Source organism: Streptomyces sp. I05A-00742, assembly GCF_013055795.1.
In the GTDB taxonomy this organism is placed as follows: domain Bacteria; phylum Actinomycetota; class Actinomycetes; order Streptomycetales; family Streptomycetaceae; genus Streptomyces.
The window spans coordinates 112432-224306 of record NZ_JABETO010000008.1 but is presented as its reverse complement, the minus strand read 5'-3'; the positions used below and the strand labels follow the sequence as shown (position 1 = coordinate 224306).

Genomic DNA, 111875 nt, shown 5'->3' with positions numbered 1-111875 from the left:
GGCTGTCCGCACGCGGCCCGGAGTCGCGCCGGGCACGCGCCGTCGGCCCGTGCCCCGCCGGACGCACGGCCCGCGTCAGCGCCCTCATCGCGCCCCACCGCCGTCGAGCCGGTCCCGCACCGTCGCGACGAGGGCCACGGCCACCTCGTCCGCCCGGCGGTCCGCGGCGTAGGACCGCAGGCCCGGAACGGCCGCTGCCGGGGCGGCCGGCCACGACCGCCACGCGCGTTCCAGCGCCGCCGGGAGAGCGTCGGTGAGCCGCCGCGCCTCAATCGCCGAGCCGGCGGTCACCCGGAGGGCGCCGACCCGGAACCGGACCGACGGCGGGAGCGCGCTCACGCGGTCGCCTCCCAGGCCACATGGGGAACCGGAAGGTTCTGTTTGCGCAGTTCCTCGGCGAGTTCGGCCTCGATCATCGCCCGGTCCACCGGACGCCCCACCTCCGCGGCGAGGAACGCGGCCCCCAGCGCGACGTTGCGGATCGAGCCGCCGGTGAGCGGCAGGGCGGCCAGCGCGTCCCAGCGCACCGCTTCGACCGGGGCCTGCGGCGGGAACGCCGAGCACCACAGACGGCGCCGCTCGTCCACCGACGGCAGGGGGAAGTCCACCACGAACCGGAAGCGGCGCATGAACGCGGGGTCGATGGCCTGCCGGAGGTTCGTGGTGATGACGGTGAACCCCGAGAAGGTCTCGATGCGCTGGAGGAGGTCGCCCACCTCGGCGTTGACGTGCCGGTCCGTCGCGTTGGCCACACCGCCGCGGGTCCCCCAGACCGCGTCCCCCTCGTTCCAGACCATCATCGAACCGGAGCGCTCGGCCGCGTCGAACACCGCCGCGACGTTCTTGGACGTCTCGCCCACCCACTTGGAGATGATGCGGCTCAGGTCGATCACCATGACCCGTACGTCGAGCGCCGACGCCAGCACCTCGGCCGCCATCGTCTTGCCCGTCCCGGACGGGCCGCAGAACAGCGCCGCCACCCCCCGCCCGCGCCAGCTGCCCCGCCCGCCCACCCGGGCCGCGAAGCCCCAGTCGTCGAAGACCCGGGCCGCGTGGCGCACATGCGACTCCACCCGCCGCAGCGCGGCCTCCGTGGCCGGCGGGAGCACGATGTCCTCCCAGCCGTAGGCGGGTTCCACCAGGTGGACGCCGGGCAGCGGGGACGGTGTGAAGGACCGGGCGGCCACGTGCCAGAGCGCGGCCGCCGCGCCCGCGGCGTCCGGGGCGGCGTCGACGGCCTCTGCGGCCTCGGCCGCCGCGGTGGCGATCCCCTTGGCGTCGAGCCGGAACTGCGCGGCCACCCGCTCCACTCCGTGCCCCAGCCGGGCCGCGCGGTCCGGGCCCAGCGCCGCGGCCCACCGCCGGCCCGCGGCGCCGGGACCGTCCCCCGGGGCCGGGACGACGTGGACGCCGCGCGCGATGCCGTCGGGGACCTGCTGTCCCGTCAGCAGGACGTGCCCCAGCACGCGGTCGGCGAAGGCCGCGACCGGCCCTTCCGACGGGCCGTCGACGGCGTCGATCACCAGGGCGGCGCTCTCCAGCATCGCCTCGCGGCTCCACCGCGCGGCCAGAAGGTCACGGGCCCCGGCGTCCTCGGGAACGTCGCTCCCCGACATGCGCCACGGGGTGAGCCCCAGCGCCGCCAGGGCCGTCGCGATCTCCTCCGGCGGAACGCCGGGCACCAGCACCAGCGGCGGCAGACCGAGCGGCCCCCGGGAGGCCAGGGAACGGCCCAGCGCCGCCGGCAGGTCGCCCTCCTCACCGGGACCGGCGGCGGGTACGGGCAGCGGAGCCATCCGGGATGACACCAGCGGATCGCGCACCGGCCGGCCGAGCAGGCGGTCCAGCACCGGCGCGGCCAGCGCCAGGCGGGCCTCGATCCGCGGCGACGCCGGCTCCGGCTCCACGATCCCGAACCGCACCAGCGGCAGGGCCGCCGCCAGCACCGAAGGACACAGCCCCGCGACCGCCCGGCACGCCAGCCACACCGGCAGCCCGCCGCCCACCACACCGCCGTGCGCGCTCGTCGCCTCCGCCGCCGCCCGCGCGACCCGCTCCGACGTGTCCGCCGCCAACAGCAGGACGACCAGCTCCAGTTCGGCGCGGGACAGGTCGAAGCCCTCGGCCATGCGCCGCAGCGGGGACGCCGGACCCGCCCCCTCCAGCCACTGCCCCAGCGGGGCGAACCCGTCGGCCGGCACCTCGCCCCGGGCGATTCCGGTCAGGACCGGCAGGGCCATCGACTCGGCGAGCACGGCGAGGTGCGCGCGGGCCTGGTCCCCCTGCGGCTCCGGGCTGGCCGCGGCCGCGGCATCGGACGGCGGCGCCGACATCAGGCACCACCCCCGACCGTCACGGTGTCGTCCGCCGGCAGTGTGACGGCCGGCGAGGGATCCGGCCGCACACCGACCCGTGCCTTCTCCACTTCCCTGGCGGGCGGATAGGTGTCGCCGACGTCGAGGAACACGGTCGTCACCAGGAAGTGCGCGCAGGGGCGCAGCGGGGACTGCAGGGCGGACCAGATCTTCGTCGACAGGTCGACGTCGACCGGCGCCTGGGACACGGTGATCTGCTCCGGCTGGTGGGCCGGGTCGTGGAGCGGCTCGGTGGTGAGCCGGTCGAGCATATGGGTGGGCGTGTCGGGCTCGTTGATCTCGTCGAGGATCGCCTTGATGAGCTTGCGCGGGACGATTCCGTGCCGGTTGAGCGCCGCGACGCCGAGACCGAGCAGCACCTCGCGTTCGAGGTCGGCGCCCGTGGCCGCGAGCAGGTAGTGCAGATCGACGGCCAGCGGCGACGGGGCGACCCGCCGGCCGCTCGCATCCACGTGCGGCTCGTACATGTTGCGCCAGGCCGGGTTGGGGCCCACATGGTGGAGGAACAGGTACAGGCCCGCCGGTTCCGGCTGTCGCGGGGCCGCCGCCGGGGTGGAGGGCGTCGACGGAGGACGTGGCGGGGGCTCGACGGAGACGGCCGGCGGGGTGAGGGGGTCGTAGGCGATCTTGACGCGTCGCTGGAGGACCTGCTGCAACACGTAGGTCGTCGCGGGGACGGCGAAGTGCGCCGTCATGACGCCCCCCTTCGCGCCGCGCCGGCCGGACCGGACTCCAGCAGGTACTGCTCCAGGGACGGGCCGGTCCTCGGCCGCGGGCCGCGCTCCCTCGGCGGAGCCGGTGCCCTGTCGGCGACGATCCGCACCTCGACCCGTCCGATCTCGACGACGACCGGGGCCGGTTCCGTCTCGGCCCCGACGGCCGGAGGCGTCCCGGAGTCCGGCTCCACTGTGAGGGGTTGGGCGCGCACCACGTCGGACACCGCCGCCGGTTCGGCGGCGGGCGCCGGGTGCGCGGGGGCCGCGGCCGCACGGACCGGCACGGCGTCACCACCCTCCACGACGGGTCCCGGGGCGGGGGCGGTGGGCGGCGCCTCGGGCGCGGGCGCCGGGCGCGTGACCGGAACGGCCGGCGGCGGGGCGGCGTCGGCCCGGGACGGTCCTTCCGCGCTCTGCCGGGAGGCGGGCGGGGGAAGTTCGGTACGGACAACGGGGAGGGGGCTCTCCCTGTCGTCCCGCGGACGCTCGCCGTCGCCGACGGGCGCGTCCGGCCGCCGCGGGCGCTCCGCCAGGCCCCCGGGCAGGTCTTGCTCAGGCCGGGGCGCGCCGCCGGGAGCCGCGTGGACCGACGGGGGACCGTCGGCGGACGTCTCGTCCCCCCACGGCCGGCCGACCGCGGGAGCCACGGACGGCAGGACCGACGCGTCGTCCGCCGGGCGCGGGAGCGGACCGGGGAGCGCGTCGTCCTCCGTCTCCTCGAACAGGGAGCGCGGTCTCGGTTCGGCGGCCACGGCGGTCGCGTCCTCGTCCCCGGCCGGGCCGCCCGTCATCCCGCCCGCGCGCCGGAGCGCCTCCGCGTACGCCGACAGCCGCGCCGTCATCGGACCGCCGCCGCACGCCGGGCCGGGGAGCGTCCCCCGGTGATGAGTTCCACGTAACGGCGGCGGCGCGGGGTCGGCAGCGCCAGGATGGCCTCCTCCGACCAGCCGTAGCCGCCGGCGATCACATCCACCTCGCGCATCAGCCCGTCGACGAGCACGTCGAGGTCCCGGGCCACGAAGTCGGCGGGATCGGCGTCCGCGGCGACGGTGTGCCCGCACTCCGCGCACGACAGGCCGACCCGCAGTGAACCGGCCGGGTCGAGGGCCTCCCACGCGTCGACGAGCCGGTCGAGGTCGTCCGGGCCCAGCAGTGGTGGTTCGTCCAGGCAGGTGCGCGAGGCGAGCGCGCGCAGCCCGTCGGACGGGGAGCGGCCCGCCACCGCCGTCAGGTCCGCCAGCAGCGGCAGCCGGAACGCCGGTTCCGCGTCGCCGACGACGAGGCGCGCGACCGCGTCGGCGGCGGCGCGGGGCAGTCCGGTCACGTCCTCCACGGGCAGCACGAACTCGTTGTCCGTGCCGCAGGCGGGGCACAGGACGTGCGCCTCGACCGGGCGGCCGACCAGGCTCCGGTGCACCAGGAGCAGGCGCTGGTTGCGGGTGCCCAGCGGGTAGCCCAGGGCGTCCGGCCCGTCGACCGCGAGCAGGAGGGCGACGACACGGTCCCCGGCGGAGCCGCGCCGCGACAGCGGCCAGAGCCGGACGACGTCCTCCGGGCTCGGCACGGAGGCGGGGGCGGGTGGGGAGTCCACGGTACGGATCACGGCTCGACGAAGCTCGGTTCCTTGGGCTCGGCCACGGACAGGTCGCGTTCCCAGCCCTCGTTCTCGAGCTTGAGCTTGGCGATGGCCACGGCGTTGGCGTTGGCGTCGAGGTCGGGGAGCGCCTGGTACTCCGACACCCAGCACCGGTGGACGACGTAGCCGAGCACGACCTGTCCGGCCTCGTTGAGCAGTTCGAGGATGATGTCCTTGCGGAAGTCGGCGAGCGACACCTCGCCGCCCGCGGAAGCCTGGAAGTTCCACGTCTTGTTCGCCCACTGCTCGAACTCCGCGTCGTGGGTGACCCCGCGTTCGAGCGTGATCGCGTCGTACTCGCTGCGGCCGGGCGACTTGTACGACGTGGAGGGGTCCCCGCCGGAACGGTGCTTGACCACCTCGGTCGTCCGCTTCAGCAGGGAGACCTTCGAGACGCCCGCCACGTAACGGCCGTCCCACTTCACCCGGAACTTGAAATTCTTGTAGGGGTCGAGCCGCTGGGCGTTGACCGAGAACTGTCCCACGATGTGCTCCTGTCTCAGACGGCCGGCTGCACGATCTGCTTGAGGCTGATCACCACGAACTCGGCCGGTTTGAGGGGCGCGAACCCGATCACGATGTTGACGATTCCCTGGTCGATGTCCCCGGGGGTGGTGGTCGACGCGTCACAGGCGACGAAGTAGGCGTCCCGCGCCGAGACGCCCTTGAAGGCGCCCTGCCGGAACAGCCCGTGCAGGAAGGCCGTGCAGTTGACCCGCAGCTGGGACCAGAGCTCCTCGCCGTTCCGCTGGTGGACCGCCCAGCGCAGGGAGTCCGACAGGGAACGGAGGATGTGGTTCGCGGTCCGCCGCACGGGGATGTACTTCCACTGGCTCGCCAGCGCGTCCGCGCCGTCCACGGTGCGCGAGCCGAACGCGACGGTCTGGTACAGCGGGAAGCGCCGGATGACGTTCAGTCCCAGGGGGTTCAGGAGGCCCTGTTCCCCGTCGGACATCTCGACGGACGGACCGTAGACGCCCGCCAGGAAGGCGTCGGTGCCGGCCGGCGCCTGCCAGACGCCCACCTGGTTGTCGGTCCTGGCGATGACACCGGCGACGGCCCCCGACGGCGGGTGCGACACGATCGTCCCCGGATGCAGCGGATCGTCGACCCTGATGTTCGGGAACCAGGCACCGGCGTGCGACGACCGGAACCCCAGCTTGGTGGACTTCCACGACGACGCCGATCTGATGTCGACGGCGAACGGCGGCGGGTCGACGATGAGGAACGCGAACTTGCGCGCGCACACCCGGGCCGCCTCGGCGTACACGGCCGACGCCCCCGTGTGGTGCAGCGACTTCGGATTGGTGACCGAGGGGCGGACGAGGTCGGGCAGGCACAGGAGGTTGAAGAACGGGTCGAGCGCGTCGAGCGCGGTGACCGCGCTCTTGAAGGCGTCCGTCGACGGCTGCCCGTCGGCGTCCCCGTCGAGGCCGGACTTGGTGTCCGAGACGAGGATCTGGTCGGTGCCGCCGAACACGACCTTGTCGTACGGGTGACCCAGCCGGTAGCGCGACGGGTTGGCGGCCAGGACCGTCAGCTTGTACTCCTCCAGCAGCGAGGCGCCCGCCGCCGCGGCCGGGGCCCCGATCGTGACGGTCGCGTCGTGGACGCGCTCGGCGCCGGGCACCTGGTCGGGGCGGCTGATGGTCAGGCGCAGGAACGCGCCGTTCTCGCAGAGCTCCCCCTCCACCGAGGCACCGGCGAGCTTGGCCCGCCGGGCGGCGTCGGCGTGGATGGCCCGGTTGAGCGCGACGACGAGCTGGTTCACCAGCTCCAGACGGCCGGGCGGCCTCTTGGCGCCCTTCTTGAAGACGGTCACCGCCAGGTCCTTGACCGAGGACGCGGCGTCCTCCTTGCCGTCGGCGCCCCTCCTGATCACCGACAGGCTGACGGCGTAGTCCTTGTCGAAGTCACCGGCCACGGCGTCCTTCTCGATGCGGTAGACGGATCCGGTGGGCTGTGGGCCGGCGGCCCCCGCGCCCAGTAGCTTCACCTCGACCAGCCGGGAACCGGTGTCCGGGTCGCCGAGCACGGTGTCGACCGTCCGGGCGTTGCCCGCCTGGGTCGTGAGATCCGCGAACCGCTCCACCGCACCGGTCACCGGGTCGACGACCGTGAGATTGAAGCGCTTCGTGTCGTGCGGCGGCGTGGTCGAGTAGGGATGCGCTCCGATTCCGAACGGATCGATCTCCAGGAAGAGCGATCCGCTCGCGGACCCCGAGCTCAGGGCGGTCACGGCGAGGGAGGGGTTGGCCGTGGTGACGCTCTGCCCGATCCGGGACTCGGCCTTCACGGCGTTGCTCACGGGGAGCCGCTGGACCTCGGCCCGGCCGCCGCCGTTGGCGAAGAAGTGCATGACGGAGTACGACAGTGAGCTCTTGTCGTACAGTCCGCCGAAGTTCCGTTCGAAGTCGGCGAAGCTCAGACACGTCGTCGTCCGCTCGTCGATGCCCCGGAGGGTCGGCCCCATGAACAGGGCGGTGGACGTGGGCGCACCGGTGACGGTCCGGACACCGGAGTCCAACTCGCGTGTGTAGACGCCGGGATAGGTGAGGTTGAGCATCTCATGGCCTCCGTGGGCCCGGGGTGTCCCGGCAGTGGCAGGGGGACGCGACGAGGCGCGTGGCCGGCGCGGACAGCGGACCGGCTGGTTCCAGGTCGGACGAGTACGTGCAGCATCATCGACGCGGGGCCGGTCGTACGGAGCGTCCGTCGCCGCTGACACGCGGTAGACGTGGCAAATGGTTGATCCACATGTGACGGCCGAACGGTCCGTACGTGATCCGTGGAGGGTGCGGTTCTCGTGATCTCCGTCGCTGTGGCCGGTCCCCGCCCCGCCTAGAGTCCGCACCATGGACCGACACGTGGCGTTCGAACGTTTGCACAACTTCCGTGACATGGGCGGCTATCGCACCCGGGACGGTGCCGCCGTGCGGTGGGGGCGGCTCTACCGTTCCGACTCGCTGGGCAAGCTGCGCGGCGAGGACTGGGACCGCTTCCTGAAGCTGGGCATAGGGACCGTCATCGACCTGCGCTACCCGTGGGAGATCGACGCCAAGGGGCGGGTCCCCGAGCACTCCTCCCTCACGTACCACAACCTCAGCATCGAGCACCGCCCCTACGACCAGGCCGCCCTCGGTCCGGACATCGACACCGGCAGATACCTCGCCGACCGCTACCTGGAGGTCGCCCACGACGGTGTCGAGGAACTGCGCCGGTCGCTCCAAGTGATCGCCGCCGCGGAGGACCGGCCCGTGGTGTTCCACTGCGCCTCCGGCAAGGACCGCACCGGCCTGCTCGCCGCGGTCGTGCTGACCCTGCTGGACGTGGCCGAGGCCGACATCGTCGAGGACTTCACGCTCACCGGGCTCGCGACGGAGCGGCTGGTCGCCGACTGGCGGGCCGGCAACCCCGGCCGGGAGCTGACCTGGCCCGACTACGGCCGGGCGCCCGCCGAGGTGATGACCCTGTTCCTGGCCGGCCTCACCGAGCGGCACGGGTCCGTGCGCGCCTACGCGGAGAAGCTGCTCGGCGCCGACGACACCCTGGTCGCCGCCCTGCGCCGGAACCTGCTCATGCCGGAGCCCGCCGTCTGACCTCCGGCTACGACCGCTTGTGCCCCCGGGCCCAGCGCATCCCCCACCCGTACAGCCGGTCGAGGTCGGACTGGAACCCGTACACGTACGTCGCCTCCCGGCGCACGGTCAGGTGCCCCTGCCGGTTCTCGATGAGCGCCACGGCGCAGGACCGGGCCTGGGGGACCCGCTCCTTCAGCTCCACGGCGAACTGGTGGCCGTCCGGGAGGTAGAACGTCAGCACGCTGTCGACCCGGCCGAAGACGGGCGTGCAGTCGTAGTTGTAGACGAAGACCAGCATCCGCCGGAACTCGTCCCGCTTGTCCAGGTTGATGTACAGGGTCTCGCCCATCGGGCCGCCGAACCTGCTGTCCTCGCTCAGGGAGATGTACGGCGGACGGTACAGATCACCGTGGAAGCCGCCCAGCGGCTGCACGACGCCCTTCGTGCCGTCCGTGAGTTCGTAGAGGCAGGCCAGGTCCAGATCGGCCGAGACCACGGCCGGGCCGTGCACCTGCACCGACGCGCCCATGGGGGCGAAGAGGCTGCGCAGCAGCCCGGTGCGCCGGTCCCCGCCGGGGCCGGTGTGCATGCTCCAGGTGAGGTTGACGCGCAGGGTGCCGCCGGTGGTGCCGTGGTTGGTCAGCCAGTCGGTGGGATGGGCCTTCGAGAGCCGTTTGTGGTGCGGGGCCGCCCACTCGAAGCCGTGCCGGGCCTCCTCGCGGCGGACCGCCCCGCCGCGCAGGTAGGCCCATAGACTGCCGTCCTCCTCGGCGGACGGCGTGGACCTCCCGGAGGACGGATCCCTGCCGTCCGGAAGGGGGCGGCGGAAGCGGTGCGGACGTGGACCCATGGCTGACGTACTCCCTCTCGGCGTGCCGGACGGCGCCCGGTGGCGGACGCACACCCTGAGCAACGGCGGAGGGCGGCCGGGGGACATGGGCGGCCCGGGGGCGGACCGCGGCGCACTCCGCCCGTCAGCCCGAACTGCGCAGCGCTGCCGCGGCCTTGGACCAGTTCCCGCGCAGATTGTCGAGGTACGTACGCGCCTGCGGCCCCGGACGGGCGCCGCGCGCGAACGCCGCCATGTTGCCCGCGCCGGTGTTGTACCCGAGGGCCAGCAGCTCCTCCTTGGTGTACGAGTCCGGCCAGGAACCCGGCAGTTGGGCGGCCAGGTCCCGCAGGTGCCAGGACTCCGCCCGGATGGCCAGACCCGGGTCGTCCGGCAGGTCGAACCAGCTCCGGCCTGCGAACGGCCGCCCCCGCTTGGTCTCGTCGAAGGCCGCCCGGTGCATATTGGCGACCCCGAAGGCGGAGTCCGGCTTGATCTTCTGCCAGGACTTCTCCCACTCCGGGTCGTGCGGCTTGTACGACTCGTTGTAGAGGATCGCCATCACCAGTTGCGGGCTGACGCCCGCCTCCCGGGCGTACCGCTTCACCTGGGGGGCGAAGCGCGCGGGGTCCTGGGCGTCGGTCTTCCCGGGCGACTTCCGGTCGTCCCCGCCCGTCGGCGACGGACGGCCGGACGCCGGCGGACGTCCGCCGTGCCCGTCCCCGCCGCCGGAATCCCCGCCGCCGCACGCCGTGGTGCCCGCGCCGACGGCCGCCAGGACGGCCAGCACGGCGAGCGACGGCCGGAGCCTGCGGTGCTTCCTCACGTTTTCTCCTCCTGTTTCGCCGCCGACCTGCCCTCCGGACGACCGTACACAGCATTCCGCCCGCCCCGCGCTCCCCGTCCCGGCGGGCGCCTCCCGGAGGAAGGCCGCCGGACCCGCCATGGCATGCTGAAACGGTGAACGGACCCAGGATCACCGTGACCTTCGACCCCGGACTGCGGCTCTTCGTCCCCGCCGAGCGGCGGGCCGAGCGCATGACCGTCGTCACCGACGGCTCGTCGTCGCTCGGGCATGTGATCGAGTCGCTGGGCATGCCGCTCACCGAGGCCGGCCGGCTGCTCGTCGACGGCCGCGAGGTGCCGGTGTCCCATGTGCCGGGCGAGGGCGAGACCGTGGAGGTGCGGGCGGTCGAACGCCCACAGCCGGTTCCCGGGGCGCCGCTGCGGTTCCTCCTCGACGTCCACCTCGGGACGCTGGCCCGGCGGCTGCGCCTGCTGGGCGTCGACGCCGCCTACGAGAGCGAGGACATCGGCGACCCCGCGCTCGCCGCCCGGTCGGCCGCCGAACGCCGCGTGCTGCTCTCCCGCGACCGGGGCCTGCTGCGCCGCCGGGAGCTCTGGGCCGGCGCCTACGTCTACAGCGACCGGCCCGACGACCAGCTGCGGGACGTCCTCGGCCGGTTCGCCCCGCGCCTCGCGCCGTGGACGCGGTGCACCGCCTGCAACGGCGAGCTGAAGGACGCCGACAAGGACTCCGTCGGCGAACTCCTGGAGCACGGCACGCGGCACACCTACGACGTCTTCGCGCAGTGCGCGGCCTGCGAGCGCGTCTACTGGCGCGGCGCCCACCACGCGCGGCTGGAGGCGATCGTGCAGGAGGCGCTGCGCGAGTTCGGCGGCGCGGAGGCCGCCGACGGCCCCGCCGGGGCCGCGGTCACGGCAGGGTGAGGATCCGCGGGCCGTCCGCCGTGACGGCCACGGTGTGCTCGATGTGGGCCGCCCGGCTGCCGTCGGCCGTGCGCAGGGTCCACCCGTCGTCCGCGGTGCGGTAGGCGTCCCTGCCGCCGGCCATCAGCATCGGCTCGATCGCCAGCACCAGCCCGTGCCGCAGCGGGAAACCCCGGCCGGGGCGGCCGCGGTTGGGCACGTGCGGGTCCTCGTGCATGGCGCGGCCGATGCCGTGCCCGCCGAAGTCGGCCGGCATGCCGCAGCGCGCCCGGGCCGCGACCGTGCCGATGGCGTGCGAGATGTCGCCCATGCGGTTGCCGGCGAGCGCGGCGGCGATCCCGGCGTCGAGGGCCTGCCGGGTCGCGGCTATCAGCGCGGTGTCGGCGGGACGGGCCGTCCCGACGGTGAAGGAGACCGCCGCGTCGCCCGTCCACCCGTCCAGCCGCGCACCGCAGTCGACGCTGACCAGGTCGCCGTCGCGCAGCCGGTAGCCGGTGGGGACGCCGTGCACCACCGCGTCGTTGACCGATGTGCAGATCACCCCGGGGAAGGGTACGGGCGCGAAGGACGGGCGGTAGCCGAGGAACGGCGAGTCCGCCCCCGCCTCCGCGAGGACCCCGCGGGCCACCTCGTCCAGCTCCCGCAGGCTGACACCGACCCCCGCCGCCTCTCGTACGGCGGCGAGCGCGTGGGCCACCACCCGGCCCGCCTCGCGCATCGCCTCCAGCTCGCCGTCGCTCTTGATCTCGACCATGTCCGGCACTCCCTTCCCCATTCTTATACCGGTATTTGTATCCCGGTATTAGTATCACGGTCATGGTGAGAACTCCTCTGACCCCCTGGGAACGGCAGCGCGGCGAGCTCTTCGGCGCCCTGATCCGGCAGGCCCGGGGCGACCGCAGCATGGTGGAGGTCGCCGCGGCGGCCGGCGTCTCCGCGGAGACCCTGCGCAAGATCGAGACGGGCCGGGCGCCGACCCCCGCCTTCTTCACGGTGGCGGCGCTGGCCGCCGCGCTGGACCTGTCCCTGGACCGACTGGCGGCCACTTGCGTACCGGAGGAGGACGTCGCCGGGCGGGCGCTGTCGGCGTAGACCCTTGAAGTGCCGTACCTCAAGGGGCCGGTGACCGCTCACGCGGCACACCGGCCCCTTGAGGTACGGGACTTGACTGGCCGTCAGGATTCCTCGGCGGCTTCCTCGCCCTCGGCCGGCGCGCCCTCGGCGGCGGCTCCCGCTTCCGCCGCCTCTTCTTCCTCTTCCTCCTCCTCGGCCGGTGGCTCGGTCTGCGCCGCCACGACCTGGAGGATCGCCGTGCTCTCGTCCACGGCCAGGGACGTGCCCCGCGGCAGCTCAACGTCCCCCGCCCGGATGGTGTGCCCCGCCTCCAGGCCCTCGATCGACACCGTGAACCCTTCGGGGATGTGCGTCGCCTCCGCCTCGACGGGCAGCGCGTTGAGCATGTGCTCCAGCAGGTTGCCGCCCGGGGCCAGTTCGCCCTCCGTGTGGACCGGCACGTCCACGGTGACCTTCTCGCCCTTCTTCACGGCCAGGAAGTCCGCGTGGACCAGGAACCCCTTCAGCGGGTCGCGCTGCACCTCCTTGGGGATCACCAGTTCTCCCTGCTTGCCCCCGAGGTCGAGGCGGAGCAGCACGTTCGGTGTCTTCAGCGCCATCATCAGGGAGTGCCCGTCGAGCGCCACGTGCTTCGGCTCGGCGCCGTGGCCGTAGATGACTCCCGGAACCTTGTTGTCCCGACGGATGCGACGGGCGGCGCCCTTGCCGAAATCGGTGCGCGTTTCGGCGGCCAGTTTGACCTCGGCCATGACTGCTCTCCTCGTGTGTCGGCGTGTCCGGACCGTCCGGTGACGTCACCCGGACCCGGCAGACCTGTACGAGGGGAGCGCGACGGGACGGATCGCCGCACCCCATGAGTACGGCCTCCCTCGCCGAGCAACGCGGCGAGTGTACCCAGCGGCGGAGGCGGATCATCCGCTTTGTGCACCGGATGGCGCAACCGCCGTTTCGTGCCCTGCGGCGGGTGAACCGGGCGCCGGTTTCAGCCGTGCCGTCGCCGGGCTTCCGCCATGCGGCGCACCGCCTCGGTGAGCAGGTCCGGGGAGGTCGCCAGGTTCAGCCGGACGTGCCCGGCGCCGCCCGCGCCGAACGGCAGGCCCGAGGTGAGCGCGACCCGCCCGTGCTCCAGGAAGACGGCCGCCGGATCGTCCCCCAGGCCCGTCGCCCGGCAGTCCAGCCAGGTCAGGTAGCCGCCCTCCGGCGCCCGGTACCGCACCTCGGGCAGCTGCCGCGCGAGGAGGTCACCGAGCAGCCGCCGGTTCGCGTCCAGCCCGCCGAGCAGGGCGTCGAGCCAGCCGCCGGCGTGCCGCAGGGCGGCCGTGTGGCTCAGGACGCCGAGGTGACTCGGGCCGTGGCTCACCTCGGGCGGCAGTCGGGCCAGGCCGGCGGCGGCCGCCGGGCCCGCGACGACCACCGCCGCCTTGAGACCGGCCAGGTTCCAGCCCTTGGACGCCGACATGACGGAGAACGCGTCCTCGGCCCCGGGCACCGAGAGGTACGGCACGAACTCCGCCCCCGGCAGGACCAGCGGCGCGTGGACCTCGTCGGCCACGACCCGCACCCCGTACCGCCCGGCCACCGCCGCGATCGCCGTGAGTTCCTGCCGGGTGTGCACCGTCCCCGTCGGGTTGTGCGGGCTGCACAGCAGCAGGGCCGCGCGCCGCCCGCCCTCCGTGGCCCGCCGGAAGGCGGCCTCCAGGACGGCGGGGTCCGGACGCCCCGCGCCGTCCAGGGGCGCCTCGACGACCCGCCGCCCCGACCGTGCGACGAACGCGTGGAACGGCGGGTACACCGGCGGCGTCACCACCACCGCGTCACCCGGGCCGGTCACCAGCCCCAGCGCCTCGACGACGCCCCGCATCACGTCCGCCACCACCGCCGTACGGTCCACGACGACCCCGTCCCAGCCCCAGCGCTCCCGGGCGAACCCGTCCAGCGCCTCGGCGTAACCGTCGCCGGTCGCGTACCCGGTGTCCCCCAGGGCGACCGCCTCGGTCAGCGCCCGTGCCACGGGCTCGGCGAGGGGTACGTCCATCTCCGCCACCCAGAGCGGCAGGACGTCCGGCGGGTACGTCCGCCACTTCGCGCTCGTACGGCGGCGCAGGCCGTCGAGGGACGGCCGGCGCATCGGATCGGTCTGCTCATGCGACATGCCGACCATTCTGCGCGGCAACCGCCGTACGCCCCAGGGGCGTGTCCCGCCGTCAGGCCGTGCGCTCCTCGGCGCGGTCGGCGCCCCACAGCGTGTGGAACGACCCCTCGCGGTCGGTGCGCCGGTAGGTGTGGGCGCCGAAGAAGTCGCGCTGCCCCTGGGTCAGGGCGGCGGGGAGGCGTTCGGCGCGCAGCGCGTCGTAGTAGGCGAGCGCGGCCGAGAACCCCGGGGTGGGCACGCCCCGGCGCACGGCGGTGGCGACCACCTCGCGCCAGGCCTCCTGGGCGCGGCCCACCTCGCCCGCGAACTCCTTGTCCGCCAGCAGCGTCGGCAGGGCCGGGTCGGCGGCGAACGCGCCGCGGATCCGGTCGAGGAACGCGGCCCGGATGATGCAGCCGCCGCGCCAGATGGCGGCCACGGCGCCGAGGTCGATGCCCCAGTCGTACTCCGCGCTCGCGGCGCTGATCATGTTCCAGCCCTGGGCGTACGACACCACCTTCGACGCGTAGAGCGCCTCCTCCACCCGGGCCGCGAACGCCTCGGCCTCGTCGGGGGAGAGCGGCGACCCCGCCGGCCCGGGCAGCGTACGGGCCGCGTCGCGCAGCCCCCGGTGGCCCGACAGCGACCGCGCGAACACCGCCTCGGCGATCCCGGACACGGGCACCCCGAGGTCGAGCGCGCTCTGCACCGTCCACCGCCCGGTGCCCTTCTGCTCCGCCTCGTCCGCCACCACGTCCACGAACGGCCGCCCGGTCGCGGCGTCGGTGTGGGCGAGCACCTCTGCCGTGATCTCGATGAGGTACGAGTCGAGCCGTCCGGTGTTCCAGGTGCGGAAGACCTCGGCGATCCGCGCGGGCCCGTACCCCGCGACCGTGCGCAGCAGGTCGTACGCCTCCGCGATGAGCTGCATGTCGGCGTACTCGATGCCGTTGTGCACCATCTTGACGAAGTGGCCGGCGGCGTCCGGCCCGATGTGGGTGCAACAGGGGCTGCCGTCGGGGGCCTTGGCGGCGATGGATTCGAGGAGGGGGCCCAGCGCTTTGTAGGATTCGGTGGATCCGCCGGGCATGATGGCGGGCCCGTTGAGGGCGCCCTCCTCGCCTCCGCTGATCCCGGTCCCGACGAAGTGGATCCCCTTGTCGCGCAGGGCCTTCTCACGGCGCCGGGTGTCGGCGAAGTGCGCGTTGCCCCCGTCGATGATCACGTCGCCTTCGTCGAGGAGGGGCGCGAACTCCTCGATGACGGCGTCGGTGGGGTCGCCGGCCTTGACCATGACGATGAGCCGCCGGGGCTTCTGGAGGGCGGCGACGAACTCCTCGGCGGTCTCGGCGGGGACGAAGTCTCCTTCGTGGCCGTGCTCGTCGATGAGCGCCGTCGTCTTGGCTGTTGTGCGGTTGTGGACGGCGACGGTGTGCCCGTGTCGGGCGAAGTTCCGGGCGAGATTGCTGCCCATGACGGCGAGGCCGGTGACGCCGATCTGTGCGGTGGGCTGGGTGGCGGGGGAGCTGGGCATCGCGGTGGTCCACTCCTGTTACGTGCGTCGAAGGCTTGTGCGGGACATCAACGTCGGAGGGCTCGAAGATCTTCCCTCCGGGCACCCGGGCGCCGCCCGGCCATCGTCGCACGGGCCGTTCGCGGGGGGCGGGAGGTGACCGTGGGCCTTCCGTCTCGCTCGCCCGCGAGGGCTTCGCACCTGTGGCCCGATTGTGTGACATGCATCAGTCGTCGGGGTGGGGGTGGGCTCCATACGGAGGAGCTCGGGTGCGGGGGAGTCACTCGAAGGCGCTGCCTGGCCGTCGTGTGATCACAGCGCTTCGACGCGGTCCGTGACGGCTTCCGACGGGTCCGATGCTGACCTTGCTGATGGGTGGTCAGCTGCACGACGGCTGGGTCTCTGGCGATGCCCATTGCGCGGGTGACGGTGATTTCGATGACGACTCGGTTTGGATTTACGTGCGGGGGCTTGTAGCGCTGGGTGCAGCGTCGTTTTGCGTCGGATATGTATTCGGGGTCGACCTTGATGACCGCGGTGCCTCCGAGGGTGCACCAGCGGCGGCCTTCGGCCCGGCTGACCGCGACCAGGACATCGGGGCCGGCGGCGCGTATTTTTCGGACTTTCTTGCGCCTGCCGCAGGCACGAGTGCGGGCGGATCCACCCTTTCGCGTTCACGCAGGAGAGATCAGCGTGCTGTGGTGGAAGCCGAGTCGTGGGTCGTGCCACCACGGAAGGCCGTCGACGTACTGCCGCAGCTGCGGCATGCGCACCCGCTGCCGGACGGTGTTGGCCGGATAGTCGTAGACGGTGATGGTGTTGAGCCCTCGGTTGGCGGTGAACAGCAGGCTCTGGTCGGCGGAGAGTTGGCAGGCGTAGACCGAATCGAGCAGCGTTCCGCGCGAGACCCGCAGGGCGCCGAGGAAGTGTCTGCTGCTCGCGGCCGGTGAGCCGCGGGTGAAGGCGTCGGTCACCTGGTGCAGTGCCTGCCGGCCGGCGAGGAGCTGCTCGGGCAGGCCGGGGCGCTCGTCGATGATCCGGTGCGTGGCGAAGTCGTCCAGGTCGATCATGACGATGGTGCCGCTGCCACCGTTGCAGTAGATCAGTTCACGGTCGGACACGCAGACGTCCGAGTTGATGTGTGCCGGGGTCTCGCGAGCGGCGGTCCAGTGGCGCAGGACCTGCCCGTGTTCCGCGCCGATCTCGAAGACGTACTCCTTGAGGTAGGCCATGGCCCACTCGTGCCAGTCGTGTCCTTCCTGGGGGAGGACACGGAAGGAGAGGGCGTAGAAGCGGTCCTCGCGGGGATGGACGGCCACATGCCAGCAGGTGGCCGGTAAGCCGACGCGGCGGGCCGTGCCCGTGCGCAGGTCGAAGATGCCGACCTCGCGGGCCTCGCCGCGGTCGGGGTGGTCCATGCCGCCGTAGACGAGGTAGCGGCCGGAGGCCGTGGTCTTCATGGCGTGGGGCAGCTTCAGGCCGTGCGGGCCCAGGCGCTCGGGACGGTCGAGCCTGTCGATGTCGAACCGCCACAGGTGCTCGCCGATCGCACCGATGACCTCCCGGTTTCCCAGCCAGGCGATGTGCGTGGTGCCTTTGACGGACGAGTCGGTGGGCTCGATCTGCAGAGTGGACAGGCGGTCGGTCTCGGCGAGGGTCGTGATGTCGTAGTAGAGCAGGTGCTGGCCGGTGTTGCCGAGGAAGCCGAGCGTGCGGTCCGGGCTGACGCTGACGGCGTGACCGCCGGCGATGCCGTCGTAGTACTCGATCTTGTACGCGTACCGGCCGGTGGCGGGGTCGTAGCGGAAGACGCAGACGCCCGCCCGGCCTTCCAGGCCGTTGAGACCGCTGCCGTCGAGAGCGATGTGGAAGGCGTACGGGTACGCGTCCGGCCGGGTGGCGGGCGGGGTCAACGGGGCTGCCTCCCGGGCCTGACATGACGGAAGCCGGAACTGTCGGTGTACTCGGGCCGAGCCGGCCTCCACGGGGCCGACCCCGCCGACAGGTTCAAGGTCTCGGCCACCCTGGCGGCGGCGTCCCGGAGCGAGGACGAGGAGTCGGCACCGGCCGTCTCCGCGACGGGCCCCGTGCCGCCCTGCCCGTGTGCCGCGATGGTGCTCAGGGTGGTGCCGAAGGACCTGCGGTAGGCGTCCTCCACCAGAGCGCGCCGGACCGCGGGCCGCAGCGCGGGGGTGATCGCCCGCCACAACGGGGGGAGGGCGAACTGCTGATAGGCGCAGATGGTTACCCTGGTGCCGCCGCCCGCGGTCCGGGTGAAGGACACCGAGCCGTCGTCCTGAAGCGCGGAGGCGTTCGCGCTGTGGACCTGCCTCCAGCGGAGCAGCTGCTCGTCCGGGCCGTAGTCGATGGTCTCCAGCTTGCAGACGTCGAGTACGTCGGCGCCGCACAGCGCGAGGTAGGCGGGCTGGGCCCGGTTGATGCTCCGCTCGATCTGCCGAATCGGCCGTCCGGCCTCGTCGCGTGCCCGGACGTCCGTACAGCCGGCGAGGTGGCCGCTGGTCAGAGTGATCACCTGACTGATGTCGAGGCGCGTGGTGAACTCCTCGAAGGGGGTGGGTACTTGCCTCTCGCAGCGGAACAGTACGGCTTCGTCCAGGTAGCGCCACCGCATCCCGTCGGCGTTGGACGGGACGGACGCGATCAGCCGGTCCAACGGTTCGAGGTGACGGGCCACGTCCTCGAACTCCGCGGGCCCGAACGCCAGTGCGTCGACGCCGAGCGGTGTCGGCGCGGTGCGGGCCGGGGCGTCCGTCGGGCGGCTCCGAAGGGCGGACGCCAGCTCTGTCGCCAGCTCCGCCGACCGGTCGACGACCGTCAGGAAGCCTCGCAGCGCCGCTCCGGCCGGGGGGATGTCGGGCATGGTTCCGCCTTACCCGGCGCCACCGCCTCCCATACCAGCCGGGCCCGTTGGGGCCTCGGCGACGGTGAAGGGTACGGCCGGTCAGCGGGCGAGTACATGGCCGTCGTGGGGGCGGTGGTCGCAGGAGCGGCGCAAGTCGGCGCTGACGTACGTCCGTTGGAGCCAGCGATCCGCCCCGTCGTAGCGAGGGTGGAAGGCGGTGCGGCCATGGACGGTGACGCGGTTGTCGATGACGACCAGGTCGCCGGGTGACAGGAGCAGCGTGCGGGCGGTCGCCTCGCAGGCGCGGCCGAATTCGGCCAGCGCCTCGGCGGCCCGAGGGGTGAGCGGGGTGGTGACGAGCTGAGCCATGCGAATGTCGGGATCCTCGGCTGCTCCCGACAGCACCGGCCGGGGCTCGGCATCGGGCTCGGCCGCGGCGGCGCCGGGGGCGAAAGAGGGTGGTGGTGTGGTGACGAACTCCGGCGCGAACAGGGCCTGGCGGCCGGCCGGGGTGAGGAGCGGCAGTGCTCGGCGGACGCCGGCGACGCGCATGCCGGCGATCCGGTCGTGGTCGGCGCGCAGGCACAGGAAGACCACATAGTCGGGTGGGTGGGGGTGGAAGCCGTTCTCGGTGTGGAAGGACAGCGGCACCGATCCGGCGTTGCCGTGGAAGGTCTCCTGCCCGGGCACGGGCACGACGTCCTGCACGAGGGCGCCGGACTTCTCCGCCCGGTAGGCGAGGGGCTCCCCGAGCCCGCAGGCCACCATGGTGAGCACCGCCGCCGGGACGGTGGCCTGCCGCTGGACCGAGCCGGGTACGGTCGGTGTCGCGGGCAGGGACGCCTGATCGACGGGCAGGCCGCCGATCACCAGGGTGCCGTGCGGGCCGGAATGCCGTCGGAACCGGCGCACCTCACGGCGTAGCGGCAGCGGGAGTTCCTCCCAGGCGTCCCGGGCCCGTGCCACCCACTCGGGGCTGTCGACCTGGTCGTGCCCGCTGGTACACAGGGTGCGGGCCAGCCGCTCGCACGCGTCGGCCTCGGCCGGATCCAGCGTCCGGTCCGCGGTGGCGACGACGGCGCTGGGGGTGGTGTCGGGCGTCGTCTTGGGCATCAGGGTCTCCTGGCGGCGGTGGGACGGCGGATGACGCGCGGGTTCACGTGCGCCGCAGGCCGGCTACGGCGTCGGCGATGTAGTGGTCCCCGAACCGGATCAGCGGGGCGTACCGGGCCGCGCGACGGTGGCGCATGAGCCGTAGTTCGGCCACGGCGTTGTCGGGGCCCTCGGGTTTCTGGGCGAGGGAACGGAGCAAGTGCACCATCGAGTACGCGAGGGTGACGTGCCGTTCGGCGTCCACCACGTCGGCTTCCAGGAGAGCGCCCCGTGCCTCGGCCAACTCCGGGGCGCGGTCCGCCACCTGCTCGTAGGAGCCGGGAACGACGGACAGCAGGTCCTTCATCGCCGCCCGGAACAGCTTGTACCCGCGATGCTGGCGCCCGCTCAACGGGACATCCACCGACGGAGGCGCCATGGTGGGGCGGATCGCCGCCATGTAGTAGTCGGCCGGGATCGTACTGGCGTGGGTCATCGCCGCCGGGAAGCCGCGCACGTAGACCGTCGCGTCCGCCAGCCGGGCGAGCGCGGCGGCGTCGTCCCCGCGCCGCAGATGGCCGGTGGCGTCGGCCACGGCGACCGCGGCGCAGACGTTGAACAGGACGTGGACCTGGTGACCGATGAGCCACCGAGCGCTCCACACACTCTCCGACGACGATCCCGCACCAGCCTCGGGGGCGGCTGCAGGTGGGACAGAGTCGGGGTCGGAGCCCGGCGTCGCGCCGGTGAGATCGAGCACCGACTGACGCATCCCGGCCACTTCCGCAGCCAGGTCGGAGCCCGACAGCGGAGCGTCGCACAGGTCTTCCAGACCGCGGTGGACGACCAGGACGCCGTGCAGGGCGGCCTGCTGATCCGACAGCTCCTCCTCGCGGACCCGGAAGTACGACTGACTGGTCGACTCCGGCGGCAGTTCCTCACCGACTACGGCCGGGGCAAGATCCGTCAGCGAAGCCGCCAACTCACCTGCGTCCGTAGCGGCCTGCCGCAGCGCGAGGGCGCGCTCGACAGGCCCGGCATGCGTCGGCACCGCGGCCAGCACGCGGGCGGTCCGCTTCGCCTCGGCATCGACCCGCCGGCCCAACACCGGCGCGGGCCGCCCGCCTCGGGGCTCTCGGAAGACAGCGACAGCAGGGTGACCGGCACTCGGTGATAAGCCCATGGTCAGAATATTTCGCCAAGGACGCTCCGCACGAAACCTGATCTGCGAGACGGTTCCTGTGCGGTGCGCCGGAGTTGGCCGGGGGAGGGCAGCGGCGGCGAGACCTGTGGGGCCGTGTACCGTCCCGGAACGCCCGGCATGTGAAGTCGATCGTCCGCCACCACTCCGGCGAGTACGTGTGGGCCGGCGTGCCGAAGAGCAGCGGCAGCCACTTCGGCGGCCCCGGCGTCCGCTTCCACCCGCCCGCCGACAGCCGTACCTGCGGCAAGGGCGCCGTCACGTACACGGCGCGCATCGCCGTTCCCGCCTGCCGGTGACGGCCGGCCGCCGCCGAACGGCGGCTGCCCGGTGTCCTCATCAAAGGGCTGTAGGGGTTTCTCTTCTCGGGCGGCAAGCGGACCTTGCCGTGTGTGATCGGTTATGGCGCGCCGCTCGTACTCTCCTCGAACGCCCAAGCCAGTGCGCCCGCTGTGGAAAACCGTAAGGAGTAGCGAAAATGGACGACCATTTCTCGGTCCCGGCAATCGACTACCGTTCCCGTCACGCCAGTCCCGACAGGGATGCGGTCGAGACGCACACCCGCAACTGGGCCCGGCGTTTCCAGCTGGTCCGAACCGATGACGCGATCCGTCATCTCGCTGAGTGCCGAGTCGGGGAGTTCGCCTGCTGGTGCTACCCCACCGCGCGACGATCCGTCGTCGAGTTCGCGGCGGATCGGCTCACGTGGCTGTTCCTGGCCGACGACCAGCTCGAGGAGGGCAACTACGGCACCGAGGCACAGTGGACGAGCGTGGTCAGCGCCGTACGTGCGGTCGTGGAACACGGCGATACCACGGGCCCGATGGGCCGGACGCCGCTGATCCGTGCGCTGGCCGATCTTTTCCGCCGCCTCGACACCCTTTCCCCACCTGGGTGGAAGAGGCGCTTCACTGCCCACCTCCTGGACGCGATGAACGAGGCACTGCGCGAGATTCGCTGGCGGGAGAACGGGGTGCCACCCAGGCTCTCCGAGTATGTACCACTGCGGCGGGTGGCCAGCGCCGTGATCGCCTGCTTCGATCTCATCGAGATCGGCCACAAGGTCGAACTGCCCGCTGACGTATACCAATCGGACTTTTACCAGGAGATCGTCCATGCCGCAGTCGACATCATCGGCTGGACCAACGACCTGCACTCCATTGACAAGGAAATGGCCTGTGGCATGACCTCCTTGACCCCACCATGCGCCGCGGCACATAGGGCACTTACTGCGGCTGGTCCCTTACCGCCATGGCAGGTAGGGCCTGGCTGCAAGGGACACGGCACAAGGTGGCTGCACTTCTGGAAAAACAATCTGCTGGTCAAGCCCGACACGTTCATCGGGACCACCGCGCTCGCGCGGGCCCGAGCGGAAGGGGCGGCTTCGCCAAGAGGCACAAGGCGTTCTGGGCGGCGGACAGGAAGAAGGCCGGTGATAGGGGGAGCACCCGGATGCTGATCGACATGCTGCTGCAGTGCCGGCGGCTGCCCGCCAACGCGGTCATCGCGGGCATGGACACCGTGCTGCGGGTCGGCGCGGTCAGCACCGACCTAGTGTCCATCGACGCCCGCAAGGCAATCGAGAACGCCCTGGAGGACGCCGGCTCCAGCGTCGACGACTGTGGTGTCGTTCTCCTCCGCTCTCCGCCCACTCTCCGCATTCGATCATTCCCCGCGTCCGGTGGTGACCGGGTCGACCGGATTTCCTTGATCCACCGCCCTGACGGGTAAAGGGAGTTCCGGACCACATCCCGATGGGCGTGAACCGCCCTGCCTCCTTCTTTTGCTTTCCCGGTGATCGCCCAGGTCCCGCAGTGCGACGCATGCCGGCATCCCCGTCACACCGGGCCGCGAGCCCGGTTCCGCGCGGCCGTGGTGCACCGGAGCACACACGAAGTGGCCGGTTCTCGCCGCTGCCGCGCACCCGACCGCGATGGTGAACGCGCTGCTCGCGGCGGACCCGTGCGACGGCCTAATGATCCTTTTCCGGTTGCCGGAATTACGTGTGCAGGAAATACGCCAAAGTCAAAGTCGGACCATGGACCGGGGTGACGCCACGGGGTACGGTGGTGCGCGCCGGGTTGGCGGGATTCCTGAACTGCGGGGGGTTTGGGTGGCATCCGAGTTACGGGTGAGTATTGTCGGTGCCGGTTCCCGGGGTTGCGGCATTCTGGAGCGCATTGTCACTCTGGTTCGCAATTCCGGTGTGCCGCCGATATCCCTACGGGTGGACGTCATCGACCCCGCGCCCCCGGGCCAGGGGCTGCACGCCACCGACCAGCCGGACTACCTCCTTCTCAACACCCTCTGCGGCGAGATATCCATGTTCCCGGGGCCCGAATCCGTCGGGGAGCACACCGGCGAGGACGGTCCCGGCCTCCTCGCCTGGGTCACGGAACGCGGGCTGCGGGTGGGTGAGGACGGCGGGACGATCGGCTCTACCGGGCGCGCCGTCGCGCCGGACGACTTCCTGCCCCGGCGGGTCCTCGGCGAGTACCTCCGGTGGTTCTTCGAGCGGATCCGCCGGCGCGTCCCGGAGGGGATGACCCTGCGGGTCCACCGCGCGGCCGCCGTGGACCTGGAGTCCGACCCGGCGTCCGGCGTCCGGATCACCCTCGCCGACGGGACCGTGCTCGGCGCGGACTACGCCTTCCTCACCCTCGGCCACGTGGGCACCCGACGCGCGCCCGCCGCCCGGGAGATCACCGACCCGTATCCGCTGCCGGAGCGGGTCGCGGTCGTGGAGCCGGGTCAGACGGTGGCCGTCGGCGGATTCGGGCTCTCCGCGATGGACGTGGTCGCGGCGCTGACCGTCGGCCGCGGCGGACGCTTCACACGGGACGCGGGCACCGTCCGCTACCTGCCCAGCGGCGACGAGCCCCGGGTGCTGCTGTACTCGCGGTCCGGAATGCCCTTCCGGGTCCGGCCCGAACGCACCAGGCTCGACAACCCGTTCCAGCCTCTCGCCCTCACCCGGGATGCCGTGGCGTCGCTGCGGGCGGCCGGCCCGCTGGACTTCGACGCGCGGCTCATGCCGCTCCTGCTGAGCGAGATGCGCATCGCCCACCACCGGTGCCGCGCTCTCGTGGACGACGGACCCGCCGCCGAGGAGCGGACGGCGAAGGAGCTCGCCGGAGCCGCCCGCGAAGGCACCCTCGCGGCCGCGCTCGACCGGCTGGACGCGGCGCACGGCCGCTTCGATCCTCTGGCCCTGTGGGACCCGTCGCCCGGTATGGACCTACGGGACGGCGCGTCCTACCAGCGGTGGCTGACCGCGGTGGTGCGCGACGACCTCGCCGAGGCGGCGAAAGGCGTGACCGGCAGCCCTGTCAAGGCGGCCCTGGAAGCCGTTCGCGAGGTCCGCGACATCCTCCGCGACGCCGTCAACTTCCGTGGCCTGAACGGCCCATCGCTCGACGCTTTCATGGGGAGCACGGTGCCGCTGATGAACCGGGCGGTGGTCGGCCCCCAGAAGGAACGGTACGCCGAACTCCTCGCGCTGGCCGACGCCGGCATCGTCCGCTTTCCCTTCGGGGCGGCCCCGCGCGTCACCGCGGAGGACGAGGGCGGCGTCCGCCGCTGGAGCATCACCTCCACCCGGCTGGCGGTGCCGCACCGCGAACGCGCGGACTGGCTGTGCGCCGGCAACGCCCCCTGGCCCGGCGTGTCCTCCTCTGCGAGCCCGCTGGTGCAATCACTGCTCCGGCGCGGCCTGCTCGCCCCCCACCTCCCCGGCAGCAGCAACGTGGACGCCGCCGACGTGGACGCGTCCCTCCACCCCGTCGGATCCGACGGGACGAGCGACCGGCGGCTCTGGCTGATCGGCCCCCTCTGTGAAGGCGCCACGTTCTACAACCACTTGATCCCGACCCCGGGCTACTCCCGCGCCTTCGTCGACGCCCACCGCTGCGTGACGGAGATGTTCGAGCACCACGCCCGGGAATGCCGAGCGGAGCCCGCCGCGCGGCCCGCGCCGAAGGAGACGTCCCGCCTGTGAAACCCGTGAAGTCTGCCAAGCCCTTGGAAAACGGAGAAGCGGTCAGTGCGCCCGACGAGCTGGCCAAGGGCCAGTGGAACGACGCCTACCGACTCGACGGTCACGCCAACCTCTGGGGCGACCCACCCGTCCCGTACGTGGTGAACGCCGCCAAGCTCTTCGCCGACCACTCCGCCTTCGTCGTCCTCGACCTGCCCTGCGGGGACGGCCGGAACCTCCCGCCGCTGGCCCAGGCCGCCACGGTCGTGCTCGGCGGCGACACCTCGCACAACGCGATGGGCATCGCCCGCACGGTGGTGGCCAAGGCCAAGGCCGACAACGTCGTTTTCCACGAGACCGACGTCTTCGCCACCGGGCTGCCCGACGACTGCCTCGACGGGATCTTCTGCTGGGACCTTCTCGGGCACCTCACCGAGCCGGAGAAGGCGCTCCGGGAGCTGTACCGGGTCTGCCGCCCCGGCGGCCACATCGTCGCCAATATGTGGACGATGGGGGACTGCCAGGTCACCGACCCCGGCATGGTGGAGACCGGCCCCAAGGAGTACCTGGACCACGCGGGCTTCTACTGCAAGTTCTACGACCGCCCCGACCTGGACGCCTACCTCGCCGCCTGCGGGCTGGCCGACGAGGTGCACGCCGTGGAACTCCTCCGCTGGATGGAGCCCCCGCACGCCGGATACCGGCCCTACTTCCACGAGCACGAGAGCCTCGCCTTCACCCTGCGCAAGAAGGGCCGGTAGTCCGTTGGCCACGCCCCTCAGCGGACGGATCTCCTCCGGCCCCCACGCGCTGCTCCACGAGGAGGTGCTCGCCCCGCAGTTCGCCTTCGAGGCGGAGCACCTCCTGCCGTGGTACGCGGCGATCGAGAAGGTCCTCGCCGTCGAGTACCGGCGGATGGGGCTCGTCACCGCCGACCAGGCCCGGCGGATCGGCGAGGCGCTGCACGGCATCACCGCCGCCGCGCTCACCGCCGACCCCGAACACAACATGTCGGACATCGCGTTCGCGATCGAGCGCCATGTGGAGTCCCGACTGGACTCCCCGGTCCCCGCCTGGCACGTCGATCGCAGCCGCAACGACCTCCAGGCCTGCGCCCAGCTCATGTACGCGCGCCACCAACTGGAGCTGACGGGACGGGCCCTGCTCGACTTCGGCCGGGCCGCGCACCGCACCGCGTCCCGGCACGCCGCCACTCCGATGCCCGGCTACACCCACGGCCAGGCGGCGCAGATCATCACCGCCGGCTACTACCTCGCGGCGCTCTCCGACGAGGTGACCGACGCCGTCGACCGCCTGCTGGCCACCTACGACGACATCGACCGGTGCCCCCTGGGCGCCGGGGCGATGGCCGGCCAGGAGCTGGAGTGGGACCGCGACGCCGCCGCCGGGCTGCTCGGCTTCGCCCGGTCGCGCGCGCACGCGCTCACGGCGGTGGCCTCGCGCGGCTGGGCCCTGAAGATCACCGGCGAGCTGTCGCTGTTCGGGACGGTGCTCAGCCGCTTCACCACCGACCTGATCGCCTGGGGCGGCAGCGAGTACGGGTTCATCGACCTGCCCGACGCCTATGCGGGCATCTCGGCGGCGATGCCCCAGAAGAAGAACTTTCCGCTCCTGGAACGGATCCGCGGCCGGACCGCCCACCTGACGGCGTTCCACCTCGACGCCCTGACCGGACAGCGCAACACCGCGTACGCGAACTCCGTCGAGGTCTCCAAGGAGGCGGGCACCCACGTGCTGTCCGCGTTCCTGGCCGCGCGCTCCACCCTGGCGCTGGCCACCGCAGTCCTGGAGAACGTGGAGTTCCGCACCGACCGGATGGCCGCCGCCTGCGCCCGCGAGTTCTTCGGCGGGTTCACCCTGGCCAACCGGCTGACCCTCGACGAGGGTCTTCCCTGGCGCACGGCCCAAGTGGTCGCCGGCGCGTACGTCCTGGCCGCCCTGGAAGAGGGCGCGGCCCCCCAGGACGTCCGGCCGGATCTGCTGCGCCGCGCCGCCGAGCGGCACGGCCACCCGCTCACGGCGCCCGAGAAGGCGCTCGCCGAGGCCTTCGACCTCCAGGGCGGCGTCGAGCGGAAGCTCTCCGCCGGCTCCACCCGGCCGTCGGAGGTCCGCGCGCTGCTCGCCGCGCAGGCGGACCGCATGGACGAGGCCGCGGCGGCCTGGGACCTGCGCGGGAAGCGGGTGCGCGACGCCCTGGCGGAGACGGATCACCTGCTGGGCATCGGTTGAGCAGTGGGCAGACGCACGGGAGGGGTTGTGGCCGGGGACACCGGATTCGGAGCCGCCAACGGAACCTTCGGGGAACTCCTCCAGGGCATGCTGCCGGACGCCCGGCGCTTCCTGGTGACCTTTCCCCTCGACACCTGGTCGACCGCCAGCTTCCGGCTCACCGACGGCGACACCGTGACGGTGTCCCCGGCCGGAAAGTCGAAGTCGCGGCTACTGGCCACCCGCATGCTCCGCGCCCACGGCCATCCCGGCGGCGGCACGCTGGAACTGGACGGCGGTCTGCCCGAGGGCAAGGGCCTCGCCAGCTCCTCGGCGGACCTGGTCGCCACCGCCCGCGCCGTGGCCGACGCCCTGGACGTCCCGCTGGACGAGGAGGCGACAGAAACGTTCCTGCGCGGTATCGAACCGTCCGACGGCGTCATGTACGCCGGCATCGTCAGCTACTACCACCGCGAGGTGCGGCTCAAGGAACGGCTGGGCACCCTGCCGCCGCTGACCATCGTGGCCCACGACACCGGCGGCATGGTGGACACTGTCCGGTACAACCACGCCGCCCGCGCGCCCTCCCACCGCACCCGCCGCGAGTACGCCACCCTGCTCGGCACACTCTCCGACGCCGTCCGCTGCGGCGACCTCGCCGCGGTGGGACGCGTGGCCACCCGCAGCGCCGAACTCCACCTGGGTCCTGACCCGGACCTACGCTTCGTCCGTATGCGGGCCATCTGCCGGGAGGCCGGCGGACTCGGCCTGGTCATCGCGCACAGCGGCACCTACCTGGGGATCCTGCTCGGCGCGCACCGCGACGACGACCCGGAACGGGTCGAGCGGGTCCGCGCCCGGTGCGCCGAACTGCCCGGCACCGTCTCCGTCTTCCGCTCACTGGGCGCGGACGCCTGCGCCGCCCCCCCGTCCGTCATTCACCATGCAGGCCCCGTCGGAGGCGACTATGCTCTTTGAGAGTGTCACGGCAGCGATAGGACACACTCCGCTGGTCCGCGTCCCCCTCGGGGCGGCGGGCGGCGTGGAGGTCCATCTCAAGCTGGAGTTCCAGAACTTGTACGGGATGAAGGACCGCGTGGCCCGCAACATCATCATGGAAGCGCGCAGACGTGGCACCCTCGCCGAAGGTGCCCCCATCATCGAGAGCTCCTCCGGCACCATGGCGCTCGGAGTCGCCCTGGTCGGCACCTCGTTGGGGCACCACGTCCACATCGTCACCGACCCCCGCATCGACCGCATCACCCTGGCCAAACTCCGAGCGCTCGGCTGCGACGTGCACATCGTGGCGGCCATGACGTCGGGGGGCTGGCAGAGCGCCCGCCTGGAACTCCTGCACCGGCTGCGGGCCGAACTCCCCGGAGCCTTCTGGCCCGACCAGTACGAGAACCCCGACAACCCCGCCGCGTACCGGACGCTCGCCGCCGAACTGACGGCGGACCTCGGCGCCTTCGACATCCTCGTCGGCTCGGTGGGCAGCGGGGGCTCCCTCTGCGGCACGGCCCGCGCCCTCAAGGAGACCCTGCCCGGCCTCACCGTCATCGGCGTGGACAGCGTCGGCAGCGTCCTCTTCGGTCAGCCCGACCGTCCGGGACGCCGGCAGAGCGGACTGGGCAACAGCCTCCTGCCGGGCAACCTCGACCGCCGGCTGATTGACGAGGTGCACTGGCTGAACGACCGCGAGGCCCTTACCGCGACCCATGAACTCGCCCGTGAGCTGCAGATGTTCGCGGGCAACACCTCCGGATCCGTGTACCGGATCGTCAAGCACGTCGCCGCCGCGGCCCGCCCGGGCACCCGCATCGTGGGCATCCTCCCCGACCGCGGTGACCGCTATGTCGACACCATCTACGACGACGACTACTGGGCCGCCCAGGAACTCGACGCACTGCCCCGCTCGACCGCGCCCGTCACCATCGCGCCGCGCGCCGGAGAGGTCGCCGAGAGCTGGTCGCGCGCCGCCGACATCGAGCGGTCGGAGCGAGGGCAGCGACTGCTCTTCGTCGAGTCCAACACCACCGGTACGGGCATGCTCGCCCTCGGCCTCACCCGGGAATTCGGCCTGCGCCCCGTCCTCCTCACCCACGACCCCGACCGCTACCGGGGGTTGGCGGAGACCGGCGCCGAGGTCGTCACCTGCGACACCAACGCGGAGGCGGAGCTGCGGCGGGCGATCCTGGGCGCGTTCCGCCGCGAGCAGATCGCCGGCATCACCACCACCAGCGACTTCTACCTCTCCACCACCGCCCGGCTCGCCGCCTGGCTGGGGCTGCCCGGCAGCCCGATCGAGGCCGTGGCCCGCTGTCGCGACAAATCCCGCACCCGCGAGCGGCTGGCCGGTGCGGGCGTCCGCCAGCCCCGGTTCGCCGTCGTGACGGCCGGCCAGGACGACGCGGAGACGGACGCCCGCACCGCCGGCGCCGTGGCCCGCACCGGCCTGCCCTGCGTCGTCAAGCCCGTCGACGACAGCGGCTCCCACCACGTGCTGCTCTGCACCACCCCCGGTGAGGCCGCCGCCCAGGTCCGGCTGATCCTGGCCGAGGAGACCAACGTCCGCGGCCAGCGCACCGCCGGCGCCGCGCTCATCGAGGAGCACCTCGCCGGGCCCGAGTTCAGCGTCGAGACGGTCAACCACCGCGGCCGGACGCACGTCCTGGGTATCGTGGAGAAACACCTCACCGCGGCGCCGTACTTCGTCGAGCACCGCCATGTGTTCCCCGCCCCGCTCTCCGCCGCCACGGCGGACCGGATCACCGACACGGTCCGGCGCTCGCTGGACGCCGTCGGCCTGACCGACGGCGCCGCGCACACCGAAGTCCGGCTCACCCCCGACGGCCCCGCCGTGATCGAGATCAACGGACGCCCGGCCGGCGGTATGATCCCCGAACTCGTCCGGCTGACGACCGGACTCCGGATGCAGGAGCAGCAGTTGCGGATCGCGCTCGGTCGCGCACCGCACCCCGTCCCGCCCCCGGACGGCTTCGCGGCCATCCAGTTCCTCCTCACCGGCCGGCCCGGGACCCTCTCCCGGGTGGACGGTGTGGAGGCGGCGCGCGCCGTCGAGGGCGTCCGCCAGGTGACGGTGACGGCCGTCCCGGGGCAGCGGGTGCAGCCCCCGCGCGACGCCTACCATCGGCTGGGGTATGTGATCGCCCGCGGCGGGTCCGCCGAGGAGGCCACCGCGGCCTGCGCCAAGGCGCACGCGGAACTGAACGTCGTGATCGAGGAAACCTCGTGACGGGGACGCCTCATGGCCGAGGACGCCCCGTCGCCGAGGACGAGAGCTCGGAGCGGGACAGGAACACGTGATGAACCGGCTGAAGGCCAAAGTCAGTGCCACGACGCAAGGGGGGGACGCCGACTGGCCCCGGCAGAAGGCCGCGCTGCTGCGCGACTCGGCCGGGGTCGGACTGGCCGTCGGGGCCCTGGGCCTCTCCTTCGGCGCCCTCGCCGTGCTGGCGGGCTTCACCGTCGCCCAGAGCTGCGTGCTGTCCCTGCTGATGTTCTCCGGGGCGTCGCAGTTCGCCGTCATCGGCGTCCTGGGCGCCGGAGGCAGCCCCCTCACCGGCGCCGCCACGGCCGGGCTCCTCGGCGTGCGCAACAGCCTGTACGGACTGACGCTCTCCCGGGTGCTCCGGGTCCGCGGGGCGCGCCGGGCACTCGCCGCCCATCTGGTGCTCGACGAGAGCTCGGGCATGGCCATGGGACGGCCGACCGAGCGCGCGTCCCGGCTGGCCTTCTGGGCCACCGGCACGGCAGTCTTCGTCTGCTGGAACCTGGCCACGCTCGCCGGGGCCGTCGGGGCGGAGGCGCTGCCCGACCCGACCGCGCTGGGGCTGGACGTGGCCTCACCCGCGGCCTTCATCGCCCTCCTGATGCCCCGGCTGCGGGGACCGCGGCTGTGGGCGGTGGCCGGGGCGGCCGCTGTGACGGCGCTCGCGACGACCCTCGTCCTGCCCGCCGGCGTGCCGGTGCTGGTCGCGGGCCTCGTCGCGTGTTCGGCCGGTCTGGTGACGCGCCGGCGGCGGAGCGGCGGGGGCGCTCCAAAGGACGTGGGGGAGCGCGAGGCGCGGGGGCGGGGCGCGGAACGTGAGGCGGCCCGAAAGCAGGACGCGGAGAGATGCGGGGACAGCTGATGTGGACGGCGATCATCCTGGGTACGGCCAGCGTGTACCTGCTCAAACTCGCCGGACTCTGCGTGCCGGCGTCCCTGCTGGAGAAGCGGCAGGTCCAAGCGGTGTCCGCGCTGCTCCCCGTCGCCCTGCTCGCCGCGCTGGTCGCGGTCCAGACCTTCACCACCGATCAGCGGCTGGTCCTGGACGCCCGCGCCCTCGGGTTCGGTGTGGCCCTGGTGGCCGCCCTGCTGCGGGCGCCCTTCCTGCTGGTGGTGGCCCTGGGCGCGGCGAGCGCGGCCCTGGCCCGGCTGTGGTGGTGAGGGGGCGGCCCGCGCCGGAGGTGAGGGGCCGGTCTCCGCGGCGTAACCAAGCCGGGGTCCTCCTCGGTATGCAGCGCACACGGACTTCACCGCACGCACCAGGGAGAGGAGAAGGGGGAGCGGGCCTGTCCGGGCTCCGCGCCCCCAACCGCTGATGGGAATGGGTCATCACGGCCGTACACACCGCCTGGACTGGGAAGACGCCACGCTCCGGGAATGGGACTGCACGGTTCTCTGGTCGGATCCCGCCGACCCGGAGGCCGGCATCGTCCTGGACCGTTCCGCGTTCTACCCCGGGGGCGGGGGCCAGCCACCGGACCACGGCGTCCTCATCTGGCTGGGTGTCCAGACGCGCATCATCGGGACGCGCAAGGGCGACGAGCTCTACCTGCTGCCCGCTCCAGGGGATCCGGTCCCGCCCGCGGGAACCAAGGTCAGCGGCGCGATCGACGACATGCGCAGGTCCACGCTGATGCGCACCCACTCCGGGCTGCACGTGCTGTGCGGGACGGTCTTCCGGGACTTCGGGGCCCTGGTGACGGGCGGGAACATGGAGCCGGGGGAGGCGCGCATGGACTTCAACCTCCCCGAGGTGCCGCCCGGTTTCAAGCAGAGCCTGGAGGACGCGGTCAACGCCGAGATCGAGGCCGACCGGCAGATCGTCGTGCGGATCCTGCCCAAGGAGGAGGCCCAGGCGATCCCGGACCTCGTCCGCACCCAGTTCAAGGCCCCGCCGGACCTGCCGGAGGTCCGGGTGGTCGATGTGGTCGGCCTGGATGTGCAGGCCGACGGCGGCACCCATGTGGCGTCCACCCGGCAGGTCGGGCGGGTGACCGTCACCAAGGTGGAGAGCAAGGGCCGGCAGAACCGGAGGGTGCGGATCCGGCTTGATCCTGTCGTATCGCACGGGTGAAAGGGAAAGCCTCGCGAGACCCGAGTGGCACGCGGTGCGCAGGGGTAGAGCGCGGGGGACCGGTGTGTGCGAGGAAAGGGCGACGACGTATGGACATATCGGCCTCCAAGGGCTCCGTGCGGGCGAGCCTCGCGCTGAGCACGGCCCTGGTGTGGGCCGTGCTCGGCGCCACGGCGAGCGCGGCGCCGCCCGACGACGCGAGCGGAGTCACGAGAACGGCTGCCGCGGCGCGTGAACGGGCCTGCCCCGTCGTGTACTTCGACCTGGGCGAGACCCTCGTGCACACCGCCGAGGACGGTAGCACCGGCTATCGACCCGGCGCGGCCTCCTATCTGCGCGCCCTGCGCGAGCGCCACGTCAGAGTCGGCCTGATCACCAATGTGCCGCCCTCCTGGGGCACGACCGACGCCGAGCGCGCCGCCAGGCTGCGGCAGGAGGTCGACGCCACATGGCGGGGGCCCGCGCCCTTCGCCTGGAAGGACTTCGGCGACCGCGTCCTCACCCCGCGTACCGAGGCGGAACGCAAGCCGGCCCCCGCCCTCTGGCAGCGGGCGAAGGCCGGCTCGGGCCGCTGCCGGGTCGTCTATCAGGCGGAGACGGCCGAGGAGGTCAGAGCGGCCTCCTCGCTCGGCTTCGTGCCGTACCAGGTCGGTCGGCCGTACCGGCCCCCGTTTCTCCCGGTCCGGCTGCTCGAACTTCTCGGCCGGCGCTCTCCCGCCTGACCACCCCGCTGCGCAGCAGCAGTTGGAAGACCCCGAGCAGCACCGCCGTGGCCAGCGCGCTGTGCCACAGCAAGGCGTCCAGGCGCCCGGCGGCGAGGTACGCGCCCACGGCGATCGCGGCCAGTGCGCACACCGCGCGGTCCACGATGCTCTCGACCGAGAGCAGCGTGGCGCGCGGGGCGTGCGCGGGCACCGCGTCGTTCACCAACTTGCGCTGGATGGGGTACGCGAAGCCGGTCGCGGCGGCGAACAGGCAGAGCAGCGCGACGACGGCCCATGGCCCGCCGAGCGTCATGGCCGCCAGGCTGCCCGCCAGCGCGAGGCTGAGGACCGAGACCCAGGCGACCGGTGGCAGGCGGCGGCTCAGCCACTGCGGGCGGGCCGATGCCACCGCCTCCGCCACCGTCATCGCCGCCATCACACTGCCGTGCGAGGCTTCCGAGATGCCATGGTCCAACAGGATCGGCTGGAAGAGGTTGACCTGGCAGATCCGGGAGAGCGTGAAGACCGCCACGCCCTGCACCATCACCAGGGCCAGCCAGCGCGAGGAGGCGACACAGCGCAGCGCGGCGCCCGCGTCCCGCAGGAACGCACCGCCCCCGCCCCCTCCGTCCGTCTTCCCCGCACCGCCGCCCGTCCCCGCGAGGCGGGGCAGCGCGACGGCGCAGGCGAGGGAGCCCGCCGCGCTGGCGGCGCTGAGCACGTACGGGGCCGGATGCGCCACGGCCATCAGGGGCCCTACCAGCGGCCAGCACACGACCTTCGCCATGAGTCCCAGCGCCCGGGCGGTGCCCTCCGCCCTCAGGTAGTGCTCGTCGCACTTCTCGGCGCGCAGGCCGTCGTAGAGGTAGGCGCTGGCCGCTCCCGAGGTGAGGGAACGGCCGGCGGCGATGGCCAGGAAGTGGACGAGGAAGCCGGTGTAGGAGGCGCTGACCACCGGAGCCAGATTCGCCGCGGTCATGACCACCGCGCCGGCCCGCAGGCAGTTGCGGGTGCCGATCCGGTCGGCGATCAGGCCCGTCGGGATCTCGAACAGGCAGAAGGCCACGTAGTAGATGCTCTGGATGCCGAAGATCTGCCCGTCCGAGAGCCCGGCCGCCTTCTGGTAGGCGTAGAACACCGGCATCCACCACAGCAGGTTGAACAGCAGCTGGAAGCCGTAGTTGAGCCGGATGATCCGGCGGGCGGTGGCGGTCGGGCCGGCGCCCGCCGCCCGCCGGCCGGAGCGCGCCCTCACAGCGCGTAGGGGCGGATCTGGACCAGCCGGAAGTCGCCCCGGTCGGTCATCAGCCACTCGATGTCCAGCGGCCGGTCCACGTCGGACGCGCTGAAATGGGACTGCAGGAGCCGCCCGGTCAGGCACAGGTCGGCGAGCCGGGCGCGGGTGGCGGCGGAGAGCCCGTCGCCCGAGGAGCCCAGGGCGACGGTACGGCCGCCGCCCTCCACGGTGTTGTACAGGTACTGCTGCGGCAGGACCGAACCCTCGACCACCTTCTCCGGGGAGCCGGGGGTGCAGTTGAGGTAGACGTTGCGGAAGTCCTCGCGGCGGGTCGGGTCGCAGGTCACCAGAACGCCGCCGAGGGAGGCGGGGACGTACTCCTGGACGATGACGCCCATGTAGGTGTCGTCCAGGGAGATGCCGGCCTGGTGGCGGAGGCGCACGCTGCGGGGCGAGAGCAGCGAGGCCCACACCTGGCGTACGGCGTCCAGGAGTCCGTCGGCTCCGTGGGCGGTGGTGACGGAGTCGTAGACGCCCGCCGCGGAGAACCCCGGAAGGTCCTCGGCGTTCGACGAGGAACGCACCACCAGACGGCCGCGCGAGCCGGCGGAGGCCGGAAAGGCCTGGTTGATCTGCCGGGTGACCGACTCGGGGACGGGCGTATGCCGGATCAGGTGCTGGAGTTGCAGGCAGAGCGAGTCCAGGACGTCGGCCGCGTCGAGTTCGAGTGCCATCTTGAGCTTGCCGATGCCCTGCTGCAGGGCGGGGGAGGAGGCCAGGAAGTGCTGCTGGAGTGCGAAGGGCAGTGCGACGCCTTCGGGGGCGCCGACCGTCGCGGCCACGAAGTCCGCCGCACCGGCGCGTAGTTCGGCGAGGGAGGGCGCGCTCAGGCCGAGGCGGGCCGCGAGATGCCCGTACAGGTCCTCGCGCGGCGGGCGGGACCGCCCGTAGAAGGCGGTCAGGTCGGCCGTACGACTGTCGAGGACGTGGTGCAGCTCTCCGAGGTTGGCCGCCTTGGTGCCGTAGCGGTCGCGGTCGGCGGCGCGCAGCCGGTGCAGGGCCAGCACGGGGACGTCTTCGAGCAGCGGCGGTTCGAGGCGGATGCGCTGCTGGTGCCAGGCCGGAGCCCGTAGGCCGGGTTCGTGGTCGAGCCGTTCGAGGGAGATCCCGTCCTCGCGGACCCGGTAGCGGACCCACGCGCCGTCCAGGCCGTCCTTCTCGACGAGCTGTTCCAGGTCGCGCACGATCGCGTTGGGTATGCCCCAGCCGGAGGCGAGGACGTTGGTGTGCGAGAGCGGGGTGATCGGCGCCGTGTTGAGGAACCCGGCGACCCGGGGGACGTCGTCCGGCAGGCAGGGCATGGCCACGATGTCCGCCCAGCCGAGCCCGGCCGCCGCCGCGTACGCCGTGTACTCCTCGTGTGTACGGAAGTACCGCAGCCGCCCGGTGGCCTCGCCGGGATTGAGCGGCGTGCGGGTCCGGGAACCGAAGAGCTCGTGGCTGAGGATGCGCGGCACGCGCAGTTCGCTGATCGCCGCCAGCTCCTCCTCCTGCCCGTGGTTGGCGGGCTTGAGGAGCAACGGCAGCCTGCCGTCGACCCGTGCTCGGACGAACTCGTAGAAGAACGCCAGGAGTTCGCCGTGCATGGTGTCGGCCTCGGTCGTCTCCAGGACGAGGAACGTGCGTTCGCGGCCGTCCGCGTCCTCATCGGTGTGCAGGGACAGCACACCGAGCAGGAAGCGACGCCCGGGGTCCATGTAGACGGAGGCGTTGAAGGCGTCGAGGTCCGCGTCGAGTGCGGTCAGGTCCATGCCCAGAACGCGGGTGGCGATGTAGTTGACGTGGAAAGGGTGTGCGGCGGTGTCGAGCAGGTGCCAGGTGTTCTCGGCACGGTCGACGACGACCTTGAGGTACGGGTGCCCCGCCAGGACCCCGGAGAGGGTGCGGAAGAGCGGCAGGGAGAGGTTCTCGCCGACGACCGTGCGGTCCGTGGCCGGTTCGGCGGCATCGGTGAGCAACTGGGCGGTCATGCCGAAACCTCCTGGGGCTGAGCGGCGGGCAGCACCCGGGGCAGGGCGTCCACCAGGGTCTCGAAGTCGCGGAGCACGGTCCGCGCGTCGGCGGCGGAGAGCAGGCACAGGGCCGCCATGGTGTTGGCGCCGGCGGCCGGGTCGTACACCGGCACAGTGCTGCCGTCGGGGAGCGAGCTCTCCGCGACCACCGACAGGCGGCTGTCCCGGCTGAGGGGGATGTCCGCGGAGACGGCGGGGAAGTCCCAGACCTTGTGGTCCGGCCAGGCCCGGCCGCGGCCGTCGACCGCGAGGACGACGAGGGAGCCCGCCGCGCCGCGCGCGTCCGCCGGGGTGAGGGCCTGCTCGGGCCACGCGACCGGGTGTCCGAGGAGGTGGTCGACGAGCATACCGACGAGGTCGAGCCCGAAGACCTCCTCGATCTGCGGCACGGTCATCGCGCCGCCGAACCGGGCGGCCGTCTCGATGAGCCACATGCTGCCGTCGGCGCCGAGCTTGATCTCGGTGTGGGTCCCGCAGTCACGCAGGCCGAGGGCATCGACCGCGCGGCGGGCCAGGTCCACGATCCGGTCCTGGGCGTCCCGGGCCAGCAGGGCGGGGGTGATGCTCGCGCGTTCGGTGAACGGCTCGACCGTGGGCATCCGCCCGCTGAGGCACACCGGGTGGAAGGTGCCGTTCGCCACGACGCCCTCGACACTGACGTAGTCGCCCCACCCGGGCTCGTCGAACCAGTCCGACGCGGTGCCGCTGACGATCTGCTCGACCACGTAGTCGGCGTCGGCCTCGGCCACATGCAGCTCCGCGTAGCCCAGTTGGGCCGATTCGGCCATCACGGCACAGGAGCGGGCCCAGGCGGCCGGCACCTCGTGCGGGGAGCGGATGATCTGATGCGCGGTGGACCCGGCGCTCCAGGCCGCCTTGAGCAGCAGCGGGCCGGGCAGGGAGCGAGCCGCCGCGCGCAGGTCGGCCTCGGTGCCCACGGGACGGAACTCAGGCTGCGGCAGCTGGAGTTGCCGCCAGGCGCGGCGCATCAGCCGTTTGTCGCGGGCGAGCGCGGCGGCACTGCCCGCCCCCGCGAGACCGAGCGCCTCGCACGCCTCGGCGACGGCCACGACCGCGTACTCGGAAAAGGTGAGCACCGCGTCCGCGCCCACGGCCTCGGCCCGCGCGACGATCAGGGACACCAGGTCGGAACGGCGCGCGTCGTCAGGCGTCACGACCGAGGCGCACAGTCTGCGGGCGGAACCTGCCACGGCGGGAGGAAGAGCGCTGAGCGCCAGCAGGTGCACTTCCGCCTTCGCGGCCGTCCGGGACAGGACGTGACCGAGCGGCGGACCACCCTTGGCATGCACTAGCAGCACCTTGCTCACTGAAGTTCGTCTCCAATCGTCCGGTTTCAACGGATCGCCGTATGCCGGGGGAACGCGTGGTGGGTCCGAGGGCTCTGCGGCCCTCGTGGCGGGGTGTGTTCACCCGCTCACTCAAGGGGACCAGGCCACAGGTGCCCGCGATGCCTCCGGGGAAGCCCGCGACTCAGGCATTTGCCTGAGTCCCGGAGCGCCTCCGCCTCAGCCGTCACTCCCGGCGCGGCAGCACTCGGCCGAGAACCGGGTATGTGCGGAGCAGGAGCGGGATATCCAACGCCATGTGACTGGGCGTCAGCCAGTCTTATACGGACGGAGACCGCTGTGGACGATTCCAGGCTCAAGGCACTGCTCGAGCACCTTCCCGTGTTCTGGTGGGAGGCCGACGAGGCGTGGCAGGTGCTGGAACAGGGAGGCGGCGCCTTCGGCGACACGGGCACGGCGCGGCGCTTCCTGGGCCGGCTGCGCCGGGAACTCCCCGACCCGGGACAACTCCCCGACCCGGATCACGCGCCGCTGGAGGACCGCCGGCAAATCCGGTTCGACGGCCGCACCTTCGACGTCAGCCGGCTCCCGGGCGAGAGCCGGGCCCACAGCCGTACGCGCGGCCTCGCGGTGGAGGTCGGCACCCGCACCGAGGCCCCGAGCGGACACGCGGCCTTCGCGGACCTGGTGGACCTCGCTCCGGCCGCCGCCTTCATACGCGACGGGGACGGGCGCTACCTGTGGGCCAACCACGCGTACGGGCACCTCTACGGCACGGTCCCGGAACAGGTCGTCGGCAAGTACATAGAGGACCTCGACGAGCCCGCCGAGGCCGACCGGTTCCGCACCCTCGACCAGGAGATCCTCAGCCGGGGTACGCCGGTACGCCACACCCTCGGTTACCGGCGCCAGGACGGCAGCGCGGGCCGGGCGGTGGGCCACCGCTTTCCCGTACGGGAGAACGCGCAGACCTGCGTCGCCGGAATCTATGTGGACGTCACGGACCACCTGCGCGCCATGGTCCAGTGGCAGGAGGCCGAGGAGAACCTGCAGGCCCTGCGCGACCACAGCGGCCTGCCCTGCGCGCTGCTCTCGGCGAACGGGCGCGTGGTCGAGGCGAGCGCGGCGGCGGCCGAACTGTTCCGGCTCAGCCCGCACGACCTGGTCGGCCGCCGCGCGCACACCCTGCTCGCCCCGGAACCCGATCTCGACGGGCTGCACCGGCGCTGGAACGGCCTGATAGCGCGCCGCACCAGAAGGGTCGAGACATCCGCGGTGCTCGTGGACGCCCAGGGGCTGCGGCGCCGCGCGCGGCTCCACCTGACGACGATCGGCCACTCCGCCACTCGGGCCCGGCACGTCTGGGCCGTCGTCACCCACCAGAGCCTCGCCCACGAGGCGCACGCGCCGCTCACCGCCGCGCAGGTCCGCATCCTCTCCCTCCTGGCGGAGGGCAGCAGCAACGGCGACATCGCCACTTCGCTGCAGTTGTCCCGGCAGACGGTCGACTACCACATCAGCCGCCTGCGGCAGCTTCTGGGCGCGGCGACCCGCCCGGCCCTCGTCGCCCGCGCCTACGTCCTCGGCATCCTGGCCCCGTGCGCCTGGCCCCCGCGCTCCGCCACGGCGGCCCATCCACTCAGCGTCGTCTGACGGGCAGGGCGGCGGCGATCCCGCCCTGCGCCGGTAGCCCTCGCAGGCCGGCCAGGTGGCGACCGTGGTCCGCCACCTGTCCGGCTTCTCGTCCGGTCCACGGGACACTCCGCATCTGCGCGAGGCGTCAACATCGCCGGGTCGGGAGATCTTCCCGTCGGCAAGCCGGGCGTCGTCCCGTCATGCTCGCGAGATGCGTCGGAAGGAGGCCGGGTGCAATCTGGAAGATCCTTGATATGTCACCTCGGCGGGGGACGGCTCGGGTCCGGATGGGTTCCTCCGGGTTGCGGGCCCCGCGTGCTGATGCCGGGCGGGGCGCCACTTGTGACCAGCGAAACCCACCCGCATCACTCCGATAGCATGTTCGGGCTTGCGGTGATCACCGTCATCGCCCGCCGTCCACCGGAAAAACTACGCCATTCGGCATGAAGAGTGACAAAGAGTAACTTAGTTGCCTAACTGAAACATCGGCCAAACAATTGATATCTATAGCATCGCGGATGCTTTCGCGAATAAACGGCAGAACCAGGCTCGCCGCGTGGCGTAAATCGCAGGCGGTGCTGTGGACCGCGGCGTGCGTGGTGACCGTCGGATTCCTTATCGGGCTGGAATTCACGGCACGTCACTACGGTCTCGCAGGGCCGATCACCACTCAGGCACGAGAAATGATATTTGCCCCCAAATCGGGGGTGCTGCTGTATACCGGCCTGGCGCTGACGATGGTGGTGCTCACCTGGCGGCAGCGGTTTGTCGCGCTCGGTGTCGCGGTCGGCATTGACGTCGTCTTCTTCCTGGTGCGCTGGGCGGCCGACGCCAAGATGATGTTCGGCAACGGTGCGTTGTGGGTGATTCTGGGCTGCGGGGTCATCGCCTTCACGCGCCGTACCGGCCGGGAGCGCGCCCTGCTGCTGAAGGGCGTCGGGCTGGGGCTGGTGCTGGTGGCCGGCCGCAAGGCCGGTGACGCCTGGCTGCTCATCACGCCGAAGGCCCGCCCGATGGTGCTCGACCAGTATCTGGCGACCGCCGATCACGCGCTGGGCGACCCGTCGTGGCTGATGGGCCGGATCGTCGAGGCCTCCGGTCCGGTCGGCAACATGGTTCTCGACCGGGTCTACGGCGGGCTCGCGGTGGCCGCGGTCGTCGTCACGCTGTACCAGCTGCGCAACGTGGCGTCCGAGCGCCGTTTCCCGGCCCACCATCTGGTGCGCACGTTCCTGGTGATCGGTCTCCTGGGGCCGGGCATCTACATGCTCTTCCCGGTGGTCGGACCGATCTTCGCCTACGGCCCGGGCGCCTCGGGCACCGGTGGCCTGGAGTGGGCGGTGGCCGACCTGTGGCCGGACGTGCTGCCGACCAATGCCCCGCACTGGATGGTGTACGACGACATCACCCCGCGCAACTGCATGCCCAGTCTGCACACGGCGTGGGCCACCGCGATATTCATTCACACCCGTAAGGGTTCGCGGATTCTGCGCTTCGCGGGCACGTTCTGGCTGATCGCCACGCTCGCCGCGACGCTGGGATTCGGCTATCACTACGGTACGGATCTCGTGGCCGGCGTGGTGTTCGCTCTCACGATCGAGGCGGGTCTGCGCTCGCTCGCACGAGGCTGGGACCGGTCGGGAACCCTGCTGGTTGTTTACGGAACAGCGGTATTCGCCGCGTTCCTGGCGATGTACCGCTATCTTCCGGTGGAGATGGGCAGGCATCCGTGGGTGTTCGGACCGCTTCTCATTCTGGCGATGATCTCGGTGATCTACAGCTATGTACGGACCACCAGGTCGTGGGAACCGGAGGCCGTACCGGTGCGGCAGCCGGAACCGCAGCCCGAACTGGTCTGAGCGGTACCGCAGGAGGCCCGGACCCGCGCTCGTCGCGCGGTCCGGGCCTCCTGCGCGTATCAGGCGCCCCCCCCGTCGGCCGGCGGCGTGCGGATCGATCATGGTGTGGGCGGGGACGAGGCCCGGGCCGTAGGCGCCGCCGTGCTCCTTGACCACCTCGGTGGTGGCCGGTGGTCTCCGTGCGGGGCCCGGTCGCGCTGGGGTTCCAGCAGCACCTGCGGCCAGGTGACCGGGACGGCGCCGGCGGCCGTCATCCGCCGCCGGGCGTGCTCGTGGGCGGCCGGGGTGACGCCCGCCGACGCGTCGGCGACGACGTACACCTCGTAGCCATGGGGGTCCCCCTTTCGGGTGGTGACGGAGGTGTGTCCTCCGGCGCGCACGACGCTACGGGCCGTGAGGGGGCGGGACTTGACCGTGCGCGACCGGAGCTGTTCCGGCACCGCACGTCCGTCCCGCGGGGGCTCTCCGAGCATGAAGCAGGGGTCGAAGACCGTCGTTCGGAGACGTCTCCGGCGCGAAACCGCGGGCGACGCCCCACTGCACTGACGGTGCTGCTCGGACGTGGCGACGGCCTCGGCCGGCAGGTCGGCCCGGCGGAGACCGGTGCTGCTGGGCAGGGGAGTGGCCCGGTAGCCGCCGAAGCGGGCCACCGGGCTCCGGGCGGGCGAGACCGGGGACAGGGCCTCGTCCCCATCCCCTCGTACTCGGCGGCGGCGTGGACGACGCGCCCGCCGACGACCGTCTGCGCCGGCCGTTCTCCCTCGAACAGTAGGAGCGCTTCCGGCAACGGGTGTTCCGGCTGCCGACGTGGGTGCTGGACGTGCCCGAGGCGCGGTCGCGGGCGGTGACCGGCCGCGACCGCGCGCCGGGGGAGGGAGTGGCCGGGCTGCTCGTCCCCTTCCTGGACCGCCTCGCGGACCGCGCGGCGGACGTTTCCCCCGCCGTGGGCGACCTGCTGGCCGGCAACGTCGCGGACCTCCTGGTCACGCTGCCGGACGAGCGAGCGGAGGAGCGGGACGGGCCCCCGGCCGCGGCCCGCGACCACCTGCTGCCCGCCGGGCGCCGCTCCATCGAGGACCAGGACGGTGTACGGGCGGTCCCCGCGCGAGTGGCGCACGGCGGAGGGCCTCCCGCCGGCCGTACCCCCGGCCCGGTCCGGGGTGACCGGGGGATCTTGCGGGCAGCAGGGTGAGGGGCCCGGTCCGCGCCCGCTGGTGGTTACGGCTCGATCGTGACCGGCTTCTCGGCGCGCAGGTCGCTGACGAAGCCGCCCTTGATCACGCGCAGCCAGTAGGAGTGCGCCCGGACGGCCTGCGGGATGCCGGGGTCGCGCTCCAGTCTGCGGTCCGCCGAGGTGGCGCCGCTCGGGACGTCCCGCTGGAAGGTGTAGGGGTGCCAGATGCCGATCTCGCTGCTGTAGAAGGGCTTGGTCTCCATCAGCGCGACCAGGTCGGGACTGCCCTGCGCGGGAGCCCACTTGACGCGGACGGTGGCCGCGTCGAGGCGGTCGACGGATGTCACCGCCGGTGCCTTCGGGATCACCGAGGAGGCCGCGGGCCTGGCGTCGTCGCTCCGGATCGTCCGCGGCACGGAGGAGTCGTAGCCGTCCGGGTTGTCCAGCCTGCCCGTGACGCGGAGCGCGGTGGGTGCCTGGCTCTGTCCGCCCGCGCAGGCGTCGACCTGGGTGACCACGCGCCATCCGTTGGAGAACCGTACGAAGTCCTCCTTCTGGACCGGCAGCTGGCGGACGGCGCCGCCGAAGACCCCGCTCACGGTGTAGACGTAGCGGGAGTCGTCGGTGCGGACCACCTGGTAGCTGCACCGGTCCACGGCGGCGGCGCGCGCCTCGACCGCCGCACGGTGCGACGAGGCGTCGGCGGTCGGCCCGGCGGCGGTGGACGAGGAGGCGGCCAAGGCGGTGCCCGCGCCCGAGGCGAGGACCCCGAGGCTCAGCGCGCAGGTGGCGACCGCGGTCGCGATACGAGAGGGCATGCATCCTCCGGTGACATCCGGCGGCTCACGGGGAGCCGGCGAGTGGTCGGTTACAGGGCCGGACTTGATCGCGAACACCGGCCAGACGGGACAGTACAGGCAATCAACATTCAAAAAGAAGTCAAAAACCGGCAAAGTAGTGACTTGGCGTCAGATCGTCGGTGGCCGGTCCGACGCGGTGTGTCTGTCGCGCCACGGGGTGGGCGACACTCCGTATGCGGTGCGGAAGATCCGGCCGAAGTGGGCGGAGTTGGCGAACCCCCGGCGCTTGGCGACCGCCGCCACGGCCGGGAGCGGCCGGCCGGAGCGGGCGCGGGCGAGCTCCCTGCGGCACTCCTCCAGGCGGCGCCGCTGTGTCCGGCGGCCAACCGTGGTGCCTTCGACGTGAATGTCCTGTGCGGGAGGCGGATCGATATGTGGTGGTGCGCCGAGCAGGCTTACGTTTCCCCGGAAATGTAAGCCTGTTCGTTTTTCTGTTCGGAGGAACTCTGGATTTCCTCCGCACCTCTCGGTGTTCGAGCAACAGGGAGCCCGCGTCCCTCAGCTGTCGTCGGGAGCAACTCCCTTAACTGGTGCACTCCTTGACCTTTCAGTCGACCGCATCCTAGCCTTGGCGGGGCACGGCGCAGGAAAGTCCGGTCAGCATATTATCTGTGGAGCCGCGATTCGCCGGGGACCGAGCATCGGATGTCAAGGTCCTGGCATTCAGCCATTCACGGCTGCCCCGGGCCGGTATTTCGTGCCGGAAGCCACGACAGCTCCGTCTTCAGCGCGTCGAAGGGGCATTTCGCATGGATTCTGGGTCCATCGCATTAGTAGGGGTCGGGTGCACACTTCCCGGCCATGTGCACGGGCTGGACGACGTCCACACCGTCCTGAGAAAAGGGCGGGACTGCGTCGAGGAGATCCCGCCCAGCCGGTGGGACGTGGAAGCGTTCTACGATCCCGACCCTCTGGCCCCCGGCAAGACCTATATCCGCCACGGCGGCTTCGTCGACGACGTCGACCGCTTCGACGCGGCGTTCTTCGGGATCTCGGACGCCGAGGCGGTCCGTATGGACCCGCAGCACCGCCTCCTCCTGCAGACCGTGTGGCACGCCCTGGAGCACGCCGGGCAGAACCCGGAGGAGCTCAGGGGCAGCAACACCGGCGTTTTCGTCGCCCTGATGAACAGCAACACCTACGGCTTCCTCAAGCACGACACCGAGGGTCTCAACGGTGTCACCGCCTACGACGCGATGAGCGACGCCAACAGCATCTGTGCCGGCCGCATCGCGCACTTCCTGGACCTGAGGGGGCCGTGCTTCGCGGTCGACACCGCCTGCTCCGGGTCGCTGGTCGCCCTGCACCTGGCCCGGCAGTCCATCCTCACGGGCGAGTGCGACTCGGCGATCGTCGCCGGTGTCAACCTGATCCTCGACCCCCATGTCCACGTCGCCTTCTGCAAGCTGGGGCTGTTCTCCCCCAGCGGGCAGTGCCGCGCCTTCGACGCCAAGGCGGACGGCTACGTCCGCAGCGAGGGCTGCGTGGCCGCGCTGGTACGCCGCCAGTCGCTCGCCGAGGAACGCGGCGACCCCATCCTGGCGACCGTGGTCGGCACGGCGATCAACCACGACGGACACACCCCCGCGCTGACCGCCCCCAACGGCCGGACCCAGGAAGAGGTGATCCGCGCCGTCCTCTCCCGCACCGGCGTCGACCCCTCCCAGGTCGACTACGTCGAGGCCCACGGCACCGGAACGCCGGTCGGCGACCCCATCGAGATGGGCGCCATCGCCAACGCCTACGGCCGGTTCCACACGGCGGAACGGCCGCTGCGCGTCGGCTCGGTGAAGACCAACTTCGGGCACACCGAATCCGCCGCCGGCCTCCTCGGCGTCGCCAAGGCCGCCCTCTCCCTGCACCACGAGACCATCTACCCCAGCGTCCACCTGGACCGGCTGAACCCCAAGATCGACCTCAACGGCGCCGCGGTGGAGGTCCCCACCGAACCCGTGCCCTGGCCGCGCGGCGACACACCGCGCCTGGCCGCCGTCAACTCCTTCGGCTACAGCGGCACCAACGCCCACGCGATCCTGCGGGAGGCACCACTGCCGCGGCCCGCCACCGGCAGGGCCGAGCCGCGTCCGGCCGAACTGCTGGTGCTGTCCGCCAAGTCCCCCGAGGCGCTGGACGATCTGGCCGACCACTGGGCCGAGCACCTCTCCCAGGCCGACCGGGAGACCCTGCCGCAGGCCCTCTTCACCGCCGCCGCCGGGCGCGCCGCGCTCCGCCACCGCCTCGCGGTGACCGGACGGGGCGCCATCGAGATGGCCAACGACCTCCGCCTGTGGCGGACCCGCCGGACGCCCCCGTCGGTCACGAGCGGCCACCCGGCCAAACACGTGAGGACGGCCTTCGTCTTCACCGGCCAGGGCGCGCAGTACCCCGGCATGGCCCGCGAACTGTACGGCAGCGAGCCGGAGTTCGCCGCCGCGATCGACCGGTGCGCCGAGGTCCTCGACGGCGAACTGCCCGTGCCCCTGCGGCGGATCCTCTTCGAGGACCAGTCACCGGAGGCGCTCGACGACACGAGCCTGGCCCAGCCGGCGCTGTTCGCCGTCGAGTACGCGCTCGCGTCCCTGCTGCGCTCCTGGGGCGCCGTCCCGGACGCGATGGTCGGGCACAGCATCGGCGAGATCGTCGCCGCGTGCGCCGCCGGCATGCTCCCCCTGGAGGACGCGGCCCGCTTCAGCGCGCTGCGCGGCCGGCTCATGGGCGAACTGCCGCGCGACGGCGTGATGCTGGCCATCGCCGCGGACCCGGAGACCGTCCTCGGCTGGCTCGCCGGGCGGGAGGCCGACGTCTCCGTCGCCGCGGTCAACGGCCCGCGCGCCGTGGTCGTCTCGGGCCGGGCCGCGGCCGTGGACGAGGTGGCGCGCCTCGCCGGGGAGCGGGGCTGCCGGACGACGCGGCTGCGCACGTCCCACGCCTTCCACTCGCCGCTGATGGACCCGGTCCTGCCCGAGCTGGGCAAGGCGGCCGCCGCGCTCCGCCCGGCCGCCCCGGCGGTCCCGGTGTTCTCCAACGTCACCGGCGAGGCCCTGACCGGCGAGGAGGGTCCCGAATACTGGAGCCGGCACGCCCGCCTGCCCGTCCGGTTCCACGACGGCCTGCGCGCGGTGGCCGGGCTGGGCTGCACCGCGGTCGTCGAGATCGGCCCGCACCCCGCCCTGCGGACGTACATTCCGGAGGCGTTCGGCACGGCCGGTGTGACGGTGATCCCCACCCTGCGGCGCGACCGGCGGGACGTACGGAACCTCCTCGCCGCCGCGGGCGCCCTGTTCACGGCGGGTGCCGCCGTCGACCTGCCCGCGCTCCACCGGGGCCCGCGCCACGGCCGTACCCCGGCCGCCCCGCGGTACCCGTTCCGCAAGGACCGGTACTGGGTGACGCCCGCCCCGGACGAGAGGCGCGGGGAGACGGCACCGGCGGCCCCGCGCCGGAAGGCACCGGCCGAGGCGGCGCCGCCCGAGCCGCGGCCGGCCGTCCGGACCGTCCACCGGCACGAGCTGCGGCCGGGCACGCCGTGGGCGGACCACCGCATCCTCGGGTCCACGGTCTTCCCGGCCACCGGCTATCTGGAGCTGGCCGTGGACGCGTACGCCTCGACCGGGGGCGACGGCTCCGCGCCGGTCGAACTGACCGACGTGGACTTCGTCCGGCCGCTGGTCCTGCCGCCCGCCGAGCCCAGCAGCGTCCGGGTGGACCTGGAGGAGGACGGGGGCCCCGCGCGTTTCCGGTTCACCGTGGCCGGGGGCGACGGCGACGGCCCGCCCCGGTACTGCCAAGGGAAGATCGGCCCGGCCACCGCGCGGAACGGCTCCGGAACGCGCCCCGAGGAACTGCGGGCCTCGATGCCCACCGCGCTCGCGCCCGGAAAGCTCTACGGGCTGCTGCGGGAGGACGGCATGGAGTACGGCGCGAGCTTCTCCACCGTCCGCGAACTGTGGCTCGACGAGGCCGGCGGCCAGGCGCTCGGCCGGATCACCGCCGCTCCCGACGGCGCGCGACAGGCCGGCCATCCGCACCGGCTCGCGACCATGCTCGACGGCTGTCTGCACCTGACCGCCGCCGCGGCGCGCGAGGGCGCGGCAAGGGGCGCCTGCGTCCCGGTCGGCGTGGGCCGGGTGGTGCTGCGCGGCCCGCTGCCCGACCAGGTGTGGGGCCACGTCCGCCTGCGGCCCAACGCCGAAGGGACGGCCTTCACCGCGCGGTTGCACGTCCTCGACGACACCGGCCGGATCCTCGCGGACCTCGACGACATCGAGTTCCGGCGCGTCGCCTCGCTGACCGACCCCTCGGCGGTCCCCGCCGCACCGGCCTCCGACCGCTCCCGCGAGGGCGCCGGCTCCCGGCAGGAACTGCGGGAGCTCATCGAGCCGCTCGCGGCCGGGGAGCGGCCACGGGCGGTCATCGACTGGCTCACGGACGAGATCGTGGACACCCTCGGGCGGATGACGACCGAGCTGGAGATCGACATCCACGACCTCGATCCCTCCCTGGCCCTGCTGGAGATCGGCCTGGACTCCCTGAGCATCACCGAACTCCAGCGCCGCATCCAGGAGAAGCTCGACTTCCGCTTCAAGGCGATGGAGGCCCTGGAGTACCAGAGCATCGAGGAACTGGCGGAGTACCTCCTCCACCAGGTGATCCTGGCGGACCCGGCCGACTCCTGAGCCGGCCCCACCCCGTACCCGGCGGATCCCACCCAGAGGGGAAGTGCCAGCGAACGTGTTAAGTACCGACTTCGTCAACAACTACCTCGACCACCACCTCGGCGAACGCCAGGTCAACAAGATCCAGCACGGCTTCCCGTCGCCGCGGTTCTGGAACGAACTGTCCGTGCCCCTCGACGAGATCGGCGAGGACCGCCGCCGCCTGCGCGAGACGCACGGCAAGTCCCCGGTGTTCCTCTACGTCGGCGTCCCGTACTGCATCCAGACCGACCCGGGCAAGTGCGGGTACTGCCTGTTCCCCGTCGAGGAGTTCCAGGGCAACGCCGCCCTGGAGAACTACTACGGCTACGTGGAACGCGAAGCCGAGATGTACCGGGAGCAGATGGAGGGGAGCGTCCTCGTCGGGGCCTACTTCGGCGGGGGCACCTCCAACCTCTACAGGGCCCCCGTCTACCACCGTCTGATGGACATGACGCGGAGCCTCTTCCCGGAGATCGCCGAGCAGGCCGACCTCACCCTGGAGGGCATTCCCCAGCTCTTCTCCCGGGAGAAGATGGAGGCGATCCGCGACTCCGGGTTCAACCGGATCAGCATGGGCGTCCAGCAGGTCAACGAACGGCTCAACAGCTTCAGCGGGCGCAAGCAGACCACCAAGCACGTCATCCAGAGCCTGGAGTGGGCCCGGGAACTCGGTCTGGCCGCCAACGTCGACCTCATCTTCGGCTGGCCCCAGCAGACCGTCGACACCATGCTGGAGGACCTGGAGACCCTGGTCTCCTGGGACGTGTACGACATCACCCACTACGAGCTGAACGTCGGCGGCCCGACCGACTTCGCGCTCAACCGCTTCCACGAACTGCCCAGCACCCTGGCCAACCTGGAGATGTACCGGGCGGGCCGCGACTTCCTGCTCGACCGCGGCTACGAGCAGCTGTCCACGTACAACTTCCGGCGCCCCGGCGACCCCGTGACCCGGGACTTCCGCGAGGGCTACGCCACCCGCTTCGACCACCTCGACACCCTCGGGCTCGGCTACGCGGCCATCACCTTCTTCGGCAACCCCTCGCTGCCGTCGGGCCGTTCCTGGTCGTTCATCAACCACCGCAGCCTGCCGCAGTACAAGGCGGCCGTCGACAACGGCCGGTTCCCGGTCGAGCGGGGTTTCCGGCACACCCCCGACGACTTCCTGCTCACGGTGCTCTTCCGCAGCCTCATCAGCACGGAGATCGACCGGATCAATTACCGTGCCGCCTTCGGCCTCGACGTGTACGAGAAGTTCGCCACCATCTGGGACGCGCTGGCCGAGCGCGGCTACGCGAAGATCACCCCGGAGCGGATCACGCTGGTCGGCGACGGCCCGTTCTACACCCCGATGATCTCCACCCTGGTCGCCGAGGAACGCTACCGCGAGCTCCGCGAGGAGGCCGCGCGGCGCAAGAAGGAGAACCGGCCGGCCGCCCCGGCGTCCGGGAGCGGCCGATGACGGACGGCCTTCCCCTGGCGGGCCGGGGCGTCGTCGTCACCGGCGGCTCGCGGGGCATCGGAGAGGCCGTGGTGCGGCTGGCGCTGGCGCAGGGCGCCGACGTCGTGTTCGGCTACCACCACGGCGAGGAACGGGCCCGCGTCCTCGCCAAGGAGCTGAACGCCGCCCACCCCGGCCGGCGCTGCGTCCCGCTGTACGCCGACGTGGCCGACGCGGAGGAGGCCGGGCGCTTCGCCACCGAGGCCCTGGCGAACCTGGACCGGCTGGACGTCCTGGTCAACAACGCCGGTGTCACCCGCGACACCCTGTTCGCGCGGATGACCGCGCAGCAGTGGCAGGAGGTCATCGGCACCAACCTCGGCAGCATGTACACCGTCACCAGGCCCCTGGTGATGCCGATGGCGAAGCAGGGCCGCGGCGCCATCATCAACATCACCTCCTACTCCGGGCTGCACGGGATCCCCGGGCAGACGGCCTACTCCGCCTCCAAGGCGGGCATCGCCGGCTTCACCAAGGCGCTGGCCAAGGAGATCGGCGGCAGGGGCGTCACCGTCAACGCCGTCGCCCCCGGGCTCATCGAGACCGATATGACCGACGCCGTGCCGGAGGACAAGGCCGAGTACCTCAGATCCCTGATCCCCAGCCACTCCTTCGGCTCCCCGGAGGACGTGGCGCACCTGGTCTGCTACCTCGCCTCCGACCGGGCCCGCTACATCACAGGACAGGTGATCGAGATCGCCGGAGGTCTGGTGCTGTGAACCGGTGGGGAGCTCCCGCGCTCCGGGCGCGGGAGCTCTCAACCAGCCGATCCGGAGCCGTCGTTCACGCGGATCAGGCCCTCCTGGGCGAGGGTCGCCACCAGGGTGCCGTCCCGGGTGAAGACCCGGCCGAGGACCAGCCCGCGTCCCCCGGCGGCGGCCGGGGTCTCGTGCGCGCACAGCAGCCACTCGTCCGCGCGGAAGGGGCGGTGGATCCACACCGTGTGGTCGAGGCTGCTGCCGGTGGCCCGGAGCCAGGAGATCCCGTTCCGTACCAGGACGGTCTCCAGCATGGTGACGTCGGTGAGGTACGTCAGAAGGCAGGCGTGGAGCAGGTGCGCGCGGTCCGCCGTCGCCCCGGCGGGCAGCGCGTCCTTGGCGCGCACCCAGATCCGCGTCCGGGGGGAGGCCAGCGACGGGTCCTTCTCCGCGTCGAAGCTCAACGGCCCGACGAAGCGCAGCTCGTAGGGCTTCCCGAGGGACTGGAAGGGCTCGCCGAACGACGTGGTCAGCCGCTCCTCATAGGTCGGCAGCTCCTCCGGCATCGGGACCTGAGGCATCGCGTCCTGGTGGTCGAGCCCCGGCGCGCCGCGGTGGAAGGAGGCCGTGAGGGCGAACACCTCCCGGCCACGCTGGGTCGCGTACACCCGGCGGGTGGCGAAGGCGGCACTGCCGCGCACCCGCTCGACCCGGTGGTCGAAGGGGGTGTTCGGCACGGCGGGCCGTACGAAGGAGCAGTGCACGGAGTGCGCGCGCAGCCCGTCGGGGACCGTACGGCCGGCGGCGGCCAGCGCCTGGGCGGCCACATGCCCTCCGTAGACCGGGGAGGACGGCTCCGGAGGAGGCGGCCCGAGGAAGTGCTCTCCGTCCTCCGCGCCGGGGACGGCGTCGAGATCCAGCAGGCCGGGCAGGCCCGGCAGTGCGCGTTCCTGGTCCATCGGCCCCACTCCGCCCCGGCGTCGACACGTGGGAGCCAGTATCGTCACCACGGCCCCACGCTTCAATCGAACTGGACGGAAGCACACCTGAGTTGCACCGGGGAGGCCCCTCATGTCCGACCGCTTCGGCGCGCTGCTGTACCGGCGGCGCACCGCTGTGCTGTGGGTGAGCTCCATCGTCCTCGTCCTGGGCGGGATCGGCTCCCTGGGCGTCGGGAACCGGCTGATCCACGGGGGGTTCACCGACCCGCACGCGCAGTCCACCCACGCCGAACGCCTGGTGGCCGAGCACTTCCCCGCCGCCGGCGACGATCTGGTACTGCTGCTGCGCGGCAGCGGCCCGGCCGACTCCCCGGCGACGACCGCCGCCGGGACGGCGCTGACCCGACGGGCCGCGGACGCGCGGGGCGTACGGGCCGCGACCTCGTACTGGACGGCGGGGCGGCCGCCCGCGCTGCGCTCCCGCGACGGCTCCACCGGCCTCGTCTCGCTCTCCCTGCGCGGCGACGAGGACGAGCGGGCGAAGACCGCCCGGCGGCTGGTGCCGGACCTCCAGCGGCACGCGGACGGGCTGACCGTGCTGGCGGCAGGCCCCGCCCAGGTCCAGGCGGAGGTCGGCGAACGCACCGCGCACGACCTGCTGCTCGCCGAGGCGATCGCCATGCCGGTCACCCTCGTCCTGCTCCTGCTGATCTTCGGCAGCGCGGTGGCCGCCGCCCTGCCGCTGGTGATCGCACTGCTGTCGGTCGTGGTGGGCCGGGCCGTGCTCAACGCCCTGGCGGGCGTCGTGCCCATCTCGGCGTACTCGATGAACTCCACCACCGCGCTCGGCCTCGGACTCGCCATCGACTACAGCCTGTTCATCCTCGCCCGCTTCCGCGAGGAGCTGCGCACCGGCGCCACGGTACGGGAGGCACTGGGCCCGACGGTGCGCAGGGCCGGGCGGACGGTCGCGTTCTCCGCGCTCACGGTGGCCCTGTCCCTCGTCGCCCTGCTGGTCTTCCCCCAGTTCTTCCTGCGGTCCTTCGCCTACGGCGGCATCGCCGTGGTCCTCTCCGCGGCGGCCGGTGCGGTCTTCGTCCTGCCCGCGCTGCTCGCCGTCCTGGGCCGCCGGGTCGACCGCTACGACGTCTTCGCCCGGCTGCGGCGCCCCGCGCGGCCCGCGGCCTCCCCGGAGAGCGGACGCTGGTACCGGTTCGCCACGGCGGTGATGCGCCGCCCGGCCCTCTACGGCGGCGGCGTGATCGTCCTGCTGCTGCTCCTCGCCTCCCCGTTCACCCGCGTCTCCTCCGGCCTCTTCGACGACCGCACGCTGCCCGCCGACTCCCCGGCGCACCGCGCGACGCAGCTGCTGCGCGACCGGTTCGACGCCAGTGCCCTGGGCACCGTCCCGGTGGTGGTCCGGGGCGCGGGGCGAGATCTGGACTCCTACGCCCGTACGCTCTCCTCGGTGCGCGACGTCCGCCAGGTGACCGCCGCCACCGGCTCCTACGCCGTCGGCAGCCGGGTCCAGGAGCCCGGCCCGGCCGCCGCCGCTCTGACCGACGGCGACACCGCGCTGCTCTCCGTGGTCTCCGGGGTGGAGCAGGACTCGTCCGCAGGCACCGACCTCGTCCGCCGGCTGCGCAAGGCGGACCCGCCGGACGGGGCCACGGTATGGGTGGGCGGCCGCGCCGCCGAGGTCGAGGACAGCACGTCGGCCATCGCCCGCGCCACGCCGGCGGCCATCGGCATCGTCGTCGGCTCCTCCCTGGTACTGCTCTTCCTGTTCACCGGAAGCGTGCTGATGCCGGTCAAAGCCCTCGCGCTCAACACCCTCAGCCTCAGCGCCACCTTCGGGGCGATGGTGTTCGTCTTCCAGGAAGGACACCTGTCGTTCCTGGTGGGCAGCCCCCTGCACAGCGGCACCCTCGACGCCACCATCCCGATCCTGACCTTCTGCGTGGCCTTCGGGCTCTCCATGGACTACGAGGTGTTCCTCCTCTCCCGGATCCGCGAGCGCTACCTGCGCACCGGTGACAACGTGGAGTCGGTCGCCTTCGGCCTCCAGCACACCGGGCGGATCATCACGGCCGCGGCGGTCCTCGTCGCCGTGGTGCTGTTCGTCTTCGCGATCTCCGGCGTGACGCTGCTCAAACTGCTCGGCGTCGGCCTGGCCCTGGCCGTGGTGCTGGACGCGACCCTGGTCCGTGCCGTCCTGGTGCCCTCCTTCATGCGGCTCGCCGGCCGCGCCAACTGGTGGGCCCCCGGGCCGCTGCGCCGCCTCCACGACCGCGTCGGGCTGCGCGAGGGCGCCGCGGAGGACGACCCGGCGCCGGACGGGCACGCGTCGGCACGGCCGCGCGACGCGGCCTCCGACAGGCCGCTCCCACCGCGTTGACCGGCTGTATACGGCATGGACGTGCCCATCCTGTTTTCGCGGCCGAGCCGGTCGGCCTCTCGGCACCGATGCGCCGCCGTCGTCCTCCCGTCAGCGTTCCCCCTCCTCGTGGTCCTTCCGCAGCACCCGCGCCAGATCCCGGCCCGCCGCCGCGGCGCCGGCCGGGTCGAGGGGGGCCTCGGCGCGGCGGAAGGTGCGGTGCCGGCCGTCCGGGGAGGTGAGGACGGCGCAGAGGTCGAGGACCGGGCGGTGGAACGGGCCGGTGGGGTGGGCGTGGGCGCCGATGGGGGCGCTGCACCCGGCCTCCAGTTCGGCCAGGACCGCCCGTTCGGCCTCCACCGCCGCCCGGGTGGCCGGGTGGTCGAGCTCGGCGAGGAGCAGGACGAGCGCGGTGTCGTCGGCGCGGCACTCCACCGCGAGGGCGCCCTGCGCGGGGGCCGGCACCAGGCGGTCGGGGGCGAACAGCTCGGCCGCCTCGGAGAGCCGGCCGAGGCGGGACAGGCCCGCGGCGGCGAGCACCACCGCGTCCAGCGCGCCGTCACGGACCCGGCCCAGCCGGGTGTCCACATTGCCGCGCAGGGGCACCGTCACGATCCCCGGGTGCAGGCCCGCGAGCTGACCCGCCCGGCGTGGTGATCCCGTCCCGACGCGGGCCCCGGCGGGCAGCCGGTCCAGCGGGCGTCCGTCGGCGGTGACCAGGGCGTCGCGCGGGTCCTCGCGGGCCGGGACGGCGGCGACCACGATGCCGTCGGGCACGGCGGTGGGCAGGTCCTTGTAGGAGTGGACGGCGAAGTCGATCTCCCCGGTGAGCAGGGCGGCCCGTACCGCCTGGACGAAGACGCCGGTGCTGCCCATGGACGCGATGGCGGCGCCGTTGGTGTCGCCCTCGGTGGTGATGCCCACCGTCTCCACCCGGGCGCCGGTGACGCGGGCGAGGTCGCGGGCGAAGGCGGACGACTGGGCCAGGGCGAGGGCGCTGCGCCGGGTGCCCATGCGCAGGGCCGTGCGGGCGACGGTGTCGCCGGCCGACGCCGCCGACCGGCGGTACGTGGTCGGGGTCCGGGGCGTCATGGGGTCTCCGTTCCGGTCGAGTGCTCCGGTGGCACGGGCTCCGCACCGCCGAACAGGTCGTGCAGGACGGCCACGTAGGCGTGTCCGTCCGGCTGCGCGGCCATCTCCCGGACCCGGACCGTGGGCCGGTGGACGATCTTCTCGGCGATGCGGCGGGCCGTCCGCTCCACCTCGCCGCGCACGTGGTCGCCCAGGGCCGGGGTCCGGCCGAGCAGCCGGCCGACCTCGGCCTCCGCGATGGACAGGACGTTGTTGCGCATGGCGACGATGAGCGGGGCCACCGTGGCCAGGTGCCGCCCGGCCAGGAACGCGGCCGTCTCCTCGGCGACGATGCGCTGCGCCTCCTCCACCGGGACCCCCGCCGAGGCCTCCTTGAGGCGGGCTTCGAGACCGGCCAGGTCGACCAGCCGGACGCCGGGCAACCGGGCCACGGCCGGGTCCACGTTGCGCGGCAGGGACAGGTCCACGAAGACGGTCGTGCGTTCCGTCCCGGCGGCGCGGGCGGCGGCGACCGGGCCGGTGGTGATCACGGGTTCCCCCGCGCCCGTCGCCGCGACGACGAGGTCGGCGCGGGCGAGCAGCCCGGGCAAGTCTTCCAGCCCGGCGGCCCGTGCCCCGTGCCGCTCGGCGAGCCGACGGGCCGCGTCCCGGCCGCGGTTGACGACGACGACGTCCCCGGCGCCGGCACGGCGCAGCGCGGACACCGCGAGGGAGCCGAGCGCCCCCGCGCCGACGACCACGGCCGACCGGCCGGGGAGCGGGCCGAGCAGGTCCGTCGCCGCGTCGAGCGCGACGCCGACCAGGTCGGCGGCGGCCCGGCCGACGCCGGTGGTGCTCTCCACCCGTTTCCCGGTGCGCAGGGCGTGCTGGAAGAGGCCGTGCAGGACCGGTCCCGTGGTGCCGCGGTCGGCCGCGAGGCCGTAGGCGGCGCGTACCTGTCCGCGGATCTGGAACTCGCCGAGCGCCATGGAGTCCAGGCCGCACACGACCCGGAAGAGGTGTCCGACGGCGTCGGGGCCCCGGTGGGTGTAGAGCAGGGTGCGGACGTCGTCGGCGGGGACGCCGGCGATGTCGCCCAGCGCGCGGACGACCTCGTCGACGGCGCGGTCGGGCTGGTCGGACTCCAGATAGGCCTCGACCCGGTTGCAGGTGGCCAGTACGACGGCCTCGGCCAGGGCGGGGGAGCGGGCCAGCCGCTCCAGCAGGGCCGCCGCCTCGGGAGCCGTCAAGGCGAAACGTTCCAGCACCGGGTGGGCGGCGGTGTGATGGCTCAGCCCGGTGACGACGGCGGTCATCGGGCGGCTCCGACCGTACGGGCGGCCAGCCAGTCCCGCGGCCGCAGGAACTCGGTGAGCCGCTCCTCCTCGCTGCCCGGTTCCGGCGTGACCTCGAAGCTCCAGGACGCCAGCGGCGGGAGCGACATCAGGATGGCCTCGGTGTTGCCCCGGCTCTGCAGCCCGAACTGGGTGCCGCGGTCGTGGATGAGGTTGAACTCCACGTACCGTCCGCGGCGCAGCAGTTGCCAGCGCCGCTCGCGCTCGCCGTACGGGGTGCGCATGCGCCGCCGGACGACCGGCAGGTAGCCGGGGACCAGGGCGTCCAGCCCCCGGGCGACGAGCCGGAAGGCGCGGTCCCAGCCGTCGGGGCCCTCGGGGTGCAGGCGGTCGAAGAAGATGCCGCCCACGCCGCGGGTCTCCTGCCGGTGGGGCAGGGAGAAGTACTCGTCGCAGTTCTGCTTCGCCCGGGGGTAGAACTCCGGGTCGTAGCTGTCGCAGCAGTCCTTGAGGGTCCGGTGCAGATGGCGGGCGTCCTCCTCGAACCCGTACGAGGGCGTCATGTCGGCGCCGCCGCCGAACCACCAGACGTCGTGCCCCTCGCCGACCTCGAAGTAGCGGAAGTTGGCGTGGAAGGACGGGACCCAGGGGTTGCGCGGGTGGAGCACGGTGGACAGGCCGGTGGCGAAGAACCCGGCGTCGGGGTCGATGTCCTGCCGGTCGGTGATCGCGGCGGGCACCCGGTCGCCGTACACGGCGGAGACGTTGACCCCGGCGCGTTCGAACACTGTGCCGCCCTCGAGTATGCGGGCCCAGCCGCCCCCGCCGCCGGGCCGTTCCCAGTCGTGGGAGGTGAAGCGGGACCGGCCGCCGCACTCGCCGTCGCACTCCTCGAAGGCCCGGATGAGGGCGGCCTGGGTGTCGAGCATCAGGGGCAGCACCTGGTCGCGGTGGGTCGTCATACGGGCACCTTCTTCTCGGCTTCGCTGTGCCGGTCGAATGCGTGCACGGCCTCGACGAGGCGCTGGACGTGGCCGACGGGCGTGTCCGGGCGTATGCCGTGGCCGAGGTTGAAGATGTGCGGTCCGCCCAGCCCCTCCCGCAGCACGGCGCGGGCCCGGTCGGCCACGGCCTCGGGGCGGCTGACGAGGACGGCCGGGTCGAGGTTGCCCTGGAGCGTCCGGCCGGGCAGCGCCCGGCGGGCCACGGACAGCGGGGTCCGCCAGTCGACGCCGACGACCTCGGCCGGAAGCTCGGCGATCCGGTCGAACAAGTGGTGGGCGCCCACCGCGAAGTAGACGCGCGGCACCGCGAGGTCGGCGAGGGCGGCCAGCACGCGTCGGGCGTGGGGCAGGCCGAACTCGGCGTAGACGGCGGGGTCGTGGGCGCCGGCCCAGGTGTCGAAGAGCTGAACGGCCTGTACACCGGCGGCGATCTGCATCCGCAGGTAGTCGATGGTGACCTCGGTGAGCCGGTCGAGCAGCAGGCGGGCGGCCTCGGGTTCGGCGTGCAGCCATACGCGGAAGCCGGCGTGGCCGTCGGCCGCGGCACCCGAGTCGACCAGGTAGGTGGCCAGGGTCAGCGGTGCCCCCGCGAAGCCGATGAGCGGCACCGCGCACTGCTCGCGCACGGCGCGTACGGCGGCGGCGACGAACGGCGCCGTGCCCTCGGGCCCCGGCACCCGCAGGCTCCGGACGTCGGCGAGGGTCCGCACCGGCCGGGTGATGACCGGACCCGGGGCGAACTCGATCTCCACGCCCATGTCGGCGAGCGGCGTCATGATGTCGCTGAAGAGGATGGCCGCGTCCAGCGGAAACCGCTGTACGGGCAGCAGGGTGATCTGCGCCGCGACCTCGGGATTACGGCACATTTCCCAGAAGCCGTACCGCTCTTTGACCGCGTTGTATTCGGACAGGTATCGGCCGGCCTGACGCATGATCCAAATGGGCGCCCGCTGGGTGTCCTTACCCGAAGCGGCGTCGAGGAAAATACTCATCCCGGATGCTCAGCCCCCGTTATTCAGGTTCCCCGAATTAGACCGTAGACAGTCTGTAAGGGGCCTTGTTTATGTGTCAAGGGCGCGTCTAGGATCGCTCGGGATTGGGGGTGGACCTGTATATGGAACATGAGAATCCGAGTCCCACCGGGGTCGTCCTGATGAACCTGGGTGGTCCCCGCACGCTGCCCGAAGTCGGTCCGTTTCTGCGCGCCCTGTTCAACGACAGGGAGATCATTCAGCTGCCCGCGCAGTCCGCTCTCGGACCGCTGATCGCCCGGCTGCGCACTCCGCGGCTGCAGAAGACCTACGCCGCGATCGGCGGCGGCTCCCCGCTGTACGACTGGACGGTCCGGCAGGGCGAGGGGCTGGTCAAACGGCTCGACGTACTCAGCCCCGAGACCGCTCCGCACCGTCCCTACCTGGCCTTTCGCTATACCGAGCCCTCCAGTGGGCAGGCGCTGCGGCAGATGGCGGCGGACGGGGTGCGGCGGGCCGTGGCGTTCCCGCAGTACCCGCAGTACTCCTGCTCGACCACCGGCTCCAGCCTGCACGACCTGTGGGCCACCGCCCGGCGCCTGCGGCTCGACGGCGCCTTCCGGTGGAGCGTCGTCGACCGCTGGTCGACGCATCCGGCATATGTGCAGGCCATGGCGGCCAAGGTGCGCGAGGGGCTCGCGGATTTCCCGGAATCCGAGCGCGACAACGTGGTGGTGCTGTTCAGTGCGCACTCGCTTCCGCAACGGGTGATCAATAAAGGGGATCCCTATCTTCAGGAAGTGGCGGGAACGGTCCGTGACGTCATGCGGGAGCTGGGGGACAACCACGAGTACGCCCTGTGTTTTCAGGCGGACGTGGGGCCCGTGGCATGGCAGGGGCCGAACACGGAATCCGTGATTCGGGCACTCGGAAAACAAGGTCGGCGGAATATCCTGATAGTGGGAATCATTTTCACCACTGACCATCTGGATACGCTGTCGGAGATTGACATCGAGTTTGCCGAGGCCGCCGAGGAGGCCGGTGTCACCACGTTCCGGCGGGCGCCCGCGCCCAATGACGACCCGCTCTTCCTGGACGCCATGGCCCAGGTGGTCGCCGATCACCTGAGCGCCGGGACGGCGTGCGGACCGCATTTCGCGCTCCGCTGCGCCGGGTGCGTCGACCCGGCGTGCCGGGAGATTCTCAACCCGGCCCACGCCTATCCGCAGCGCCCGCCGGACGCCCCGCGATGAGCGGCGGACGCCCGCACGTCGCCGTCGTCGGCGGCGGCATCTCCGGGCTGACGGTCGCCTTCGAACTGCTCGCCGGGCGGCCGGACATGGATGTGACGGTGTTCGAGGCGGAGCCGGCCGCCGGTGGCAAGATCGCCTGCCACCGTGCGGACGGTTACACCGTCGACCTGGGCCCCAACGGGTTCCTGGACAACGGCACCGACACCCGCACCCTGGCCGACGCCCTGGGCCTCGGCCCCCGGCTGCGGCCGGCCGCGGAGGCCGCCCGGGAGCGGTTCGTGCTGCGCGGCGGGCGGCTGCTGCCCCTGCCGCTCGGCGCCGCCGCGTTCGTCACCACCCCGCTGCTCGGACCGGCCGCCAAGGCCCGCGTCCTGGCCGAGCCGCTGATCGGCCCGGCGACCGGTGAGGAGACGGTGTACGGCTTCCTCGCCCGGCGGTTCGGACACCGGGCCGCCGGGGTCATGGCGGCGCCGCTGGTGCACGGCGTCACCGCCGGCGACCCGCGGGCGACCAGCCTGGACGCGGCCTTCCCGCGGTTCAGGACGCTCGAACGCGACCGGCGCAGCCTGCTGCTCGCGGCCCTGCGGGGCCGCCTGCGCCGGGCCGCCGGGCGCGCCGGGCCACCGCCCCGGCTGACCGGTTTCGCCGACGGCGGGATGCGGGTGCTGGTGGACGCCCTGGTGGACCGGCTGGGAGAGCGGTTACGGACGGGCCGGGGCGTGACCGGGCTGCGGCGCGACCCCGGACCGGACGGCGGATGGCTCGTGTCCACGGCGACGGACGGGCCGGTCCGGGCCGACCACGTCGTGGTCGCGATACCCGCCCCGGCCGCCGCGCGGCTGCTGGCGCCGCTCCTGCCGAGCGCCGCCGGGACGCTGGCCGCGGTGCGGTACGCGCCGGTGCGGGTGGTGTCCGTCGGCTACCGGCGCCGCGACCTGGCGGCCGTGCCCCGCGGCTTCGGGTATCTGACCCTGCCGTCGGAGCCCACGCGGATCGCCGGTGTGGTGCACAGCTCGGCGGTCTTCCCCGACAGCGCGCCACCGGACGGCGTCCTGCTGCGGGCCTTCGCGGGCGGCGCCGAGGACCCCGGGTTCACCGAGCTGAGCAGCGACGAGGCCGTCGCCGCGGTGCACCGCGACGCCACCGTCCTGTTCGGCCCGGCGAACGGACCGGCGTTCCGGCACGACCACGTCTGGAAGGAGGCCATCCCGCAGTACACGACCGGCCACGGCGAGCGGGTGCGCGGCGTGCTGGCCGCGGCCGCCGCCCTGCCCGGACTGCACCTGTCCGGCAGCGCCTACCACGGCGTCGCGGTCAACGACTGCGTCCGCGACGCCCGTCGCGCCGCGGCCGAGGTGCGCGCCGCCCTCCGTACGGCAGCCGGCCCGCCCGTATCCGCAGTACGCCGAGAGAGCCGAGAGAAAGGCAGGGACGCATCATGACCGACACGACCCAGGCCCCCGCGGTGCCGGGGGCCCCGGCCGCGGGGAACGGCGCCGACAAGCGGGAGCAGACCCGGCGGATGCTCCGCGACCGGCTGCGGCGCTACCTGGAACTGGAGGCCGAGCGCGGTCCGGAGGAGGCGACGGAGGTCCTGCTGGAGGGCTACCCGGAGCGCCAGGCGGCCCGGATGGGGCCGCTGATCACGGGGTGTTCGCTCGCCGAGGGGTTCGGCAAGGCCCTGCCCCGCTTCGCGGCCATGGGCTTCCTGGAGGAGGCGATCGACGTCTCGACGGCCGACGAGGACGTGGTCATGGAGGTGTGCCGCACCTGTATGTGCCTGACGGCCGCCGAGGAACTGGGCCTGAGCGAGCCGCGCCCGATCCTGTGCGAGCTCGACTTCGAGGCGACCCGGCGGGCCTTCCCGCACCTGTCCGCCGAGAGCCTGCGCCGGCAGACCGACGGACACCACGCGTGCGTCTTCCGCTACGCCCGCCCCCGGACGGACGGGAACGCCGGCCCCGCTCAGGCGGACGGCTCCGGAGGCGCCTGACACAGCCCCGACTCGACCAGCAGCAGCAGGTCGGCGGCGAGGGTCTCCACCGGCACGTCGCCCCTGAGCACCTGGCCCCGCGCGGCGGACAACAGGTGCATGAGGAGTTCGGCGTGCCGGCCGGGGCTGATCCGCTCGTCGAAGACGCCCTCGCTCCGGCCGCTCTCCAGTACCTCCGACAGCAGGGCGCGCAGCCGGTCGGTGTGCGCGGCCATCCGCTCCCGGATGGCGGGGCTGATGCCGAGCGCCTGCAACTGCAGGGCCCCGGACCGCCGTTCGGGCCGGGCGAAATACTCCAGGTGTGCCACCAGGAACATGTCCAGCCGGGCCCGGGGGCCGGTCACTCCGTCCAGGCGCTCGCGCAACTGGCCGTAGAACCGGTCGACCTCGTCGCTCACCACCGACAGGAGGACGTGCTCGACGTCCTTGAAGTAGTTGTAGGCCGTGGCCCTGGACACACCGGCCCGTTCCGCGATCTTCGACATGGTCGTACCGGCCAGCCCCTTCTCGGCCGCGATCTCCACCGCGGCCTCTCCGATGGCGGCGCGCAGCCGTTCCTTGTGCAGGGCCACCATCCGGTTCCATTCGGAACCGGATCGGTCGGAAGCCGCTCCGCGTCGGTCGGTGTCCATCACAACTCCTTGGACAAGGTGTCTAAGCCTTGGCGCGTGGTCTAGTATCTGGCGGGACTGTTGAGGTTCCAGAGTAGATCCCGAATGCGGTGATGCAGTGCGTAGCGAAGCGAAGCCCGGGGAAACGCCGAACCGGAACACCGCACGCCCCGCGCCACCCTCCGGGACCCGGCCGCGCCTGCTGCTCTGGCTCGTGGTGGCCGGCTGGCTCGTGCTCGCGGGGCTGCTGAGCCCGTTCCAGAGCAAGTTGCCGAACGTCACGAGCAACAACGCCGCCGCCTTCCTGCCCGACTCGGCGCCCTCCGCCGAGGTGTCCCGCCTCCTCGCGGACCGCTTCCCCGACGGCGACACCCGGCCGGCCCTGGTGGTCCACCGGCGCCCCGGCGGGCTGACCGCCGACGACCGCCGGGCGGTGCTCGACGACGCCGCGCGGCTGCGCGCCGTCCCCGGCACCCGGACACCCACCGCCCCCTTCACCCCCGACGGCCGCCCGGTGCGCGGGCTGGTCTCGGCGGACAACTCGGTGGCCGTGACGGTCGTCCCGGTCACCGCGACCGGCGGGAAGAAGGTCCGCGACACCGTCGACGCGCTGCGCGACGCCGTCCACCCGCCCTCGGGCGTGACGACGAACATCACCGGCCCGGCCGGGATCAGCGCGGACGCCGTCGCCATCTTCAGCGACGTGGACTTCCGGCTGCTGGCGGCGACCGCCGTCCTCGTCCTGGTGCTGCTCCTGATCGTCTACCGCTCCCCGCTGCTGGCGGTCGTCCCGCTCGTCGTGGTGGGCTTCGCCTACGTCCTGGCCGCGGGGATCGTCTACGCGCTGGCCGCGCACGCCGGGCTGCTGATCAACAGTCAGGCCACGTCGCTGATGCTGATCCTGATGTTCGGCGCGGGCACCGACTACTGCCTGCTGATGACCGCCCGCTACCAGGAGGAACTCGCGGCGGACCCGGACCCCTGGCCCGCCCTGCGCCGCGCCGTGCGCCGGGTGTGGCCCACCGTCTTCTTCAGCGGGCTCACGGTCATGGCCTCGCTGTCCGCGCTCTTCGCCACCCGGCTCGGCTCCACCCGGGTGCTGGGCCCCGCCGGCATCATCGGCACCGCCTCCGTCCTCCTCTCCACCTTCACCCTGATGCCCGCGCTGCTGGCGCTCGTCGGACACCGGCCCCTGCTGCGCCGCGCCCGGGCCGCGGAGGCCCGGCAGACGGCCGGGCCGGTGCGCCGCGCCTGGGAGCGCACGGTCGGCGCGGTGTTCCGGCGCCCGTGGTGGGCGGTGGCCGCGACGCTGCTGTTCTTCGCCGCGGGCGCGACCGGGGTGAGCCGGTCCGTGGACGACATGAGCCTGCTGCACGCCTTCCGCGAGCCCACGTCGTCCGCCTCGGGATACCGGGACCTGGCCGACGCCTTCCCCGCCGGCACCGCGGCCCCCCTGACGGTCGTCGTGGAACGCGCCGACGGCCCCCTGCGCACCACCGACCTCACCACCACCGCGGACCGGGCCCGCACGGTGCCGGACATCGCCTCGGCCACGCCACAGCCCGTCCGGTCCGCCGACGGACGGGCCGGCCGGCTCCAGGTGATCCTCGACACCGATCCGTACGACGCGAAGGGGCTGGACCGCGTCGCCGACGTCCGGCACGCCCTGTCCTCCGGACTGCCGTCCGGCGTACGGGCGGTGGTGGGCGGTGACCCGGCGGTCCAGCTGGACACCAAGCACGCGGCCGACCACGACCTGCGCGTCCTGGTACCGCTGGTCCTGGTGATCATCCTGGTGATCCTGGTGGTGCTGCTGCGGGCGTTGGTGGCGCCGCTGTATCTGATCGCGACGGTGGTCGTGTCGTTCTTCGGTGCCTTCGGGATCTCCCTGTTCGTCTTCCGCGATCTGCTGGACCAGCACGGGGTCAACCCCGTGGAGCCCACGTTCGCGTTCCTCTTCCTGGTGGCCCTGGGCGTCGACTACAACATCTTCCTCATGGCGCGGGTCCGTGAGGACGCCCGCACCCGCGACACCCGGACCGCCGTGCGCACCGCCCTGCTCAGCACCGGTTCGGTCATCACCAGCGCGGGCCTGGTGCTGGCGGGCACCTTCTCGATCCTGATGATCCTCCCGCTGGTGATGCTCTTCCAGCTCGGCTTCACCGTGGCGCTGGGCGTGCTCCTCGACACCGTCCTGGTGCGGGTGGTCCTGGTGCCGGCGCTCACGTATCTGCTCGGCGAGAAGGCATGGTGGCCCGCACGGCGGACGGGGTCGGCCGCCGTCGCGGCGGCGCGTCCCGACCCGGCTGCCCCACGAGGGAGTTGACCCCGGTCATGACCGAACCCGCAGGCACCGCACCCCCCGCGGACACCGCGGAACGGCGCCCCGCCGTTCCGCGCGCCGCCTGGACCCGGCTCATCGTGTGCACGGCGATCGCCGCCCTGCTGCAGGCCGACGGAACGATCGTCACCGTGGCGCTGCCGTCGGTCGGTTCGGCGTTCGACGTCTCCGCGCACACCGCGTCCTGGCTGCTGACCACCTACTTCGCGGTGTACGCGGTCGGGCTCGTGCCCGGCGGCCGGCTGGTGGACCGGTTCGGCCCCGGCGCGGTCGCGCTGGCCGGGCTGACGCTGTTCTGCGCGGGCACCCTGCTGGGCGCGGTGGCGGGCTCGTTCGGGCTGCTGATCGGCTCCCGGGTGCTCCAGGGGGCGGGGGCGGGACTCGCAAGCCCGGCGGCGCTGGCCGGGGCGGTGTCGGGCTTCCCCGCCGAGCGGCGGGGCACCGCGCTGGGTATCTGGGGCGCGGCCTCGGGCCTCTCCAACCTGGTCGGCCCGCTGCTGGGCGGGGTGCTCACCGAGGTGTGGGGCTGGCGCGCCAACTGGTGGGCCCTGCTGCCGCTGGGCCTGGTGACGGCCGCGTGCGTGCTGCGCTGGGTCCGGCCCGGGGCGACGACCGGCCCACGGCCCCCGGTACGGGAGCCCGGCGGACGTCCGCCGATGGCGGCGGTCCACGAGGCGTCCGCCGTCGCCGCCCTCACCTTCGCGGTGATGATCGGCACGTTCTTCCTCGTCGAGCAGTACCTCCAGCACGCCGCGGGCTACGGCGTGCTGCGGGCGGCGCTCGCCCCGATGGTGCTGGCGCTGTGCATCGGCGCGGCCGGGCCGGTGGCGGGACGGCTCACCGACCGGTTCGGCGAACGGGTGCCCGCGGCCGCCGGGTTCCTCGCCTGCGCGGTGGCCTTCGCCGCGTACGCCCTGCCCGGGACGGCACTGCACGGGCCGTGGCTGCTGCCGGGCGGACTGCTGCTCGGCACGGGCCTCGGGCTGCTGTTCCCCGCCACCTCCCGGGCGGCGCTCAACTCCGTACCGCAGGGGCTGCACGGCCGCGCGTCGGCCCAACTGTCCTTCGGCAGGCTGGCGGGCGCGGCCTGCGGGGCGGCGCTGGCCGGGCTGGCGTTCCGCGGCGGGGTGACGTCGGGACACCTCCGCGTCGCGCTCACCGGCGGGGCCGCGCTGGCGGCCCTCGGGGCCCTGCTGGTCCTGCTGTGGTTCCGCCGCACGCCGGCGACGGGTGCGGCGGAGGGCTGAGGGGCCCCGGCCGTCGGTCTCAACCACCCTTATTCGCAACCTTGTTCGGCCTGACTGGTGATCAGTACCGGGATCCGTGGGTACAGAGGGAGGCAACCGCAGGAAAGGACGAGCTGCCGTGCATCCACCCAAGCCGAACCCGCGCAAGCCAAGTCCACGCAGGCCGAGACGCCTTGTGCCCACCATGCTCACCGCGCTCACGCTCCTCGCGCTCGTGCCCGCGGTGGCGGCCTGCGACAAGGACGAGCCGTCCGGGCGCGGCGAGGCCACCGGCCGTGCCGACGAGGCCCACACCGATGTGCTGTTCATCGGCGCCCATCCGGACGACGAGTTCCAGTCGCTGGCCACGTTCGGGCGGTGGAAGGAGAAGGACGGACTCACCACCGGGGTCGTCACCATCACCCGGGGCGAGGGCGGCGGCAACGCCGCCGGGCCCGAGGAGGGCGCCGCCCTCGGCATGATCCGTGAGCGGGAGGAGCGCGAGGCCGTCGGCGTCCTCGGTATCCGCAACGTCTTCTACCTCGACAAGCCGGACTTCTGGTACACGTTGTCGGCGCCCCTGACGGCCAGGAGCTGGAACCGGGCGCCGCAGCGGCCGACGGACACCCTGGAACGGCTGGTCCGGCTGATCCGGGCGACCACCCCGAAGACGGTGGTCACCATGGACCCGCGCCCCTTCCACCAGCACGGCGCCCACCAGCAGGCCGGACGCCTCGCCACCGAGGCGTTCACCCTGGCCGGCGACCCCGACGCGTTCCCCGGACAGCTCACCGGCGAGAAGTACCGGCCCTGGAAGCCCTCCCGGCTCCTCACCCAGAACTGGGGCTTCGAAGGACCCCTGGGACAGCGGTGCGACGGGAAGCGGGCCGACGACGAGCACACCGGGCTGCCCGTCCTCGGCGTCTGGCCGGGCGGCCGTTCCTCCGGCGGGAAGACATGGGCCCAGCTCGAACGCGACGCGGCCCGCAAATACGTCACCCAGGGCTTCGGCTCCCTGCCGGAGAAGTCCGACACCCCGGCGGACAAGCTGCCCTGCGAATGGTTCACGGTCCTGGCCGAGGACGGAAAGCCCCTGCCCGGCACGGAACGCGCCCAGTCCGGCCTGCGCCCGCAGTACGCCGAATTCCGGGACTGGGCACGCCGGGTGAGGATGCCGTGGCTGGCCAACGACGCCCAGCCCGCATACCCCGACCGGCCCTCCACCACCGTCCCCGAGGTGGCGAAGGCACCCGTCGTGAACGGCAGAGCGGACCCCGGCGAATACCCCGGGCCGGCGCTGGAACTCACGCACTGGGAGGGCACGCGCTGCGCCTCCGGGAAGGACTGCGCGGCCGACGCCCGCCTCGCCCGGAAGGGCGACGACCTGTTCGTCCTCGTACACGTCACCGACGACAAGAAGGGCGCCGCGCTCGACGGCAGGACCGACTGCAAACGCCACTGGCGCACGGACTCCGTCGAGGTCGACCTCGATCCGCGGGGCCGCTCCGACGACACCTCCACCACCTTCAAGGCCGCCGTCCTCCCCTTCACCGCGAAGGACGGGGGAGCCTGCGCGGAGCGCGACGGCGACAACCGGCAGGGACCGGCGGCCTCGACCGCGCCGGGCATGACGGTCGCGTCCACGGTGACCGAGCCGTACGAGGGCTACACTGTCGAGATGAGGATCCCGCTCGCCGGGCTCCCCGCACCCGTCGACCCCGGCCGCCTCACCGCCAACGTCCTCCTCTACGACTCCGACACCCAGGACAGGACCGGCCAGAGCCGGCTCGCATGGTCCACCTTCGGCAGCGCCCAGGCCGATCCGTACGTCTGGGGCACCCTGGAACTCCCCGGCCACGTCCCGCCGTCCGGCCGCCCGACGCGTCCGGCCGACCTTCCGTTGGAGGCGGCGAAGAGCGAGGACTCCGCGGCCTCCCGTGCACAGTCCCGCCGCACGGGCGTTCCGCTCGCCGGCGGCCCCCGACGGCCGGAGTGAGCCCTTCCGGCCGGTCCCGCCTCCCCACTGACGAGGGCCGTTCCGGTACGCGGTCTCGACCGCGGCGGACGGCCGTGCCACGCTCACCGTGTGACGGTGAGCCTCCAGGCGAGCTATCAGTCGGTCGTCCTGCGGATCGTCGGGGACGGGCCGTCCGCGTGGACCCTGCGGGACGGTGAGACCTGGTGCATGGTGAGGCCGGCGGATCACCGTCCCCGGCGCCAGGGGTGGAAGCTGCATGTGTCGGCGACCGTCGGCTCCGCACACCAGGTCCTGGCGGGAGCGGCGAGGGTCCTGGTGGCGCACGGGTGCGCGTTCAAGTTCGCGGTGTCGCCGCGGGTCACCGCCGACCTCACCTCGGTCCGGGCCCCGCGGGAACACTCCGGCAAGTTCCTCACCGCGTACCCGTCCGACGACGGCCAACTGCGCGCGCTCGCCGAAGAGCTGCACCGGGCCACGCTCGGCCTGGCCGGTCCCGCGATCCTGTCGGACCGGCGGTACCGGCCGGACAGCCTGGTCCACTACCGCTTCGGCTGCTTCGCGCCGCCGCGCGAACTCGACGACGAGGGCTTCTACCGGGGCAGGCTCCTGGCACCGGACGGCAGCCTGGTCCCCGACGAACGCAACCCGTGGTTCTCGCCGCCCGCCTGGGCCCGGCCGCCCTTCGACCCGCCCGCGCGGCCCGCCGGCGGCCGGGACCGGGGCGACCCCGTCCTCCTCGCCGGCCGGTACCTCGTCCGGGAGGCGATCCGCCACTCCAACCGCGGTGGCGTCTACCGCGCGCGGGACCGGCACACCGGCGAGGACGTCCTGCTGAAGGAGGCTCGCGCCCATGTCGGCGCCCGGCCCGGCGGGACGGACGCCCGCGACTGGCTGCGCTACGAAGCCGGCATACTGGCCCGCCTGGCGCCGCACGGCGTCACCCCCGCCCCGCGCGGAGTCTTCGAGGCCGGCGGCCATGTGTTCCTGGCCGAGGAGCTGATCCCCGGAGAGAACCTGCACCGGTGGTCGACGGAGGAGGCATCGCTCGGCGGAGGGCGGCTGCCGGTCCCCGCGGCGTGGCGGCTGGCGCGCGAACTCACCCGCCTGGTCGGTGCCGTACACGCGGCCGGATTCGTCCTGCGCGACCTCAAGCCCACCAACGTCGTCATGCGCCCGGACGGCACCCCCGTCCTCGTCGACCTGGAATGCGCGGTACGGGCGGGAGGCACGGCCCATGTGGCGGGCACCCAGGGCTTCACCGCCCCCGAGTACTTTGCCCGCACGGGAACCGTGCCCGTCCCCGGCCCCGAGGCGGACTGCTTCGGCCTGGGCGCCACCCTGCTCCACGCCACCACCGGGATCAACCCGCTGCTCGCACCGGACACCGCGCCCGCACGGCCCGACGGCGGCCGCCTCGCCGTGATGGCGGAAGCCGCCGCCGGGGACTGCCCCGCCCTGCGCGCCCTCGCCCCGCTCGTCCTCGGCCTCACGGCCGACGTCCCCGACCGCTGGCCGCTGGAGAAGGCCGTCGCGTTTCTCCGGGCCGAGCCGCCCGCACCACCGGAGTCGTCCTGCCCGGCCCTCGAAGGGGCCGCGCTCGACGGGCTGTTGGACGACGGGTTCGCCCACATCACCGCGACCGCCGACCCCGACGCGGAACACCTCTGGCCCCGCCCCCGGTCCCTGCCGGAAGGCGACCCCTGCAACCTCCAGCAGGGCGCGGCGGGCGTCCTGGCCGTCCTCGACCGGGCCGTCCGCACGGGCGAGGCTCCCTCGCTCGCGCCGCTGCTGCGCACGGCGGCCCACTGGATCGACGCACGCCTGGCCCGGCCCGGCCGCGTCCTGCCCGGCCTCTACTTCGGCCGCTCGGGCACGGTCTGGGCACTCCATGACGCGGCGCTGACCCTGGACGACCCCGAACTCGCCGAGCGCGCCCGTTCCCACGCCCTCCGTATCCCCCTGGAGTGGGCCAACCCCGACGTCTGCCACGGCCTCGCCGGTGCCGGTCTCGCCCAGCTGCACCTGTGGCACGCCACGGGCGACCCGCGGTTCGCCGAACGGGCGTCGCGGTGCGCGGACGGCGTGCTCCGCCGTACCGCGGAGGCCGACGGCGGAGTGGACTGGCCGCTCGACGGGTCGCACCGGCGTGAACTCGCCGGCTCCGCCTCCTACGGCTTCGCGCACGGAGTCGCCGGCCACGTCGCCTTCCTGCTCTCCGCCGGCCGCGACCTCGACCGCCCGGAGCTCGTCGACATCGCGACCGGCGGCGGACACGCCCTGTGCGCGGTGGCCGAGCGCCGGGACGACATCGCGGTCTGGCCCAAGGGCCCGGGCCGTACGGAGCGACAGGGCCTCGACTTCTGGTGCAACGGGGCCTCCGGCATCGGCACCGCACTCGTCAGGCTGTGGCGGGCGACCGGCGAGCCGCTCTTCCGCGAGTACGCCGGGAGGGCGGCCCGCGCGGCCCACCGGGACCGCTGGCGCGTCGGCACCGGCGCGTGCCACGGCGTGGCGGGAAACGCCCAACTCCTCCTCGACGTCGCCGACATGACCGGCGACACGGCCTGCCGCACCCGGGCCGCCGAGGCCGCCTACTGCCTGTACGCGCGGGCCGCCCGCCGGGACGGGCGGCTGGTCGTCCCGGACGACACCCTGCGGGAGTTCTGCGTGAGCTACCAGGTCGGCCTGGCCGGCGCCCTGGACCTGCTGCTGCGCCTCAAACACGGGGGTGACCGCCCCTGGATGGTGGACCGGACGGAGTCGCGGAACGCGAGCCCCGGAGGAGGGGACGGCCGTGGAGGAGATGGTCCGGCCGCTGCGGGAACCGCCGGAGACGGATGACCACCGGCCGGAGCCCGCCATGCACTGCCAGGAGTGATCTGACGACGGACACAAGCCCCGCGGGAGGGAGGTGAGAAACATGGAGGACGCCGTTCTGGAACTCCAGGAACTGCCCGAGACGGACGAGCAGGCGCTGGATCCGGTCATGTGCTGTGACACCGACAACACAAGTGGTCAGTGCACGGACCCGCCGCGCTGTCCGCCGTAGGCCCCGGCCCGGTTCCGCGCGGCCGGCCGGACCGGCGCCGCCGCGCGGAACCCGTACCGCACCGCCGCGCCACGGACGGAGGCCTTACATGACCGACGGGAACTGGACCGCCGTCCTGTCCGCCCGCGACGCCGCCACCGCCCTCGCCTCCGTCACCTCCGCCGCGCGGCCCCACCGCGTGCCCCACAGCGTCCGCCCCGACCTCGCCGACGGCGGCGCGGGCCTGGCCCTGGCGTTCCACTGGCTGGACCGCGGTCTCCCCGGACGGGGCTGGGGAACCCTCGCCGAGAGCTACCTGGCCGCGGCGGTCAGGGGGTACGAGCGGCTCGGCGCCCCGCCCGGGCTCTTCGGCGGGGTGGCGGGGCTCGCCTTCGCCGCCCGGTCCATGAACCGCGACGAACCGGCGCTGCACGACCGCGTCGTCACGGAGGCGACCGCCCGGGCGCGGCAGGCGGGCGACGGCCCGCCGTCCCCGCGCGCCGTCGACGTCGTCTCCGGCCTGACGGGAGCGGGGGCGTACCTCCTCCGCCGGAGCCACGAGCCGGCGTCGGCGACCGCGTTGCGGGACGTGCTCACCGCCCTGACCCGGGCACGGATCCATGAGGGCCCCGACCCCGGGATGGCGCACGGGATCGCCGGTCCCCTCGCCCTCCTGTCCCTGGCCCTCGGCAAGGGCATCACTGTCCCCGGGCAGCGGGAGGCCGTCGGCCGGCTGGCCGGGGCGCTGACCGCCCGCCGCGCCGACGACGCCTGGGGGCCCAACTGGCCCGGCGTCACCACCGGGCGTCCTGCCCGCGGTTCATGGTGCCGGGGGAGCCCGGGGACGGCCCGGGCGCTGTGGCTCGCGGGGGTGGCGCTCGACGACGACGCGCTGTGCGACCTCGCGGTCCGGGCGCTGAAGGCCGTCCACCGACGGCCTCCCGGGGAGCGGCGCGTCGACGGCGACCCCGGCCTCTGCCACGGTGTGGCGGGCCTGCTCCACATCACGGCGCGGTTCGCCCACGACACCGGCGACCCCGAACTCGGCTCCCTCGCACGCCGCCTCGCGACCGCGCCGTTCCCGGCCGGCGGCGGCCCCGGGTTCCTCGACGGCGCGGCAGGGGTGGTGCTCGCGGTGCTGGGCGCCGCCACGGAGGCCGAACCGGAGTGGGACCGGGCGCTGCTCCTGGCGTAGCCGTCTCAGTCGTCACGACGCCGGCGACGGCGTGACGCGGCGCCCGGGGACGTACCACGCCGCCGTCGGGCGAAATCAGCGGACGAACTTCCAGGTGATGCCGTTGACCACGCCGCGGTCGAGGTTCGCGAGTTTCCGGAAGGCCGTCTGGCTGAGGTCGAGGTGGGTCCGGTCGCAGGACGGACACTTGTCCCTGACCGGCACCCTTATGGTCTTGCCGTTGTAGCTCACCTCCACCGAAACTCCCTTGCAGAGCGGGTCGTTGTTGGGGTTGGGGGAGGTCCACCACGCGGCCGGTATCGCGACCAGGTCCTGCGAGGCCGCGTCTATCTGCGTTCCGCAGGCCCCGTAACCCTTGTCCGTGTAGTAGGTCATCTTGCCGGTCATCTTCTGGCCGATCGGGATGTCGGCGGACGCCGGTCCCGCACCGAGGGCAATGCCCGTGGCGGCGGCGACCAGAGCGCACGCGGCGAATCTCACACGCCTTGATTGACGCACGACGTCTCCTGGAGTGGGCAGGGGAAATTCGACGGACGGAGCCATGGGGAAAAGGCAGTTGCCGAATCCGCTTCCGGGCTCCGGGACCCATGGATTTCATGGCCCCCGATATCCCCGCAACCCCCGTCGGCCTCAGTTGTCCGGAACTGATTGCCTCATGCACTCAGTTGGGCCGGAACAGAGAGGGCTACCGGATGGACCGATCAGGGTGACGTGGCACGACGGTGAGTCGGCCGGAAATCCCCTATGCCTGCGCGGAATCCGGCGGCAGGTGGATGTCCAGGAGGCAGACGTCGTCACGCTGCTCGTCCGGGAGCAGGCGGGCGAGCAGCGCGTCGCGGGCGCCCGTGCCGCCGGCGGCGTAGGTGGCCCTGACGGTGTCGGTGAGCCGGTCGAGGCCGTCGTCGAGGTGTTCCCCGGGCCGCTCGACCAGCCCGTCGGTGTACAGCAGCAGATGGTCGCCGGGCTCGATCCGGCACGTGGCCTCGCGGTAGGAGGGCCGCAGGGTCGCGCCGAGGAGGATGCCCTCGGGCGGGGTGAGGTACTCCGGCTTGCCCCGCCGTACCAGCAGGGGCGGCATATGACCGGCCTGCGCCCAGGTCAGGCAGCGCTCGGTCGGGTCGTACCGGCCGAGGACCATGGTGGCCGTGCCGTGTCCGTCGGGGGTGTGCAGGAGCAGCGTGTTGAGCCGCTGCAGCGCGCCGGTCAGCGACGAGCCGGTGAAGACCATGCCCTTGGCCGTGAAGCGCAGCTGGGCCATGGTGGCCACCGCGTCGATGCCGTGCCCGGCCACGTCGCCGACGGCGAACAGGACGCAGCCGTCGGGCATCTCGACGGCGCTGTACCAGTCGCCGCCCACGCTGAGGTCGTCGTGCGAGGGCAGGTAGGCGACGTCGACGCGCAGGTCGGCGAGGATCAGCGACTGGCCGGGCAGCGGCAGCAGCGCGTGCTGGAGGCGTGCGGCGACCAGGCGTTCGGCCTGGAGCACGTCGCGCTGGTCCATGACGGCCTGCTGGGACTCCCGCAGGGCCAGTTCGGCGCGGCGCCGGGCGGTCAGGTCCTGGATGACGCCGTGCACCTCGACGGGCGTGCCCTGGGCGTCGGGAACCGCCTCGGCGACGACCCGCAGGTGCTTGACGCCCCTCGTCGTCGTGATCCGGAACGGGTGGTCCAGGGGGGTTCCGTCGTCCAGCAGCGACCGGACGGCCCGGGCGTAGGACGGGAGGTCCTCGGGCAGCAGATGGCGCTGGAGCTCCTCCAGGGTCATCGGGCCCAGGGTCCGGTCGCGGTCGAGGATGTCGTGGACCTGCGGCGACCAGGTGACGGTGTCCGTGGCGAGGTTCCAGTCCGTCCAGCCGAGGTCGCCGAGCCGCTGGAGGTCGCTCAGCAGGTCCCGCTGCCGGGCGGTGGTGTCGTGGCTGATCCAGGTGACCACGAGGGAGTCGCCCAGCTTCGCCGCCCGCACGGAGAAGACGGACCGGTGCCGGACACCGGCGACGACCTCCTCGTAGGAGAACGGCTCGCTCTCGTACGGCCGTCCGGTCCTCAGCGTCTCCAGGTAGCCGCGCCACGCGGTGGCACTGGCCATGGTGGGGTAGCACTCCAGGACCCGCAGGCCCACCAGCTGGTGGGCCCGCCGGCCGGCGACGTCCACGGAGCCGGGGGCGGCGGCGTCGATGCGGAAGTCCTCGACCTCGCCCGCCGGCGACCGGAGCGGGGTGAGCAGGGCGGCCGATCCCGGGAGGGCGTCGAAGACCGCCTGCACGAGATCGGCCTGGCGTGCGAGGGGCCGTGCGGGCGGCGCGTCGCACATGCGCATACCGCCGGCGCACAGCCGTGCCACCGCCCGCAGCAGTTCGCGCACGGCCGGGTCGAAGGGGGCGTCCACCGCGCGCAGGACGCCGAGGGCCGCGGTGACCGTGCCACCGGTGATCACGGGGAGCCAGGCCCGGGTGGGCCACCGCCGCGCCGGCTCCCCGATAAGGTGGTAGCGCCGGGCGTCCCGCTCCGGATCCTCCAGCCAGACGGCTTCACCCGTGCGGACGACGTCCAGCGCGGCGATGCCACCCACGGGTGGTACGAACGCCCACTGGGCCGCGACGGTGGCCCCGGTGCCGGCGTGGCCGCCGAGCTCCAGAGCGCCGTCGGCGGTGCGCAGGAAGATCATCACGGCGTCGGCGGCCACGGGTGGCCCCGCCAGGTGGTCCAACAGCCGTTCGGCCAGCTCTCGCAGGCTGGTCACCCCGGCGAGGGCCCGGCCGAGTCCGCCCAGGACATCCTCGCCGGTCCGCGTCCCGCGACCGGCGTCCGGCGCCGTACCGCGGGTGCACCGTGTCCCGTCCCCGTCGAGGGCCTTCCGGGCGGTGGGAACGGCACGGCCCCGCGGCAGGTCGCCCAGGGCGATCCAGCACTCCTCGGTCAAGGTGCGGCCGCTGTCCCGCGCGCGTCGCGTCAGTTCCTCGTACGCCGCCGTCGTGGAGCAGCCGGACCGGGCCATCACGACGCCCTTGGCACGCTCCAGTACGGCGGTCGTGGAGGCCAGGTGCTCCAGCCGCTCGTTCTCCGCCCGTAGTTTGGCCACCACCTTCGCCAGTGCGACGACGTCGGGCACGACGCCGGACTCCGCGTCCTGGACAGACTCGCTCGTCACGTCCCTGAGCATGGCACAGAAGAGCGCCGCACGACCCGTTGTCGCACATCAGGGCGAGCGGTTGGCCGGGCGTTCGGCGGTCCCTGGTACAGGCTCCCAGGAACTCGGCCGACGCAAAAGCGAGTTCGAGAGACGGGCGCGGTCCGTACCCGATCGGGTAGCGGGCCCCCGAAGCGGGTGGACGAAGCAGGGCACTTCGCTACCGTTGTCCGGGTATCGCACCGCCATGTGGGCCCTTCAGGGGAGAGGACGTGCACGGTGAGCGGACTGATGGCCGGCAAGGTCGTGCTGGTGACCGGCGCGGCCCGGGGGCAGGGCCGCGAGCACGTCGTGCGGATGGCCGGCGAGGGCGCCGACGTGATCGCCGTCGACCTGTGCGGGACGCTGCCCGGCGTGGCCTACGCCTCGCCGGCGCCGACCGACCTCGACGCGACCGTCGCCCTGGCCGGCGGGACCGGCCGGCGGGTCGTCCCGCTGGTGGCCGACGTCCGGGACCTCACCGGTCTCCGGGACGCGGTCGACGGGGCCGTGGAGACCCTGGGGCGCCTGGACGCCGTCGTGGCCAACGCGGGCATCTGCATCCCCTGCGCCTGGGACCGGGTCACCGAGGAGATCTTCCGGGACACGATGGACATCAATGTGCGCGGCACCTGGAACACCGTGATGGCGACCGCGCCGCACCTGGTGGCGGCCGGCGGCGGCTCCATCGTGCTGATGAGCTCCTCGGCGGGCCTGAAGGCGCAGCCGTTCATGGTCCCCTACACCACCAGCAAGTTCGCGGTGCGCGGGATGGCGAAGGCCTTCGCCGCCGAACTCGCGCGGTTCGGCATCCGGGTGAACAGCGTGCACCCCACCGGCGTCGACACCGCCATGGGCAGCCGCGCGATGCTCGCCCAGGTCGCGAAGGCGAGCATGGCCGACCCGCGGCTGCGCGGCATGCTGGTGAACATGCAGCCGGTGGACGGCATCTCGGTCGAGGACGTGGCCAACGCCGTGCTGTTCCTGGCCTCCGACCAGTCCCGGCACGTCACGGCGCACGCCATGGCCGTCGACGCCGGGGTCAGCGAGTTCTGAGCCCGCCGACGGGACCGCACGCGGAAGGGGCTCGTCCGTGCCGCTCCACCACGACCTCGTAGGGCGGTCCTGGGACGCCGGAACCCGGCGGTGGACGTTCGCCGACACCGCCCTCTACGCGCTCGGGGTCGGCGCGGGAGCCGAGGATCCCGCCCGGGAACTGGAGTTCACCGCGGGGCACTCCGGCGGGACCGTGCCCGCGGTGCTGCCGACGTTCGCGACCACCCTCGTCTCCCCGCGGGACCGGCCCGCCCTCGGCGACTTCGACGCGTCGCAACTGCTGCACACCGAGCAGTCGGTGACCCTGCACGGCCCGCTCCCCACCGAGGGCGCCGCGGTCACGACCTCCCGGCTGACCGCGCTGACGGACCGCGGCCGCAGCGCGCTCGCCGTCATCGACTCCACCTGCGCCGACCCGCGCACCGGACGGCCGCTCGCCGGTCTCCGCAGCGGACTGACCATCAGGCACGAGGGCGGCTTCGGCGGCGCCCCGGCCGAGGAGCGGCGGTGGGAACGGCCTCCGGGGGAGCCCGACCACACCGTTCACTACCGCACGGCGGCCAACCAGGCGCTGCTCCACGCGCTCAGCGGCGACCGGAATCCGCTGCACTCCGATCCCGCCGTCGCCGCGCGGCTCGGCTTCCGCCGCCCCCTGCTGCACGGACTGTGCACGTTCGGGTTCGCCGGGAGGGCGCTGCTGCACACGCTCTGCGAGGGCGACCCGGCCCGGTTCGGGACGATGTCCGCCCGGTTCTCCTCGCCCGTGCTGCCGGGCCAGGACCTGACCGTGCGGATCTGGGACCGCGCCGGGCCGGCGCTGTTCGAGGTGCGCTCCGGCCCGAGGACGGTCCTGGACCGCGGCAGCCTCATCCGCCGTCCGGGTTCCGCGGGCTGACGTTCTCGGCGTACCAGCGGACCGTGCTCCGCACCCCTTCCGCCAGCCCGATCCTCGGCTTCCACCCGGTGGCGAGCAGCCGTGAGACGTCCAGGAGCTTGCGCGGCGTCCCGTCGGGCCGGCTCCTGTCCCAGACGATCCGGCCGGTGAACCCGACCGTCTCCGCCACGAGGGCGACCAGCTCCGCGACGGTGAGGTCCTCGCCCACACCGACGTTGACCGGCGACGGGTCGTCGTAGCGCTCCAGCAGGTGCAGGCAGGCCGACGCCAGGTCGTCGACGTGGATGAACTCCCGGCGGGGCGTGCCGGTGCCCCAGACGACGACCTCCTCGGTACCGGCCGTGACCGCCTCGTGGAACCGCCGGATCAGCGCGGGGAGGACGTGCGAACGGGTCGGGTGGAAGGTGTCCCCGGGGCCGTAGACGTTGGTGGGCATCACGGAGATCCACCGGCGGCCGTACTGCCGGCGGTAGGACCGCACCGCGATCACCCCCGCGATCTTCGCGATCGCGTAGGCGTCGTTGGTCTCCTCCAGTTCCCCGGTGAGCAGGGCCGACTCCGGGATGGGCTGCGGGCTGTGCTTCGGGTAGATGCACGAGGACCCGAGGAACAGCAGTCGGTCCACGTCCGCGGCGTGGGCCGCGGTGAACAGGTTGGTCTGGATCCGGAGGTTGTCGGTGAGGAACTCCACGGGTTCGGCGGCGTTGGCGGCGATGCCGCCGACCCGGGCGGCCGCGTCGATCAGCACGGCGGGCCGGACCGACGCGACATGGTCGAGGGTCGCACGGGCGTCGGTCAGGTCCACGTCCGTGGAGTGGATCCCGACGACCGAGGTGAATCCCTCGGCCTCCAGGCGGCGGACCAGGGCCGAGCCCACGAGGCCCGACGAGCCCGCCACCAGCACGGTCGCCGAACGGTCCAGGGCGGGGGGAGTTACGGACACGGTTCCCTCTCATTCTCGGTCGGCGGACGGCTCGGGGGTTGGGCGCGGGAGGTCCAGCGCCGGCCCCCGGCAGTGCAGGGCGCCCAGCAGGCGCAGCAGGGAGACCGGTTCGGGGGTTCCCCGGTGGCCGGTGGCGGCCACGAGCGGATCGGCGACGCCGTCGGCCCGCAGGGTGTCCCGGACCGGCCGGACCAGCACCGGGTGCGGGCCGATCTCCACGAACGCCCGGATGCCCCGGGCCGCCAGGGCGGACACCGCCTGGGTGAACCGGACGGGCCGCCGGAGGTTGCGGGCCCAGTAGTCCGCGGTGGCGAGCCCGCCCGGTTCCGGGGCGGCGTCGACGGTCGAGACCCAGGGGACGCGCGGCGCGGCGGGGGCGAGACCGGCCAGCGCGGTGCGCAGTTCGGGCAGTACGCCGTCGACGAACGGGCTGTGCGACGCCGCGTTGATGCGGATCGTCCGGCACCGCACGCCCTCCGCCTCCAGCCGGCGCACCAGCGCCCGGGTCGCGTCGCTCTCCCCGGTGACCACGGTCTCCCTCGGCGCGGTGTGGGCGGCCACCACCACCGTTCCGGGGGTCTGTTCGCAGTGGCGCTCGACGGTGTGCCGGTCCAGGCCGACCGTCGCCATCGCCCCGCCGCCCGCCGCCCGCGCGAGCAGGCCCGAGCGCACGGCGACGACCCGCGCCGCCTCCGCGAGGGTGAGGACGCCCGCGACATGGGCGGCGGCCACCTCGCCGAGGCTGTGCCCCACGACCGCCTCGGGCCGCAGGCCCAGCGAGCGCAGCCAGTGGGCGGTCGCCACCTGCACCGCGAAGATGAGCGGCTGCGTCGTCTCCGGCCCCTCGGCCTCCCCGCCGGCCGTGCCCGTCAGCGGTCCGACGACGCCGCCGGGCAGCAGCGCGTCGAGTTCGGCGAACACCCCGGCCGCCACGGGCGACCAGTCCAGCAGGGCGCGCCCCATGCCCGGCCACTGGCTGCCGTGGCCGCCGAAGCACCAGGCGGTCCGGGCGGCGGCACCGTCGGCGCGCCCCGCCGTCCACCGGGGGCTCGCCAGGCCGTCGGCGAAGAAGGACAGCCCCTCGATCAGACCCGCCGTGTCCGCGGCCGCGACGGCCAGGCGTTCCACGCCGTTCACATATTCCGCATCGGGACGCAGACATTCGGGCGGAGAACCATTGGCCAACAATTCCGCCGCCATTCTCGCTCTTTCCGTCAACGCCGCGCGGTCGTCGGCAGAAAACATCAGCAACCACGGCGGGGGAGGCGGCACCGAACTGATGGTCGACATAAGCCCCTCTTGTTTCCGGTGAATCGGATCGGGCGGGCCGTCGGCGCTTGCTACGATCGCCGTGCCGGCCATATCGGACCGCTGCTCGACACTTTCGACAAAGGAGTAGAGGAAGCATGCCGGAAACCTCGTTCCAGGGCCAGGTCGTCGATACCGAACCCGCTTCCGACGTTTATCTCGTCATCGGCATTCCGGGGTCCGGGAAGAGTTCGGTGTCCGCGGGACTGGCCCGTCGCTTCCCGCTCGGCGCGCACATCGAGGGCGACCACCTCCAGGAGCTGATCGTGTCGGGAAGTCACCTGCCCTCGCCCGAGGAAGACCTCGAAGCGGACCGCCAGCTGCTGCTGCGGGCCCGCAACGCCGCGGTCCTGGCGCGGAGTTTCCACGCCGCAGGTGTCGTCCCGGTCATCGATGACGTGGTCGTCCGGCGCGCCCACCTCGACTTCTACCTGGAGCAGCTGAAGGACCTCCCCCTGCACCTGATCGTCCTCGCGCCGACGGCGGACGTCGTCGCCCGCCGGGTCGCCGAGCGGGACAAGGTACTGGCCGACGACTGGTCGTTCCTCGACGAGGCGATGCGCACCGAACTCGACGGCATGGGCACCTGGTTCGACAGTTCCGCGATGACCCTGGGCGAGACGATCGACGCCGTCCTCGCGAAGGGCTGATCCGCGGAGCACGGACCCGGCGCGGGCGCCCCCGGCGGATCCCCGCGCCGGACCCATGCCCTCAGCCGCCGTCGGCGCGGCGGACGGCGGCCAGCCAGGTCCGCATCAGATGGGCGGTGCGGTGCAGGAACGCCCGCGCCTCCGGCGTCCAGGCCGGGCCGCGCGCCTGTTCGGCGAAGTCCTGCAGACCATGGCTGAGGGACGCGTAGGCCGTCGGGTAGTCGCCGCCCTGGAGCCGGAACTCCCTCAGCCAGTCCAAGAGTTCGTCCATGAAGCGGATGGCGGGCAGCTCGACGGCGAGGTCGTGGAGCAGGTCGTGCTCATTGCGCTCGTGGTGCACCAGGGGACCGCCGAACCGGACCGCGTGCCCCAGATGCTTGGCGCACGCCGCGACGAAGTAGCCGCTGAAGATGTCCCCGAAGCGCTCGACGGGCGCCCCGCCGACGGGCTGGCCCATCCGCAGGAAGTAGTACGCCGGCAGGGCGTCCCGATGGACCGCCGTGTTCTGCGAGTTGACGGGACACCAGGTGTCCGCCGCCAGCACCGCGGCCTCGCCCCCGTAGGCGGTGACCCGCGGCCGGACCGCGAGCCGGGTCACCGCGTCCACGTCGGGGTCGTCGAGCCACAGCCCGGCGTTGACGCGTACGTCGGCCGTCTCCTCGGCGCTCGTGACCTCGGCCGGGGCCTCCCGCGGACCGTAGGGGAACCCCCTCGGGAACACCCGGCAGGGGGAGACCGTCAGCAGGTCGCACGCGTTGAACCAGCCCGTGTCCGCCGAGACCGTGCGGTGCCGCGCAGGTCCCCGCAGCACGACCCGGTGTTCGTCGAGGAACGGGCTGACGGCCGGCAGGTTGTCGTCGTCCATGGAGACGGCGAAGGCGCTGCCGTTCAGATACGACAGCAGGTAGCCGATGTTGCGGCGGTTGTCGGAGTCGTAGGGGATCAGATCGGGCACACCCAGCTTCGCCAGCAGCCGGTCCTGCTCCTCCACGTCGGGGGAGACGATCGTGGCCCCCCGGGCGCGGGCCCGCTCGCAGGCGTCGTGGAACGAGCGGGGGGTCTTCCGGTCGGGGATGACGACGAGCCGGGCACCGCCCTCGGCGAGGGTGTCGGTGTAGTGCTCCAGGAACGACCCGTTCCCGATGGTGGTGATGACGATGTCGATCGTTTCGGACATGTGGTCACTCCAAAGAGGGAATGTCCCGCCAGTACCGCAGCCGGGAGGACGCGGTGATGAGGGGAGCACCGATCCAGAGAAGCATCACGACGGCCAGCCCCAGCCGGGCACCGAACAGCGTCCCCAGGGCGCCGCCGACCAGGCCGCCGACGAAGAGCATGCCGCGGCTGACGAACCGGACGCAGGCCACCGTCCGCTGCAGGAGTTCGGACGGCGTGAGCAGTTGGACGAGCGTGGCCTGACCGACCGTGAACACGGCGAACCCGGCGTGGGACAGCAGCGCCCCGCTCAGGAACAGGAACAGCCCCGAGCCCGGACAGGTGAGCGGGAGGAGCAGCCCCGCCGGGGCGCAGACGGCGGCGGGGATCCAGACGGCACGGGCCGTGCCCAGCCGGCGGCTGACGTGGCCCGCGCCGAACGCCCCGATCAGGGCGCCGATGCCCACCGCGCCGATGAGCATGCCCATCGTTCCCGGGGCGACCCCGACGTCCTCGGCGAGGAAGATGATGACCAGGGCCTCGTACGCGGCGAAGCAGCAGTTCCCCACGGCCGAGCCCGCGATCGAGGCCAGGATGACCGGCCGGCGGATGACGAACCGGACGGCCTCGGCGAGTTCGGACCGCAGGCCCGCGGGGCGGCCCGGGGCGGCGGCGGACTCGATGGTGGACCGCATCAGCAGGTTGCAGGTCGCCGAGGCGACGAAGCCGCCGGTGTTGAGCAGGGGAGCGCTCTCGGCGCCGAGCACCTGCACGGTGAACCCGGCCACCGTCGGACCGAAGGCCAGCGACACCGCGCGTGCCATCTGGAGCCGGACGTTGCCCTGGACGAGCTTGTCCTTCGGCAGCATCCGCGGCGGCATGGACAGGTACACGATCTCGTAGAACACCGTCGCGCAGCTGACCAGGACGTTGGACAGATAGAGGTGCCACAGCGCCAGGTGCCCGGTCGCCGCCAGGACCGGCACCATGGTCACGATCACCGCCCGGCCGAGGTCGGCCAGGAGCAGGAGGGTCCGCGGGCGCAGCCGGGCGCTGTACACGCCGGCGGGCAGGGTGAGGAGCAGCCAGGGCAGATAGCCCGCGGCGGTGATGAGACCGACCTCGCCGATGGTCGCCCCGAGGGTGTGTGCGGCGAGGAGCGGGAAGGCCACCACCGTGGACATTCCGCACAGCTGGCTGATGCCGCTGCCGATCCACAGCAGGCGGAAGTCCCGTTCGTGGTCGGGTTCGGTCGCCAGGGTGGCGAGACCGGACATGGCAGGCGCCCTTTTCTCTCGGTCCGCGTCGGGGTCCCGCTCCCGGGGACACCCGGCGGCTCATGGATGTGCTGGCTCGTCAGGGGGGAATCTCTTCAGGAGGAATCAAGGGTGAACGCCTCGACGGCGCCCGGCCGGCGGTACCGCCCGGGCGGCGCCCGCGGCGGTCCACCGGTTCCGCGGTCGAGCGCCATCCTCGCCGCGCGCACGGCGCCGGCGGCGGCGCCCGCCGGGTACGGCGCGTCCCTCTGTCGGCCCGCGCCGGTCACGGCGGCACCGGAACCGATCCCGTCCCGGCCGACCGCTCGGCGGCCAGGGCGCAGCGCAGCGCCTCGTGGGAGTCGCGCCAGCCGCCCGCGGCCGGGTCGGCGGGCCCGCCGGCGGCCAGGGTGAGGAACGCCCGCAACTGGGCCCGGTAGGCGGTGGCGAACCGGTCCCAGTACCCCCGGAAGCCCGCGGCCGTCGCGCCGCCCGCCCCGGGCGCGTCGGCCCGGGCGAGGCCCGCCTCCAGGTTGCCCCGCTCGCCCAGCAGCTCGGCCCGGACGTCGTAGCCCAGCGGCTGCCACCGGCCCGCGGAGAGCACGGCGAGCGTGCCGTCGTCGAGCCGGACCATCGCCGTGACCGTGTCGAAGTCGCCGAGGTCCGCCAGTTCCGGGCAGGACAGCGCCCCGCCCTCGGCGACGACGTGGACGATCCGCCGTCCGGTGAGCCACCGCACCAGGTCGAAGTCGTGCAGCATCAGGTCGGTGAAGACGGAACCGCTCTCACGCAGCCGGGCGACCGGGGGCGGCGACACGTCGTGCGAGACCAGCCGGAGCAGCTGCACCCGGCCCAGCTCCCCCGCGGCCGCGCGGGCCCGCAGATCGGCGAAGCCGGGGTCGAAGCGGCGCTGGAACCCCACCCACAGCGGGACGCCGCGCCGTTCGGCCGCCCTGCCCAGGGCCTCGGTCGTCGTGGGATCGACGGCCAGGGGCTTCTCGCACAGCGTCGGCACCCCGGCCGCCACCAGCGCCTCGACCAGTTCCGGGTGGCTCGTGGTGGCCGCCGTCACCAGCGCCGCGTCGCAGCCGCGGGCCACCAGGTCTTCGACCGAGTCCGCGACGGACCCCGAGGACACCTCCCGCGCGAGCTTCTCCGCGCGGTCGCGCTCGGCGTCCACGCAGACCAGCCGGTACGGCCCCAGCGCGTCGAGGTGACCGGCGTACATCGCGCCGATCCGGCCGCAGCCCACCAGACCGACGACCGGGTCCGTGCTCACCGTCCCACCCCCGCGCCGCGCGTGACGGCGGAGTGGACCAGGCCGGCCAGGTCCGTCGCCTCCCGGCACGCCCGCAGCCGGGTGCTCCACTGCGTTGCCCGTTCGGTGAAGCCGGGGTCGTCGAGGACCTCGGTGATGCCCCGGCGGACGTCCTCGACGCGGACGTACGGCCGGTCGGACGGGCCGGAGTACCGGTCGCTGAAGGTCAGCCGGCCGTGCGAGGTGGTCGCGCTGGTGCGCAGCAGCACACCGCACCCGGTGGTCTCGATCAACTGCCTTCCGTTCAGCTCCTGTTCGGACATGAACGGCAGGATCACCGACGGCTTGCCGTGCAGGAGGGTGGCCAGCACCGTGGCCGAACCGCCGTGGCCGACCACCGCGTCGGCCCAGGCGAGCGGGGTGTCCAGGCCGGTGAACCCGGCCACCGCGACGTTGTCCGGCACCACCAGGCCGCCCTCGAAGGCGAAGCCGCTGGAGACGTACACGGTCCACGGCCGGTCCGCGCAGGCGTCCAGGACGTTCTGCAGCGCGCGCCGGCCCACGGTACCGCCGCTGCCGATGGTGACGTACACCTTGGGCCGGTCCGTCCGCGGGGGCTCCGGTACGGCGCCCACCGGGTTCCAGTACATCGGTCCGACGTAGTACAGCTCGCCCCGGTGCGGCGGCCCGAGGGCGGGTTCGAGGCCGGGCAGGCCGGACACCAGGGTGACGTCGCCCCACAGCAGGTGCTCCGCCCGGGCCACCGGCCCCAGCCCCAGCTCGCGCGACACCTCGTCCCAGACGGGCAGGCTCGACGGGTGCGGCAGCAGGTCGCGCGGGGCCACGGTGGACCACGGCATCCACCCGTTCGCCCGCGGGGTGACGAAGTCCGCGTCGGCGAGGGAGACCACGGGCAGGCCCGCGGCCCGCGCGGCGAGGGCCGCGGTCGGGCACATGTCGATGACGACCACCGTCGGCCGGTAGCCCTCGATCAGGCGGGCGTCCGCCTCGATCCGCCGCCGGACGCGCTCGATCCGGTGGTACGACGCCGCGACGGCGAACACGCGCTCCACGTCGGCGAAGGGCAGGTACGGCGGCATCGGGTGCCGTTCGGGCGGCCGGGGGGCCGCGGGCCCCGAGTCCAGCACCGGGAACCCCGCCTCCCGCACCATGGCGTTGATGCCGCAGTCCGCGAACGCCACCTCGTCGCCCGCCTCGGCCAGCGCCGCGGCGAGGGCGAGGCAGCGGCCGGTGTAGGCCGCACCGCCTCCCCAGCCCCAGGGGAAGAACAACACTCGCTCGGTCACACGTCCTCCTGCTCCCGCTCGGATCGTGCCTGTCGTCCACCGCCGTCGTTCAGGCGGTCATCCCGCCGTCCACCGCGATCACCTGCCCGGAGACGTAGGACGCCGAGGGGGAGCACAGGAAGGCCACGACCGAGGCGATCTCCTCGGCCCGGCCCGCCCGGCCCAGCGGCGTCCGGCCCACCACGTCGTCCCGCGCCCGGGCGGACAGGCCGTCGTACGCGGGCGTGCCGGCGATCAGGCCGGGGGCCACGCAGTTGCAGGTGATCCCGTACCGGCCGTACTCCCTGGCGGTCGTCCAGGCCAGCCCGTGCAGGCCCGCCTTGGCGGCCGCGTAGGCCGCCTGGCCCGGCCGCCCCCGCAGCCCCGCCACCGACGACACCAGGACGATCCGCCCGCCCGTGTGCCGGGTCATGGCCCGCACCCCCGCCCGCAGACAGCGGAACGCCCCGCTCAGGTTGACCGCGAGCTGTTCGTCCCACTCCTCCTCGGGCACGTTCAGCAGCAGCCGGTCCCGGTGGACCCCGGCGTTGACCACGAGCGCGTCCAGCCGGCCGAACTCCTCGACGACCCGCCCGACGAGCAGCGAGCCGCTGTCCGGCCGGGACAGGTCGGCCGTCACCGCGACGGCGGCCCCGCCCGCGGCCCGGAGTTCGCCGGCCACGGCTTCCGCCGCGTCCGCGTTCCGGTGCGCGTGCACCCCCACGGCGTGGCCCGAGCGGGCCAGCGCGTGCGCGACCGCCCGGCCCAGCGGGCCCGAACCCCCCGTCACCAGGGCCACCTGTGTGCTCACGTCATCGCGTCCTTGTGCAGCGGGAAGCAGGTGCGCTCGATGTGCGCGAACCGGGCGCGCAGCCGGGCGGACGCCCCCGGGTCGGCGGGCCCCTCCCGGCCGCCCGCGGTGACCAGGGCCTCGCGCAGCCGGTCCAGCGCGGTCCGCAGCGGACGGGCGAGTTCCAGGACGCGCGGGTACACCGCGAGCGGGTCCGGCTGTTCGTGCGCGGCGATCAGGGCGGTGCCGAGCCGTTTGGCGCGGAGCCGGGCGCCGAGCGCCGCGGCCCGCACCGCGACCGCCCCGGGCGGCAGGGCGGGCGCCTCGCCCGGGGCGGGAGGCGCGGCGAGCGCGTGCGCGTGGACGAACAGCAGGGGCTGGAGGTCGCCCAGGACCAGGACGTGCAGGGCCCGGGCCGTCACCGGTCCGAGCCCGGCCTCGGTGAGCTCGTCGAGGAGCTCGCCGAGGGCGTCCGCGCCCACCGACAGCAGCGCGGTGTCGCGGTCCAGCCGCCGGGCGAAGTACTCCTCGGGGTCGCTGTCGTCCGGCGCGTCGGTCACGGTGACCGTCCCCACCCAGGTGAACAGCGGCCGCAGCGCGGGCGTCAGCGTCCAGTGCCGCCGGAAGCCGTCGTCCGGGTCGGCGTCGGTGTCCAGCACGGTCAGCACGGCCGGGGCGCCGTTCTCCGGCGACCGGTCCACCGCCAGCACCGCGTGGTCGTGGAAGTGGAAGCGGCCCTCGTACACGTCGCCCGGCAGGTGGAACCGGTCCGGCAGCACCATCACCGGCTCGCCCGCCGCCAGGCTCTCCAGGACGAACGGCACATTGCGCCCGCCGTCGTCGAACGCGGTGCGGTAGTCCACCCGGCAGCCGTCGAAGTCCTTCGCCAGGTCCCGGCCCACCGGGTCCAGCGGGCCGTTCAGCGCGCGGGCGACCGCCAGCGGGCCGAGCCCGCGGAACCGGAGGACGGCCTCGACGCAGCGCAGCACGCAGTTGAGCCCGTCCAGCGCGCGGTCCCGCCACCCCAGCGCCCCCAGCTGGTCGAACCGCGGGGCCGTCGTGCCGGTCACCGGGGCTCTCGTCCGACGGTCCGGGCGCGGGCCACCAGGGTGTCGGCCAGGTGCCCCAGGTTGTCGAAGACGGTCCAGTCGGTCTCCTCCTCGCTGTAGGGCACGCCCCACTTCTCCTCGAAGCGGGAGAACACCACGATCAGGTCGAGCGAGTCCATCCCGATCTCGTCCAGGGTGGTCGTCTCGTCGAGCCGGTCGGGCAGGTGGGGACGCTCCGTGAGCACGGACGTGATGAGCTCCATCACGTGCTCGCGGTCGGGGTGCTGCGGGGTGGTGCCGTCGGTCATGTCGTCTCCCTCTCCTCGGTTCTGACGTAGTGTCAAGTGCTGTTGTCCATGAGCAGGCCCCGGCGGATCTTGCCGCTGCCCGTTCTGGGCAGTGCGTCGACCCGGCGGATCACCGCGGGCACCTTCACCGCCGTGAGCAGTTCGGCGGCCCGGCGGCGCAGGGCGGCGGCGTCGAACCCGTCGGCCCCGGCCTCGACGAAGGCCCACACCTGGGTCTCTCCCGAGGGCCCCGGCCGTCCCACCACGGCACAGTCGTCCACCCCGGGCAGCCCGCGCAGGACGGCCTCCACCTCGTCCGGAGAGACCTTGTTCCCGCCGACGTTGACGATCAGGTCGGCGCGCCCGGTCAGCCGGAGCCCGTCGTCGCCGAGCACCCCGAGGTCGCCGGTGACGACCCAGCCCCCGGCGTCGGCGAGCGGCACCGCGCGGCCCGCCTCCATCCGGGCGGGGGACAGGCCGGGGAAGCGCGCCACCACCGGCCCCGGTTCGTCCCGGCCGGCCCGCAGCCCGACGCCCGGCAGCGGGTGCCCGACCCCGCCGCCGCCACCGGCGGGGGTGAGGGTCAGCTGGCCGAGCTCGGAGTTGCCGTAGTGGTCGTGCACGGCGACGCCGGCGTCGTGCCAGGGCGCGACGGCCCGGGCCGGGAGGGCTTCGCCCGCGCTCACGCACCGGTCCCAGGAGCAGGCGCGCGGTACTCCGCCCCGGCCCCACCAGTCCAGGACGAGCGGAACGCTCTGGAGGACGGTGGGCCGGTGGAGCGCGACGAGGGCCGCGGCCCGCGCCGGGGTCAGGGGGCCGGGCGGCACCAGCTGGCAGGCGCCCGCCGACAGGACGGCCAGGGTGCCCGCCTCGATCGCGTAACTGTGGCCGAGCGGGCTGGTGGTGAGCACGACGTCGTCGGCGTCGAGACCGAACTCCCGCGCGAAAACGGCTGAGTTGCGCAGCGTGCCCGGCCACTCGCGGGAGATCACCTTCGGCCGCCCGCCGGTCCCCGAGCTCGTCACCGCGAAGGCCGGCTCCCCGTCGCTCCCCCCGGCCCTCCGCAACCGGGTGGCCCGCCCGCCGTCGAGCAGCAGCTCGGCGCCGAAGTCGGCCAGCGCGGCCGCGCGTTCCGCGTCGGCGGCGCGTTCCTGGAGGACCAGGACGGCGGCGTCCAGGGAGGTCGCCGCGGCGAAGTCGACCACCGAGTCCAGCAGGGAGGTCAGGACGACACCGGTACGGACGCCGGGGCCGATGCCCATGTCCCCCAACGCCTGTGCGCGCAACGTCACTTCGCGCTCCAGCGCGGCGTAGGTCACCGAGCGCCGCCGGTCCACGAGGGCGGGACGGTCGCCCCGTCCGGCGCGGCGGTGCCCGGCGAGGACGTCCACCAGCGTGTCGGCCACCGTCACTCCTCCCTGTGCGCCGTGCAGCGGTAGCCGTGGCGCCGGCCCGCCGCGGCCACGGTCACCTCGGCCGCCGCGTCGTCTCCGGTCAGCGCCGCGGCCAGGGCGGCCAGCGGGGCGGTGGCCCGTACGTCGGCCGGTGGCGCGCCGGGCGGGGCGTACGTCTCGACGGGGCCGAGCCGCGCGAGCACGCGGGCGCCCCGCCCCCGCGCCCGGGCTGCCGTCTCCAGGACCAGGAACGCCGCCCAGCCGGTCACCGGCTCGGTGCCGAGGGCCCGGGCGGCGGCCGGGCTGAGCATCTCGTAGGCGCCGCACAGCACCGGGGCGTCCGCCGCCCGCCGCAGCCCGCGCCGCCCGGCCGCGAGGGCCTGGAGCCCCGCACCGGGCCCGAGGATCGTGGCGCAGTGGCCGCCCAGTCCGTGCCGCAGGCAGATCAGCGACGTCACGCCGTGCGCGTTGAAGTACACGAAGGACTCGGGCGCCAGCGACGAGCGCGCGCCCGCGTCCAGCCGGGCGCGGATGGTCTCCGCCACATGCCCCGAGCCGTACACCGAGCCGACGACGCAGCCGGTGGCGGCCGGGTCCGCCCCCGCCCCGGCGAGCGCCCGGCCCGCCAACTCCGCAATGCGCTCGGGGAGTTCATGTGTCCACTTGTTCACGTCCCGCCGGCCCTCCGCGCCCGCCGCGTGCGCGCGCCACAGCTCGGCGGTGTCGACCTCGCCCGAGGCCACGGCGGTGATCACGACCGGGTCGTCCATCAGGCCCTCCGGAAGACGAGTGCGGTGTTCATCCCGCCCAGCCCGCACGACACGCTCAGCGCGGTCCGCAGGTCCGGCAGGGGCCGGGGGCGGTCCTCCAGGACCAGGTCGAGGCCGTCGCAGCACGGGTCGACGGGTTCGGCGCCCCAGGTCGGGGTGACCGCGCGATGGACGAGGGACAGGACGCAGGTCACGGCCTCGACGGCGCCGGCACCGCCCTGGAGGTGCCAGAGCACGCCCTTGACGCTGTTGACCGGCACCGAGGACAGCCGGGGGCCGAACACCGCGCGCAGTGCCGCGATCTCGGCGGTGTCGCCGCGCCGGGTGCCCGGGCCGTGGGTGTTGACGAAGTCGACGTCCTCGGGCGCGAGGCCCGCGTCGGCCAGGGCGAGCCGTACGGCCCGCTCGATGCCCTCGGCCCGCGGGGCGGCGAGGTGGTCGGTGGCGTTGGTCAGCCCGCACCCGGCCAGGACAGCCAGGGGCGCGGCGGCGCCGGGGCCGTCGAGCGGTTCGAGGCGGAGCACCGCCGCGCCCTCGGACAGGCCGATGCCGCGACGCCGGGAACTGAACGGCCGGCAGCCCTCCGGGCCCAGGGTGCGCAGCGAGTTGAGGCCCAGGAAGGCCAGGTCGGTGACGGCGTCGGCGCCGCCCGCCACCGCGGCGGGCGCGTCTCCGGCGGCCACCAGGTCGCGGGCCACGGCGATCGCGGCGGCGCCCGAGGCGGAGGCGTTGGCGACCGTGACGGCCTCCCCGCCCAGCCCGGTCCGCTCGGCACAGGCCGCGGCCAGGTCCCCGGCGAAGTGGCCCGGCCGGGGCGGGACCGCACCGGGATCGGTGGTCCCCAGCACGAGCGCGACGCGCCCGGTGTCGTCGACGCCGTCGAGGGCCTCCCGCACGGCGGTCCCGGCGAGGTCCAGCGCGCGCCGGACCCCGTCCCCGCCGGTGTGTCCCGGCACCCGGCCCGCCGCGCCCAGGGTGGCGCCGTCGGTCGCGAACGCCGTGACGGCCGGGCGGTGCGCCCGCCCGGTGGCCAGCGCCTCCCACAGCGCCGCCACCCCGACGCCGCCCGGGCTGCACACGCCGAGACCGGTGACGGCGACCCCGCCGCGCACGGTGCTCACGGCCGTACCCCGCGGCTCAGGGCGAGGGCCAGCGAGCTGATGCTCGCGGACTCCAGGACGGTGTCGTCCGGCAGGGTCACGCCCAACTCCTGTTCCAGTTCCCCGATCACGGAGATGAGCAGCACCGAGTCGACCCCGGCGGGCGCCAGCGGTTCGGTGTCGCTCAGCCACGGCAGGCCCGGCTCCTCCTGGAGCCGGCGCGCGAGCTCGGCCCGCACGCGCGCCAGCATCGTCCGGTCGGCGTCCACGGTCACGCCGCCTCCGCCGCGACCCGGAACGCCTCGTCACAGGCCGCCAGGGTGTGGTCGAGATCGGCGTCGGTGGTGGCGGCGCAGACGAACCAGTGGTGGGTCGGGTGCAGCAGGACGCCGCGACGGGTGGTCTCGGTGAAGAACGCGTCCTGGAGGACCCGGGAGCGGCCCGGGTCGGGGTGGGTGAAGGTGAGGAACGGCATCTGCGGCACACCGCGTACCCGGGCCGGGATGCCGTGGCGCCCTACGAGCCGCTCCAGGCCGTCCTGGAGCCGGACACCGAGGGTACGGATCCGCTCCAGGAGCGTCCCGTCGGCCAGCCGGTCCATCGTCGCGAGCGCCGCCGCCATCGCCACCGTGTTGGAGTAGAAGGTGGACGAGATGTGGGTCCTGCCGACCATCGCCATCACATCGGCCCGCCCGGTCAGCGCCGAGACCGCCCAGCCGTTCGCCATCGCCTTGCTGAACGTCGCGAGGTCGGCCCGGACGCCGTACAGCTCCTGGGCGCCGCCCAGGGCCACCCGGAACCCGGAGCGCATCTCGTCGAAGACCACCAACGCGCCGTACTCATGGGCCAGATCGATGGCGCCCTGGAGGAAACCCGGCTCGGGGGCGTCGAGTTCGAACGGCATCAGCAGCAGACAGGCCACCTCGCCGGGGTGCTTCCGGAAGACGTCCCGCAGGCTGTCGAGGTCGTTGTACCGGAAGGTGTCGACCTGGGTCCGCACGGTGTCCGGGATCCCGCCCGGCCGCTGCGCGGCCCAGTCGTGCCACCCGTTGTACCCCCAGCGCACGACCCGGTCGCGGCCGGTGTACGCCCGGGACAGCCGTACCGCGGCACTGGTGGCGTCCGACCCGGTCTTGAGCAGGAACACCCGCTCCGCGCCCGGGATCACGCGGACCAGGCGTTCGGCCAGCTCGATCTGCGTCCGTTTGCGGAGCGTGATCGAGAAGCCCTCCTCGATCTCCCGGAGCGCGGCCTCGGTCACCGCCGGGTCCGCGTGGCCGAGGATGATCGTGCCGTAGGCCAGGATGTAGTCCAGGTACTCGTTGCCGTCGGCGTCCCAGATCCGGGCACCCCGGGCCCGTTCGCCGTAGACGGGATAGGCCCCCTCCACCAGCCGGTCCCGCTCGATGACGTAGTCCTTCTCGGACAGCGTCGCGTCGACGAGCCGGCCGCGGGCCAGCAGCTTCATCGAATTGTCCAGCCGGAGCGCTCCGGTCGTATCGGTCACGGCGTGGTCCCCCTGTCACTTGACGCCCACTGTTCGCCTGGTCCGCTCCTCGTGCCCGCCCGGCATCCGGGCCGCGGTCACCGCACGGCCGGTCCCGGCCGGGTTCCGCGGACGAGCCGGCCCGGCAGTGCGCCGGTCGCCTCCCCGTCCCTGAAGGTGATCTCGCCTGCGACCACCGTCACCGCGTAGCCGTCCGCCCGCTGGATCAGACGGCCGCCGCCCGCCGGCAGGTCGTGGACGAACTCCGGGGAGCGCAGGCTGAGCCGGTCCAGGTCGATGACGTTGAGGTCCGCCCGGTAGCCGGGCCGCAGCAGCCCGCGGTCGCGCAGCCCGTAGAGCCGCGCGGGCTCCCAGGTCTGCTTCCTGACGACGAACTCCAGCGGCAGCCGCGCCCCCCGGCTCCGGTCGCGCGCCCAGTGCGTCAGCATCGACGTCGGCGTGCTGGCGTCGCAGATGAGCCGGCAGTGCGCGCCCGCGTCGCTCAGCCCCAGCACGGCCTGCGGGTGGAGCAGCATCTCGCGGATCGGTTCGAGCGTGTACTCCGCGTACCCCAGCAGCGGACGGAAGATCATGCCGCTGGTCTCCTCGGAGGTGAGGAAGTCGTAGATCAGCGCTTCCGGGTCCCGCCCGGTGCGCCGGGCGAGGGCGTCGAACGACGCGTCGGCCGCGGGCTCGTAGTCCGGCCCGGCCGCGTCCATCGGGAAGTGCCGCTCGTAGCCCCGGGGGAACAGCGCCGAGCGGGGGTCGGCGCCCTCCGGGACCTCGCCCAGGATCCGCTCCCGCAGCGCCGGGTCGCGCATCGCCGCGCGGCGCGCGGGCGCGGGCAGATGGGCGATCCGCTTGTAGGACGGCCGCTTGTGGAAGGGGTGGGTCGAGTCCAGGCTGATGATGACGCTGAACGGCCGCCCCGCCACCTGCGGGTGCAGGTCCGCTCCGTCCGCCACCGCGTCCTCGGCGATCTGGAGCAACTCCCGCCAGCCGTCGGGGTCGTTGTCGTTCTGGAACAGCCCGAAGGTGACCGGGCGGTTGACCGCCGCGGAGAGCCTGCGCATCCAGGTGATCTCGCCGAGCGGGTCGTCGACCTTCTCGCCGCCCGCCCCCAGCGGCACCAGCTGGAACACACCGGTACCGGCCTCGCCGAGCACGCCGCCGAGCGCGAACAGCTCGTCCTCGGCGGCGAAGGTGCCGGGCACCGGGTCGCCGGTGATCGCGAGGTGGGTCAGGGTGCGGGAGGTGGAGAAGCCGATGGCGCCCGCGTCGATCCCCTCGCGGACGAGCGCGCACATCCGCCGCAGGTCGTCCTCGGTCGGCGGCTCGTTGGCGGCGCCCCGGTCGCCCATCACATACGCGCGCAGCGCGCCGTGCGGGACCTGCGCGGCGACGTCCATCACGCGGGGGACGCGCTCCACCGCGTCCAGGTACTCGGGGAAGGTCTCCCACTCCCAGGTGATGCCCTCGGACAGCGACGCGCCGGGGATGTCCTCGACCCCCTCCATGAGACCGACGAGCCAGTCGTGGCGGTCCGGGCGGGCGGGCGCGAAGCCGACGCCGCAGTTGCCCATCACCACGGAGGTGACGCCGTGCCAGCAGCTCGGGGTGAGCAGGGGGTCCCAGCTGACCTGGCCGTCGAAGTGCGTGTGGATGTCGACGAAGCCGGGGGTGACGATACGGCCGTCGGCGTCGATCTCCGTCCGGCCCCGCTCCGTGACCCGCCCGACCCGGGTGATCACACCGCGGTCCACCGCGACGTCACCGGCGCGCGCGGGGATGCCGGACCCGTCGTACAGGGTCCCGTTGCGAACGATCAGATCATGCATCGCGGTCCGGCCTCCTCGTGCCGTACGGGTGCCACCGGCCGGCCGGGGCGAAGAGCAGGTTCTGGTACGGGTAGCGGTCCAGCGGCCGGTGGGGGACCGGGGTGCCGCGGCGCAGCTCCCACGGCTCGTAGTCCGCGGCCACCAGCGTGTCGACCAGTTCGCGGCTGGACGGCGTGCCGGCCACGTCGAGATCGCCCACCTCCAGAGAGAGCACGGGCCGCTGCCGGGACAGCAGTTCGCGCATGCCGGCCAGGACGTGCGCCTCCGCGCTCTCGGCGTCGATCTTCACAAAGTCGACGTCGAGCCCTTCGGCGCGGACGTGGTCGTCCAGGGCGACCGCCTCGACGGTGAACGGCTCGGACGGGATCCGCGCCCGGACGGCCTCGGGCAGCCGCGCCTCGAACGCGGAGTTGTAGGCGCTGTAGCCGAGCCCGTGGTCGAAGAGGACGAGCTCGTCCCGCCGCGACCACACCGCCGCCGGCACCACGGAGGCGTTGGGGAGGCGGGCGGCGTTCCTCCGCAGCACCGACAGCGTCGACGGCGTCGGCTCGAAGGCCGTCACCCGCCCGCCGCGGCCGACGAGCGCGCTCGCCAGCACCGTGTAGTAGCCGATGTGAGCGCCGACGTCGAGCACCGTCGCGCCGGGGCGCAGGTGGGACAGGAGGAACGCGGTGAGGTCGTAGTCCACGAAGCCGTGGCGGTGGAGGGAGATCGACACCTCCTCGGGCAGGGCGATCGTCATCTCCTGGCCCCAGAAGGTCGTCGTCTCCGAGGGGCGGCCCTCACCGCGGTGCCGCCGCTCGCGGAGCGTGCGCGTGCTCGGGCACGTCGTCCTGATCGGGTGGCGCAGCCGCTGGGCGAGCCCGCGGATCCCGGTCGTGCGGGAGCGCCGGTCGAGCGCGGTCCGCCAGGCGGTCCGGTCGTTCTTGGTCATGACACAACTGCTCCGGGTAAGGGATGTCGGTGGGCGTGCTGTTCAGCGGGGGAGCGCTCTCCCGGAGCACTCGGGGCGGGCTCCGGGGTCCGCGGCCGGTGCCGTGACCCAGGGGTCCCGGCCGCCTCTCCCCAGCTCGTCCAGCTCGGCGTCGACCATGATCTGGGCCAGCCGGTCCACCGTCGTCCGCGCCGTCCAGCCGAAGGCCGTACGCGCCTTGCCGGCGTCGCCGATCAGGGCGTCGACCTCCGTCGGGCGCAGATACGTCTCGTCGTACCTGACGTGTGTGCGCCAGTCGAGCCCGACGTGGGAGAAGCAGTGCTCGGCGAACTCCCGGACCGTGGAGCCGACGCCGGTGGCCAGCACGTAGTCGTCCGGCCGGTCGAGCTGCAGCATGCGCCACATGCCCTCGACGTACTCCGGGGCGTACCCCCAGTCGCGGACGGCGTCCAGGTTGCCGAGGTAGAGGTGCTTGTCGAGGCCGGCCTTGACGCGCGCCGCCGCACGGGCGATCTTCCGGGTCACGAACGTCTCGCCGCGCCGGGGCGATTCGTGGTTGAACAGGATGCCGTTGACGGCGAACAGGCCGTACGCCTCGCGGTAGGTGCGCGTCATCCAGTAGCCGTAGAGCTTCGCGGCGCCGTACGGGCTGCGCGGGCGGAAGGCGGATTCCTCGTTCTGCGGTGGGGGTGTGCCGCCGAACATCTCCGACGACGACGCCTGGTAGTAACGGATGTCCCGCGCGGTCATGAGGATGGCTTCCAGGAGCCGGGTGGTGCCGAGACCGGTGATGTCACCGGTGTGCTCCGGCTCGTCGAAGCTCACCCGGACATGGGACTGCGCGGCCAGGTGGTAGACCTCGTCCGGCCGGATGCGCGCCAGCAGCGTCACGAGGCGGCTCGCGTCACTGACGTCCCCGTAGTGCAGGATCAGGCGCCGCCCGGCGTCGTGCGGGTCGCGGTAGATGTGGTCCAGCCGCCGGGTGTTGAAGGTCGAGCTGCGGCGCACGATGCCATGGACCTCGTATCCCTTGTCCAGCAGCAGGTCGGCGAGGTAGGAGCCGTCCTGGCCCGTGATGCCGGTGATCAGGGCCCGCTTCACGGCGCGTCCCGCGGGGGTGGGGCGCCGTGTCCGCACGTCGTGTCGGTCACCATGTCGGTCAGCCATCCTTTTCCAGGGGCACGAACCTGGGGTTGAACTTCTCGTGGACGTACACCCGCCCCGGGGCGCCGCAGTCGATGACGTACTCCTTGCTCACGCACGCCGGTGCCGTGCCGCCCAGCGGCCAGACGTCCCGCGACACGGCGATCGTCTCCCGGGTCAGCGCCAGCCCCATGGCCTTCAGGTACGGACCCAGTAACTCGTCGCGGGGCGGTACCAGTTCACCGTCGGACCGGGCGGCGATCACGACCCGGTTGACGCTGATGACGTCCAGGCCCGAGGTGAGGATCCGGGACTGGCGGTCGACCACCAGGGCGTCGGGCGCCGCGCCCAGGATGCGGCACCCGATGTGCCGCACGAGCGCGGCGCGGACGAGTCGCTGGTGGTCGACCCGCACGCTCAGCGGCTCGCCGACCAGGGCGTCGAGCAGGACGGTCGTCGACCCGTCCGCGCACACGAGCATCCTCGTCTGCGGCGGGGCCGAGGAGAATTCCTTGAGCCGTTCGGTCATGTCACCACCGCTCCACGCTGCAGGGCGACCAGTGCATTCGGACTCCTGGCGGTTCTTGTCACTCCGGATACGCGCGGGCAACGGCCGAAACGGGGTGCGCGGAAGGGTGGAACGGAACTCCGCGCGGGAAATGCATATGAACTGCCCACAGCGTATGACCGAGGGATGTATGGCCGAAGAATGATTCTTCGGACAATCGGGTGCCAAGCAGGCTATGAGTTCGGGGAGCGGCGGGTCAAGCGGCTTTGGTCCGCGCAAACTTGTGCGGTCGCGCACTTCGGGAGAAGGGAATGGCGAAATACCGCCGCGGGTCCGTCGGGCGGCTCCGGGGCGGTATTTCGCACTATCGGTTTATGGGTTTTACGGATTTCCGTGATGGGGGTGGCGGGGACGTTCGGGCCGGGCCGGTGATCCTGCCTCCGGTGCCGAAGGCGAGCGTGGCACCTCTCCGGCGCCGCCCTCCGATTCGTACAGGGATATCGCATGCTCGTCCGCCCTCCGATCCACAACTGCCGTGACGCGCCCGGCGGTAGCCTGTGAGACCCCGGCGGCGGCCGCCATGCCCATTCCGCCCGCGCCGGGCGCTCGTTCGGCGCCGGACCACCGAACCGGAAGGGGCGAACCATGCCACCGGCCCTCACCCGCACCACCGTCGGCATCGTCGGCGCGGGCCCGGCGGGCCTTATGCTCGGGCACCTGCTGGCCCGGGCGGGGATCGACTCGGTGGCGGTCGACCACCGCACCCGGGCCGCCATCGAGGGCACCCAGCGCGCGGGCATCCTCGAAGCGGACAGCGTCCGTCTGCTGGCCGACACCGGGGTCTCCGACCGGGTGCGCCGCGACGGCCACCCGCACGCCGGCATCCATCTGCGCTTCGGCGGCGAGAGCCACCGCGTCGACTTCCGGGGCCTGGTCGGGGAGAGCGTCTGGCTCTACCCGCAGACGGACGTGTTCACCGACCTCGCCGACGCCCGCGAGCGCGACGGAGGAGACGTCCGCTTCGGCGTCACGGGAACCCGGGTCGTCGACCTCGCCTCGGACCGCCCGGGGATCCTGTTCACCGACGCCGACGGAGCCGCCCGGGAGGTGCGCTGCGCCGTCCTGGCCGGCGCGGACGGATCACGCGGCGTATGCCGGTCCGCGGTACCGGAGGCGGCGCGCACGCACTACGTCCGCACGTACCCCTACGCCTGGTTCGGCGTCCTCGTCCAGGCCCCGCCCAGCGCCGCCGAACTCGTCTACACCCACTCCGAGCGCGGGTTCGCCCTCATCGGCCGGCGCACCGACACCCTGCAGCGCATGTACTTCCAGTGCGACCCGGACGAGGACCCGGCGGCCTGGCCGGACGACCGGATCTGGGCGGAACTCCAGGCGCGGGTGCGCGGCGCGGACGGCTTCGCGCTCCGGGAGGGCCCGGTGACCGACCGCTCCGTCCTGCCGTTCCGCAGCTTCGTCTGCGAGCCGATGCGGTACGGCCGCATGCTGCTCGCCGGGGACGCCGCGCACACCGTCCCGCCCACCGGGGCCAAGGGCCTCAACCTCGCGCTGGCCGACGCGCGGGTGCTCGCGGAAGTGCTGGAACGCGCCCTCGCCCGGCACGACTTCGGCATCCTCGACGAGTACGGCCCCCGGGCGCTGCGGCGTGTGTGGCGGGCCCAGCACTTCTCCTACTGGATGACGACGATGCTGCACCGCTCGCCCGGCGCCACCGCCTTCGACGCACGCCGCCAGCTGGGGGAACTGGAGGCGGTGGTGGGCTCCGCCGCCGGCTCGGCCTACCTCGCCGAGGCCTACACCGGCTGGCCGGAGCGGACGGGATCGTCCTGGCCCTCGCGCCGGCCGTGAACACCGCGCCGCGCGTCCGCGCCACGGCCCGTCAGGGCGGCGTCAGGAACGGCGCGAGGCGCTTGCACCGGACATCCGGACGCCCTTGAATACTGCTCGTGAACAGCCATCCGCGCCACAACGACCGGCCGCCGCATCCGGCGCAGCCCGGCTCCGCGCCCTGTTCACGCCCGGTGCGTCCCTGCCCCTGACGCCGCCGTGCTTCCCGCACGGAGTGTCAATTCTTCGTAGAACTCCACCGGTTGCCGCACGCGCGCCACCGGTGCTCGCCCCCCTTTTTTCCCGGAGTGGATTCCCGTGTCTTCTGCCGTCCCGATGCCTTCCGCCGCCCCGACCGCCACCAGGACCGTTCTGGTCACCGGTGCCACCTCCGGCATCGGCTGGGAGACCGCGAGGCTGCTCGCCGGCCGCGGTGACACGGTCGTCGTCCACGCCCCGGACCGGGCCGCGGGGGACGACGCGATCACCCGTCTGGTGGCGGCGGGCGCCGACGCCCGCCGGCTGCACCTCGTCACCGCCGACTTCTCGCGGCTCGACGAGGTACGGGCCATGGCCGCCCGCGTCGCCGACGAGCACCCGGTGCTCGACGTCCTCGTCAACAACGCCGCCGTCGCCTCCCCGGAGCAGCGGACGGTCACCGCCGACGGCAACGAACTGTCCTTCCAGGTCAACTTCCTGGCCGCCTACCTGCTCACCCACGAGCTGGCCGGCCCGCTCGGCGCCCGGCCCGGCAGCCGCGTGGTCAACGTGTCCTCCTCGATGCACCGCACCGCCTCCATCTCCTGGAACGACCCCCAGCGCGCCCGCCGTTACTCCCGGCTCGCCGCCTACGCACAGTCCCAGCTCGCCCTGACGATCTTCAGCCGGGAGCAGGCGCCCTGGACGTCGGTCAGCATCCACCCCGGCGTCTGCGACACCGCTCTGCTGCCGTTGTACGCCCACGAAGGCGACTCCCCGGAGGCCGGCGCAGAGCGCGTCGTACGGCTGTGCGACCCCGGTACGGAGCTCGTCCCCGGCGCCTACTACGACCGCACGGCACTGTCCCCGGCCGCCCCGGTGGCGATGGAGGACCGCACGGTCCGCCGCCTGTGCAGGCTCGCCGACCAGCTGGTCTCCACGTCCCGCTGAACTCCCCGGGGACGGAGGGCCCGCACCTGACGAGCCGCCCGGGGGAGGGCGGCGCCCACGGCCGTGGGCTCCCGCCGTCGTGAGACGATCGGCCGGTGAACTGGACGGAGAAGGGCCGCCGCCCCCTCGGCGTACTGCTGGTCGTCTGCGCCGCCGGGCTCACCGGCTGCGCCCGGGAGGAGCCGGCGCGGACCGTCCGGGAGGCGGCCGCACCGTCCCCGGCCGCCGCCTCGGGCCCCGCGGCCGGACGGACCCCCTCCACCCCGACCGCGACCCCCGACCCCTGCCCCCGGGAGGGCGTACGGGTCATGGCCGGGACCGTCGACGGAGCCATGGGCCTGCGCGCCCTCACCGTCCAGCTCGTCAACTGCGGCACCGCGCCCCACACCGTCGACGGCCGTCCCGACGTGCGCGTCCTGGGCGAGCGGGGACAGGCCCTCGACGTCACCGTCCACGACGACCTCACGACCATCGCCGGAACCGGCGTCCGGAACTCCGCACCCCGGCCGGTGACGCTGCGCCCCGGGCAGGCGGCGGAGGCGGTGGTGATGTGGCGCAACACCTACGACGACCCCAGCCGCCCGCCGCTGCTCGGCCGCCGGCTCAAGGTGGCCCCGGCCGTCGGTGAGCCGGGGCAGACGATCGCGCCGGAGGGCGGCGTGGACCTCGGCAGCACGGGGAAGCTGGCGGTGGGTCCGTGGAAGCCCATGGGGGGCTGACCGCTCGCGGGAGCCGTGGCCATCGACTCCAGGGCCGCCACCTGAATCACCGTTCCGGGGGCGCACTTCCGGCCGCTCCCCGAGCCTCGCGCGCCCCACTTCCGTGGCGCATCGCGGAGGGGGCGCGGGGCAGCCGCCCGGCGAGAGTTCCGGAGGGACCGGGAGCGAGAGGAGGCGTGCGGATGGCCGGCGATCCCGTACGACCACGTCAGAGGAAGCACAGGACCATCGGGGCGATCGGCAACAGGGGGCACGGCAAGACCACCCTGGCCGTCGCCGTGGGCAAGGCCGCGGCGAAGACCTACCGGCAGGACGCCGGGGCCGTCGAACGCATCGTGGAGGCCGCGGGCCGGACCCGCGCCGCGGTCGCCGTGCACAGCACGCACAGCGCCTACGCGACCCCCGGCTGCCACTACACCCACTTCGACATCTCGGCCGGACACGTCGGTGACCTGCTCGGCCACACGCCGCTCGACGGCGTCGTCCTCGTGGTCTCCGCCCTCGGCGACGTCACCCCGCAGGCCCGCGAACACCTGCGGCTGGCGCGCGGTGCCGGGGTGCGCGGGCTCGTCGTCTTCCTCAACAAGTGCGACGTCCTCCAGGACCCCGAGGCGGTCGACGAGGCCGAGCGGCGGGTCCGCGCCCTCCTCCGGGAACCGGGGCCCGACGGCGACCCGATTCCCATCGTCCGCGGCTCGGCACTACAGGCCCTCGCCGGTGACGCGTTCTGGGAGGCGTCGGTCGTCGAGCTGATGAAGACCCTGGACGCGCGCGTGCGTGCCTGAGGGCGGCCCGGTCCGGCCCGGGCTACTCAGCGTCGCCAGTACGCTCCGGTCAGGCTGGTGGCCCTGAGCATGGCCGGCTCGTCGTACGGGGCGGGCCACATCTGGATCAGGTACTCCTCGACCGGGTCGCCGTCGCCGCGGGGGTCGCCGTCGTCACGGTTCCTGCCGTGGACGCGCAGGCGGTAGTCGCCGGGGCCGGGGAGTTCCAGGCGCTTGGCCGGGTCGCCGCAGTTGCCTTCGTCGCTCGCGCTGAAGTCGATGAACGGGGAGCGCCAGGCGACGGACACCTCGGCGATGTCCTGCCAGTGGTCGAGGTCGTCGGGCAGCGGCGGGAGGGCGTCCCACAGCTGGGCGGTGACGGTGACGCTCCCGATCTCCTGTCCGCACAGGACGCGGGCTCCGTCGCCGTCGGGGTCCGCCTCGACCAGAGCATTGCAGTTCCATTCGGGCTGGAACTCGACGACGAGATCCTCCCCGACGAGGTCGATCGTGGAAGCGTCCACGAACACGCTTTGGGCTGTGGTGCCCTGTATCAACTGAGCCATGGGGCCGGCCTCCTTCCTCGCAACAGCAAGCGGTGGGGCGGGGCCCATTGTGACGCGCTGCCCGGACAAGAACCGCCGGAATTCCGTGAACGGCCCGAACGTAAGGTGTCTTCGTGACTCTTCACCGTTCCCGCGCCGCTCTCACCGCCATGGTCCTGACCGCGGCTCTTGTCACGGCTTGTTCCTCCGGAAAGTCGCAACAGGACGACGATCCCCGGAAGTCCGGCCGCCCCGGCACCACCACGGGCACCGAGACCGGCGCCCCCGCGAACGTGCGGAAACCGGGCGCGAACATGGCCTTCGACTACCAGCTCGGCGGCGCCTACCCGCCTCCCGGCCCGGTCCGGGCCGTCTCCCGCGACCGCGAGGCCAAGCCCGTCAAGGGGCTCTACAACATCTGCTATATCAATGCCTTCCAGTCGCAGCCGGGCGAAGCCATCACCTGGTGGAAGAAACACCACAAGAACCTGCTCCTGAAGAGCGACGACGGTGACCTCATCATCGACGAGGACTGGGACGAGCCCCTGCTCGACATCTCCACCCCGGCCAAGCGCGAAGCCCTGATGAACATCGTCGGCCCATGGATCGACGGCTGCGCCGCGGCGGGTTACGACGCGGTGGAGCCGGACAACCTCGATTCCTACGCACGGTCCGACGACAAACTCACCCCCGAGCACGCGACCGCGTTCGCCCGCCTCCTGGCCACCCGGGCCCACCAGCGGCACCTGGCCATCGCCCAGAAGAACACCACCGACCTGCTTCCCCAACGCGCCCGCATCGGCTTCGACTTCGCCGTCGTCGAGGAATGCGGACGCTACAAGGAGTGCTCCGACTTCAGGGACGCCTACGGTGGCAGGGTCTTCGACATCGAATACGCGAAGAAGGATTTCACCGCCGCCTGCCGCTCCTGGGGCAAGAAAATGTCCATCACCCTGCGCGATCGCGACGTCAGCCGTCCGGGCAGCGACAGTTACGTGTATCAGTCCTGCTGAGGCCGTTCTCCGGGCGCTACCGAAACGGGCGGCAGGGCAATACCGTGTCGGCCATGACCGAAGAACGGACTGACCACAGTTTGGCGTGGATCGGGCATCACGCCGATGACCTCGCCAGGGGAACCGTGGACGGGATGCTCGGAAGCATCTCGCTCACCGCTGTACGCGGCGTGGATCCGGTCGATTTCCTGGTACGGATGGGGGCGGACCGGGATGTGCTGGAGCGAGGCGTCCTGTACAAGGACATCGCTGCACAGTGGTCCGGGAGCGATTTCAAAGACGTGCAGTGCATGTTCGGCACCAGCGGGGAATGGACGTTCCTGCTGGAGAACTTCCTGTGCGCCACCTGGTACCTGGACTGGATCGAAGACGTTCAGGACGCGATGCCCCGCCCGGGCGAGGAACTGGTGTGCGTGACGCTGAACCACCATCAGTCCCCATCCAAGCTCCTGTACTCACCGGGCGACGGAGAGGTGTGGAGCATAGGCATCGGGGAGGAGAGCCTGCTGGACTACCCCGAGCGTGACGATCCGACCGGCAAGGTCGCCGCGCTGGACGAGGCCCTGCGCAGGGCCGGTGTGGTGTGGCAGGCCGACGACCTGCTTCCCCGCACCTTCCGGACGGTGGGGGAACATCTGGGCATCCGTCTCCCCCGCGAAGCGATTGAGGCGGGACTGCTGCCTGCCGCAGGGCTGCCGGACCCTACTACTCAATAGGGGGTGTCAGTCATTCTCCCGCGTCTGTCGGTGGTCGTCTGTCGCTGATGCGTGTCGCCGCGCGAACCGGGCACGAGCGGCGTCGTGGGCGCCACGCAGAAGCCGCACAACTATGTCCGTTGTCCTCTCACCGGGATTGACGACAGAGATCCAGCCGAGTGCGCCGTACACCGGGTGCGGCATTCCCGCAGTGCGCGAGATCATGGGCTCCCTGCACCGGCTCGACGGTTCGGGGGAGGCCCAACGCATCCTGCGGCAACGCCTCGACCAGGTCGCCACACGAACCGTCGGTCTGCTCCGGGCGGGCGCGGACTTGGCAGCCGTCGTCACGGCTGCCCCGGAACCCACCGCGATCTGGTCCGTGTCGGGGGACGTCGGCCCTGGTGACGACGGCTCGTAGGTGCCGGTCGCCGGAGTGGCGGATCATGCGGCCGGGGGCCGACGAGCGGCAGTCACGGGGTGAGGACCAGTCGCCCCCGCAAACCCCCCTTGGCCAGCGTCTCGTGCGCCTGGGCGGCGTGGTCCAGCGGCAGGGTGTCGGCGACGCGCAGGGACAAGCGGCCGCTTTCGGCCAGCGAGGAGAGCCGGGCGAGGGCCGGGCCGTCCGCGGCGACCCAGTTCTCCGCGACGGTGATGCCGCGCAATGCCACGGGTGCCGCGCCGGCGACGACCGAGACGAAGGATCCCCGGTTGCGTACGGCCCCCAGGGCGGGCACCCCGAGCACCGCGGCGTCGAGGACGGCGTCGACGCCGCCGGGAACGAGGGCGCGGACCGCTTCGGCGAGGTCGGCGGAGCGGGGGACGAACCACCGCGCGCCCGCCGCCCGGACGAACGCCTCGTCCCCGGCGCCGGCCGCCGCCACCACCCGCAGTCCGCGGAGCGCGGCCAGCTCCACCGCGAAGCCGCCCACCGCGCCCGCCGCACCGGTGACCAGCAGTGTGGCGCCCGGATGCAGGGCGAGCAGGTCCAGCGACTGGAGGGCGGTCAGCCCGTTCAGGGGCAGCGTGGCCGCCTCGGCGGCGGAGGAACCGCCGGGGGCGGGTGCGACGGCGTCGGCGTCGAGGACGACGAACTCGGCGTACGTGCCCAGCGAGACGTCGAGCCGGTCCCTCAGACCGATCACCCGGTCACCGGGGGCGAACAGCGTCACGCCCGCGCCCACCTCGTCGACGCGCCCGGCGACGTCCCAACCGATCCCCGTGACCGGGCGCGGCGCCATCAGCCCCGCCGCGGCGAGCGTCCCGGAACGCGTCGCCGCGTCCACGGGGTTGACGGCCGCGGCCTCCACCCGGATCCGCACCTGACCGGCGCCCGGGACGGGCACCGGCACCTCGACGACCTCCAGGACGTCCGGTCCGCCGAACGACTTCACGACAACGGCACGCATCGCCGACTCCTCAGCATTCGCAGGGGCTTGATGTACGACGACCCTATGGAGAGCTACTCTCCATCGGGAAGTAGGCACTTCGAAGTGCGTACCGAACGTGGAGGAGAGCCATGGCAACACAGCCCGACGTGCGCGCCGCCTACGACGCGTACCTCGCCGAGTGCCCCGCCCGGCAGTTGCTCGACCGGATCAGCAACAAGTGGGTGAGCCTGATCGTCAACGCCCTCGCCGCCGGGCCCCAGCGCTACGGCGACCTGTCCCGGCGCCTGGCGAGCGTCAGCCAGAAGATGCTGACGCAGACGCTCAGGAGCCTCGAACGGGACGGTCTCGTCGAGCGCACGGTCACACCGACCGTGCCCGTCCGCGTCGACTACGCCCTGACGCCGCTGGGGGAGGGGCTGATCCCCGTCATGCAGGCGATCAAGGGGTGGGCGGAAGGGAACATGGACGAGGTCCTGGCGGCCCGGGAGCGCTACGACACCGGCGCCGCCGCCGGCTGAGCATGTCGCGCAGGCAAGGGAGAGCCGCGGTTTCACCCGAACGGGTGGTCATCGGATCGGTGTGTTCTCCCGGCCGCGGCGGAAGGCCAACTCTGGTCGGTGGGGGCGTACTTCGGCGTCGCCCCGCAATCCTTCCCGGCATTCCTTCCCGCATCTTCCCGCAGGGGGCGCACCATGCGTGACAGCACCGTGCCTTCACCATTCCGGTTCGTTCGCGGCCGACGTCCGGTGACGGTAGTCGCCACGGCACTCGCCCTCGTCGGCGTGCTCACCGGAACGGCGATACCGGCGGCACCGGGGCCGGCGGCACCGCGGTCGGCGACGACCGGGCCGGTCGCCCGTGCCGCCGTCGCCGACGTACGGCCGCTGTCGGCGGCGGCCGATCCCGCGGCGGTCGTCCGGGACTGGAACGTCGTCGCCGCCAGGACGATCGACGAAGGGCTCGGTCCCACGCGGCCCTCGGGGCAGACGGCCCTGTGGCACGGGCTGGTCGCCGTGGCGGTGTACAACGCCGTGACCGGAATCGAGCGGAACCGCTACGTCCCTTACCGCTGGCGGGAGTCGGCGCCCCGCGGCGCCTCCGCGCAAGCCGCCGCCGTCGCGGCGGCCCACCGCGTCCTGACCGAGTGCTTCCCCGCGTCGCGCGCCCGGCTCGACACCGCGTACGCCGAGTCTCTCGCCGGACTGCCCGACGGACACGCGAAGCGGCAGGGCGCGGCCTTCGGCGAGCGGGCGGCCGGGCATCTGCTCGCCCTCCGGCGGCACGAGGGCGGCCTCCCGCGGCCCGACGGACGGCCCGTGCCGCCCGGCGGCACGACGGAACAGCCCCCCGGAATATGGCGGCCGACACCGCCGCGGAACGAGGCCTTCATCGATCAGTGGCTGAGCACGACGCACCCCATGCTCCTGACGTCCCCCGCCCAGTTCCGCCCCGCCGGGCCACCGTCGCTGACCTCCGCCCGCTACGCCCGGGACCTGGCCGAGATCGCCGCCATGGGCGCGCGGACGGGTTCCCGCCGCACCCCGAACCAGACGGAGACGGCGACGTTCTTCGGGGGCAACCTGGTCGCACAGTTCCAGTCCGCCTTCCGTGACCACTCCGTCCGGCACCGGCTCGACCTCGTGGAGACGGCGCGCCTCTTCGCCGCCGGGAACGCGGTCGCCGCGGACACGGTCATCGCCACCTGGGACGCCAAACGCCACTACGCGTTCTGGCGGCCGATCACCGCCATCCGTGAGGCCGACCGCGACGGCAACCCCCGGACCAGGGGCGTCCGCGACTGGCAGCCGCTGCTCGACACCCCGCCCCACCCCGAGTACATCGCCGGCCACGCCACCGTCGCCGGCGCCGTGACCCAGGCACTCCTCACCGTCCTCGGCAGCCCCCACCTCGACCTCAACCTGCCCGCCCCGGGCGGCGGCACGGCGCGGCACTACACGTCAGCCGCCCACCTCAACCAGGACATGACCGACGCCCGCGTCTGGGCGGGCGTCCACTTCCGCTCGTCCGACATCACCGGCTGCCTCACCGGCGCCCGCATCGGCCGCTGGACCACGGCCAGGTACTTCCGCCCGTCCGACGCGGCGGTATCGCAGACACGGCCTCCGGCCGGACCGGAAGCCGTTTGCGGAGTCCACTCCGGGAAATGACGGGAAATGAGGCGCGCCGAGCGCGGCCCTCTCCGCGTGCGCGCCTCCGCGTCACTTCGCGAAGGTCACCCCCGCGAAGCAGAAGACGCAGCCCTCCAGGAGCGGGAGCGAGCTGAGGACCCGGTGCCGCACGCACGAGGCCGGTGTCGTCTCGTCGGGGCGGGGGAAGGTGATGCCGTCGTCCCGGGCCGTGGCGGGGTCGAACGCCTCGACCATGGCGCGGAACCGGCGCAGATACGATTCGGCGAAGGGCGGGAAGTAGTTGAGCTCGTCCCACCGGTGCCGCCGTGACGCGAGGTCGACGACACGGAGCACGAAGTCCTTGGCCTCGGCCCGCTGTTGCGCCGTGCGGCCCCAGTCGATGTCCGCCAGGTCGAAACCGACGGCACCGCGCCCCATGACGCCCTGGTCCTGCCGGGTCAGCATCGTGGCGAACCGGTAGTCCCATGCCGTGGCCGCCAGGTCGGACACCGCCAGCATGAGCACGTCGACGAAGACCGATGTGCCCCCGTTGGACAGATACAGGTCGAGGTCCCCCGCAGAGAAGATGTTTCCCACAGTGCCCCACCCTACGGTCGGCTTCACCGGGGCCCAACCTGCCCGGATCCGCCTTCGGGATGCCAATATCGCGAGGCGGCGGCACGGCGGGTGAGGTTACGCTGCGCCGGTGATCGAGGACGGCGCCACGGACACCGGCAGCGTGACCACGGTCCGGCGCGTCGGCGAGACGATCCGCAGGCCGGCCGGCGAGTGGACGCCTGCCGTGCACGCCCCGCCGGCCCACCTGGAAGCGGTCGGGTTCACCCGCGCCCCGCGCGTGCCCGGCACCGATGGCGGTGACGAATCTCTGGCACTGCTCCACGGCACGCCCGCGTTCATGCCCTGGCCGCCGCACTGCGGGCGACGGCCGGGCTCGGCGAACTGGGGCGCCGGCTCCGCGACTACCACGAGGCGGGAGGCCGACCGCGTCGAACGGCTCGGCCGCCGGGGCGACGAGCCGTGGGCGACGTTCCTGGCCCGTGGCGACGCGGCCGAGATACGGGCCGAGCAGGAGTGGGTCCGCTCACGACCTGCCGCCCGCCTCGGCGAGGCGGGCACCTGAGTGTGTGCGGGGTGCATAGGCAAAGTGTCTGGCGCACTGGAGAGGCGGAACATGGACAGAAACGTGGCGATCGGTCTTCTCCGTATGGCCGCTGCCCACCGGGACGCGGAGGTATGGCTGCGCCCATCCGGGGAGCAACTCGTCCGGTTGGGCCTGGACGCCCTCCTGGCCGGCGTCGAGGCGCCCTCGCTCTTCCAGCTGGCCGGGCTCGGGCGCAACGAGTACGGCGAGGCGCGGGAGCTGTTCGGCCGCGCCTTGGAGGAACTGGAGCTGCTGCCGCTGCTGCCGGAAGAGCTTGCGGACGCGCGCTGGACGGTGGCGCGCTGGTGGGCGCGGCGGATTGTCGAGGGTGATCTGGAGCCGTTCGCCGGAGCCTTGTTGATCTGGGAGGAGGCGGCGGCGGAACTCGGACACCCCGCCGAGCTGCGACGGATCGTCGAACTGTCACGGGCGGTCGAGACGCGGTACGAGGAGGACCCGATCCCGCGGCACATCCGGGGTGACATCATTTCCGCGGCCCGGGACTTCCTCCGCGAGGCTTGACCGCCGCTTCACGACCCTGGCGGTCGAGGTCCCCTGCTGCGGAGGCGCGACGTCGCTGGACGCGCTCGACTACCACTGGCCGTGCGGTTTCGCCCGCTTCGAGATCGCCCTCCGGAAGCCCGGACGCGCGTGGTTCGGCGCCGACGAGCTCTCCGCGCTCGGCGAAGCGCTCGGGCATCCTCTGCGGCAGAGCAGGGTGCACATCCGAGGCACGTGAGGCCGGCAGGGCGGCTCGGGAGCCGTCGCCGCCGACCGGTTCGCTCAGCCGGGGCGGCCGCACCGGGCGGTACGCGGGCGCCCCTCGCTCACACCGCGAGGGGATAGCCGCGGGCGCGGACGTGATCGTGCGTGAGGCGTGTGAAGGCGTGGGCCGCGGCGCTGCGGTAGGCGGTCTCGCGGTGGAGCAGGGTGACGGTGCGGGAGGGGAGGGGTGGCTCCAGGGGGACGGGGGTCAGGTGGGGGTGGTCTTCGGCGATGGCGTCGGGGAGGACGGTGGCCAGGCGGGTGCGGCGCACGATTTCGGTGAGGGCCTGGAGGGAGTTGGCCTCGACCGAGATGCGGGGACTGATGTGGTGCTGCGCGAAGTAGGCGTCGATATGGCTTCGCGTGGCGAAGTCCGCGCTGAGCAGAGCCAGTTGGTGGTGCGCGAGGTCGCGTATGGGGAGCGGCCGGGCGGGGGCGGCAGGGGCGGAATCGTGCTCCTGGGGTCCGGAGGGGCGGGTGCCGGTGACGAGGCTGAGGGTTTCGGTGAAGAGGGCGGTCGCGGCGACGCCGGACTGATGCGGGTCGTCGAAGGCGATGCCGAGGTCGAGCTCGTCGGCGAGCAGGGCCGATTCGAGGCGATCCTGGGGCATTTCCCGGAAGGTCAGGGTGATACCGGGGTGGCGGGTGTGGAGCTCGGCGGCCAGGGGGCCGATGAGGTAGGCGGTGAAGGTCGGGGTCGCCGCCAGCCGTAGGTGGCCGCGGGACAGGTCCCGGACGTCGTGGACGGCGCGCTCGGCGGCGGCCAGGTCCCGGAGGGCGCGGCGGGCGTGGTGGACGTAGGTCTCGCCGGCGTCGGTGAGCCGGACGGTGCGGCCGGTGCGGTCCAGCAGCTGCACGCCCACCGTGCGCTCCAGCTGCTTGATCTGCTGGGAGAGCGTGGGCTGGGAGATGTGCAGGTCTTCGGCGGCGCGGGTGAAGTTGCGGTGCTCGGCCACGGCGAGCAGGTAGCGCAGGTGGCGCAGTTCCAGGGCCATGGAGCCAACCATAGATGACATCGATGGAAGTGATGGTCAACGACTCTTGGACGCTATAGGTGCTGGTGGTGCACGGTGGTGTCACCCAGCCGAAAGGCCGGGTCCACGGAGCCGACCCACCGAAGGAGTGACCATGCACGACCTCGCCCAGGGCGTAGCGCGTTTTCAGCGGGACGTCTTCCCGGCCAAGGCGCAGCTCTTCGCCCACCTCGCGTCCCACCACACACCCGGGACGCTGTTCATCGGCTGCTCCGACGCCCGCGTCGTGCCGGAGCTGATCACACAGGGGGAGCCGGGCGAGCTCTTCGTCATCCGCACCGCCGGCAACCTCGTCCCCGCCCACACCGCCGACGCCGACGGCGTGGCGGCGAGCATCGAGTACGCGGTCGCCGTCCTGGGCGTGTCCGACATCGTCGTCTGCGGGCACTCGGCCTGTGGCGCGATGACCGCCCTGGCCGAGGGGCACGACCTGAGCGGCGTCCCGGCGGTCGCGGACTGGCTGCGCCACGCGGACGCCTCCCGGGCCCGCGCCGCTGCCGCCCCGGCCGGACCGGGCGCGGTGGAGACCCTGGTCCGCGAGAACGTCCACGCGCAGCTGGCCAACCTCGCCACCCACCCCGCCGTCGCGGCCGGTCTGGCACACGGCACGGTCACCCTGCACGGCTGGGTCTTCGACATCGCCACCGGCACCGTCGACGAGCTCACCCACGACGGTTCCGTCACCGCCCGGGCCGCCTGACCCCCCGCACACCACCCGAAGAAAGCCGCGCCGCTCCTCCGCAGGAGCCGCGCCCCTCACCCAGCGGCCCCCATCCCAACGGGCCCACACCCCACGGAAGGAAGTCCACCTCATGGTGCACGCCCAGTTCGACCCCACCGCCCGTCAGCAGCTCGCCAACGCGGCCGTCGAGGCCAAGACCCGCCGGGACCTGACCTGGCAGCAGATCGCCGACGCCGCCGGGCTGTCCGTCGCCTTCGTCACCGCCGCCGTCCTCGGCCAGCACGCCCTGCCGCAGAAGTCCGCCGAGGCCGTCGCCGGGCTCCTGGGCCTGGACGGGGACGCGGTGATGCTGCTGCAGACCATCCCGACCCGGGGCTCCCTCGGCACCGGCGCCCCGACCGACCCGACGATCTACCGCTTCCACGAGATGCTGCAGGTCTACGGCACGACCCTCAAGGCGCTCGTGCACGAGCAGTTCGGTGACGGCATCATCAGCGCGATCAACTTCAAGCTGGACGTGAAGAAGGTCGCCGACCCCGAGGGCGGCGAGCGCGCCGTCATCACCCTGGACGGCAAGTACCTGCCCACCAAGCCCTTCTGACCCACCGCGAGACGCCGGGGCGGGCGGGGAATCCCGTTCCCCGTCCACCCCGGTACCCCTTCACCACTCACCCCAGGAGGCCGTCCCATGGACTTCGCGCAGCGCACGATCGACATCGCCCGCCAGAACGTCGCCGAGGGCGGACGCCCGTTCGCGACCGTCATCGTCAAGGACGGCCGCGTCCTCGCCGAGAGCCCCAACCGGGTGGCGCAGACCGGCGACCCCACCGCGCACGCCGAGATCCTCGCCATCCGTGAGGCGTGCACCCGGCTCGGCACCGAGCACCTGACCGGCACCACCATCTACGTCCTGGCCCACCCGTGCCCGATGTGCCTGGGCTCGCTGTACTACTGCTCCCCGGACGAGGTCGTCTTCCTCACCACCCGTGACGCGTACGAGCCGCACTACGTGGACGACCGCAAGTATTTCGAACTCGGCACGTTCTACGACGAGTTCGCCAAGAACTGGGACGAGCGCCGCCTGCCGATGCGCTACGAGCCACGCGACGCCGCGACCGACGTGTACGCGTTCTGGCGGGCACGCAACGGTGGTGAGCGCCGGGTGCCCGGTGCGCCCACAGTCGTCTGACCGCGTCCGCTCAGCGCGCCGACGCCGAACGCCGCCGCCGACCGGGGACACCGGGCGGACCGTCCCCGTCCGCCCGGGCCGCCCCCCGCCGACCGAGCCGGGCAGGTCGTCCCACCAGGCGTGCGGCCGGCAGTCCCGCACCGACTCCAGGATGTCTCGCCCGTGCTGCTCCTCCCCGACGGCGGTCCGCAGTGCCTCGCGCGGCTCCGGGGAACCGTCGAGGGCCGGCAGTTCCAGGACGCGCGTGGCCCGTTCGCAGTCGTCCTCGTCGCCGTCCAGCAGGGCGACGACGGGAGCGAGGGGCAGCTCCAGGTCCCGGACCGGCCGCGCCGGGTAGAGGTGGCGGTCGTCGGTCGAATCCCACCGCCGGTCCCGCCGGTTCGCGTCGTACACGAGGAGTCCGGCCGCCGCCGGATCGTCCGCCGCCCGCAGGGCGCCCAGCCCGTGGCCGCGTTGCAGGAGCCCTGCCGGCGTGTCGGCGGGTGCGTGGGCCGGTTCGGCCGGCCGCTCCGGCCCGGGCGGACGGACGGACCCGCTTGTCGTCGTTCGTGTCGTCCATCGCCTTGGAGCCTGCCCCGGGCCGGGCCGGACCGCCGGCCGATTCCGGTGCCGGGGCGCGGGTGCCGTCATGCCCGGCCGCCCGCCCGCGTCGTGTCCCGTGGTGCGGCGGGTCGTTGGCACGTCATGCGGTGGCCGGGGGAGAAGACGGGGTCGGCGGGCGGGATCCGGGGCCGGTTGCGGCGGGCGGGACGGCTGTTCGCCGTGCTCACCGGAGGCGGCATCGCGGCCTCGGTCCACCTGGCCGTCCGCGGCGACGGGCTGGACGCCGCGCTCCCCGCCCTGCCGCCCACGTTCGCCGTGGCCTTCCTCTCCTGGCTCGGGTACCGGGACGACCGCGAGGAAGCGGCACGCCGCGAACTCGATGCCGTAGCAAATGACTTGGCCGGAGTCCTGAAAGGGCAGTGGAGCACCGAGCTCGGCCACCGCCGGCTGGTCCGGCCCCTTCCGCCCACGGTCTCCTGGGCCGCGGCCCCTCCGGACCTGGCCGTCCCGTGGGACGAACTGACCCGGGCGGCGCGGAGGGCGCCGGGCGGGCCGGCGGCGGACCCCGCCGGCTGGGCCACCGGCCCCGAGGCCCTGGCGGGGCAGGAGGAAGAGCTCGCCGAGGTCTTCCTGCACC

The 111875-nt window shown here is 73.1% G+C and carries 103 protein-coding genes (1 of these 103 running past the window's edge); 49 read left to right on the top strand and 54 right to left on the bottom strand.

Annotated elements, in window-relative coordinates:
• Positions 1 to 84 precede the first annotated feature (84 nt).
• From HN013_RS11140 to HN013_RS11110, 7 genes are read right to left on the bottom strand one after another with little or no spacing between them, the layout of a single operon-like run.
• Positions 85 to 339 carry a hypothetical protein gene (locus HN013_RS11140; protein WP_171165711.1) on the bottom strand — a complete coding sequence of 85 codons (255 nt, stop codon included), beginning with the start codon at positions 337 to 339 and terminating at the stop codon, positions 85 to 87.
• Positions 336 to 2333, bottom strand: coding sequence for an ATP-binding protein (locus HN013_RS32895; protein ID WP_171165709.1), 1998 nt, complete (start codon positions 2331 to 2333; stop codon positions 336 to 338). Before HN013_RS32895 ends, HN013_RS11140 begins: the two co-directional genes overlap by 4 nt.
• A complete protein-coding gene (locus HN013_RS11130) occupies positions 2333 to 3070 on the bottom strand; it encodes a DUF4255 domain-containing protein (protein WP_171165707.1) in 738 nt (245 codons plus the stop codon). The genes HN013_RS32895 and HN013_RS11130 overlap by 1 nt, the downstream gene beginning before the upstream one ends.
• The gene (locus HN013_RS11125) at positions 3067 to 3933 is read right to left on the bottom strand and encodes a hypothetical protein (protein ID WP_171165705.1); all 867 of its coding nucleotides are present in this window, start codon (positions 3931 to 3933) and stop codon (positions 3067 to 3069) included. The genes HN013_RS11130 and HN013_RS11125 overlap by 4 nt, the downstream gene beginning before the upstream one ends.
• A complete protein-coding gene (locus HN013_RS11120; protein WP_171165703.1) occupies positions 3930 to 4694 on the bottom strand; it encodes a hypothetical protein in 765 nt (254 codons plus the stop codon). Before HN013_RS11120 ends, HN013_RS11125 begins: the two co-directional genes overlap by 4 nt.
• Positions 4691 to 5212, bottom strand: coding sequence for a phage tail protein (locus HN013_RS11115; protein WP_171165702.1), 522 nt, complete (start codon positions 5210 to 5212; stop codon positions 4691 to 4693). The genes HN013_RS11120 and HN013_RS11115 overlap by 4 nt, the downstream gene beginning before the upstream one ends.
• A gap of 14 nt (positions 5213 to 5226) precedes the next feature.
• Positions 5227 to 7293: a phage tail sheath C-terminal domain-containing protein gene (locus tag HN013_RS11110; RefSeq protein WP_171165700.1), complete on the bottom strand. Its 2067-nt coding sequence runs from the start codon at positions 7291 to 7293 to the stop codon at positions 5227 to 5229.
• Between the two features lie 289 nt (positions 7294 to 7582).
• Between HN013_RS11110 and HN013_RS11105 the strand changes: the two genes are divergently transcribed.
• Positions 7583 to 8326, top strand: coding sequence for a tyrosine-protein phosphatase (locus tag HN013_RS11105; RefSeq protein ID WP_171165698.1), 744 nt, complete (start codon positions 7583 to 7585; stop codon positions 8324 to 8326).
• Positions 8327 to 8333: 7 nt separating this feature from the next.
• Here the strand turns inward: HN013_RS11105 and HN013_RS11100 are convergent, their stop codons facing one another.
• Together HN013_RS11100 and HN013_RS11095 are read right to left on the bottom strand one after the other, a co-directional pair.
• Positions 8334 to 9158, bottom strand: coding sequence for a Tellurium resistance (locus tag HN013_RS11100; protein WP_171165696.1), 825 nt, complete (start codon positions 9156 to 9158; stop codon positions 8334 to 8336).
• 124 nt (positions 9159 to 9282) lie between these two features.
• Positions 9283 to 9963, bottom strand: coding sequence for a lytic transglycosylase domain-containing protein (locus HN013_RS11095; protein WP_171165694.1), 681 nt, complete (start codon positions 9961 to 9963; stop codon positions 9283 to 9285).
• 134 nt (positions 9964 to 10097) lie between these two features.
• Here HN013_RS11095 and HN013_RS11090 point away from each other — a divergent pair, with 134 nt between their 5' ends.
• Positions 10098 to 10868 carry a Mut7-C RNAse domain-containing protein gene (locus HN013_RS11090; protein ID WP_171165691.1) on the top strand — a complete coding sequence of 257 codons (771 nt, stop codon included), beginning with the start codon at positions 10098 to 10100 and terminating at the stop codon, positions 10866 to 10868.
• On the opposite strand, the gene map is transcribed toward HN013_RS11090, so the two are convergent.
• A complete protein-coding gene (map, locus tag HN013_RS11085) occupies positions 10855 to 11622 on the bottom strand; it encodes a type I methionyl aminopeptidase (protein WP_171165689.1) in 768 nt (255 codons plus the stop codon). The genes HN013_RS11090 and map overlap by 14 nt on opposite strands.
• 62 nt (positions 11623 to 11684) lie before the next feature.
• On the opposite strand from map, the gene HN013_RS11080 reads away from it, so the two are divergent.
• Complete coding sequence (locus HN013_RS11080; protein ID WP_171165687.1) at positions 11685 to 11960, top strand: helix-turn-helix transcriptional regulator; 276 nt, start codon at positions 11685 to 11687, stop codon at positions 11958 to 11960.
• An 83-nt stretch (positions 11961 to 12043) separates the two neighbouring features.
• On the opposite strand, the gene HN013_RS11075 is transcribed toward HN013_RS11080, so the two are convergent.
• From HN013_RS11075 to HN013_RS11050, 7 genes are all read right to left on the bottom strand, one after another.
• Positions 12044 to 12691, bottom strand: a complete 648-nt coding sequence (locus tag HN013_RS11075; protein WP_171165685.1) for a 50S ribosomal protein L25/general stress protein Ctc — start codon at positions 12689 to 12691, stop codon at positions 12044 to 12046.
• Positions 12692 to 12924: 233 nt separating this feature from the next.
• Entirely contained in the window at positions 12925 to 14103 is a 1179-nt protein-coding gene (locus HN013_RS11070; protein ID WP_171165683.1) for a MalY/PatB family protein, read from the bottom strand.
• Between the two features lie 43 nt (positions 14104 to 14146).
• A complete protein-coding gene (gndA, locus tag HN013_RS11065) occupies positions 14147 to 15607 on the bottom strand; it encodes an NADP-dependent phosphogluconate dehydrogenase (RefSeq protein WP_171165681.1) in 1461 nt (486 codons plus the stop codon).
• 653 nt (positions 15608 to 16260) lie between these two features.
• Entirely contained in the window at positions 16261 to 17499 is a 1239-nt protein-coding gene (locus tag HN013_RS11060) for a hypothetical protein (protein ID WP_249374911.1), read from the bottom strand.
• On the bottom strand, positions 17496 to 18467 hold the full coding sequence (locus HN013_RS32890) for a hypothetical protein (protein WP_249374910.1): 972 nt from the start codon (positions 18465 to 18467) through the stop codon (positions 17496 to 17498). The genes HN013_RS11060 and HN013_RS32890 overlap by 4 nt, the downstream gene beginning before the upstream one ends.
• Positions 18468 to 18548: 81 nt before the next feature.
• The gene (locus tag HN013_RS11055; protein ID WP_171165677.1) at positions 18549 to 19562 is read right to left on the bottom strand and encodes a TauD/TfdA family dioxygenase; all 1014 of its coding nucleotides are present in this window, start codon (positions 19560 to 19562) and stop codon (positions 18549 to 18551) included.
• A 43-nt stretch (positions 19563 to 19605) separates the two neighbouring features.
• Positions 19606 to 20592, bottom strand: coding sequence for a hypothetical protein (locus tag HN013_RS11050; protein ID WP_312018567.1), 987 nt, complete (start codon positions 20590 to 20592; stop codon positions 19606 to 19608).
• 272 nt (positions 20593 to 20864) lie between these two features.
• Here HN013_RS11050 and HN013_RS11045 point away from each other — a divergent pair, with 272 nt between their 5' ends.
• The 12 genes from HN013_RS11045 (at position 20865) to HN013_RS10990 (ending at position 33035) form a co-directional block, all read left to right on the top strand.
• Positions 20865 to 21041, top strand: a complete 177-nt coding sequence (locus HN013_RS11045; RefSeq protein ID WP_171165668.1) for a hypothetical protein — start codon at positions 20865 to 20867, stop codon at positions 21039 to 21041.
• 179 nt (positions 21042 to 21220) lie between these two features.
• On the top strand, positions 21221 to 22201 hold the full coding sequence (locus HN013_RS11040; protein WP_171165666.1) for a terpene synthase family protein: 981 nt from the start codon (positions 21221 to 21223) through the stop codon (positions 22199 to 22201).
• Positions 22195 to 22473, top strand: coding sequence for a hypothetical protein (locus HN013_RS11035; RefSeq protein WP_171165664.1), 279 nt, complete (start codon positions 22195 to 22197; stop codon positions 22471 to 22473). Before HN013_RS11040 ends, HN013_RS11035 begins: the two co-directional genes overlap by 7 nt.
• Before the next feature lie 202 nt (positions 22474 to 22675).
• A complete protein-coding gene (locus HN013_RS11030; RefSeq protein ID WP_312018566.1) occupies positions 22676 to 24739 on the top strand; it encodes an FAD/NAD(P)-binding protein in 2064 nt (687 codons plus the stop codon).
• 23 nt (positions 24740 to 24762) lie between these two features.
• Positions 24763 to 25479, top strand: coding sequence for a class I SAM-dependent methyltransferase (locus HN013_RS11025; RefSeq protein ID WP_171165659.1), 717 nt, complete (start codon positions 24763 to 24765; stop codon positions 25477 to 25479).
• A 4-nt stretch (positions 25480 to 25483) separates the two neighbouring features.
• The gene (locus tag HN013_RS11020; RefSeq protein WP_171165657.1) at positions 25484 to 26968 is read left to right on the top strand and encodes an argininosuccinate lyase; all 1485 of its coding nucleotides are present in this window, start codon (positions 25484 to 25486) and stop codon (positions 26966 to 26968) included.
• Positions 26969 to 26995: 27 nt separating this feature from the next.
• On the top strand, positions 26996 to 27925 hold the full coding sequence (locus HN013_RS11015) for a kinase (RefSeq protein ID WP_312018565.1): 930 nt from the start codon (positions 26996 to 26998) through the stop codon (positions 27923 to 27925).
• Positions 27915 to 30203 carry a pyridoxal-phosphate dependent enzyme gene (locus HN013_RS11010; protein WP_171165655.1) on the top strand — a complete coding sequence of 763 codons (2289 nt, stop codon included), beginning with the start codon at positions 27915 to 27917 and terminating at the stop codon, positions 30201 to 30203. The genes HN013_RS11015 and HN013_RS11010 overlap by 11 nt, the downstream gene beginning before the upstream one ends.
• Before the next feature lie 70 nt (positions 30204 to 30273).
• Positions 30274 to 31101: an AzlC family ABC transporter permease gene (locus HN013_RS11005; protein WP_171165653.1), complete on the top strand. Its 828-nt coding sequence runs from the start codon at positions 30274 to 30276 to the stop codon at positions 31099 to 31101.
• Positions 31086 to 31400: an AzlD domain-containing protein gene (locus HN013_RS11000; protein WP_249374908.1), complete on the top strand. Its 315-nt coding sequence runs from the start codon at positions 31086 to 31088 to the stop codon at positions 31398 to 31400. The genes HN013_RS11005 and HN013_RS11000 overlap by 16 nt, the downstream gene beginning before the upstream one ends.
• Positions 31401 to 31554: 154 nt before the next feature.
• Entirely contained in the window at positions 31555 to 32313 is a 759-nt protein-coding gene (locus HN013_RS10995) for an alanyl-tRNA editing protein (RefSeq protein WP_171165652.1), read from the top strand.
• Positions 32314 to 32402: 89 nt separating this feature from the next.
• Positions 32403 to 33035: a hypothetical protein gene (locus HN013_RS10990; RefSeq protein WP_171165650.1), complete on the top strand. Its 633-nt coding sequence runs from the start codon at positions 32403 to 32405 to the stop codon at positions 33033 to 33035.
• On the opposite strand, the gene HN013_RS10985 is transcribed toward HN013_RS10990, so the two are convergent.
• Genes HN013_RS10985 through HN013_RS10975 form a run of 3 tightly spaced genes read right to left on the bottom strand, consistent with a single transcriptional unit; the run spans position 32923 to position 37654 of the window.
• Positions 32923 to 34272 (bottom strand): MFS transporter, encoded by a 1350-nt coding sequence (locus tag HN013_RS10985; RefSeq protein WP_171165649.1) that lies wholly within the window; start codon positions 34270 to 34272, stop codon positions 32923 to 32925. The two genes, HN013_RS10990 and HN013_RS10985, sit on opposite strands and share 113 nt — an antisense overlap.
• The gene (locus HN013_RS10980; protein WP_171165647.1) at positions 34269 to 36284 is read right to left on the bottom strand and encodes a PEP/pyruvate-binding domain-containing protein; all 2016 of its coding nucleotides are present in this window, start codon (positions 36282 to 36284) and stop codon (positions 34269 to 34271) included. The genes HN013_RS10985 and HN013_RS10980 overlap by 4 nt, the downstream gene beginning before the upstream one ends.
• A complete protein-coding gene (locus tag HN013_RS10975) occupies positions 36281 to 37654 on the bottom strand; it encodes an ATP-grasp domain-containing protein (RefSeq protein WP_171165645.1) in 1374 nt (457 codons plus the stop codon). The genes HN013_RS10980 and HN013_RS10975 overlap by 4 nt, the downstream gene beginning before the upstream one ends.
• Before the next feature lie 318 nt (positions 37655 to 37972).
• On the opposite strand from HN013_RS10975, the gene HN013_RS10970 reads away from it, so the two are divergent.
• The gene (locus tag HN013_RS10970) at positions 37973 to 39286 is read left to right on the top strand and encodes a PAS domain S-box protein (protein ID WP_171165643.1); all 1314 of its coding nucleotides are present in this window, start codon (positions 37973 to 37975) and stop codon (positions 39284 to 39286) included.
• Positions 39287 to 39786: 500 nt separating this feature from the next.
• Complete coding sequence (locus tag HN013_RS10965; RefSeq protein WP_171165641.1) at positions 39787 to 41127, top strand: phosphatase PAP2 family protein; 1341 nt, start codon at positions 39787 to 39789, stop codon at positions 41125 to 41127.
• 98 nt (positions 41128 to 41225) lie between these two features.
• Here the strand turns inward: HN013_RS10965 and HN013_RS10960 are convergent, their stop codons facing one another.
• Positions 41226 to 41567: an isochorismatase family protein gene (locus tag HN013_RS10960; protein WP_398979194.1), complete on the bottom strand. Its 342-nt coding sequence runs from the start codon at positions 41565 to 41567 to the stop codon at positions 41226 to 41228.
• A gap of 380 nt (positions 41568 to 41947) precedes the next feature.
• Between HN013_RS10960 and HN013_RS10955 the strand changes: the two genes are divergently transcribed.
• Complete coding sequence (locus tag HN013_RS10955) at positions 41948 to 42319, top strand: hypothetical protein (RefSeq protein ID WP_212764192.1); 372 nt, start codon at positions 41948 to 41950, stop codon at positions 42317 to 42319.
• Between the two features lie 26 nt (positions 42320 to 42345).
• Here the strand turns inward: HN013_RS10955 and HN013_RS10950 are convergent, their stop codons facing one another.
• Together HN013_RS10950 and HN013_RS32880 are read right to left on the bottom strand one after the other, a co-directional pair.
• Positions 42346 to 43119, bottom strand: coding sequence for a hypothetical protein (locus HN013_RS10950; RefSeq protein ID WP_171165637.1), 774 nt, complete (start codon positions 43117 to 43119; stop codon positions 42346 to 42348).
• A gap of 150 nt (positions 43120 to 43269) precedes the next feature.
• Positions 43270 to 43461, bottom strand: coding sequence for a hypothetical protein (locus tag HN013_RS32880; RefSeq protein ID WP_249374938.1), 192 nt, complete (start codon positions 43459 to 43461; stop codon positions 43270 to 43272).
• Between the two features lie 449 nt (positions 43462 to 43910).
• Between HN013_RS32880 and HN013_RS10940 the strand changes: the two genes are divergently transcribed.
• The 3 genes from HN013_RS10940 to HN013_RS10930 are packed head-to-tail and all read left to right on the top strand — an operon-like array spanning position 43911 to position 50078.
• Positions 43911 to 47837, top strand: a complete 3927-nt coding sequence (locus tag HN013_RS10940) for a type I polyketide synthase (protein ID WP_171165635.1) — start codon at positions 43911 to 43913, stop codon at positions 47835 to 47837.
• Between the two features lie 55 nt (positions 47838 to 47892).
• Positions 47893 to 49320, top strand: coding sequence for a radical SAM protein (locus tag HN013_RS10935; protein ID WP_171165633.1), 1428 nt, complete (start codon positions 47893 to 47895; stop codon positions 49318 to 49320).
• Positions 49317 to 50078, top strand: coding sequence for an SDR family NAD(P)-dependent oxidoreductase (locus HN013_RS10930; protein ID WP_171165631.1), 762 nt, complete (start codon positions 49317 to 49319; stop codon positions 50076 to 50078). Before HN013_RS10935 ends, HN013_RS10930 begins: the two co-directional genes overlap by 4 nt.
• A gap of 38 nt (positions 50079 to 50116) precedes the next feature.
• Here HN013_RS10930 and HN013_RS10925 read toward each other — a convergent pair whose 3' ends face one another.
• Entirely contained in the window at positions 50117 to 51016 is a 900-nt protein-coding gene (locus HN013_RS10925) for an acyl-CoA thioesterase II (RefSeq protein WP_171165629.1), read from the bottom strand.
• 112 nt (positions 51017 to 51128) lie between these two features.
• Here HN013_RS10925 and HN013_RS10920 point away from each other — a divergent pair, with 112 nt between their 5' ends.
• Positions 51129 to 53396: an MMPL family transporter gene (locus tag HN013_RS10920; protein WP_171165627.1), complete on the top strand. Its 2268-nt coding sequence runs from the start codon at positions 51129 to 51131 to the stop codon at positions 53394 to 53396.
• A 90-nt stretch (positions 53397 to 53486) separates the two neighbouring features.
• Here HN013_RS10920 and hemC read toward each other — a convergent pair whose 3' ends face one another.
• The 4 genes from hemC to hemE form a co-directional block, all read right to left on the bottom strand.
• Entirely contained in the window at positions 53487 to 54389 is a 903-nt protein-coding gene (gene hemC / locus HN013_RS10915) for a hydroxymethylbilane synthase (RefSeq protein ID WP_249374936.1), read from the bottom strand.
• Between the two features lie 74 nt (positions 54390 to 54463).
• The gene (locus HN013_RS10910; RefSeq protein WP_171165622.1) at positions 54464 to 55762 is read right to left on the bottom strand and encodes a glutamyl-tRNA reductase; all 1299 of its coding nucleotides are present in this window, start codon (positions 55760 to 55762) and stop codon (positions 54464 to 54466) included.
• Positions 55759 to 56703: an oxygen-dependent coproporphyrinogen oxidase gene (hemF, locus tag HN013_RS10905; RefSeq protein ID WP_171165621.1), complete on the bottom strand. Its 945-nt coding sequence runs from the start codon at positions 56701 to 56703 to the stop codon at positions 55759 to 55761. The genes HN013_RS10910 and hemF overlap by 4 nt, the downstream gene beginning before the upstream one ends.
• Entirely contained in the window at positions 56700 to 57737 is a 1038-nt protein-coding gene (gene hemE / locus HN013_RS10900) for a uroporphyrinogen decarboxylase (RefSeq protein ID WP_171165620.1), read from the bottom strand. Before hemE ends, hemF begins: the two co-directional genes overlap by 4 nt.
• Positions 57738 to 57859: 122 nt before the next feature.
• On the opposite strand from hemE, the gene hemH reads away from it, so the two are divergent.
• The 3 genes from hemH to HN013_RS10885 are packed head-to-tail and all read left to right on the top strand — an operon-like array spanning position 57860 to position 60962.
• Positions 57860 to 58969 (top strand): ferrochelatase, encoded by a 1110-nt coding sequence (gene hemH / locus HN013_RS10895; protein ID WP_171165619.1) that lies wholly within the window; start codon positions 57860 to 57862, stop codon positions 58967 to 58969.
• A complete protein-coding gene (gene hemG, locus HN013_RS10890) occupies positions 58966 to 60411 on the top strand; it encodes a protoporphyrinogen oxidase (RefSeq protein ID WP_171165618.1) in 1446 nt (481 codons plus the stop codon). Before hemH ends, hemG begins: the two co-directional genes overlap by 4 nt.
• The gene (locus HN013_RS10885; protein ID WP_171165617.1) at positions 60408 to 60962 is read left to right on the top strand and encodes an L-2-amino-thiazoline-4-carboxylic acid hydrolase; all 555 of its coding nucleotides are present in this window, start codon (positions 60408 to 60410) and stop codon (positions 60960 to 60962) included. Before hemG ends, HN013_RS10885 begins: the two co-directional genes overlap by 4 nt.
• On the opposite strand, the gene HN013_RS10880 is transcribed toward HN013_RS10885, so the two are convergent.
• A complete protein-coding gene (locus tag HN013_RS10880; protein WP_171165616.1) occupies positions 60935 to 61594 on the bottom strand; it encodes a TetR/AcrR family transcriptional regulator in 660 nt (219 codons plus the stop codon). The two genes, HN013_RS10885 and HN013_RS10880, sit on opposite strands and share 28 nt — an antisense overlap.
• Positions 61595 to 61691: 97 nt before the next feature.
• On the opposite strand from HN013_RS10880, the gene HN013_RS10875 reads away from it, so the two are divergent.
• The 6 genes from HN013_RS10875 (at position 61692) to HN013_RS10855 (ending at position 71341) form a co-directional block, all read left to right on the top strand.
• The gene (locus HN013_RS10875) at positions 61692 to 63899 is read left to right on the top strand and encodes an MMPL family transporter (protein WP_171165614.1); all 2208 of its coding nucleotides are present in this window, start codon (positions 61692 to 61694) and stop codon (positions 63897 to 63899) included.
• 8 nt (positions 63900 to 63907) lie between these two features.
• Positions 63908 to 65161: an MFS transporter gene (locus HN013_RS10870; RefSeq protein ID WP_171165613.1), complete on the top strand. Its 1254-nt coding sequence runs from the start codon at positions 63908 to 63910 to the stop codon at positions 65159 to 65161.
• A gap of 184 nt (positions 65162 to 65345) precedes the next feature.
• Positions 65346 to 67136 (top strand): sugar-binding protein, encoded by a 1791-nt coding sequence (locus HN013_RS10865; protein ID WP_171165612.1) that lies wholly within the window; start codon positions 65346 to 65348, stop codon positions 67134 to 67136.
• Between the two features lie 90 nt (positions 67137 to 67226).
• Positions 67227 to 69959, top strand: a complete 2733-nt coding sequence (lanL, locus tag HN013_RS10860) for a class IV lanthionine synthetase LanL (RefSeq protein ID WP_171165611.1) — start codon at positions 67227 to 67229, stop codon at positions 69957 to 69959.
• Positions 69960 to 70038: 79 nt separating this feature from the next.
• The gene (locus HN013_RS33645; protein WP_283247536.1) at positions 70039 to 70167 is read left to right on the top strand and encodes a hypothetical protein; all 129 of its coding nucleotides are present in this window, start codon (positions 70039 to 70041) and stop codon (positions 70165 to 70167) included.
• An 88-nt stretch (positions 70168 to 70255) separates the two neighbouring features.
• On the top strand, positions 70256 to 71341 hold the full coding sequence (locus HN013_RS10855) for a lanthionine synthetase C family protein (protein WP_171165610.1): 1086 nt from the start codon (positions 70256 to 70258) through the stop codon (positions 71339 to 71341).
• Positions 71342 to 71416: 75 nt separating this feature from the next.
• Here the strand turns inward: HN013_RS10855 and HN013_RS10850 are convergent, their stop codons facing one another.
• Both HN013_RS10850 and HN013_RS10845 read right to left on the bottom strand, forming a co-directional pair.
• Positions 71417 to 71821: a cysteine/serine endopeptidase inhibitor gene (locus tag HN013_RS10850; protein ID WP_171165608.1), complete on the bottom strand. Its 405-nt coding sequence runs from the start codon at positions 71819 to 71821 to the stop codon at positions 71417 to 71419.
• 262 nt (positions 71822 to 72083) lie between these two features.
• Positions 72084 to 74489, bottom strand: a complete 2406-nt coding sequence (locus HN013_RS10845) for a SpoIIE family protein phosphatase (protein ID WP_312018564.1) — start codon at positions 74487 to 74489, stop codon at positions 72084 to 72086.
• Positions 74490 to 74747: 258 nt separating this feature from the next.
• Between HN013_RS10845 and HN013_RS10840 the strand changes: the two genes are divergently transcribed.
• Positions 74748 to 75563, top strand: coding sequence for a mycofactocin-coupled SDR family oxidoreductase (locus HN013_RS10840; RefSeq protein WP_171165604.1), 816 nt, complete (start codon positions 74748 to 74750; stop codon positions 75561 to 75563).
• Between the two features lie 37 nt (positions 75564 to 75600).
• Positions 75601 to 76458 carry a MaoC/PaaZ C-terminal domain-containing protein gene (locus HN013_RS33895; RefSeq protein WP_171165603.1) on the top strand — a complete coding sequence of 286 codons (858 nt, stop codon included), beginning with the start codon at positions 75601 to 75603 and terminating at the stop codon, positions 76456 to 76458.
• Here the strand turns inward: HN013_RS33895 and HN013_RS10830 are convergent.
• Together HN013_RS10830 and HN013_RS10825 are read right to left on the bottom strand one after the other, a co-directional pair.
• Entirely contained in the window at positions 76430 to 77401 is a 972-nt protein-coding gene (locus HN013_RS10830) for a GDP-L-fucose synthase (RefSeq protein ID WP_171165601.1), read from the bottom strand. The genes HN013_RS33895 and HN013_RS10830 overlap by 29 nt on opposite strands.
• Positions 77402 to 77410: 9 nt before the next feature.
• On the bottom strand, positions 77411 to 78529 hold the full coding sequence (locus tag HN013_RS10825; protein WP_171165598.1) for an acyltransferase domain-containing protein: 1119 nt from the start codon (positions 78527 to 78529) through the stop codon (positions 77411 to 77413).
• Positions 78530 to 78807: 278 nt separating this feature from the next.
• Between HN013_RS10825 and HN013_RS10820 the strand changes: the two genes are divergently transcribed.
• Positions 78808 to 79359: an AAA family ATPase gene (locus HN013_RS10820; protein WP_171165596.1), complete on the top strand. Its 552-nt coding sequence runs from the start codon at positions 78808 to 78810 to the stop codon at positions 79357 to 79359.
• 61 nt (positions 79360 to 79420) lie between these two features.
• Here the strand turns inward: HN013_RS10820 and HN013_RS10815 are convergent, their stop codons facing one another.
• From HN013_RS10815 to HN013_RS10740, 16 genes are all read right to left on the bottom strand, one after another.
• Positions 79421 to 80536 (bottom strand): hypothetical protein, encoded by a 1116-nt coding sequence (locus HN013_RS10815; protein WP_171165594.1) that lies wholly within the window; start codon positions 80534 to 80536, stop codon positions 79421 to 79423.
• 4 nt (positions 80537 to 80540) lie between these two features.
• Positions 80541 to 81791: an MFS transporter gene (locus HN013_RS10810; RefSeq protein WP_171165592.1), complete on the bottom strand. Its 1251-nt coding sequence runs from the start codon at positions 81789 to 81791 to the stop codon at positions 80541 to 80543.
• A gap of 265 nt (positions 81792 to 82056) precedes the next feature.
• Positions 82057 to 83049, bottom strand: a complete 993-nt coding sequence (locus tag HN013_RS10805; protein ID WP_312018563.1) for a Gfo/Idh/MocA family oxidoreductase — start codon at positions 83047 to 83049, stop codon at positions 82057 to 82059.
• Complete coding sequence (locus tag HN013_RS10800; protein ID WP_171165590.1) at positions 83046 to 84335, bottom strand: nucleotide disphospho-sugar-binding domain-containing protein; 1290 nt, start codon at positions 84333 to 84335, stop codon at positions 83046 to 83048. Before HN013_RS10800 ends, HN013_RS10805 begins: the two co-directional genes overlap by 4 nt.
• Before the next feature lie 49 nt (positions 84336 to 84384).
• Positions 84385 to 85125 (bottom strand): 3-oxoacyl-ACP reductase FabG, encoded by a 741-nt coding sequence (gene fabG / locus HN013_RS10795; RefSeq protein WP_171165588.1) that lies wholly within the window; start codon positions 85123 to 85125, stop codon positions 84385 to 84387.
• A complete protein-coding gene (locus tag HN013_RS10790; RefSeq protein ID WP_171165586.1) occupies positions 85122 to 86174 on the bottom strand; it encodes a hypothetical protein in 1053 nt (350 codons plus the stop codon). Before HN013_RS10790 ends, fabG begins: the two co-directional genes overlap by 4 nt.
• Positions 86171 to 86461: an acyl carrier protein gene (locus HN013_RS10785; protein ID WP_171165585.1), complete on the bottom strand. Its 291-nt coding sequence runs from the start codon at positions 86459 to 86461 to the stop codon at positions 86171 to 86173. Before HN013_RS10785 ends, HN013_RS10790 begins: the two co-directional genes overlap by 4 nt.
• A 32-nt stretch (positions 86462 to 86493) precedes the next feature.
• Entirely contained in the window at positions 86494 to 87846 is a 1353-nt protein-coding gene (locus HN013_RS10780) for a class I adenylate-forming enzyme family protein (protein ID WP_312018562.1), read from the bottom strand.
• 2 nt (positions 87847 to 87848) lie between these two features.
• Entirely contained in the window at positions 87849 to 88604 is a 756-nt protein-coding gene (locus HN013_RS10775) for a 3-oxoacyl-ACP synthase (RefSeq protein ID WP_171165583.1), read from the bottom strand.
• Positions 88604 to 89725 (bottom strand): beta-ketoacyl synthase N-terminal-like domain-containing protein, encoded by a 1122-nt coding sequence (locus HN013_RS10770; protein WP_171165581.1) that lies wholly within the window; start codon positions 89723 to 89725, stop codon positions 88604 to 88606. The genes HN013_RS10775 and HN013_RS10770 overlap by 1 nt, the downstream gene beginning before the upstream one ends.
• The gene (locus tag HN013_RS10765; RefSeq protein ID WP_312018561.1) at positions 89722 to 89979 is read right to left on the bottom strand and encodes an acyl carrier protein; all 258 of its coding nucleotides are present in this window, start codon (positions 89977 to 89979) and stop codon (positions 89722 to 89724) included. Before HN013_RS10765 ends, HN013_RS10770 begins: the two co-directional genes overlap by 4 nt.
• Entirely contained in the window at positions 89976 to 91211 is a 1236-nt protein-coding gene (locus HN013_RS10760; RefSeq protein WP_171165579.1) for an aminotransferase class III-fold pyridoxal phosphate-dependent enzyme, read from the bottom strand. Before HN013_RS10760 ends, HN013_RS10765 begins: the two co-directional genes overlap by 4 nt.
• A 77-nt stretch (positions 91212 to 91288) precedes the next feature.
• Entirely contained in the window at positions 91289 to 93028 is a 1740-nt protein-coding gene (locus HN013_RS10755) for an amidohydrolase family protein (protein WP_171165577.1), read from the bottom strand.
• Entirely contained in the window at positions 93021 to 93962 is a 942-nt protein-coding gene (locus HN013_RS10750) for an FkbM family methyltransferase (RefSeq protein ID WP_171165575.1), read from the bottom strand. Before HN013_RS10750 ends, HN013_RS10755 begins: the two co-directional genes overlap by 8 nt.
• Before the next feature lie 42 nt (positions 93963 to 94004).
• Positions 94005 to 95063, bottom strand: coding sequence for a GDP-mannose 4,6-dehydratase (gene gmd, locus HN013_RS10745; RefSeq protein WP_171165574.1), 1059 nt, complete (start codon positions 95061 to 95063; stop codon positions 94005 to 94007).
• Between the two features lie 58 nt (positions 95064 to 95121).
• The gene (locus HN013_RS10740) at positions 95122 to 95634 is read right to left on the bottom strand and encodes a hypothetical protein (protein WP_171165572.1); all 513 of its coding nucleotides are present in this window, start codon (positions 95632 to 95634) and stop codon (positions 95122 to 95124) included.
• A 624-nt stretch (positions 95635 to 96258) separates the two neighbouring features.
• Here HN013_RS10740 and HN013_RS10735 point away from each other — a divergent pair.
• The 4 genes from HN013_RS10735 to HN013_RS10720 all read left to right on the top strand — a co-directional run bounded on the left by HN013_RS10735 (position 96259) and on the right by HN013_RS10720 (position 100111).
• The gene (locus HN013_RS10735; RefSeq protein ID WP_171165570.1) at positions 96259 to 97479 is read left to right on the top strand and encodes a 4-hydroxybenzoate 3-monooxygenase; all 1221 of its coding nucleotides are present in this window, start codon (positions 96259 to 96261) and stop codon (positions 97477 to 97479) included.
• Between the two features lie 315 nt (positions 97480 to 97794).
• Positions 97795 to 98607 carry an SDR family NAD(P)-dependent oxidoreductase gene (locus tag HN013_RS10730; protein WP_171165741.1) on the top strand — a complete coding sequence of 271 codons (813 nt, stop codon included), beginning with the start codon at positions 97795 to 97797 and terminating at the stop codon, positions 98605 to 98607.
• 95 nt (positions 98608 to 98702) lie between these two features.
• Positions 98703 to 99326, top strand: a complete 624-nt coding sequence (locus HN013_RS32870; RefSeq protein ID WP_171165568.1) for a DUF4232 domain-containing protein — start codon at positions 98703 to 98705, stop codon at positions 99324 to 99326.
• 182 nt (positions 99327 to 99508) lie between these two features.
• Complete coding sequence (locus HN013_RS10720; RefSeq protein ID WP_171165566.1) at positions 99509 to 100111, top strand: GTP-binding protein; 603 nt, start codon at positions 99509 to 99511, stop codon at positions 100109 to 100111.
• Between the two features lie 26 nt (positions 100112 to 100137).
• Here HN013_RS10720 and HN013_RS10715 read toward each other — a convergent pair whose 3' ends face one another.
• Positions 100138 to 100656 carry a hypothetical protein gene (locus HN013_RS10715; RefSeq protein WP_171165564.1) on the bottom strand — a complete coding sequence of 173 codons (519 nt, stop codon included), beginning with the start codon at positions 100654 to 100656 and terminating at the stop codon, positions 100138 to 100140.
• A gap of 113 nt (positions 100657 to 100769) precedes the next feature.
• On the opposite strand from HN013_RS10715, the gene HN013_RS10710 reads away from it, so the two are divergent.
• Entirely contained in the window at positions 100770 to 101648 is an 879-nt protein-coding gene (locus HN013_RS10710) for an endo alpha-1,4 polygalactosaminidase (protein WP_312018560.1), read from the top strand.
• Between the two features lie 53 nt (positions 101649 to 101701).
• The gene (locus tag HN013_RS10705) at positions 101702 to 102364 is read left to right on the top strand and encodes a hypothetical protein (RefSeq protein ID WP_171165562.1); all 663 of its coding nucleotides are present in this window, start codon (positions 101702 to 101704) and stop codon (positions 102362 to 102364) included.
• Positions 102365 to 102370: 6 nt separating this feature from the next.
• Here the strand turns inward: HN013_RS10705 and HN013_RS32865 are convergent, their stop codons facing one another.
• Complete coding sequence (locus HN013_RS32865) at positions 102371 to 102547, bottom strand: DUF6194 family protein (protein WP_398979228.1); 177 nt, start codon at positions 102545 to 102547, stop codon at positions 102371 to 102373.
• 7 nt (positions 102548 to 102554) lie between these two features.
• Here HN013_RS32865 and HN013_RS10700 point away from each other — a divergent pair, with 7 nt between their 5' ends.
• Entirely contained in the window at positions 102555 to 102764 is a 210-nt protein-coding gene (locus HN013_RS10700) for a hypothetical protein (protein WP_312018559.1), read from the top strand.
• Positions 102765 to 102816: 52 nt separating this feature from the next.
• Here HN013_RS10700 and HN013_RS10695 read toward each other — a convergent pair whose 3' ends face one another.
• Positions 102817 to 103752, bottom strand: coding sequence for an NADP-dependent oxidoreductase (locus tag HN013_RS10695; RefSeq protein WP_171165560.1), 936 nt, complete (start codon positions 103750 to 103752; stop codon positions 102817 to 102819).
• Positions 103753 to 103862: 110 nt separating this feature from the next.
• Between HN013_RS10695 and HN013_RS10690 the strand changes: the two genes are divergently transcribed.
• Together HN013_RS10690 and HN013_RS33890 are read left to right on the top strand one after the other, a co-directional pair.
• The gene (locus HN013_RS10690) at positions 103863 to 104252 is read left to right on the top strand and encodes a helix-turn-helix domain-containing protein (protein WP_171165558.1); all 390 of its coding nucleotides are present in this window, start codon (positions 103863 to 103865) and stop codon (positions 104250 to 104252) included.
• 228 nt (positions 104253 to 104480) lie between these two features.
• Positions 104481 to 105902, top strand: a complete 1422-nt coding sequence (locus tag HN013_RS33890; protein WP_212764190.1) for a vanadium-dependent haloperoxidase — start codon at positions 104481 to 104483, stop codon at positions 105900 to 105902.
• Positions 105903 to 105953: 51 nt separating this feature from the next.
• Here the strand turns inward: HN013_RS33890 and HN013_RS10680 are convergent, their stop codons facing one another.
• A complete protein-coding gene (locus HN013_RS10680; RefSeq protein WP_171165556.1) occupies positions 105954 to 106460 on the bottom strand; it encodes a hypothetical protein in 507 nt (168 codons plus the stop codon).
• Positions 106461 to 106569: 109 nt separating this feature from the next.
• On the opposite strand from HN013_RS10680, the gene HN013_RS32315 reads away from it, so the two are divergent.
• Positions 106570 to 107004 (top strand): hypothetical protein, encoded by a 435-nt coding sequence (locus tag HN013_RS32315; RefSeq protein ID WP_212764189.1) that lies wholly within the window; start codon positions 106570 to 106572, stop codon positions 107002 to 107004.
• Between the two features lie 51 nt (positions 107005 to 107055).
• Entirely contained in the window at positions 107056 to 107547 is a 492-nt protein-coding gene (locus HN013_RS10670; RefSeq protein WP_171165554.1) for a hypothetical protein, read from the top strand.
• A gap of 305 nt (positions 107548 to 107852) precedes the next feature.
• Here HN013_RS10670 and cynR read toward each other — a convergent pair whose 3' ends face one another.
• Positions 107853 to 108785, bottom strand: coding sequence for a transcriptional regulator CynR (gene cynR, locus HN013_RS10665; protein ID WP_171165552.1), 933 nt, complete (start codon positions 108783 to 108785; stop codon positions 107853 to 107855).
• Between the two features lie 133 nt (positions 108786 to 108918).
• Between cynR and HN013_RS10660 the strand changes: the two genes are divergently transcribed.
• The 4 genes from HN013_RS10660 to HN013_RS10645 form a co-directional block, all read left to right on the top strand.
• A complete protein-coding gene (locus HN013_RS10660) occupies positions 108919 to 109524 on the top strand; it encodes a carbonic anhydrase (protein WP_171165551.1) in 606 nt (201 codons plus the stop codon).
• Between the two features lie 112 nt (positions 109525 to 109636).
• Positions 109637 to 110107 carry a cyanase gene (cynS, locus tag HN013_RS10655; RefSeq protein ID WP_171165549.1) on the top strand — a complete coding sequence of 157 codons (471 nt, stop codon included), beginning with the start codon at positions 109637 to 109639 and terminating at the stop codon, positions 110105 to 110107.
• An 87-nt stretch (positions 110108 to 110194) separates the two neighbouring features.
• Positions 110195 to 110695, top strand: coding sequence for a nucleoside deaminase (locus tag HN013_RS10650; RefSeq protein WP_171165547.1), 501 nt, complete (start codon positions 110195 to 110197; stop codon positions 110693 to 110695).
• A 684-nt stretch (positions 110696 to 111379) separates the two neighbouring features.
• Positions 111380 to 111875, top strand: the 5' portion of a protein-coding gene (locus tag HN013_RS10645) for an NACHT domain-containing protein (RefSeq protein WP_171165545.1). The gene runs 1613 nt beyond the window's last position; only the first 496 of its 2109 coding nucleotides appear in the window; it begins with the start codon at positions 111380 to 111382; its stop codon lies beyond the right edge, outside the window.

What these genes read in the sequence shown, in the direction of transcription:
- HN013_RS10695 (WP_171165560.1), bottom strand. Translation starts at nt 103,752, where the DNA reads ATGCGTGCCGTTGTCGTGAAGTCGTTCGGCGGACCGGACGTCCTGGAG.
- HN013_RS11105 (WP_171165698.1), top strand. Translation starts at nt 7,583, where the DNA reads ATGGACCGACACGTGGCGTTCGAACGTTTGCACAACTTCCGTGACATG.
- HN013_RS11110 (WP_171165700.1), bottom strand. Translation starts at nt 7,293, where the DNA reads ATGCTCAACCTCACCTATCCCGGCGTCTACACACGCGAGTTGGACTCC.
- HN013_RS10880 (WP_171165616.1), bottom strand. Translation starts at nt 61,594, where the DNA reads ATGGACACCGACCGACGCGGAGCGGCTTCCGACCGATCCGGTTCCGAA.
- hemG (WP_171165618.1), top strand. Translation starts at nt 58,966, where the DNA reads ATGAGCGGCGGACGCCCGCACGTCGCCGTCGTCGGCGGCGGCATCTCC.
- HN013_RS11080 (WP_171165687.1), top strand. Translation starts at nt 11,685, where the DNA reads ATGGTGAGAACTCCTCTGACCCCCTGGGAACGGCAGCGCGGCGAGCTC.
- HN013_RS11100 (WP_171165696.1), bottom strand. Translation starts at nt 9,158, where the DNA reads ATGGGTCCACGTCCGCACCGCTTCCGCCGCCCCCTTCCGGACGGCAGG.
- HN013_RS10910 (WP_171165622.1), bottom strand. Translation starts at nt 55,762, where the DNA reads ATGACCGCCGTCGTCACCGGGCTGAGCCATCACACCGCCGCCCACCCG.
- HN013_RS33645 (WP_283247536.1), top strand. Translation starts at nt 70,039, where the DNA reads ATGGAGGACGCCGTTCTGGAACTCCAGGAACTGCCCGAGACGGACGAG.
- HN013_RS32895 (WP_171165709.1), bottom strand. Translation starts at nt 2,333, where the DNA reads ATGTCGGCGCCGCCGTCCGATGCCGCGGCCGCGGCCAGCCCGGAGCCG.
- HN013_RS11010 (WP_171165655.1), top strand. Translation starts at nt 27,915, where the DNA reads ATGCTCTTTGAGAGTGTCACGGCAGCGATAGGACACACTCCGCTGGTC.
- HN013_RS10660 (WP_171165551.1), top strand. Translation starts at nt 108,919, where the DNA reads ATGCACGACCTCGCCCAGGGCGTAGCGCGTTTTCAGCGGGACGTCTTC.
- HN013_RS10730 (WP_171165741.1), top strand. Translation starts at nt 97,795, where the DNA reads ATGCCTTCCGCCGCCCCGACCGCCACCAGGACCGTTCTGGTCACCGGT.
- HN013_RS10755 (WP_171165577.1), bottom strand. Translation starts at nt 93,028, where the DNA reads ATGCATGATCTGATCGTTCGCAACGGGACCCTGTACGACGGGTCCGGC.
- HN013_RS10820 (WP_171165596.1), top strand. Translation starts at nt 78,808, where the DNA reads ATGCCGGAAACCTCGTTCCAGGGCCAGGTCGTCGATACCGAACCCGCT.
- HN013_RS11055 (WP_171165677.1), bottom strand. Translation starts at nt 19,562, where the DNA reads ATGCCCAAGACGACGCCCGACACCACCCCCAGCGCCGTCGTCGCCACC.
- HN013_RS11005 (WP_171165653.1), top strand. Translation starts at nt 30,274, where the DNA reads ATGAACCGGCTGAAGGCCAAAGTCAGTGCCACGACGCAAGGGGGGGAC.
- hemE (WP_171165620.1), bottom strand. Translation starts at nt 57,737, where the DNA reads ATGAGTATTTTCCTCGACGCCGCTTCGGGTAAGGACACCCAGCGGGCG.
- HN013_RS10810 (WP_171165592.1), bottom strand. Translation starts at nt 81,791, where the DNA reads ATGTCCGGTCTCGCCACCCTGGCGACCGAACCCGACCACGAACGGGAC.
- cynS (WP_171165549.1), top strand. Translation starts at nt 109,637, where the DNA reads ATGGTGCACGCCCAGTTCGACCCCACCGCCCGTCAGCAGCTCGCCAAC.
- HN013_RS10865 (WP_171165612.1), top strand. Translation starts at nt 65,346, where the DNA reads ATGCTCACCGCGCTCACGCTCCTCGCGCTCGTGCCCGCGGTGGCGGCC.
- HN013_RS10815 (WP_171165594.1), bottom strand. Translation starts at nt 80,536, where the DNA reads ATGTCCGAAACGATCGACATCGTCATCACCACCATCGGGAACGGGTCG.
- HN013_RS10715 (WP_171165564.1), bottom strand. Translation starts at nt 100,656, where the DNA reads ATGGCTCAGTTGATACAGGGCACCACAGCCCAAAGCGTGTTCGTGGAC.
- hemC (WP_249374936.1), bottom strand. Translation starts at nt 54,389, where the DNA reads ATGGGCACCCGGCGCAGCGCCCTCGCCCTGGCCCAGTCGTCCGCCTTC.
- HN013_RS10855 (WP_171165610.1), top strand. Translation starts at nt 70,256, where the DNA reads ATGACCGACGGGAACTGGACCGCCGTCCTGTCCGCCCGCGACGCCGCC.
- HN013_RS10925 (WP_171165629.1), bottom strand. Translation starts at nt 51,016, where the DNA reads ATGGACCAGGAACGCGCACTGCCGGGCCTGCCCGGCCTGCTGGATCTC.
- HN013_RS10870 (WP_171165613.1), top strand. Translation starts at nt 63,908, where the DNA reads ATGACCGAACCCGCAGGCACCGCACCCCCCGCGGACACCGCGGAACGG.
- HN013_RS10930 (WP_171165631.1), top strand. Translation starts at nt 49,317, where the DNA reads ATGACGGACGGCCTTCCCCTGGCGGGCCGGGGCGTCGTCGTCACCGGC.
- HN013_RS10965 (WP_171165641.1), top strand. Translation starts at nt 39,787, where the DNA reads ATGCTTTCGCGAATAAACGGCAGAACCAGGCTCGCCGCGTGGCGTAAA.
- hemH (WP_171165619.1), top strand. Translation starts at nt 57,860, where the DNA reads ATGGAACATGAGAATCCGAGTCCCACCGGGGTCGTCCTGATGAACCTG.
- HN013_RS11040 (WP_171165666.1), top strand. Translation starts at nt 21,221, where the DNA reads ATGGACGACCATTTCTCGGTCCCGGCAATCGACTACCGTTCCCGTCAC.
- HN013_RS10885 (WP_171165617.1), top strand. Translation starts at nt 60,408, where the DNA reads ATGACCGACACGACCCAGGCCCCCGCGGTGCCGGGGGCCCCGGCCGCG.
- HN013_RS10750 (WP_171165575.1), bottom strand. Translation starts at nt 93,962, where the DNA reads ATGACCAAGAACGACCGGACCGCCTGGCGGACCGCGCTCGACCGGCGC.
- HN013_RS10920 (WP_171165627.1), top strand. Translation starts at nt 51,129, where the DNA reads ATGTCCGACCGCTTCGGCGCGCTGCTGTACCGGCGGCGCACCGCTGTG.
- HN013_RS10705 (WP_171165562.1), top strand. Translation starts at nt 101,702, where the DNA reads ATGACCGAAGAACGGACTGACCACAGTTTGGCGTGGATCGGGCATCAC.
- HN013_RS10940 (WP_171165635.1), top strand. Translation starts at nt 43,911, where the DNA reads ATGGATTCTGGGTCCATCGCATTAGTAGGGGTCGGGTGCACACTTCCC.
- HN013_RS10950 (WP_171165637.1), bottom strand. Translation starts at nt 43,119, where the DNA reads ATGCCCTCTCGTATCGCGACCGCGGTCGCCACCTGCGCGCTGAGCCTC.
- HN013_RS32890 (WP_249374910.1), bottom strand. Translation starts at nt 18,467, where the DNA reads ATGCCCGACATCCCCCCGGCCGGAGCGGCGCTGCGAGGCTTCCTGACG.
- HN013_RS11070 (WP_171165683.1), bottom strand. Translation starts at nt 14,103, where the DNA reads ATGGTCGGCATGTCGCATGAGCAGACCGATCCGATGCGCCGGCCGTCC.
- map (WP_171165689.1), bottom strand. Translation starts at nt 11,622, where the DNA reads ATGGTCGAGATCAAGAGCGACGGCGAGCTGGAGGCGATGCGCGAGGCG.
- HN013_RS10740 (WP_171165572.1), bottom strand. Translation starts at nt 95,634, where the DNA reads ATGACCGAACGGCTCAAGGAATTCTCCTCGGCCCCGCCGCAGACGAGG.
- HN013_RS10735 (WP_171165570.1), top strand. Translation starts at nt 96,259, where the DNA reads ATGCCACCGGCCCTCACCCGCACCACCGTCGGCATCGTCGGCGCGGGC.
- gndA (WP_171165681.1), bottom strand. Translation starts at nt 15,607, where the DNA reads ATGCCCAGCTCCCCCGCCACCCAGCCCACCGCACAGATCGGCGTCACC.
- HN013_RS10690 (WP_171165558.1), top strand. Translation starts at nt 103,863, where the DNA reads ATGGCAACACAGCCCGACGTGCGCGCCGCCTACGACGCGTACCTCGCC.
- HN013_RS11030 (WP_312018566.1), top strand. Translation starts at nt 22,676, where the DNA reads ATGGTGAACGCGCTGCTCGCGGCGGACCCGTGCGACGGCCTAATGATC.
- HN013_RS10990 (WP_171165650.1), top strand. Translation starts at nt 32,403, where the DNA reads ATGGACATATCGGCCTCCAAGGGCTCCGTGCGGGCGAGCCTCGCGCTG.
- HN013_RS11000 (WP_249374908.1), top strand. Translation starts at nt 31,086, where the DNA reads ATGCGGGGACAGCTGATGTGGACGGCGATCATCCTGGGTACGGCCAGC.
- HN013_RS10775 (WP_171165583.1), bottom strand. Translation starts at nt 88,604, where the DNA reads ATGGACGACCCGGTCGTGATCACCGCCGTGGCCTCGGGCGAGGTCGAC.
- HN013_RS10980 (WP_171165647.1), bottom strand. Translation starts at nt 36,284, where the DNA reads ATGACCGCCCAGTTGCTCACCGATGCCGCCGAACCGGCCACGGACCGC.
- HN013_RS32865 (WP_398979228.1), bottom strand. Translation starts at nt 102,547, where the DNA reads ATGCCGCACCCGGTGTACGGCGCACTCGGCTGGATCTCTGTCGTCAAT.
- HN013_RS11075 (WP_171165685.1), bottom strand. Translation starts at nt 12,691, where the DNA reads ATGGCCGAGGTCAAACTGGCCGCCGAAACGCGCACCGATTTCGGCAAG.
- HN013_RS10785 (WP_171165585.1), bottom strand. Translation starts at nt 86,461, where the DNA reads ATGACCGACGGCACCACCCCGCAGCACCCCGACCGCGAGCACGTGATG.
- HN013_RS11125 (WP_171165705.1), bottom strand. Translation starts at nt 3,933, where the DNA reads ATGACGGCGCGGCTGTCGGCGTACGCGGAGGCGCTCCGGCGCGCGGGC.
- HN013_RS10670 (WP_171165554.1), top strand. Translation starts at nt 107,056, where the DNA reads ATGGACAGAAACGTGGCGATCGGTCTTCTCCGTATGGCCGCTGCCCAC.
- HN013_RS11130 (WP_171165707.1), bottom strand. Translation starts at nt 3,070, where the DNA reads ATGACGGCGCACTTCGCCGTCCCCGCGACGACCTACGTGTTGCAGCAG.
- HN013_RS11035 (WP_171165664.1), top strand. Translation starts at nt 22,195, where the DNA reads ATGCTGATCGACATGCTGCTGCAGTGCCGGCGGCTGCCCGCCAACGCG.
- HN013_RS10650 (WP_171165547.1), top strand. Translation starts at nt 110,195, where the DNA reads ATGGACTTCGCGCAGCGCACGATCGACATCGCCCGCCAGAACGTCGCC.
- HN013_RS10720 (WP_171165566.1), top strand. Translation starts at nt 99,509, where the DNA reads ATGGCCGGCGATCCCGTACGACCACGTCAGAGGAAGCACAGGACCATC.
- hemF (WP_171165621.1), bottom strand. Translation starts at nt 56,703, where the DNA reads ATGACGACCCACCGCGACCAGGTGCTGCCCCTGATGCTCGACACCCAG.
- HN013_RS10995 (WP_171165652.1), top strand. Translation starts at nt 31,555, where the DNA reads ATGGGAATGGGTCATCACGGCCGTACACACCGCCTGGACTGGGAAGAC.
- cynR (WP_171165552.1), bottom strand. Translation starts at nt 108,785, where the DNA reads ATGGCCCTGGAACTGCGCCACCTGCGCTACCTGCTCGCCGTGGCCGAG.